Raw genomic sequence first — 112,674 nt, 5'->3', positions numbered from 1 at the left:
GCAGGAGGTGGGGCGCACCGGCGAGTTCGGCTGCCGCCATTGCAAGCAGCGCGATAGGGACGGTCTCGGTGAAGTTGCCATGTGCCCGCATGCGTTGAAGCAAGACACCGTCCCCGCCGTCAAGAAACTGGATGTTGATTTGAGCTCGGCGCAGACCGACAGCGACAGTCATCGGAATTTGGATGAGCGCAAAAAGGGCAACGAACAGGATCGTTACCGGCAGCGCGGAAACAAGTTCCATGGAGGTCTCCTCATGAAATGGAAATTGGATATTCCGGCCGGCAAAGGCCCGGCGTTGCGCGGGACTGGCCGGCCGAAATCATTTCAGGTGCGCGATTGGCGCAGCTTTCCGGGGTTCAGGCTTCGGCCGGCGCTTCATACGTAATCAGTGCAATCACGCCGCCCACCGGATCGACAAGGGTTGCCATACGGCCAACCCCTGGGATGCTCATCGGTTCGCTGGAGATGGTCGCGCCAAGTGACTTGGCCTTTTCGATACGCGCATCGACATCGTCGACGGTCACATACGGCAGCCAGCGCGGCGGTTCCGACTGCATTGGAGGAAAGCCACCGATCTTGTCTTCGCCATTGGCAATAACCGTGTAGGTCATGCCCGGCATTTCCATGTCTTCCAGACCCCAGCCCAGAAGACTTGAATAGAACTCCTTGGCTTTTGCACCATCGCCACTCATCAGTTCCATCCAGCTGAAAGCGCCGTGTGTTTGCATCGGATTGCTCATGTCATTTGTCCTCATCTCGAAATCAATGACCTGGTAGACCCAGGTGATCAGAGGACGGACAGCAATCCGCAAATCCGACAGGGCAGGTCGATTTTTTTGAAAATGAACGAACGATCCCGAAAATCTCAGGGTGACGCGGCATTTGTTAACGGCATTCACCGGAGATCCAGGCAACCAGCGCGGAACGCGCGTTCAGATTTGCGGACCGTTTCACCGGGTGAACAAGCCAGAAGCCGAGATCCGTCAGGGCTTCATCGCACCAGACTTCGCAAAGTCGGTCGTTGCGCACATCGGCCTCGGCAATCAGGCGCGGCGCGATGGCAATGCCCTGCCGGTTGGCCGCAGCATCAAGGGCAAGCGAGGTCTGGTTGAATTGCAACGACGGTCCTGTCGGCGACAGGCCATGCTCGTGGATATAGAGGTCCCAGTGCCTGTGCCCGTCCTGAATGAGCGGCATTCGGATCAGATCGGCCAGACTGAGCGGGTTTTGCGGGCAAAAATCGGCACTTGGACTGCAATATGCCTTCAAGTCCAGTGACGCGAGTTTTTGCACTTCAAGTCTCTGACTGGTCGGGCGTTTTCCCTGACGAACCGCAATGTCGACATCCTGGCCCTTGAAATCCGTGATTTGCTCGCTGGCGAAGATGCGCACGTCAATGTCCGGATGTGTTTCCATAAAGGCCGGTAGCCTCGGAACGAGCCATTTCGACGCAAAGGAAGGCGGAACACTGATGGTGACTTTGTTGACTGATGGATATAATTTTTTTGTAGCCTCTTCAATGACGGAAAGGCCTTTTGCGACTTCCGAGTGGAAAAGCCGGCCCGCCTCGGTAAAGGCGAGGCCGCGCGCTTTCCTTTCAAACAATATGACGTCCAGATCTGCTTCGAGGGTCCTGACTGCCTGAGCAACTGCGCCTTGAGTGAGGTTCAGATCCTCGGCGGCAAGACGGAAGTTCAGATGCCGGGCGGCGGCATCGAACATCTTGATATGTTGAAGTCTCGGCGTACGCATATTTTTTCAAGACAGTAGCTTTTCAACAGTCTAATCCTTTCAAAAATGATTGGTCAAGACCTGCCGAGGCTCATACATTTTGGTGAGTGAACAATTGAGGATACCGAGATGGCAGACAAAAAGGTGGCGGTCGTAACCGCAGGCGGCAGCGGCATGGGCGCGGATGCGGCGCGCAGACTGGTGCAGGAAGGTCATGAAATCGCAATTCTCTCGTCTTCGGGAAAGGGTGAGGCACTGGCTATGGAGTTCGGTGGTGTCGGCGTTTCCGGATCCAATCAGTCGAATGACGACCTGAAACGTCTCGTTGACCTCACAATGGAAAAGTGGGGCAGGATCGATGTTCTGGTGAACAGCGCCGGTCACGGCCCGCGTGCGCCCATCCTGGAGCTGACGGACGAAGACTGGCACAAGGGCCTAGATGTCTATTTCATGAATGTCGTCAGACCGACGCGGCTTGTGACACCCATCATGCAGGCGCAAAAATCCGGGTCGATCGTCAACATTTCGACATTCGCAGCTTTCGAGCCGGACCCTGTCTTTCCGACTTCCGGTGTGTTTCGCGCTGGTCTTGCAGCTTACACAAAGCTCTTTTCAGACAAGTATGCGGCTGAGAACATTCGCATGAACAACGTTCTGCCGGGCTTCATCGACAGTCTTCCGGAAAAGGAAGAGTTCCGCGCACGCATCCCGATGGCGCGGTATGGCAAGTCATACGATGAAATTGCCGCGGTCGTTGCTTTTCTGGCGTCGGAGGGAGCGGGTTACATCACCGGCCAGAATATACGCGTCGACGGCGGCATCACGCGATCCGTTTGATGTAATGACCTCAATGGGCAAGCGCATCCAGTTTCGACTGGATGTGCTGCCGCTCCACATCGGTTCCGGCGTGCCGGATCGCGGCCTCATAGGCCGCTCGCGCCTTCGGATACTGTTCCAGGTCTGCCAGGAGAGCTGCCGTCGCAGCATGATAGCTCGCATAGCGTTCAAGCGGTACCGCCAGTTTCTCCAGAAGCTGAAGTGCCTCTTCGGGCCCCTTCAGCTTGGCAATGACGACCGCCCGGTTCAACGAGACCACTGGGGATGGCCGAATGATCTCAAGCGCCCGATAGAGCCGGTCCAGTTCCGTCCAGTCTGTGTCGTCATATATGGCAGCGCGTGTATGGGTTGCTGCAATGGCGGCCTCGATCTGGAATGGCCCGGGCGCGGCGCTTCTAAGAGCAGCCTCCAGGAGCACATTCCCTTCTGCAATCAGTCTGCGTTCCCATTTTGACCGGTCCTGAAATTCCAGCGTAACGGCTTCGCCGCTGGTGTTGACCCTTGCCCTGTGCCGCGAATGCTGGATCAGGCAAAGCGCCAGCAGGCCACGCAACTCGGGTTCCTCGGGGAACAGCCGGACCATGATCCGCGCAAGACGGATGGCCTCCAGGCAGAGCGGCGTGCGGATGAGTTGGGAGCCGTGCGAGGCAGAATAGCCTTCATTGAAGACAAGATATATGGCATTGGCAACGGCGGAAAACCGCTCTGCGCGCGCCTTGGCATCCGGTTCCTCGTAGCGAAGCTTGGCCGCGCTAAGGCGCTTCTTGGCGCGGGTGATCCGTTGCTCCATGGCTTTCGGCTGAACCAAAAACGCACGTGCGATTTCGTCCACGGAGAGGCCGGCGACAATCTTTAGCGACAGTGCGATCTGTTGGTCGCGGCGCAACACAGGATGACAGCATGTGAAGAGTAGTCGCAGGATATCGTCTCGGTAGACGGACCTGTCGAGGGCTTCCGTCAATGCCTCCTCCGTATCGGCCTCATCGACAATCGGATCGAGGTCTTCCGGTGCGGACAGTGTTTCCCGCCTTTTCTTCCGGAAAAGATCAATGCCTGCATTACGCCCGGCGACAATCAGCCAGGCAGCGGGATCTCTGGGCAGGTCATCCGGATTCCAGCTTTTCAGTGCCTTGAGCGAAGCCTCCTGAAACGCGTCTTCAGCAAGGTCCAGATCGGCGAAGGCTCGGTGCAATGCTGCCAGCACACGCGGGCGCGCAGCCCTAAGATGCGTCGATAACCAGGCGCTCGGCATTTTTGAAATCGGCCCCCTCGAAATATTCCACCGGACGGATTTCGACGCGGCCATGCTCCAGCGGAAGCAATTTCACCGTGTCGATGGCCTCCTCCAGCGACGGACAGTCGATCATGTAAAATCCCATGAACTGTTCCTTGGTTTCTGCGAAGGGACCGTCGGTGACGAGATAGTCGTCGCTCTCCTTGTTGATTGTCACCGCTGTTCCCGTCGACATCAGTTTGGTCGCAGCGGCAAAGGTCTTGGCGCCTTTGGTATGTTCGTGGAACGCGCGGTGGTGTTTCATGATGTCCGCATGTTCCTCGGGTGTGATGGCATCCATAAAGTCTTCGTTGGCATAGATCAGGACCGAAAACAGCATCGTCTTTTCCTCCGGTTTCAAAGCGGTGTCACCTAGGAACGTGCGACAACGAGCTTAGCCGACAAGCAGAGGTGACAAAAACACCAAAATCCCCTCGGCGGGTGGAAATTCGAACGCCTATCCCGTCTTCGGCACGGCAATCCCGCCACAGAATATGTGCGTGCCAGCGCAGCCGATAGGGCTGATGCACCCGAGCGCGGGAAGGTGCTCCGCAAGCTCAGGATAGAGAAAGTTCAATCGGGCAGAAACCTCAACCCAGCCAGCCGTCCTTCTTCAGGCTCTGGTAGGTGTCATCGAGTGTCTTTTCCGCTGTATTGACCAGGAAATCGGCTTCTTCATGCGTGAGAACAAGCGGCGGCGAAATGATCATGCTGTCGCGCACGGCGCGCATGACCATGCCGTTGTGGAAGGATATGTCGCGGCAGATGGTGCCGACCGTGCCGACATCCCGGAAGGCCTTTTTAAGATCCTTCTTGTCCGGCACGAGCTCAAGAGCCCCCATCAGGCCCGTCATGCGTGCCTCGCCGACGAGGGGATGTTCGCCAAGCCGTTTCCAGCGCTCCTGCAGATAAGGGCCGATGTCGGTTTTGACCCGTCCCACCAGACCTTCGCGCTCGATAATGTCCAGGTTTGCGAGTGCGGCGGCGGCACAAACCGGATGGCCGGAATAGGTGTAGCCGTGATTGAAATCTTCACCGGAATTCATCAGCCCCTCGGCGACTCGGTCGGACACAAGAACACCGCCCATCGGCAGGTATCCGGACGTCAGACCCTTGGCGATGGGCATCAGGTCGGGTTTGATTTCAAAATGGGTCGAGCCGAACCACTCGCCGAGGCGGCCAAAACCGCAAATGACTTCGTCTGCAACGAGAAGAATGTCGCGCTCGCTCAGGATACGGCGGACTTCCGGCCAGTAGCTGTCGGGTGGAATGATGACACCGCCGGCGCCCTGGATTGGTTCGGCGATGAAGGCAGCGACCTTGTCTTCGCCAAGTTCGTCAATTGCCTGCTCAAGCTTCCGCGCCGCGTAAACACCGAATTCATCGAGGCTCATGTCCTGGCCTTCACCGAACCAGTACGGCTGATCGATATGGTGGACACCTTCGACGGGAAGATCGCCTTGCGCATGCATGGCTTTCATGCCGCCCAGGCTCGTCCCGGCAAGTGTCGATCCGTGGTAGCCGTTCCAGCGGCCGATGATCACTTTCTTGTCCGGTTTGCCCATCTTGTCCCAGTAGGTCCGCACCATGCGGAACACAGTGTCATTGGCTTCGGACCCGGAGGAGCAATAAAAGACCGTGTTGATGTGATCCGGGGCCAGTTTGGCCAGCCTCTCGGAAAGCGCGATCGCGGGCGGGTGGGTCGTCTTGAAGAAGGTGTTGTAATAGGCGAGCTCGTTCATCTGCCGTTGAACTGCTTCGGTGATTTCCGTTCGCCCGTGACCGACCTGGACGCACCAGAGCCCGGCCATTCCGTCAAGGATCCTGCGGCCCTCGGAATCCGTCAGCCAGACACCATCCGCCCTGGTGATGATGCGGCTGCCTTCCGCATTCAGCGATTTCATGTCCGAAAAGGGATGCCAGTGATGCGCTGCGTCGATCTCCTGAAGCGCCTTTGTCGGATAGATGTTGGAATGAGCCGTCATGGCATGAACTCCGAAGGGGAAAGGGGCAATACTTAGACGTTGAGCAGGAGATATTCCCGCTCCCACGCGCTGATCACGGACATGAAGGTTTCAAATTCCTCGTATTTGATCGCGCGGTAGGTCGCGACGAATTTTTCGCCGAACACCTCGATCATCTCATCCGAGTTTTCGAACTTCGCGACCGCCTCCGGAAGTCCGCGCGGCAGTGACTTGGCAAGTTCGGTACAGTCGTCACTTTTGGGAGCGTCGGGTTTCAGTTCTTTTTCAATACCGAGATAGCCGCAAGCAAGACTTGCCGCGATAGAGAGGTACGGATTGGCGTCGGAGCCGGGGATGCGGTTTTCAAGCCGGCGTGCTTCTGGACTGGAATAGGGGACCCGCAACCCGACCGTCCTGTTGTCGTAGCCCCAGTAGACATTCACGGGCGAAGTCGATGTCTTCGAAAAACGCCGGTAGGAATTCACGAAAGGCGCCATGATGCAGGTGACGGTGGGCAGAAAGGTCTGGTGTCCGGCAATGAACGAGAGAAACGCCGGGGTCTCTTCTCCGTTCTCACCTGAAAAGATATTGTTGCCCGTCTCCCTGTCGAGCACCGACTGGTGGATATGCATGGCGGAACCGGGCTGGTGCGACATCGGTTTTGACATGAATGTGGCATACATCTCGTGCCGCAGGGCCGCTTCGCGAATGGTCCGCTTGAACAGGAACACCTGGTCCGCAAGCGCCAGTGGATCGCCGTGACGCAGATTGATTTCCATCTGCGCCGCACCTTCCTCATGGATCAGCGTATCAATCTCAAGTCCTTGTTTTTCGGAGAGATCGTATATGTCGTCGATAAGGTCGTCGAATTCGTTGAGTGCCGAAATCGAATAGGACTGGCGTCCGACTTCGGGGCGTCCCGAGCGGCCCGTGGGCGGTTCCAGCGGATAGTCTGGATCGGTATTGGGCCGGACCAGATAAAACTCGATTTCCGGGGCAATGACCGGTTGCCAGCCCTTGTCTTCATAAAGTTTCAGGACGCGTTTCAGGACGTTGCGCGGTGCGGTCTCCACCGGGGCGCCCTGGCGTGTGTAGGCGTCGTGGATGAGCTGCGCGGTCGGATCGCTCTCCCAGGGAACCGAGGTGAGCGTGCTGTAGTCGGCGCGAAAATAAAGGTCGCCATCGGTCGGGTTGTGCTGAAACCGCTCATCATCATCCGGATAATCGCCGGAAATGGTTTGAGCGAAAATCGAGGCCGGCATGGTCATGACCGGACCGGAGAAAAACTTCTCGACCGGCATCATCTTGCCACGGGCGACACCGGCTAGATCGGGAACGATGCACTCGATGTCTTCTATATTGCGAGCATGCAGCCAGTCGCGCGCGGCATCGCCGTCGGGGACGCCGCGCAAACTGTCCGCGTGTTTCAGACGGTCAATGGCAGGCGTTTCATCACTCACGACGGGCTCCAACAGTTCGGCTGGGTTACGATGCACAACGCTCGGTCAAAATCTGTGCACCGGCTACCCGTCATCGCCGTGGGGGCGGCAGACGGGTAAGTTCAGGTTTTGTGATCACAAAATGACACGGAGTTTGTTCCGGATCAACCGGCTGTTGCGCTCTCAAGGATTTCTTTGCCCAGGAGCCCCATCCCGTCGGCGATGTCTCCTGAGATCGCCGCCCGCAGCGCGGCACTGTCCTTAAGTTCGATCGCCCGGATCGCCTCTTTGTGCTGGTCGACAAGACTTGCCGTGCCCACGCGGCCATACACTGTGCGCATAAAGGGCGCAAACTGCAGCCACAGGCTGTCGATCAGCGGCAGCAGAACCTTCGAAGCGGAGGCGCGGTAGATATGAAAATGAAATGCATGATTGAGCCGCATATAGGCCTCTGCATCACCGCCGACGATACGCTGGTCGATATCGTCGTCGAGGGCTGTGAGGGTCTTCACATCTTGCAACGTCAAGTGAGGAAGCGCGCGTTCTGCGAGTTCAGGCTCAAGCAAAAGCCGGGCTGTCAGGACCTCTTCAAACCGGTCCCTTGTCATGTCGGGAACCTGAACCCGGCCGTTGCGTTTGACCTCAAGTGCGTTTTCGGCCGAGAGCCGCTGGAGCACTTCGCGCACGGGCATGGGACTGACACCGAGTTCGCCGGCAAGCCCGCGGATCGTCACTGCCTTGCCCGGAATGAAACGGCCGGTCAGCAAGCCTGAGCGGATTGCGGCATCAACCTGGCTGCGCGTTGCACCGCGCGACGACGGAGCAGCCTCGGCAAGATGCCCTGCCGACTCGTTTGTCAGACCAGGTTGTCGGCCAGGCAATGCGGTCTCCCCACCATTACAAATCTTCAATAAACGCGATCTGCCTTGACAGATTTATCCGAAAGTGATCACATTTTTGGAAATGAAGCAAACGAAAGCTGACAGACCGGCGTTGTTGTTCATCAGAGCAACTCGGTGCAACAGCGCGGGCGAGAAGCACTCTATATGAATGAACTACCCCACCAGATCCTGGAACATCCGGCGGAGCCCGGATGGAAGGTGGATTTTGAAGCCTTTTTGGCAACCCATCCCGACCTCGACACCCTGGAAGTGGTATTGCCCGACACCAATGGCGTGCTCAGGGGCAAATGGCTGCCTGGAAAGGCGCTGAGGAAGGTTTTTGAACAGGGGGTCGCATTTCCCTATTCCTTGTTTGGTCTCGATGTGTGGGGCCGGGAGGTGGAAGCGACAGGTATGCACCTTGAAACGGGCGACAAGGACGGGGTCTGCTGGCCAATTCCGGAATCGCTCAAACTCGTGCCCTGGACGGATCGCAAGACCGCACAGGTTCTGCTGTCGATGTATGATCGGGATGGACAACCGTTTCCGGCCGATCCGCGACATGTGCTGGAAAACATGGTCGAGCGGCTCAAATCTGAGTTCGGTGTATCCGCGACCTGTGCCTTCGAGCTGGAATTCTATCTGTTTGAAGAAAGCGAGGGAGATTGGACGGAACAGCCGAAGCCTCTTTTCTCGACGCATCTCGGGCCGGCCCGGCAGAACATGTATGCGCTGTCGGATCTTGAAGCGCTTTTACCCGTCGTGGATGACTTGCGCAAAGCGTGTGAAGCACAGGGCATTCCGGCAGATGCGGCTGTCTCGGAAGCAGCTCCCGGTCAATTTGAACTGAACCTCCATCATCGTCGCAATCCCTTGCTGGCCGCGGACGATGTTGTCCTTTTGCGGCGCTTGGTGGCCGGCGTTGCCCGCAAGCATGAACTCAAGGCCTCGTTCATGGCCAAACCATTCGTGGAATGGCCCGGCAACGGCATGCACGTGCATGTGTCCATGGAAGATGACAACGGCAATCTCTTCGCCGATCCGGACAAGGGACCCGAACGTCTCGGTCACGCCATCAACGGGCTGATGAAGACGATGCCGGAGGCCCTGCTTCTCTTCATTTCGACCTTCAACGGGTTCCGCCGCATGCAGCCCGGGTCGTACGCTCCGGCGTCGATTTGCTGGGGCTATGACAACCGCTCGGTCGCCTTGCGCGTTCCGGCATCCAGTCCGGAGGCGGCGCGGGTTGAACATCGTATCGCAGGAGCGGATGCGAACCCGTATCTGGTGCTGACCGGCATTCTCGCCGGAATGCTGGAAGGCCTGGTTCAGAAAAAGGATCCGCCGGCACCTGTTACCGGAAATGCTTATGAAAAACGAAAGAAGCGCCTGACGCCGTGGATGGACGAAGCCATCGATGCCTTTGAAGCTTCCAAGCTCATGAAACAGGCGGTCGGAGCGGAAATGCACAAGGTGCTGACAGAGATAAAACGGGAGGAACTGAACGAATTCGGGCGGGAGATTTCTTCGCTTGAGCGTCAGACCTATCTTTGATGCACGAGTTGCCCAAAATCGGCGCTGGACAAACAATCTGCGCCTCGCCAAAGTTCAGAACACAAGGGAAGTAACGAACGGAAATGTCCGTTTACAAACAGGAACAAGGCCGAAAACGGCCGCCGTCAAACCTCTGAAGGGGAGTTCAGAATGACTGTGAAGACTTTGTTGACTGGGGTTGCAGCTCTCGGCCTGCTGAGCGGTGTCGCACACGCTCAGGATCGGACCGTTAATGTCTATAACTGGTCCGACTATATCGACGAATCCATCCTGGAAGATTTTACCAAGGAAACCGGCATCAAGGTCGTCTATGACGTCTTTGACAGCAACGAGGTTCTGGAAACCAAATTGCTCGCCGGCGGCACGGGTTACGATGTTGTCGTGCCGACGGGAACCTTCCTCGCGCGCCAGATCCAGGCTGGAGCCTTTACCGAGCTGGACAAGTCCAAGCTCTCAAATCTTTCCAACATGTGGAAGGACATTGAGGAACGCGTCGAGAAATATGATCCGGGCAACGCCTATTCGATCAACTACATGTGGGGAACCACGGGCATTGGCTACAATGTCGAAAAGGTCAAGGAAGCGCTTGGCGAGGACGCACCGGTCGATAGCTGGGATCTGCTTTTCAAGCCTGAAAACATCGAGAAACTGAAAGACTGCGGCGTCTTCATGCTCGACGCACCGACGGAGATGATCCCGGCGGCCCTGAATTATCTGGGTCTTGATCCCGACAGCAAGGACCGGGGCGAAATTGAGCAAGCCGGTGAGCTGCTCAAGTCGATCCGCCCGAGCATCCAGAAATATCACTCTTCCGAGTACATCAACGCGCTCGCAAACGGCGACATCTGCGTGGCGGTGGGCTGGTCCGGTGACGTTCTTCAGGCACGCGACCGAGCTGCGGAGGCTGACAACGGTGTGACTGTTGAATACGTCATCCCGAAAGAAGGTGCGCAAATGTGGTTCGACCAGATGGCAATTCCGGCCGACGCGCCGAACATGGAAGAAGCGCATGAATTCCTGAACTATATCATGCGGCCGGACGTCATGGCGAAGGCCTCCAACTTTGTCTACTACGCCAATGGCAACGAGGCGTCGAAGGAGCTTCTCAACGAGGATGTGATTGGCGACAAGGCGATCTATCCGGACGAGGCAACGGTCGGCAACCTCTTCACCACCACGCCCTATCCACCGAAGGTTCAACGGGTCGTGACCCGGACCTGGACCGCAGTGAAGAGCGGTCAGTAAGGATGACGCAAGAGCCAGGCCCCGGCAAAAGGGCCTGGCTTTTTGGTTTGTAAGTATCTCTTTAGGGGTGGGGAACTGTTGTGGCCAAGAAATCGATTGGACCGGTCCGTCGGGAGTTCAGCCCATGGGAAAATCCGGAGCACCCGCCTTTTATCGAATTTCGAAACGTCACGAAGAAATTCGGAGACTTCACCGCGGTGAAGAACCTGTCCCTGAAGATCTATGAGAAAGAGTTTTTCGCGCTTCTCGGCGGGTCAGGATGCGGCAAGACAACCCTGATGCGCATGCTTGCCGGGTTCGAGACACCCACATCCGGACAGATCTTCCTGGACGGTCAGGACCTTGCAGGCATACCGCCCTACCGGCGACCGTCCAACATGATGTTCCAGTCCTATGCGCTGTTCCCGCACATGAATGTAGCGAAGAACATTGCCTTCGGGCTGAAGCAGGACAATATGCCGGCTGCCGACATCGAGGCACGTGTCCAGGAAATGCTGCAGCTTACCAAGCTTGAGCAATTCGCAAAGCGCAAACCGCACCAGCTTTCCGGCGGGCAGCGTCAGCGGGTCGCGCTCGCGCGTTCGCTTGCAAAGCGTCCGAAGGTCCTGCTGCTGGACGAGCCGCTCGGTGCGCTTGACCGGAAGCTTCGGGAGGAAACGCAGTTCGAACTGATGAACCTGCAGGAAGAGCTCAAGATGACCTTCCTGATCGTCACACATGACCAGGAAGAGGCGATGACGGTCGCAGATCGCATTGCAGTCATGGACAAGGGCGAATTGGTGCAAGTCGCAACGCCGGCAGAGATCTACGAAGCGCCAAACTCGAAGTTTGTCGCCGATTTCATCGGTGACGTGAACCTGATCGAGGCCAAGGTTGCCGGGAAAAGCGAAGCAGGCACCAAGATGGTTTCCGTCACCGACGGCTTTGCCATCGAATGCGATCAGGTGACGGAAGCGACAGTCGGTGAGACGGTCTGGTATGCAATTCGCCCCGAAAAAGTCCGCATAGCTCAAGGTGACACCGAGCACGGCAAGGTCAACGAGATTGGCGGCGTTGTGTGGGATATCGCCTATCTCGGAGATGTTTCGATCATCCATTCCAAGGTGGGAGAAGATGACAACGATACGATCCGCGCGACCTTTGCCAACATCTCGCGCATGGTCGAAAATCCGATCAACTGGGACGATAAGGTCGTTCTCACATTCGACCGGGACGCCGGTGTCATTCTGACGCGATAGGAGGGCATGATGGACACAGAACATGTTGCCGCTCCGGCCAGGAGAAGCCCGGGAGCATGGCTGCTGATTGCCGTGCCGTACTTCTGGCTCTTCCTCTTTTTCCTGGCTCCCTTCCTGATTGTCGTCAAGATCTCGCTATCGCAGACCGCGATTGCAATTCCGCCATATGTTCCGACGTTTGATCTTTCTGAAGGATGGCAGGCCTTTCAGGAGGCTCTGTCCGCGTTTTCCTTCGAAAACTACGTGTGGCTGACGGAAGATGCCCTTTACTGGAGATCTTATCTTTCATCGGTCTCCATCGCGGCCGTTTCCACGCTGATAACACTCCTGATCGGCTATCCGATCGCCTACGGCATGGCACGCAGTCCGCAATCCTGGCGGCCGACGCTTCTGATGCTTGTTATTCTGCCATTCTGGACGAGCTTCCTGATCCGGGTTTACGCCTGGATCGGAATTTTGAAGAACGAGGGTTTGCTCAACCAGCTGCTGCTTACCTTTGGTTTGATCAACGAACCGCTGGTGATCTTGAACACCAACATCGCCGTCTACATCGGCATTGTCTATTCGTACCTGCCTTTCCTGGTCCTGCCGCTTTATGCAAGCCTGGAGCGGCTCGACGGCACCTTGCTGGAAGCGGCCGAGGATCTTGGCTGTCCGTCCTGGAAAGCATTCTGGAAAATCACTGTCCCGCTGTCTCTTCCCGGCATTATTGCGGGCTGCTTCCTTGTTTTCATTCCGGCGGTTGGCGAGTTCGTTATCCCGGATCTCCTGGGAGGGTCCGACACTTTGATGATCGGCAAGACCCTTTGGGTCGAGTTCTTCAATAACAGGGACTGGCCGGTCTCTTCGGCGGTCGCGGTGATCCTGCTTCTGATCCTGGTGATCCCGATCGTGCTCTTCCAGAACCAGCAGCAGAAAATGTCGGAGAAAGAAGGATGACGCGCGGTCCGACCTGGTTCAACATCACCTCGCTGGTACTCGGTTTTTCCTTCCTCTACCTGCCGATCGTGCTCCTGGTGATCTATTCCTTCAACGATAGCCGTCTGGTGACGGTCTGGGGTGGATTTTCAACCAAATGGTATGCGTCCCTTCTCCAGAACGACCAGTTGCTTGATGCCGCCTGGGTGACGTTGCGCGTGGCTTTTACGTCCGCGACCATTGCGACTGTCCTCGGGACGTTGGCTGCCCTTGTACTGGTGAGGTCGGGGCGTTTCATAGGACGGTCTCTGTTCTCCGGAATGATCTTTGCACCATTGGTGATGCCCGAAGTCATCCTCGGTCTGTCGCTTCTTTTGCTCTTCGTGGCAATGGATACCGCGCGCGGGTTCTGGACGGTGATGCTGGCGCATACGACATTTGCCATGTGCTATGTCGCTGTTGTGGTCCAGTCCCGGCTGGTCGGGTTCGACAAGTCCGTCGAGGAAGCTGCCGAGGATCTCGGGTGTCCGCCGGTCAAAACCTTCTTTCTAATCACGCTGCCGATCATATTGCCCGGGGTCATCGCGGGGTGGATGCTGGCCTTCACACTGTCTCTCGATGATCTGGTGATCGCAAGCTTTACCACGGGGCCGGGCGCGACGACCCTGCCAATGAAGATCTATTCTCAGGTGCGCCTTGGCGTCACGCCGGAAATCAACGCGGTTTGCACGATCCTGGTGGGTCTGGTCACGATTGGCGTTATCGCGGCTTCTCTGGTCACCAAACGCCAGCACGCGCAACGCGAGCGTGACGAGCGGGCGGCGTTCGGTGCTGATGGCTGACGTTCGGGTCTAGCCGGCTCTGGGTGGGCGGATCAGGTAGAACAACAGCCAGATCGGTACCACGATGAATGCGCCGAGGATCATGTTTGGGATGGCCCAGTCGCGAAACTCAATCAGGTAAATCCAGAGTTCCAGCGGGCTGAGGCCGACTGACCCCAAAATGTCTTCAGCTGTGATGTTGACAAACGAAAGACCCGCGCCGACCAGCAGGGAAAAGGCTGCAATCCTGAAAAGTGTTGACCAGAACGGGTACACGGCGCGCGGTTTCTCTCAAGCAAATGTCTGAACACAGCCGATTGGATTTGCTTTGATCCCTTGGCTGACGCGCCTCAATTCTTCGCTTTAAGACTTTACAAACCATAAACAACTTCGAAAAACGCGCCGAAACGCACGTTTCACCCGTTATTCCGGCTTGATCCGGAGGTGTGTCAGTCCGTTCGCTTTAGTCGCACCGCAAAGCGGAAAATTTCTCTCACCGGTTCCTACGACCGTTCGCGATCCATTGCCGGAATTGAAAAAATACCGATCGGTACAATCCTTGTGACGCCCGGCACTTCGAAGCCCCGGTCTTCCTTCCGAAATACAGCACAGCCGCCGCAGAAGAAGGCACGAAAAGATGCCTCGCGGTCGAGACTGATTACAATCCAGAGGAAGACCCGAAATGAACTTCGAGACATTCAAGCAGAGAATTACGCCTCTCACAGCCATCTATCGCAGAGACAACGCCTGGGTCGGCAAATGGACCCATTCCTGGAATTATTACCACGAAATGGAGAAATACATCGACGCCGCATTTCGCCTGTACCGGGCCACTTCGACCAACGCACTGAAACTGGTCCTCCTCGGAGGTACAGGTATTCGAAAGAACAAAGACCTCATTGTCAATTTCGGGATCACTGGCGCAAACGGCATCCAGGACAGGGAAACGGAACAACACGTCAACGCGGAACAAGGGGAGCGAGGTGCAAATTCGAATACAAGACCGGTGCCATCCGTGCCGGTTGTCGGTGTTGGAAGTATCTTGAGCGAGAAACACTGGACGCCGCTATTGAATGACGCGCTGATCATCGGATCTGCAGCAGCCGGACAGGAATTCCACCTGGCGCTTGAAAACGGCTATCACCACTCCTGGAGAGACTGCGAACAGTTCATCCAATGGAAGGCTGATCCTGAAATTCGCGAAAAACTGGAACAACTGCAGCGTATGAATAGTACGCTGGACATAATGGATCGGCGCATTCGTCAGAATCCCGGATTCACCCAGAGCCCGGGAACGAAAAGCGCACACGAAAAACTGAAAAAAGACTACGCGCGTCAATCGACAATCTTCTTCCATACGAACGGTCCCGCCCACTACAAAAAGGTTTGGCAACAGTTTCTGTATGAAAATCTCGACATGCTTTGGGACAACAAAAACGGTGTGCCGAGAGTTCTTGCCCGTGAATTGATCGGTTTGCAATTGTTCGATTATGTCCCTGAGATGAATTACATGAAACTGGGTTTCTCAAGACCCAAAGGACGTCCTCAACCGTCTTTTGAAAGATACGTCAAAGAACTCAACAAACTGGGTATGCATAAAGGCAACAAAGCACGTGCGGATGTCATGAAGTTCCTGTCGACGTTTCTTTTCGGTGACGAGCTGGCGCTGCGTTTTCCGGAGGATGCTGTGGTCATTCCAACTGTTGCGTCGCGAATGGATTTGCTGAGGCGCAACGGGCTTAATATCTGACCCACTGGTTAAGACGCGAAGACAAGATAGAATGGCTGGCATTCGTTGCCGGCCATCTGTTTTCATCGAACTTTTGTGCACGCTTAAACGCTTCAAACGCTGACGCCCCGCCGTCTCCCCGCGGGATCGCTCTGATTTTCGCTGCAATGCGGCAAAGATCTCTTGACCGGGAAGAACCGAGCGGCGAATGTGCGCCTCACGCACCTTGCGGTCAAAACTGGGAGTGAAACATGAACAAAATTTATCCGGACGCAAAGGCCGCCCTGGACGGGCTGACCTTTGACGGCATGACGGTGATGGCTGGTGGGTTCGGCCTTTGCGGCATTCCGGAAAATCTGATCGTTGCGCTCCGGGACTCCGGAGCCAATGACATAACCGCAATCTCCAACAATGCAGGCGTCGACGACTTCGGCCTCGGTCTTTTGCTGCAGACACGCCAGATCAAAAAAATGGTCTCATCCTATGTCGGCGAGAACGCCACGTTCGAAAAGCAGTATCTGAACGGCGAGCTGGAGCTGGAATTCAATCCGCAGGGAACGCTGGCGGAGCGCATTCGCGCCGGCGGCGCTGGTATCCCGGGTTTCTACACCAAGACCGGCGTTGGGACGCTGATCGCCGAAGGCAAGGAACACAAGGATTTTGACGGCGAAACCTACATCATGGAAACGGGACTGGTGGCGGACATCTCCCTCGTCAAGGCCTGGAAAGCCGACAAGGAAGGCAACCTGATTTACCGGAAAACGGCCCGCAATTTCAATCCGATGATGGCAACGGCCGGCAAGGTCTGCGTTGTGGAAGTCGAGGAGGTGGTCGAGATCGGCGAACTGGATGCCGACAACATCCACACCGCCGGTATTTTCGTTGACCGCATTATCGTCGGCGATCATGAAAAACGTATTGAAAAGCGCACGACGCGCGCAGCCTGAGGAGGATACATCATGGCCTGGACACGTGATGACATGGCGAAGCGCGCCGCGCAGGAACTGGAAGACGGTTTCTATGTGAACCTTGGGATCGGTATCCCGACCCTTGTCTCCAACTACATTCCGGAGGGCGTTCATGTAACGCTCCAGTCGGAAAACGGCATGCTCGGCATGGGCCCGTTCCCGACCGATGACGAAGTCGATGCAGACCTGATCAATGCCGGGAAGCAAACCATCACCGAATTGCCGCAGACGAGCTACTTCTCCTCTGCCGACAGTTTCGGCATGATCCGCGGCGGTCACATCGATCTGTCGATCCTGGGTGCCATGGAAGTGGCGGAATCCGGCGACCTTGCCAACTGGATGATCCCGGGAAAGATGGTCAAGGGCATGGGCGGTGCCATGGATCTGGTGGCAGGTGTGAAACGCGTTGTCGTGATCATGGATCACACTTCCAAGGCGGGCGATCCGAAACTCCTGAAGGACTGCACGTTGCCGCTCACCGGCGTCAAATGCGTTGACCGCATCATAACAAACTTTGGTGTCTTCGACGTTGCAGAAGGCGGCCTCAAGGTCGTTGAACTGGCACCCGACGTGACGCTTGATGAAGTCAAGGACAAGACGCAGGCAACGATCGTCTGAACAAAGACGCATGATCCTCTGATCTGAAAACCTTTGAAAGGCGCCGTCACAGCCGTGACGGCGCCTTTGTCATTCAGACAAAGCGGGAAGAGGGCGGGCTTTGCAAAAAATCACGCGCCATGCCCTTTAAAAGGTTATTCGGCAGCCTGGTTTTCACGCCGTTCGGCAATCGGGCGGATTGCCGGAAAATCCGTGTCTGTGAGCGTTTCTTTGGACAGCAGCAGACCGGCACCTTCGTCAAGTTCGGAACGATGTTCGTTCAAGAGCTCCTTGGCCTGCATGAAAGCAGCTTCCACCCGTGTCTTGATCGCAAGATCGATTTCCCTCTGGGTGTCAGGAGAGACTTCGGCGACATCGCCGGCAGGTTGGCCCAGGAAGTTCTGGCGCTGTGTTGCGTAGGCGCGGTTTCCGAGCGCGTTCTCCATGCCGTAGCGCATGACCATGTCGCGAGCGACCTCCGTCACCTTCTGCAAATCGTCTGACGCGCCGGTCGAAATCTCACTGAAGACAATCTCCTCCGCCGCGCGTCCGCCCATCAAGACGGCCATGCGGTTCTCCAGGTCCTGCGTGGACAAGAGAAAACGGTCTTCCGTTGGCCGCTGCATCGTGTAACCGAGAGCGCCGATGCCGCGCGGGATGATGGAGATCTTGTGAACGGGATCGCAGCCTTCAAGGTTTGCCGCGACCAGCGCATGACCCATCTCGTGAAAAGCCACGGTCTTGCGCTCCTTTTCAGACAGGATGCGGCTGCGTTTTTCCAGCCCGGCAACCACGCGCTCAACGGCTTCGTTGAAGTCCTGCAAGGTCACGGCCTCCGCCTTGCGCCGCGTCGCCAGGAGGGCGGCTTCGTTCACGAGCGTTGCGAGGTCAGCGCCTGAAAACCCGGCCGTGAGCTGTGCGATCTGATCAAGGTCTGTGTTCGGGTCCAGAACGATCTTCTTGATGTGAACGTCCAGGATTGCCCTGCGCCCGGACTTGTCCGGCCGGTCGACAAGCACCTGCCGGTCGAAGCGCCCGGCACGCAACAGGGCCGGGTCGAGGATTTCGGGCCGGTTTGTTGCTGCAAGAAGAATGATGCCGCTCGACGGATCGAACCCGTCAAGTTCGGTCAGGAGCTGATTGAGCGTCTGTTCCTTTTCGTCATTCGTGCCCATTGCGCCACTGGAGCGCGCGCGCCCCAGTGCATCGAGTTCGTCGATGAAGATGATGGCGGGGGCTGCCTTGCGCGCCTGTTCGAACAGGTCGCGGACACGGGCAGCGCCAACCCCGACGAACATTTCGACGAATTCAGATCCTGAAATGGAAAAGAACGGCACCGCCGCTTCGCCGGCCACGGCACGGGCGAGAAGAGTTTTCCCTGTTCCGGGAGGCCCCACAAGAAGAATGCCTTTGGGAACATGCGCGCCGAGGCGGCCATAGGATGTGGGATCTTTCAGAAAGTCGACGACTTCCTTGAGCTCACGCTTGGCCTCGTCGACACCCGCGACATTGTCGAAGCGGACGTCGACATCGGTCTCGACATAGACCTTGGCCTTGGACTTGCCGACCGTCATCATGCCGCCAATGCCCTGTTTTTCCGCGATCCGGCGAATGAAGAACATCCACAATCCGAAGAACAACAGGACAGGAAGCACCCAGGACATGATGTCCCGGATAAAGGTGCTCTGGACGATACCGGTGAACTTGACGTCGTATTTGGTAAGCTCTTCGGCGAGCGGAATGTCGACACGCGTCGTGACAAAATACTGCTTGCCATCCTTCAAGGGTTCCTTGAACTTGCCCTCGATGGTGTTTTCCTTGATCGAGATTTCCTCGATCTTCTTGTCTTTCAGGTACTGTTCAAACTGACTGTAGGGGATCGGCTCGACGGTCTTGTAAGTCGTCCACCAGCTTTGGAACATCAGTACCAGCATCATCGCGATAAAGGCATACCAGAGATTGATCTGATGTTTTTTGTCCATGGAAAACACGTCCCGGTAGTGGTCTGAGCAGTGCCGCCATTGGGACGACTTGGACCCACCCTGTCAAGATGAAGGTGAGCGGTAAAAGCCTACCCGGCAGCTTCCGCCTGTCGCGCGGAGAGCTTCGTGCGGAAGGTGCTTGCACTTGAATTTGCAAGATAGATGACCGGGATCAGACCCACGAGAACAATTGCCAGAGACGGCAAGGCGGCTTCTTCAAAGGCCTCTCTGGAGGCGGCTTCGAAAACCGTCGTTGCGAGGGTTTCGAAATTGAACGGACGCAACAGGATCGTTGCCGGCAGTTCTTTCATGCAATCGACGAAACTGAGCAGAGCAGCGGAAAGCAGGACCGGTTTCAGGATCGGCAGATGCACTTGCGCCAGGGTTTGACCGCTATTTCGGCCGAGCGTTCTTGCCGCCATGTCCAGATGTGGCGTGATCCGGCCGAAACCGCCTTCCACCTGTCCATAGGAAACAGCCAGAAACCGGACGACATATGCATAGACCAGCCCGGTTCCGCTTCCGAGCAGGAGAAGACCGGTGTTGATGCCGAACCAGGCTTCCATGCGGGCATCGAGAAAGTTGTCGAAGCCGGCCAGCGGTATCAAAATACCGATTGCCAGAACGGTCCCGGGAATGGCGTATCCGATGGAAGCGAGACGAACCGCGAGTTTCAGTGGACCTTTGCCGTTAAGACGCAGCGCATAGGCCAGCGAGACCGAAATGAGGACCGTCAAAAAGGCCGCGAGGGACGCGAGACTGAAACTGTTCCAGACAATCTGAATGAAGTTTGAGGAAAGGACACCGTCCAGGCGTCTGCTCGCGCGGTCGGCCAGCAGCAGTCCTGGAACGACGAACCCGGCAATAATGGGCAACAGGCAAAGGCTGAGTGCCAGCGCAGACTTCCCGCCTCGCAGGTCGAAGCGGGTCGGAGGCCGGTGTTTCGATCCGCCGCCGCTGTCAAAGCGTTGCTTGCGCCGCCCGAAACGCTCCAGCCAGAGCAAAAGAAAAACCATCGCAAGCATCGCAAGCGCGAGCTGAGCAGCCCCGCCAAGGCTCGAGCGGTTCAGCCAGGTGTCATAGACGGAAAAGGTCAGCGTTTTCACGCCGAAAAAGGTGACCGCTCCAATATCGTTGAGGCATTCCATCAGTGCAAGCGACACCCCGATCGCGATTGCCGGCCTTGCGAGTGGAAGGGCAATGCGAAAGAACAGGCCGTATGGCGAAGCACCGAGCGTGCGCGAAACGTCCAGCGTCGATGACGATTGAATGAGGAAGCTGGCCCGGGCAGTCAGATAGACATAGGGATAAAGGACAGCGCCCATGACAAAGATCGCACCGCCAAGCGACCTTATTTCGGGGAACCAGTAGTCCCGCGAGGTCTGGAAGCCGAAGATATCCCTGATCAGGCTTTGGACAGGCCCGGTATAATCCAGCACTTCCACATAGGCGAACGCGACGATGTAGGTTGGAACCGCTAGAGGAACCAGAAGCGCCCAGTCGACAATCTTGCGCCCTGGGAAATTGCACATTGTCACCAGCCACGCCGTCAAAACACCGGTGACGCCGGTCGTCAGGCCGACACCGAGCATCAGCAACACCGTTGTCTGCACCGCGCCCGGAAGGACAGTTCTCAGGAGATGACCCCAGACCTCACCGGTTGGCGTGAAGGCAATCCAAATAATGGCGCCGAGCGGGAGTAAAACCATCGCGGCGATAAAGATAGCCGCGACCTGCCAGAAACGGTCTGCAATGGAGTGTGTCGGCGTGCGCAGCAAGGCGGGTCTTTTTGTTCGTAACGGTTCGCAGGAAGCTCTAGCGGCAATCGCGCAAAAAAGCAAAAAGCGCCGCATCGAACGGCGCTTTCCGCAAGTTTTTGTCAGCGCAGATTACGACGCAGGCCCATTGTCGAAGCCAACCTTGTCGACCAGTTCACTGGCGGTCTTGCGGTTCTTGGCAATGTCGGCGAGAGACAGGTCATCCGGGGTCAATTCACCCCAGCTCTGCACCCGTTCCGACACTTCGACGCCCGGTGTCACGGGGTATTCGAAGTTGGTTTCGGCATAGATCTTCTGTGCGTTTTCCGAAGACAGGAACTCGATCAGCTTGACCGCGTTGTCCTTGTTCGGAGCATTCTTGGCCAGAACGATACCAGCGAGATTGACGTGGGTTCCGCGTTCATCGGCGTTTGGAAACAGGATCCGTACAGAGTTTGCCCATTCTTTCTGCTCAGGCTCTTTGTCGTTCGTTTCCATCTTGCCCATGTAGTAGGTGTTGCCGATGGAAATGTCGCACTCGCCAGCAAAGATGGCCTTTACCTGTGCGCGGTCGTTTCCGGCCGGCTTGCGTGCAAGGTTGTCGCGAACCCCGGCCAACCACTCTTCGGTTTTTTCAGCACCGTGATGGGCGACCATCGAGGCGATCAGACCAATCGTATAGACATGCTGGCCCGAGCGGGTACACAAACGGCCCTTCCACTTCGGGTCTGCGAGTTCTTCGTAAGAAATGGAATCCTGATCGACACGGTCCTTGGACGCATAAATGATGCGCGCGCGATTGGTGAGGCCGATCCAGTGACCTTCCGGATCGCGGAACTGGGCAGGGATGTTCTCGTTCACGACGTCAGAGGCGACCGGCTGCGTGATACCCAGCTGCTTGGCTCCATCCAATCGGCCGATATCAACTGTCAAAAGAACATCTGCCGGCGAGTTGTCGCCTTCGGCGGCAATGCGCTCGCCAAGACCCTTCGAGGCAAACACAACGTTCGGCTTGATACCGGTTTCAGCCGTGAAGGCATCCAGCAGCGGCTGGATCAGAAATGGCTGACGATAGGAGTAGATATTGACTTCGCCGTCGGCAGTTGCCGGGGCAGCGGCAAAGGCGGCTGAGGTCAGAACGAACGCGCCTGTCAGGGCACGGAGGGTGGAACGCATAGAACTCTCCCGGAGATCGAATGTTTCTTATCGCTTCAGGCTTCAGGGCCGTTGCGATTGAGCGGGACTATGTCGCGAAGGCTGGGGCAAGTCAATAAATATAATGAAATCAATAGTTTAGAATGATTCAAAACTAACTGGAGGTTTTCACTCCACTATTATGATCAAAAATCAAAGAGAAAACAGGAGTTTAAACCTCTACTTTTTGCTTGTCCGACGGGGTCTTGCGTTCGAAATCGAGTGATCACGAAAACGTGATCGGTGCATTTTGGGGGGACAAGCACCGGTTCGACCGGCGCAGGCGTCGGTCCGGTTCGGCCTTTGCAAGGAATGCTGGCGTGCAAGGGTAGCGCTATTCAGACAGGACCCTTTGCGTCGGGAAGACAATTTCCACCAGCGTACCCTGGTCCGGTGTGGAATCGATGTGAAAGCTCGCCCGATTGGCCTCCACCAGAGCCTTGGTCAACGGCAGGCCAAGTCCTGTTCCGCCCCCGCGGCTGGCCGTATGCAGTTGGCGGAAAGGTTCCAGTGCAGCCGTCAGCTGCTTTGCCGTCATTCCTGTTCCCGTGTCCCGCACCCTGAGAGCAACCTCTCCGTTGCTTTCAAGCGCTGTCGAGAGGATCACCTGCCCGCCGGATTTGTTGTACTTGATGCCGTTGGAAAGAAGGTTGAGGACGATCTGGCGCAATGAGCGCGGATCGGCGACGACATCCGGCACTGATTCCGGAAGACTTGCCCGGATAATCACCCGTTCCCGGTTGGCTTGCGGCTGCATCAGGGCAACGCACTCGTTGATCACCTCGTTCGTCGATACCGCGCTGAATTGCAAATCGAGCTTTCCCGCCTCGATCTTCGACAGATCAAGAAGGTCGTTGATCAGGCTCATGATGTGGGAGCCCGATGTTCTGATGTCTTTAAGGTAATCCTTGTACCGGTCGTTCCCGATCGCACCGAAGCGCTCTTCCATCATCACTTCGGAAAAGCCGATGATCGCGTTCAGGGGCGTGCGGATTTCGTGGCTGATCTTGGCCAGGAAATCAGACTTCTGCGAACTGGCGTTTTCCGCTTGCCGCTTGGCCTGGGTCAGCTCTTCTTCGGCGGTTTTCCATTGGGTGATGTCGCGCAGGACTGCGCAGTATTTCGCATCGTCGTTGCGGCTGGTGATCCGGCCCATGGTCATGAAGAGCGGGATGAGGCCGCCGGTAGGGACCTGACCGAGAACTTCGCGGCCGTCATTCAAGATGCTGGCAACGCCGTTCTTTGAAAGGCCGTCGAGATAGTCCGTTGCGGCGCGGTGGCTTTCCGGCGCCAGGAATTCGGTAAAGGGCGCGCCGATCATGTCGGCCCGGTTCGCGCTGAAAAGGGCCTCTGCGGATCCGTTGACCTTAACGATCGTCCCGTGCTGATCGAGCACGAGCACGCCGTCAGTCGCAGTCTCCAGGATCGTATCCATTTCCGCGATCTGGTCGCGCGCATTGTCCAGTTCGGAGCGGACTTCCGCAAAAAAGTTCGGAGAAGCGGGAACAGAATCTGCTGGTGTTCGCGCGGAGGGACGTTCGCTTATGGAAATCATCAGGCCGCGGCTGCCGTTCCACGGAACCGAATGCATGTGCGCATCCACGTTCATGACGCCACCGTCGGCGAGCCGGACTTTCATGGCCTCATCGACCTCACCGTCGACACCGACGGCATCGGTGAGTTCATCCGTGTCGTCGATGAAGAGTGCTTCAAGGCCACCAGCCTCCGACAGTGCGGTGACGGATGTGTAGCCGAGTAGCTTCAACAGCGCCTTGTTGGCGTAGAGCACTTCGCGGTCATGCACGATTGAAATCCCGATCGGCAGCCGGTCAAGCAGCGTGGGATCGATCGGCCCGGCTTCGGGGACTTCGGGCGGAAGATCGTCAAGCGGCTCTTCTTCTTCCGGGTCCGGTGCGTCGAAGTCTTCCAGGTCACCTTCCAGCCGCGCACCGAGCGCTTCGGCGATCTTGCGGAAAGCCTGGCGTTCGGGACGGGAAAGTCCTGACGTGTCTACGGGCACCACACGTGGGCGTGCCGTGGCAAGCGGGATAACCTCGCCGGTTCGTTGCTCCGGTTCGGATGTGCTTTCCGCCGACTTTCCGGCCTCTGCAGCCCGTTCTTCCTGTTCGAACGCAGCGGTTTCTTCAAAGAACTCGCGTTCCTCGTCGAGAGCGGGGTCTTCGTCGATCTCGGGTAGCAAATCCGCGCTTGGCTGGTCGGCGTCGTCGCTTTCGTCGTCGTCATGCGTTTCGTCAGCCACTTCTTGGGAACCGTCGTCTGACGCCTCATCGGCGTCCAAATCCGCTGCAGGCACATCGTCAGGAAGAAGATCACTATCAAGGGTTTCCTCAACCTTGTTTTCTTCCACACTCTCTTCGTGCGTATCCTGATCTGCAGAACTTTCTTCCGGTGTCTCGTCGAAGAGATCCCGCGGCTTGGCGTCCGACTGCTTGTAGGATTTCGCCAGGCTTTTTACGGCACTTTCGATCTCAGCAGGTTTCAGCGCCGCCGGACCGGCAATCCCAACCGGGACTTCCGCCTCGTCATCGGCACTATCGTTCTCGGGCTCTCCGACCGCCTCGCTTTCAATGCCTTCTTCGGCCTGATGTTCAGCGATGGCACTCTCGATGTCACCTTCGGACGCTTCGTCTTCCGGGTCCCTGTCGTCTGCCGTCACGTCTTCCAATGTGCCGGCTATGTCTCCACCGGCATAGGAATTCTCTTCGGAAGGGGCGTCATCCGATAGTTCCGGCGCTTCGTCGCTCTCTCCGATTTCATTTTCATCAACTTCGGACGCGATGTCGGCTTCGTCGGAGGTAACCGGATTGTCGATTTCCTCCGAGTGTTCCGGAGCGCTATCGAGGTTCTCGGATTCAGCTTCGGTTTCTGAATCGTCATCTTCGAGCACCGCGTCCAGCGCAGCGGCAGCATTTTTAAGGTCTTCAGAAAGGTCGTCAGTGCCTGCGGTTGCCTCGCTGTCCGAATGTTCAGCGGTCTCCGGAACAGGCTCCCGGTCGTTGACAGGTTCTGCCGGTTTTGCGTCCTTTTTGCCTTTGAACATGGAAAGGGATCCGACGAGAGCGGCGGCACTCGCACCGAGAAAGGTTCTTCCGCCAAGCGAGTTCGGGGGAGTGGGTTTCAGGTCCGACAGATCCTGCTCAGCCGAACCGTTTTCTGGGGAAACCTCTTTTGATGGTTCTTCTGACGTTTCAGCATCATTCGCCTCGGACTGCTCGTGATCGGGCACTTCATCAGAACTGTCTCCAGCTGCATCGCTGGTGACGGTGTCACTCAAATCAGCATTTTCCTCAAGGTCTTCGTCGACACTGTCCGCGTCGTTTTCGCTCAAACGATCATCGCCATCGATCTCGGCATGCTCTTCGCTTTCTTCAGGCGATGCTTCCAGTTGATCTTCCGGCTCTGTCTCGATGTGCAGTGCAGATGCGTCTTCATCTGCCGGGGCGTCGTTTGGATCTGCGGTCAGAGGGGCATGTTCATCGCTGTCTGCCGCGTCCTCTTGCAGGTCCGCGATGTCCTCGGCTCCATCTGCCTCGTCCGGTTCTGTCGATGGCATCTCGTCGCTTGCAACAGCTGCCGGTGCGATGATGGACACTGGTATGAAACCGTCCGGATCCTGAACCGCGTCCGACGTCCTGCAAACGCCGAAGCCGCGATAGCCCTCAAACTTGCGGTTCCGGTCAAAAGCGGGAAGCGCGGCCATATCGACAGGAACACGAAGCGCGGCACCCGTGACAGGCCAGGCGACGGTTTTTCCGCTCCAGGTGTCACGCCGGTCAAGCGCGCGGGCGATATTGCCACGCGGGTCCAGCCCGAATTTTTCAGAAACGTCTGCCCAGGTCGCACCGACGATATTCGTGGCATCGGGGCCAAGAACCTCGGCAAACTCGTCGGACAGGAAAGTGAAGCGCTGTTCGATATCCATTTTCCAGGCAAAACGGACCGGGCGCCGGCGTGGCTGAAAAACGAAACCATCCACCACATCCGCATCATCAGGAACGTTGTCAGAATGGAGAGGTTCGTCTTCTGATGATTCAGTCTCCGCTGCAATTTCGTCGGTGTCACTGTCAGGCTCGCCAGTGTCTTCGGCATCCGGAGCCTCATCCGGCTCTGATGGATCGGCAGCCGCGGACGAAGTCTCCGCGTCCACGCCTGAAGCATCCTCCGGCGTATCGGTTTCGCTTTCCGGTGCACTTGTCATGTCCGCGTCCGGAGCGTTCTCCTGCAGATCGTTGTCCGCATCAGTATCAACCGGTTCGGGCGTTTCGTCGATATTCGCACCGTCGCTCGTGTTGATCTCGGGCTCGTATTCCTGACTTGCCTCGTCCGCTGCGGCGTCGGTGGCGAGTGTTTCGGCGTCCTCCGGCTGCGCGTCCTCCCTGGCGGTTTCGTCAACCGTGTCCACGTCGGCAACATCCTCCGATGTGGCAACGACCGGGCTTATGATCGGGGCCGGGGCCTCATCCGTTTCAATGTCGGATTTTTCCGGAGCCGTCTCATCGCTCAAGGGCGCGTCCTGAAGAACAATGATCCGCGGACCCGCCGGAATTTGCAGGATTCCGCTATCATGGTAGCTGCCGTTGAGATCCAGCGGCCCGAAGAGCACTCTCTGGCCCTGCGGTAACTCGAGCGCCTCGGGTGTTCCGGTAAGGGCTCCGAAAGTCTCGTCGACCGTTTCATCCGACATCAGGAAGACGGTCTTACCGTCTGAGCGCAAGAGTTGGGCGAATGCGGGTATCGGCTCTTTCGTAAGTGCCAGCCCCTTGTCGCTGCATACGATCAGCGCAGCGGTGCCACCATCGGGCAGCTCGACGCGCTTGCACTGACAGGTGAGCAGCATCACCCTCAGACCACGGTAAAACCGCAGCCTGTCAATGCTGAAGCGATCAGTCAGACCGGACTGTGCGATGCGGGCAATGTGCGGCCGGGCAGGCGAACGCTCAAGTGCGGTCAGGGCCGAGAGTTCCGTAACCGACTGCGCGGAGAAAAAGGCTGCTCCGGCAGCATTCGACCACAGAATTTTCGCGCCGTCGGCAGACCAGAGCCAGGCGGCTCTTTTGTCGGCGGCGATTTGGACCAGATCCTTCATGGCACTCAGTTCCAGGAACGATTGGGTCTGGTTGTCCATGGTGTTGCTCCAATGGTCGGCGGTACCGAATTGCGGCGACGCTCCTGCCGGATTGAGTGATTTTGTAAACACTCTGTTAATACAAGCAAAGCTTAGCATCGTCCACGTAAAGCAAGTTTGCTAAAGGACTTACGTGAAGGCGTGGTTAATCTGTCCCCAATTGTTTGCCGGATTGCCGTCTGCGTGTTACGAATTTTTAGCAAGGTCAGAATTTGTGAGACGCGGGCAGCCCTGTCCGTGACCCGAGGAGCGCAGACATGAGCACTGACAAAACCGGTTACGAAGTCCCCGAGCAGATGCGCGAATTTGCCGAAAAAAGCGTCGACCAGGCGCGCAAGGCGTTCGACGATTTCATGGGTGCTACACAAAAGGCGGTCACCAACGTGGAAGACAGCGCCAGCGCCGTCCAGGCAGGTGCGGCCGACGTCAACAAGAAGGCGCTTACCTACGCTGAAGAGCACGTCAATGCAGCCTTCAAGTTCGCGCAGGACCTCGTCAAGGCGGATAACGTCGAAGACATGATGAAGCTGCAGCAGGACTATCTGCGCGGACAAATGGAATCGTTTGGCGAGCAGGCGCGCGAGTTCTCCAACACCGCGACCAAAACCGTTCAGGACGCGGCCAAGGCAGCCCAAAAGAAATAAGTTCGATTCAGCGCGGCACGCAGGGTGATGCATGCTCCGCGTGCCCCGTTTCCATTGCTTTGCAAGCGGTTGGAAACAGCCGCCGGTTTTCGAAATTATCTCTGACGCTACATCGGCGAGTGCCGAACTTCAACGCGCCCCGACGGAAGTTTCATTGTGCAGTGCAAAAAAATATTGCAATGCAACAAAAGATGCACTATGTAGGGGCTGCGGATGACGACAGGGTTCGCCGGTTGAAGACACGGCGGAGACAATTTGCACCGATGATCGCATCCGAACTCTAGGAGATGAGATCATGACCGATTCAACCACGACTACCGCTAAAGCGGCACCGAAGGCACGCGCCACCAAAGCCAAAGCTGCTCCGGCCGCTGCCACTTTCCCGGATTTTGAAGCTTTCGCCATTCCTCAAATGGAAGTTCCGGCTGTATTCCGTGAAGCCACGGAAAAAGGCATCGAGAGCGCTCGCGAAGCTTACGCCAAAGTGAAAACCGCTGCTGAAGATGCAACGGACCTGATCGAAGACACGTTCGAAACTTCCCGTCAGGGCGTTGTCGAGTTCAACCACAAGGCCGTCGACGCAGCGAAAACCAATGCCGATGCAACGTTCAACTTCATCAAGGACATCATGTCTGCGAAGACTGTTGCCGAAGCAATCGAACTGCAGTCCACATTCGCACGTCAGCAGTTCGATGCGCTGAGCGCTCAGAGCAAGGAAATGCATGAGATGGCTACCAAGCTCGGCACCGACGTTTCCGCGCCGGTCAAAGAAGCAATGGAAAAGTCCTTCAAGGATCTGAAGGTCAACTGATCCGCTTCGGCTGCATTCACGACGCGGCACTTAAGGAATTGCCCGGGGTATCGCCCCGGGCTTTTGCTTTTCAACAGCTCTGAATTTTCCGAATTTCAAGCTTGCCGCTTATGTTAAAGGGAGTTAAAAGACGCCCTTGAAAGCGATGGCCCGGACAATTATTGTTCATGCCACCGTAAGACCTTAGCAGACGTAGCTCAGTTGGTTAGAGCGTCGGATTGTGGCTCCGAAGGTCGGTGGTTCGAATCCACTCGTCTGTACCATTCCAAATTCAGCCCGATATTATAAGTGACGAATGCCGCTGCGCGTCGTAAGACGTGTCTCCGTGGTCTGCCGGTCTCGTCCTGTACATTCCATTGAAAAAACCGCGAACATCAGATTTGGCGGGGACGTTTCCAAGCGCACTCACGCTTTTCGGAATGCACGGAAGAACATCACGATGCCGAGGATGATCAGGAAGAAGCCGGTTGCGATGATGAACAGCGGACCGAGCGGGCCGTAGTCAGCTGCTATGAGTTCGAACTTTTCATTGGCCATTTGCATGAGGTTCGAAGCGGCGAATACACAGACAAGCGAAATGGTAATATGGGACAGTTTCATCTCTGGTGTACCCATTGAATGAATGATGTTCCCTCATACCGCACAAGTGTTCGCGGCTGCTTAGTTCTCTCGTTAAAATTGCATATATTGACAGTTGTCCCACCGGTTTGTCCTCTGGACCGTGAGGCGCAGCGTTAAAGCAACCCGCTCTGCGCGAACGCCTTTGCCGTCAATCGAGGATACGCTGAATGACACGCTCACCTGACCTTTCCGATCGCCTGAAACGCCTGCCCGGTCAATTGCTGCTGGCTTTGGTCAATGCGTCGGCACTCCTTGTCATAGTCGCGTGTGTTTTGGTCATTGTGATGCTGAACCGCGTTGATCATGCAAGCGGGCGCATTGCCGGTACGGTAACGGAGGCAACTCTTGCGAATCTCGAGATTACGCCGGCAACGCTCAAGGAGCGCCTGCAATCGGTGGATGCCAAGCTTGAAGCGTTGCGGGTCCGACTGGAGACGGCGGATATCAGGGAAGACGCGGCGCTCACCATGCAGATCGCGGAATTGAACAGCAATCTCAAAATCCTGAATGCGAGCGCGGCAATGATTGGCTCAGCAGGACCTGACATAGCAGAGGCGGCCTTGAGGCAGGCCGGGCAGACGCTCACCGAAGCGGTCCTGTCGCTCAGAGGGTGTAGCGCAGGCAAGGCGGCCCAGGCCTCAGAAAGTTGACGCGCGGGCCACTATGAACGGGAAAGACGCAGACCGAACCGCGGTACCAAAACACTCCCGGTGATTGAACTATCCCTGAAACACATCCGCCCATTCGGGATGCTTCTGCCGTTGTGCGTTCACATAGGGACACAAGGGGACAATCTTGACCTGTTTTTCCCGCGCGTCGGCAACGAGCCGTTCCAAAAGCGCTTTACTGACGCCAAGACCGCGCATGGAATCGGGAACGCCGGTGTGGTCGGCAATGATCAGATGATCGTTGACGATTGAAAACGTGAGTTCCGCCGGGTCCTCGATACCATCGACAACCGCGACGTAGCGTCCCTTGGCACCAAGGCGTTCCAGAGTAATCGATGGGGATACCGCTTCCGACATAACTGCCTCCTGGACCTGCGCCCCCGCGCATTCGTCTTACGCTGGAAATCACTCATTTGGATCAACCGCCCTGTCCCCTGAAGACCGGTAGCTTCTGGAAACGGGAAGGGCGCTTGTGTAGCGGAAGCAGCCCGTCCCTTGAAGCGGTGATCGCGCACAATCTGAGAATTGGAACGGAGAGGTTGGGGAGGGCCAATAGCGCCTCCCCATAGTTTAGGCAGCCAGGTCGAACAACAGGAACTCCGCGTTCTCCCGGGCGTTCAGGTCAATCCTGCCTTGGTCCAGCAAACCAAGCCCGTCACCGGCTTCAAGAACCTGACCATCGACACTGATGGCGCCCTTGACGATCTGCAGCCAGACCTTCCGATCGGGTCTTATCTCGAAGGAGACGTTTTTGTCCGCGCTCAACAAGGACGCATAGAGATCGACGTCCTGATGAATGGTGACAGAGCCTTCTCGCCCGTCCCGCGATCCGATCAGACGAAGGGCATCGCGGCGCTCTCCTTCCGGAAAGGCCTTTTGCTCGTAGCTGGGCGCGAGGCCATCGGCTTCCGGCACGATCCAGATCTGCAGAAAGTGAACCGGATCGGTGTTGGAGTGGTTGTACTCGCTGTGCCGGACGCCGGTGCCTGCGCTCATGCGCTGCAGCTCGCCGGGTCTGATCACCGAACCCGTTCCAATGGAATCCTTGTGCTCCAGGCCACCGGAAACGACATAGGAGATGATTTCCATATTCTGGTGCGGGTGTGTCGGAAACCCGCCCGAAGGCGCGACGCGGTCTTCATTGATCACTCGCAGCGCGCCGAAGCCGATGTGGTTCGGGTCGAAATAGGACCCGAAAGAGAAGGTATGCTTGCTTTTCAGCCAACCGAAATCGGCATCGCCGCGAGCGTCTGAAGGACGTAAGATCTGGTTCATGTGTCAATCCTTTCCCAACTGGGGCACGGGATAGCCGTGCGCTGTTGGGTCTAAGATTGTTATGAAAGCCAATTCAGACAATCACGTAGAAATTTGACGATTAGTCATTGAATTTTGAACAATCACGAATGCCTGACTTAGAGCGCTGCGTCGATCTCGCGGGACACAGCAACGGCTTCGTCAAAACTCAGGAACCGGACGTCTTGCCCTGCCGGCAGCCAACTGGACCCTGTCCATCTCTGCATGATGTCAAGACCCCGGAAGGTGATGGACATCATCTTGAGATCTCTCCGAACTTCGGCCATTCCCTCTAGTTTGAGACTGGCCAGAACAGCTTGTGCTTGTGCGGAGACTTTGGAGCGGTCGACTGAAGACCAGTCGACATCCGTGTCGTCCCAGATATAGTTTCTGACCATGATCGGGATCATCCGGTCCGCCCAGATGAACTGATCGCCTGTCTTGTGCGCAAAGCCGTTGCGCGCCAAGGCGTCCATCGGTGCAATCTGGTGGGGATGTGTGGGCAAAAACGGTTTTCCCCTCGGGAATGGCAGATCCGTGCTTTTGTCTTTGCCGTAGTCGACGGCAATTCTGAGGTAAGCGTCGACGATCTCCTCGTTCGATGGCCATGATGTTCCTGGCTGGCCCTCTAGCAGTTGTTCGACGACTTCCTTGGTGTAGATGAAGAAGCCAGCAGGAAAACCTCTGTGCCCGGCGCGTTCAAAGTCTTCCTGAGACAGATATTTGTCTTCCTGTTGTCGAAAGACTGCGGCCGCACAGACCCCGAGCGACCACAGCGCATCGCATGCAATTTCGAAGTCAGACGTATGCAGATGATAAATGCACCAATCATCGTCGGTGCCCATTCCCTCTTCGCGGGAAGAGATTTGGCGAAGTCTCTGGCTGATGGCGACGGCAAGAGCCCTGACCAGTTCCATTTCTGCAGGGCTACGTTGCCTTTGCGACGCGTCGGGCATCAAACTGTCACTTATTCTCAGGGGAGCAGCTACTGCACGGCCTTGGGCAGGTCGGCGCGAAGCCTGTTGTGCTCGGCGATTGCGCGCGACCGGTCGATATCCACGGTCACCGGTTTTCCCTCTGGCGAAAACGCCACCTTGAAGGTAAAGGCCTCTGCCGTCGGTCCGTCATCGCCGAGCAGCTCATGTCTTTCGACCGCCTCTTCCCAGTCGGGTTGATGATCCTTCGGAACCCACCAAAGGACGTAGGGGGGATAGTCAACCGCTTCCTTGACGAAGAGGTGGCCCAGTTTCAGGATCTCAGCATGTGCGCCACGATAGACTGCGGCGAGCGCTGATTCCAGATCCTGCCAGAGTGAAATGGTGGAGGGTGCCCAACCGTCGCCATTGTCGATCCAGTACTTCGGAAAGACCTGCTCACCCCAGATATCGGTGCCAGGTTCATCCTCATAGCCGGCACGCGCGATGAACCCGTCCGCTCTTTCCATGGCAGCCCAAATAGCGGGTTCATTGCTGAAAAAATCGTCATTTGCCGGATCGTCTGCGCGTTTCCGGAATTGCGCGAAAGTATAGAGCGCGAGCCAGTGTTCGGACATTTCCCCTCCCGATCCTTGCCCGCCGAACACTGTCTGCAATCCGGGCCGACTTCAAGCGCTTAATGCACTGGTGAAACAGATTGTTGCGTGCGATGGGTGGAAAAACGATTCCTCTTCGTTTTAAAAGCAGGAGGATTTGCCGGAAAAAGATCAAAAACCGGCCTGAAAGGATATCAGCTTGGACGATCTCAGCCTGTTTTCCCTCAGCCTTCTTGCGCTGTCTCTTCTTGCAACGGGCGTTGTCGCCGGAATCATCGCGGGGTTGCTTGGTGTTGGCGGCGGGATCGTGATCGTGCCCGTGCTCTATTACATGTTCACCGCCCTGAAGATCGATCCCGCGGTCCTGATGCATGTGGCTGTCGGCACGTCCTTGGCAACGATCCTGGCGACCGGGGCTTCCTCAGCACGCGCGCACTACAAGCGCGGCAGCGTCGACGTGGATCTCCTGAAGCGCTGGTGGTGGGCCATTGCGCTTGGCGTACTTGCCGGTGCAACGCTGGCAGGAAACATTTCCGGTGGAGCGCTCACTCTGGTTTTTGGCGTTGTCGCGCTCGCCGTTTCCGCCAACATGATGTTCCGGAAGGACGGATCTCATATTGCCGACAAATTGCCCGGATCGCCAATCAAGGAAGTCCTTGGTTTTCTGATCGGCGGTGTCTCGGTGATGATGGGGATCGGAGGCGGAACGCTCGGCGTACCGACGCTGACGCTCTTCAACTACCCGATCCGCAAGGCGGTCGGCACAGCTGCCGCAATCGGCCTCATTATCGCGGTTCCCGGCACGCTTTTGTCGATCTATTTCGGCTTTGACCTGGATGGCAAGCCGCCGCTTTCTCTGGGCTACGTCAACCTGATCGGCTTTCTGCTGATCATCCCGGCGTCGACGCTGACCGCGCCTCTTGGCGCGAAAATCGCACATGCGATTGACCCGTCCAGGCTCAAGCTCGTCTTCGCGCTCTTTCTCGGATTCACCGGACTGCGCATGATCTACGACGCCTTCTTTTGAGCGGAAAGCAAAGGTCTTTGATGGGTGGATCAAAAGGTTTCATTGGTTCTGAATCGAAATTGCCATGATAGTGAGGTCTTCCAACCGGGTCCTGGACCCAAGCCTCTTGGTCACACATGCTTGAAAAAAACGTCACTCTCAGCTTCAAGGGCTGCGTGCAAGGCGCGCTGATGTGCGTTCCTGTCTTTCCCGGGGTCATCGCGTTGGGTGCGGTCTTCGGAACGGTCGCCGCGCAAAAGGGGCTGACCTTTGTCGAAACAATCCTCATGAACTCCATCGTCTTCGCCGGAGCGAGCCAGTTCGTCGCGATGGAAGTTTACGCGGATCCCCTGAACTGGGCGACCCTGATTGCAATGGTCGGGGTAACGGCTGCGGTCAACATGCGCATGCTGCTTATAGGCGCGAGCCTGAGACCGTGGTTGGGCCAGGTCCCGGGCTATCAGACCTATCCCGCCCTTTTCCTGCTGACCGATCTGAACTGGCTTTTGACGGTCGCCCGCTATGACAAGGGAGACCGGGACTGGGGGATCTATCTCGGCAGCGGTCTGATCGTTTGGGCCGTCTGGTCGTTGTCCGTGATCCCCGGCTACTTTGCAGGTAGCCTGATAACCGATTCAAAGGCGTTCGGGCTCGATGTGGTGTTGCCTGCCTTTTTCGTCGCGCTCCTGGTCCCGCTCTGGAAGGGAAAGCGGCAGACCGTCAGTTGGCTCGTTGCAGGTCTTGTTGCCTGGGCAACCTGGGCACTCGTCGGTGGCTATTGGAGCATTTTCACCGGCGCGATCGCGGGCGCGCTTGCGGGAGCCTATCTCGATGAGTGAAGGGGCCCTGAGCGCGGACACGATGTTCCTGATTGCCGTACTTGGAATGGCTTCCGTCACCTATGCGCTTAGGGCTGGAGGTTACTGGGTGATGGGGCGTTTGACCATCACGCCGAAAATGCGCCGCGGGCTGGAAGCACTGCCCGGCGCGATTATTGTCTCGACCGTGTTGCCGATCATTTTACAGGGGGGGCTGGCTGTCGGACTATGCCTGATCGTCGCCGCCATTGTGCAGCTCAAGGTCAAAAAGGAATACATTGCCGTCTTCTGTGCAGCTGTCGCCGCCGCCGGCTTGCGAGCCGCCGGGCTTTGAACGCGGGTCGGTTCAAAGCAGCTCTTCACGTGCACGTTCAGCCGTTTTCTCGCGGCTGTCACCAGCGTCTATCTCGGGCCATTTCAAATCACCGATCTGGTAGGTGAGCTGCTTTTCGACAATTTCCGGCGTCGCGTCCGAGGCATCTCCGGCACGGGCAGCAACACGCTCCTTAAGAATGCTGGAAGAAGCGCTAAGCCAAAGACCTGAAAATCTGGCCTCAACGTTTAGCGCGATTTTCTCAATCTTTTCACGTTCGCTTTCAGCAGCAAAAACCGCATCGAAAATGGCCGAATGTCCGGCAGCCAGAACGCACTGGATCATGTCGTCGATCGCGCTGTAGACACGATTTGAGGCTTCGAGTGTGTATGCTTCCAGCGGCGCTTTCTCGCCCTCGGGTATGCCGAGCAATCGTTTGCGCGCTACGTCGGTTCTAAGCACGCGCGCGCCGGGCGCACGGCCGATATCCGGCGCAAGCTCATAGGCAAGCGTTGTCTTGCCCGTGCCTGAAAAACCGCCGATGGCGACCAGTTCAGGCTGGGCGGGTTCCAGGAAAGCCAGAGCAAAGTCGAAATAGGTTCTGGCCTGTTCCTGCTGCAGTTGCCTTTGCGCTGGATCGGTCTGCGCAAGTGCGGAACTTGCAGCAATCTTTGACCGGATGGCTGCGCGCATCATGAGAAAAAACGGAAGCGCCGCAAGGCCCTCCGGGTGGTTGTCGAGCCGGTTCAGATCGAGATAGCGGTTGAACACCCTGTTGGCCGCGCCTGGTTGTCCGCGCTCCCAAAGGTCCATCAGCAGAAAGGCGAGGTCATACAGAACATCACCCGTCGCGATTGCGTCGGAGAATTCGACGGCGTCGAAAAGAACGGGTTGGTCGTCAATCAGCACGATATTGCGCAAATGTGCATCGCCGTGACAGCGGCGGATCAGCCCAAGTTCTCCCCGCTTCAGAATGAGTTCCCGAAGCGATGCCAAAACGGTGCGCGACTGCTCGGTGAGGTGGCGTACATCCTCGGCCGCAAAGAGATCGGGATGTTCGTGAAACGCTGCATCATTCTGTTCAACATAGGAGCTAAGCTCTTCATAAAAACCGATACCATCGCGCTCGGGTGCTACCGTGTGCGCGGCTGCCATCATGCTGGCGAGCTTGTCTGAAAGCTCATCGGGAAGCGGGGCGAGGTTTGCCATGACATCCAGTTCGTCGCGATGCTCGAACCGGTTCATCACAACGGCCCATTCCACCGGTTCGCCGGCGCCATTCAGCGCAAGGGTTCCGTCCGTCTCGCGCGTAACCGGAAGCGCTTCGCGATAGATCTGGGGCGCATTCGGCTGGTTGAACGTGATTTCCGCCTTGCACGCCTGTTCCCGCAGCGCGAGGCTTGAATAGTCCAGGAATGGATATTTGACATCGCGCTTGATCTTGAAGGCGAGACTGCCCACGAGAAAGATCACGTTGGCATGGGTGCTGATCTGATGAACGTCTGGCCGGCTCGGGTCGTCCGATGTCATCGCCCGAAAGAATTCAATAACGCTCGCCTGTGATTGGTCCATGATCAGTCCCGTGATGACGCTCAATGATTTTGCACTAAGTGTGAAGCGACCTGTTTGATTCTTCTCAATGTGGCCGGATGACGGTGTGGCACAAATAACGGGCTCTGTCTTTACAGGAGGATCTCATGAGCGACTATCCGGCATTGAAAAAGATCAGGTTGAACCTGGCTCGGACGAAGGACTTTCCCCAAGGGTCCGCCCGTCATGGATACGAATTCACCGCACCGCTCGACGAGACGGGTCACATAGACGCTGCGCTTTGGAAGAAGGAGCGCGATCATTGCCGCGTGCGCAGGTTCTGGGGCAGCGAGATGGAAGAGGTTGGCCACCTCATCCATCGTCCAGGCGGATCCTGGGCGTTCCACTACGATATTGATGGCGACGATGACGACGAGGCGGGTTACCGGTTCGGCGACCATGCCTTCAACCCTGGCGAATATGTGTCGATTAAGGATGAAGACGGGGACATGCACACATTCCAGGTGGTGACTGTCTTGTCGGTTTGAACGGTCTGGCGCCCACGCGTCGGGCAGATTTTCAAAGGCGCCCCGCCTCGCTTGAGGCACGATGAGGGACAGCGTCCTGAAAAATGTCCAGAGTGAACAAAGCTTGCCGTCCGCTCTCTGTTCCGAAACCCGGGATCCGCCTCTGTAGGAGACGCGGAATGGGGAAGTAACAGGTAGCGGGCGTTGCGATATTGGATTTGGCGCGCGCCAAGGAGAGATATGCTCCAGATGGAAACTTCAGTCCATTTGGGAATGATCTCATTGCGAATAAATCTGATTTCAGGTTCTGACAGCGCAGTCTTTCTTACGCTATAGAATGAATGACTGAAATCTTGAAGGGCGGGACGCAGAATATGGACCAGAAAACCGGCGGTGAATTGTTGGTTGAGGCCTTGGAGCGGCACGGCACCGAACGTGTTTATTGTGTTCCCGGTGAAAGCTATCTTGCAGTTCTCGATGCCCTTCACGATGCGTCCATTCCCGTAACGGTGTGCCGCCAGGAAGGCGGCGCGGCAATGATGGCCGACGCGCACGGCAAGCTTACCGGCAAACCCGGTATTTGCATGGTGACGCGCGGACCGGGTGCAACCAACGCGTCCGCCGGCGTCCATGTGGCCGCCCAGGATTCCACGCCGATGATCCTCTTCATCGGACAGATCGAACGCGGCATGCGCGAACGCGAGGCGTTTCAGGAGGTCGACTACCGGCAGATGTTCGGCGGGATCGCCAAATGGGTGGCCGAAGTCGACCAGGCCGACCGCATGCCGGAATTCATTTCCCGTGCCTTTCACGTGGCAACATCGGGGCGTCCAGGACCGGTCGTACTCGCACTGCCGGAAGACATGCTGGTCGAACGCGCGGCAGCGCCGCAGCCGCCTGCCTGGCAACAGGTCGAGACACATCCGGGCCTGACGCAGATGGCTGACCTGCAGAAGCGGCTTTGGGCTGCGGAACGGCCAATTGCCATTCTTGGTGGCAGCCGCTGGTCGGAAGATGCCGTCGCTGCCTTCACGCGGTTTTCCGAACGGTTCAACTTGCCGGTCGCCTGCTCTTTCCGCCGTCAGATGCTGTTCGACAACCTGCATCCGAATTATGCAGGCGATGTTGGAATTGGCATCAATCCGAAACTGCTTGCGCGCGTAAAATCCTCCGACTTGATCCTTCTTGTGGGAGGACGGCTTTCCGAGATGCCGAGCCAGTCATATTCCCTGCTGGACATTCCGGCATCTGGACAGCAACTGGTTCATGTCCATCCTGACCCGGAAGAGCTTGGGCGGGTCTATCGCCCCGCTCTTTCGATCAACGCAAGCCCGACCGCCTTTTGCAAGGCTGCTGAAGGATTGCAGCCGCCGAACGAGATCAAGGGAGCAGGTGAAGCCGAACAGGCACATCAGGATTATCTCGACTGGTCGGGTGCAAGACCGGAAATACCCGGTAAGCTGCAGATGTCCATGGTGATGGACTGGCTGGAACAGAACTGGCCTCAGGACGTGATCTGCACGAACGGGGCGGGCAATTATGCGACCTGGCTGCACCGGTTTCACCGTTTTCGCCGCTTTGGCACACAGGCCGCGCCAACCTCGGGATCGATGGGCTACGGCCTGCCTGCAGCGGTTGCCGCCAAGCTCGTTCGTCCGCAGCAGGAGGTGGTGTGCTTTGCCGGAGATGGCTGTTTACAGATGTCCATGCAGGAGTTCGGCACCGCCTGTCAGGAAGGCGCCAACATTATCGTATTGGTCATCGACAACGGCATGTACGGCACAATTCGCATGCATCAGGAACGCACCTATCCCGGCAGACCGTCTGCGACAAAACTGGTGAACCCGGATTTCGCTGCCCTTGCGCAATCCTACGGTGCGTTCGGGGCAACGGTCGAAACGACGGAAGACTTCGGCCCGGCCTATAAGGCCGCGCGTGCATCCGGCAAACCTGCGATCCTGCACCTGAAGCTGGACCCTGAAGCCATCACGCCTGCGGCATCCTTGAGCCAGATCCGCCGCGCGGCAGAAGCGAAGTGACGGGACCTGCGATCAGTCGGTTGCAGCGTCCTCTTCCGGTGTCCCGGTCCGCAATTTGCTTTCGTTGAGACTGAGCGAAATGATCAGCCCGACCACGGCAACGGCCAGTCCGAACCAGAAGGCCGCGTGAAGGCCTGTGGCAAATGAATCGCGCACCGCACTCGTAATAGCTTCTGCTTCCTGGCCCGAATACCGATCAGTGATTGACATGACGGCCGGATCCTTGAGCGTTCCGGCCGCGAGCACGCGTAGGTCTCCGGTTAGCAAGGTAACATTCGCTGCCGCCGTGACCGCCTCGACTTTCCCGATCGCTGCCCCGAACATCATGGCCGTCGCGCAGGCGATGCCGATTGCCCCGAGGCCGAGATGGAACATGAATGAGAGGCCGCCTGCGAGCCCTGCGCCCTTGGCACCGACTGCATTGACGGCTGCTGTTCCCGCGGGTCCGAATACCAAGCCGCCACCCAGACCGACGACCAGCATCACAGGGACAAGCGCCGCATAGCCCCAGGACGTTTGCAAAAAGAGCATCAGGACGCAGCCCAGAACGAGAGACGCATGTCCTGCGGCCATCAGTTTTCTCGGTCCGATAGCGTTGTAGTAGTTTCCGACGGCGAGATTCATCACCGCCAGTACCACGGCCAGCGGCAACATTCCCATTGCACTCCAGAATATCGACCAGCCGAGGACTTTCTGCATGTATTGAGGCAGGTAGAGAAGGCACAGAAACAGGACCACCGCAGGCAGTCCGTTGAGTGCAAGAGTTCGGACAAACTGGTGATTTCGCATCATTGTGAGCGGGATCATTGGATCCTTGACGCGGCTTTCTACGAAGGGAAAGAGCGCAAAGAACACCAACGCACCCGCAAACAGAGCAAGAGTGCTCGCATGGAACCAGCCATTGTCAGCGCCGGTATCGAGCCCGAACAGAAGGCAAAACACGCCGACGGCGAGAACGGCCATCCCGGATATGTCGACGGCTTCGTTGGTCGAATGCTCCTTTTCCCGTTCGATGAAACGAAAGATCAGGACGGCGGAGAGCACGGCAAAAACCGCATTGAAGACAAAGAAACCGCGCCAGTCACCGAGAGCGGATAAAGATCCCGCGATGAAGGGTGCAAGAACATTTCCGGCCGCGACCGACCCCATCAGGATGCCCATCGCCGGGCCGCGTTCGTCTTCTTCGACGGATGTTGCGGCGAGCGCCAGGATACAGGGCCAGACCAGCGCCGACCCGACACCCTGTGCTGCTCTGGCAAAAATGAGGGTGGAAACAGTCGGCGCAAGAATACAGCCGATGGAGGCGACGAAAAAAATGCCGAGACCGATCAACACATAACGCCGGTGTCCAAGCAGGTCGCCGAGCCGTCCGCCTGCGACGAGACCCATCGACAGCGTGAGAGCGTAGGCATTCAGAACCCACTGAGTGGTTGTGATATCGACAGAATATTCCTGCTCAATGGGCGTTACCAGGAGCATTGCGCCGGTGAAGTCGGTACCGATCATGAAGGACGGAATCGATACGGCTCCCAGTATCCGTTTGGCATTCGCGTCCACGAGCCCCTCCCGCTAAGCGTTACGACCATAGCCTACGCCGGAAGAACGCAGAAAAGCGAGCGGCAGTATTAATATTCGTCCGGAACATTCGAAACACTCAAAGTAACGAGCGCGATGCCGGGATCGTCCGGCGATGTCCCGACCGTAAATCCGAGGGCCTGGCACATGGAAATCATCGACGTGTTTTCCTTCAGGACTTCGCCCTTGATCGTCTGGATGCCGTCAGCCCTTGCATATCGGATGATGAGTTTCATTAAAGCCCAGCCAAGTCCGATCCCCTTGAGGTCCGATCGCACCATGACTGCATATTCACCGCTCTGGTGATCGGGATCGGCATGAAGACGGACAACTCCAAGAAGAGCGCCGTCCTGCGGATCTATCGCCGCAAACGCGATAGCCCTGGCGTAGTCAAGCTGCGTGAGCCTCGACAAGAACCGGTGACTGAAATCGCGCACAGGCGCAAAGAAGCGCAGACGCAAGTCCTCCGGCGTGATGGCTTCGAAAAAGGTTCTGAAAAGCTCTTCGTCTTCCGGCCGCACCGGGCGCACGAAAACTTGCCGGTCGCCCTTCAACGAAAGGGTCTGCTCCCACTCCTGGGGATAGGGTGTTATGACAAGGCGCAAGCGGCCGGTGCGTCCAGGCCGGTTTTCAGGATGGCAAAGGGTCATTCGCGCATCCAGTCCGATGAGACCAGAGGGCAGGGCAACCAGCGGATTGATATCGAGTTCCAGGATTTGCGGAAGATCGATCGTGATTTGCGACAACTTGACCAGCGCTTCGGCCAGGGCCGGGGTGTCGAGTGCCGGGCGGGACGGGCCGCCATCCAGAAGGCGCGAAATGCGTGTCCGGCCGATCTGGGCCTTGGCAAGATTGAGATCGAGTGGCGGCAGCTCCAGGGCGATGTCCTCGCTTTCCTCAATCGAGGTGCCGCCATGACCGAAGACAAGGACCGGACCGAACTCGCGCGTTTCTGCAAGTCCCAAGTAAAGTTCCATGCCGTGCCGGTCTTCCAGCATCGGGTGGAGCGAAATGCCGGCAATGGTCGCATCCGGATAGTCCCGGCGCGTATTGGCGATCAGTTCCTCGGCCGCCGCATGAACGGCGTCCGGGCTTTCAAGGCCCAGCCGGACCCCGTCAATCCGCGACTTGAACGGCAAATCCGGTGAAATCAGCTTCGCAACGCAGTGCCGTGACGACTGAAACAATGTGCCGGAAAGCTCCCTCGCTTCGCGCGGGGTTTTCGCCATCAGTGTCTGCATGACAGGAAGATCGTAAGCTTCGAGGACGTCGCAGACCTCTCGCGGGTCCAGCCAGGTACGGCCTTCCGACAAAGCTGCATCGACGATGGTCCGGGCGCGCGCGGCATCGGGCGAGAAACTTGTCGCCATGCTCGGTGGAACCGCCATGAGAAACTCGCGCGCCTGTGCGTCACGGGCAAGGTGCATCAGACTTCGCGCTGCCTCTGCCGGGCTAGCATAATTGGGAACCTTGGCAGAGGAAAGTTCCGCCCGAATTGTGCCGTCGCTCCCGATCAGTCCGGCCACAAGTGCTTTTTTCCGGCCGGTCCGGCGCCGGTCAGCCCCAGCGGCATCGATAACCGATTTGGTGATGGTCCTGAGTGGCTGAAAGGCGCTTGCGGCCTGCAGGACGACGGCCCCATCGACCCCCGGGTCTTTCAGAACGGTGGTGATCGCCGCGGTAATGTCCTCCGGCGTAACGTTTTCGCGCAGTATGACGGAGCCACCTGCGGCAGCCGTCGTTTCGAAGTCGGAAGTTTCGCGGCTGACGTTCTCCAGCTCCTGCCTTGTTGCCGCACTCAGGGTCGCAAAGCGTCCACCCAGATCCTGCAGCCTGTCGACGGCGAGACTGGCCAGGCTGCGGCCATTGGCGACAACAGCGACTTCGTTGAGGCGCGGGACCCGGATGTGAGAAAGGGTTTCCAGAGCTTCGAACATCTCATCGAGGTCAAAGACGCGCAACAGCCCGGTTCGCCGGAAAACCGTTTCATAAACGAGATCGGTTTTTGCAAGGCGCCCGGCATGGGTGCGTCCTGTCCCTCCGGTGTCACGGCTCTTGCCGGAACGGATCACGATGACGGGTTTGGTGCGCGCGGCTGCTCGTGCTGCGGAAATGAACTTTCGCGGTACCGCTATTCCTTCCAGATGCAAGACAATCGATCGTGTCCGGTAGTCCTGCGCGAAATAGTCGATCAGGTCGCCAAGGTCGACATCTATGCGCGCGCCGAGCGATACCACGGCGGAGAAACCTGTATTGTGGGTTTTGGCCCAGGACAGTGTTGCGTTCAAGACGGCGCCGGATCTTGAGAAGAACGCGATATCGCCGCGTGCAGGCGCTTCGGCGCTTAAGAGCGCATTCAGTTTGCTGGCCGGTACGGCAACCCCGAGACTGCCGGGCCCGATGAGCCTGAGGTTGGTCTGGCGTGCGGCTTCGCGGCAGTCTTGCATAAGCTCTTCCGGCCAGCTTTCGTAACCGGATGAAGGGATCAGCACAGCACGGGTGCCGCCACGGCCGAGCGTTTCGATTGTCTGCGGAAGGGCTTCCGCCTTCGCAAGATAGATGACGAGATCCGGCATCGTTTCCAGATCATCCAGCGAGGCGTATTTTGTCCCGCCGAACGGGATGTTTTCCGCAATCCCGATCAGCGAAACCCGATGCTCGGCCTCAATGTCGTGAAGGCATTCGATCAACTTGGCGGTCAGCACACCGGGATGCCGGCATGGCCCCATGACGGCCACGGAATTCGGGGCAAAAAAACCTTCAAGGTTTCGGATGGTCACGCAGGTCTATCCCTTCCACACGTCCGATGAAGATCACCAGCCTAGCGGATATTTGAGACAAAAAAATTCCCGCGGACCGTTTTCCAACATGGCCGCGGGAATTGGCATTCCAATCGACCCTAGTGCGCCATCAGAACAGGAACGGTCATGGCTTCCAGAATTTCGCGTGTCGCGCCGCCAAAGAGAAATTCGCGCATGCGGCTGTGGCCATATCCACCCATGACAACCAGATCGTTGCCCTTGTCGGACACCTGGTTGAGGACTGTATCGGCGACACTCGCCTGCGGATTGACGACGACTTCCACCGTCACGTTCATGTTGTGGCGGGCAAGGTAGTTGGCAACGTCAGCTCCCGGTTGACCCTCATCTTTTGAGGCGCGTTTTTCGATAACGAGTACCGTGATCTTTTCGGCTTTTTCCAGGACGGGCAGCGCGGCGTGGATCGCACGGGTTGCCGTCGAACTGCCGTCCCAGCCAACCAGAATGTTCTTGGGTTGGAAAGCCATGCTGCCAATATAGGGAACCAGCATGACGGGAACGCCGCTTTCAAACAGGACGGTTTCGATCAGGAGTTCACGCATCGGTTCAGGCCTGTCCGGATTGGACTGTCCGATCACGACAAGATCGGTCGGCCGGCAATGAACAAGCACGTTTTCCAGCGGTCCCCCGGTCAGGATCTCGGCGATCCGGCTCTCGCTTTTGGTCGCGGCAAGGCGCGCAAGTTCGTCAAAATCCTTTTTGGCTTCGTTTGCTGCGGCAATGGCCTGTTCGTGTGCTGCCTGCATGTAGTCGACAGGCATGGGAGCGGCGGCAAAAGCAGGAACAACCGGTTCGAAGGCAACCGCCAGTCCGGTCACATGCGCATCATGAATGCGCCCGAACTCCAAAGCATATTTTGCCGCAAGCTGGTCGCCTGCGAGATCGAGAATGGTCAAAACATCTTTGATGGGCATTTATCCCTCCTAGGGCTGGAGACGGTGTGCTGAGCCAGCGACATGGAATCTACAGAACAGGTATGACGCGGGTCCTTGACGCGTATCAATTGATTTAGTCATTTAAATTCAGATTTCTGGTACAGGTCAAAAAAATGCGCGATAACAAGGCATGACCAATCGTTGGCTCTATCTGGCAATACCGCCTTTGCTTCTTGTGGTGGCTGCCTTCGTCCTCGTTCAGCTTGTCCTGGACCTGGACGAGGACAGTGTCGACCGCAAGGCTGCCGAACGGCTGACGCTCTACCGGCAGACGATATTGGGTGAATACCAGAAGTACCGCTATCTGCCCTACATGATCGCTCGCGATCCGCGCGCCACATCCGCGCTAACCTTCGGACGGCCGGTCGAAAGCGCCAACCGGTTTCTGGAGGAAATGGCCGAGAACTCCGGTGCCGACCTGCTCTACGTCATGAACGACGATGGCACGACACTGGCCGCCAGCAATTGGCGCGACGACCTTTCCCTTGTCGGCCGCAACTACGGTTTTCGCCCCTATTTCAAATCAGCGATCGAAGGCGACGAAGGCCAGTTCTTCGCGATAGGCGCGACGTTGGGTGAGCCCGGCCTGTTTCTGGCAAGACCATCGCCCGTTTCGGGAAAACCGATCGGTGTCGCCGTCGTCAAGGTCGATATGCGACCACTTGAGGCCGCGTGGGCCGAAGGCGGTGAAACCGTGTTCGCCTCCGACGAAAACGGCGTGATCTTTCTGTCGAGCCGGCCTGAATGGCGTTACCGCACGCTTGCCGAGTTGCCGCCGGGTGTGCGCCGCACGATCCAGTCGACACGCCAATACGCTTCCCAGGGTTTGCAACCTGTCAGCGGGCAATCGGTCAAATCCGGCGACCTGCTGACGATTGACGGCAGCGCCTTCCGGCACAACACCTCCCAGGTGGGTCTGCTCGGCTGGACACTGCATTTCCTTGTACCGGTCGAGGAAACGCGAAAAAGCGTGTTGCCGATCTGGGCAGCTACGGTGGCGCTTTGTCTTGTATACGCAATCATCTTGCTGGTGCTGCGCGGACGACGTCTGCGCAAGGCGTCTGTCCTGCTGCGCCAGGAATCTGCGGACCTGAAGGAACTCAACACGCGTCTGGTTGGCGAGATCCAGGAACGGCGGCGGGTCGAGCGCGAATTGCTGGAAGCGCAACGGGGCCTCGCACGCTCGAACAGGCTGGCCGCTGTTGGCGAAATGTCGGCTGCCGTGGTGCATGAGTTGAGCCAGCCTCTCTCGGCGCTGAGGATGTTTGTTGCCGGAACGCGGAAGTTTCTCGACAAGGGCGACACCCGTACCGCCGTGGAGAACCTTGAGGAAATCGACTCGCTACAGCTTCGGATGGCAAGCCTGACGCAGGAACTCAAGCGGTTCGCACGTCCGGGAGAAAACCGGATCGAGAAAATCGATCTGACGGAAAGCATTCGGGCCGCGGAAAAGATAGTGCGTCCCCGATTTGAGGAAACGGGCGTCCGCCTGGAGCTTGATCTGCCGGAAAACGAACTCGAAGTCGAAACGGCTCCTTTGAGGGTCGAACAGATCCTGGTGAACCTGCTGCGCAATGGTGCTGACGCCGCTGCTGCGGAGGGCAATGGACACGTTTTGCTCAGGGCGTCCGGCGCGGGCCGCGAGGTCAGGTTGCAAATATCCGACAACGGGCCGGGCATTCCCGAGGATCTCCGGGATCGTATTTTTGATCCCTTTTTCTCAACGAAAACCAGTTCGGGCGGCATGGGCCTAGGACTTGCCATTTCCATGCGACTTGCCGAGGACCTTGGCGGGAACCTGTCAGTCCGCGCGAATACGCCCAAAGGCGCACTGTTCGAGCTGACGCTTCCCGCAGTTGATGGCGAGGTGGTCCGGGCCGGAGCGCGTCCGGTTATGGAAAATGAAGCCGCAGAATGACAGGAAACTCCAACGACCGCACTGTTCTCATTGTCGATGACGATCCGTCGATGCGGGCAGCGTTGCGCCAGTGGATCCGTCTGGCAGGGTTTGCGACAGTCGAAGTTGCAGGAGCCAACGAGGCCATGTCCCGGCTGTCGGCCGATTTCGACGGTTGTGTGGTTTCCGACGTCAAGCTGGAAGGTGAGGACGGGCTCGCGCTACTCCGCCGGATCGCAAGCCTCGATACCGACTTGCCTGTCGTCCTCATTACCGGACACGGTGATGTCCCCATGGCCGTTGAAGCAATGCGGGCCGGCGCTTATGACTTTATCGAAAAGCCGTTCGATCCGGATCACATCGCCGAAGTGGTCCGGCGTGCGGCAGACAGGCGTGCTCTGGTCATGGAAAACCGGGCGCTGAAGAAACAGCTTGAGGACGGCGCCGGTCTGGAAAGCCGGTTGATCGGGAACAGCCCGGCAATGGAAAGCCTCCGCCAGCAGATCCTTCATTTTGCCAAGACCGATGCCGCGGTGCTGATAACCGGAGAAACCGGCACGGGCAAGGAAGTCATCGCGCAGGCGCTTCACGATTTCAGCCTGCGTTCCAAAGGGCCCTTTGTCGCCATCAATGCCGCAGCCTTGCCGGAGGCCATGGTGGAAGCGGAATTGTTCGGACACGAGGCCGGGGCGTTTACCGGCGCCGACCGGCGGCATATCGGCCGGATTGAAGCGGCGCACGATGGTGTGCTCTTCCTTGATGAAATCGTATCGATGCCGCTCGTTCTCCAACCGAAACTTCTTCGGGTGCTGCAGGAAAGCAAGGTCGACCGGATTGGCGGCACAAAGGCCATAGATGTGAATATTCGCCTTGTCAGCGCCTCCAACCTGCATCCTGGGGAAGCGGTTCGCTCCGGCCGCTTGCGCGAGGATCTGCTTTTCCGTTTGAACACGATCGAACTGCACGTACCCCCGCTGCGCGAACGCGGCCGTGATTGTCTGCTGTTGTTCGACACGTTCTCAAACAGGCTGGCAGCCCAATACGGGATCGGCGCCCCGGGCTTGTCCGTTCGCGACGAGGCCTTCTTGCAGACATATCCCTGGCCGGGCAACGTTCGGGAATTGCGCAATGCTGCCGAACGGTTTGTCCTCAACGCGGAAGTCAACCCGCAACCGCTGGAGGCCCTGGTGTCGGGCCAGCGGGAATCCTCCGATCCGGCAAGATCCGCAGGGTTGAAGGACCTCATGGATGAATATGAACGCTCACTGATTGAAAATGCCTTGCGACGCCACAAGGGACGGGTGGCGGACGTGCTGCGGGAACTCAATCTCCCGCGCCGGACGCTGAATGAAAAAATGACACGGCACGGACTGACGCGTGAGCAGGCCGGGTTAGCGGAAACATCCGAGGTTTAGGCGGAATTCTGCCGATCCCTGGAGCCCATAGGCAAGATCTTGCCGAAACTGTTCAGTCCGGCAAAGCATCTTCATCAAAATGATGAGCAAAACCTTACGATTTTGTCTTTACCGCGCGACTGGCACGCCGCATGCTTAAGGTCCAGTGACTTGGGCCGGTTCGCATGGTGAAAAGCCTGTTGAGCGAGTGTCCAAGAAAATGAGCACTTTGTCTGGGAGGATTTCATGCTCTTTTCTCTGAAGTCCGCGACTGCCGTCTCTGCAGTCGCACTTACTGCGATCTTTGCTACCGAGACGTTCGCTGCCGATTTGGAGTGGAACGTATCGCTTTGGGGCAAGCGCCGCGCATTTACTGAACATGTCGAGAAACTTGCTGAGGAAGTCTCTGCAAAGACGGACGGCAAGTTTCAGATCAAGCTGCACTACGGTGGTGCCCTGTCCAAGTCTCGCGAAAACCTGGATGGTATCTCGTTCGGTGCCTTTGAGATGGCGCAGTTCTGCGCGTCTTATCACGCCGACAAAAATCCGACATTGACCGTTCTTGAACTGCCGTTCCTGGGTGTCAACGATCTGGAAACGGAAGTGAAGGTCTCCAAGGCGCTCTATGACCATCCCGCGGTCCAGCAGGATCTCGGTCGCTGGAACGCCAAGCTGCTGATGCCTTCGCCGATGCCGCAGTATAACTTTGCCGGCAAGGGCGATGTACCTGCCTCTGTTTCCGATTTCGACGGCATGCGCGTGCGCGCGCTTGGCGGGCTGGGCAAGCTGATGGAAGCCGCCGGTGCCGTACCGACATCGGTAACCGCATCCGAAACCTATCAGGCAATCGATTCCGGAACGGTTCAGGCAGCTGGCTTCGCACCGCATGCGCACCTGTCGTTCAAGGTTGTTGAAGTAGCTGACTGGTGGACCAAGAACCTCAATCCCGGCACCGTTCATTGCCCGGTCGTCGTCAATGTCGAGGCCTACGAGGCATTGCCGGATGAATTCAAGGCAGCACTTGATGCTTCCGTCGATCCGGCTCTCGATCACTACCTGGCGACCTACGCCAAGGTCTACGACAAATGGTGGCCTGAGCTGAAAGAACGCGGCATCGTCGAAGTCGAGTTCAGCGACGAAGAACTGACCGCCTTTGCCGAAAAGGCTGGCCCGATCCACGATGCCTGGATTGAAGAGCAGACGGCTGCCGGCCTTCCGGCTCAGGAACTTCTCGACATGGTCAAGAAGACCATCGCCGAATAAGCCCGCACAGCTGGCTTGACCTACTTGCTTCCCGGCGCTCCGCTTAGAGCGCCGGGAAGCCCTGCCCGGGGCTGACACTTATGATGACAATCGATCCTTCTGGACGTTCCGACGAGGAGCGACCGACGACCTACATCCGCTTCAGCGGGCTGCTTGCCCATGTGGAAAACGGATTCAACCTGTTCGCTGCTTTCTCGATAATTGCACTGATCTTTCTCGCTGTGGCGCAGGTCTTTGGACGTCTCTTGTTCAATGCGCCGATACCCGGCTTCATCGACATAACCGAACAGGCGATGGCGATTTTCGCCTTCGCCGGTGTTGCTTACTGCCAGCGCGTCGGTGGTCATATCCGGATGGAGATCTTGCTCGGTCAGCTACGCGGGCGCACGCTCTATATCTGCGAAATGATCGGCGTGATCCTGATCGCATTCACTGTTGCGCTCCTCATCTGGGGGGCCTGGTTCCACTTCGACAGATCGTGGAACATCGGTGACAGCACAATGGATATCCGCCTGCCGACCTGGCCGTCGAAACTGGTTGTCCCGGTCGCACTCAGTGTTCTGCTCTTGCGGCTACTCCTGCAGATCTACGGATATGCGCGACTTGTCGCCGATCCCTCGCGCCAGCCCATCAACGTTCCGGTCATCGAGAAGGTGGAGGAAGTCGCCCAGCATGAAATCGAAGAAGCCTTCGGTGAGGAAACCCCCGAGGAGGGCTCCAAATGACCCCGTTTGAAGTTGGCCTTCTCATGACGGGCGTCTTGCTGGTCATGGTCATTTTCGGCGTCCGCGTCGCGTTTGCCGCCGCCTTTACCGGCCTGGTCGGCCTGATCATCCACTTCTCCATGAAAATGGGGTTCGAACGCGGCTTTTTCGTTGCGCTCAAGATGGCGGGAACGATCCCGCACTCGAAGTCGGTTACCTATGCGCTGTCGGTTCTGCCGACCTTCATCCTCATCGGTTTCCTGGCGTTTTATGCCGGCTTCACCAAACAGCTCTTTGAAGCGGCGAAGCGGTGGCTTGGTTGGCTGCCGGGCGGCATGGCGGTCGGAACCGTGTTTTCAACGGCGGGTTTTGCCGCGGTTTCCGGCGCATCTGTTGCAACAGCTGCCGTGTTTGCACGTGTTGCCATCCCCGAAATGCTCGCCGCCGGATATTCCAAGCGCCTGTCGGCGGCGGTTGTTGCGGCGGGCGGAACACTCGCCTCGCTGATCCCACCCTCTGCTATCCTGGTGATCTACGCGATCCTGGTGGAACAATCGGTTGGCAAGCTGCTGATCGCCGGCTTCCTGCCCGGTGTCTTCTCCGCCCTGATCTATGTTGCGATCATCGTGGCGGTCTCCGCCTGGCGGGGCGATGCGCCTGCGGTCAAGGGCTTCACATGGGCCGAACGCTTCGAAAGCGTTCCCGGAACGCTGCCGATCATTGCCGTGATCGCCATTATTTTCTGCTCGTTCTTCTTTGGACTGGCGACGCCCACGGAAGCCGGATCGCTGGGCGCGTTCGTGGTTCTCGTTGTTGCCTTCGCCAAGGGCATGAAGGCAAAGCAGCTCGGGCAGGCGCTCCACGAGACCGCGAAACTCACCGTGATGATCTTCACGCTCATCTGGGGCGTGCTGGTCTATGTACGCTTCCTGGGTTTCGCGGGACTTCCCGATGCCTTCCGGGACTTCATCGTCGCGCTGGAATATTCGCCCTGGATCGTGATGATCTGCATTCTCCTGGCCTATGCAGTCCTTGGCATGTTCATGGACGCAATCGGCATGCTGATCCTGACATTACCGGTGGTTTATCCCGCGGTCATTGCACTGAATGGCGGTGAAAACGTTTCTGCGGCGGACAGTGCGTTCGGCATGTCGGGTGAGGCCTGTGCGATCTGGTTCGGGATCCTGGTGGTCAAGATGGCGGAGCTCTGTCTGATCACACCGCCCATAGGACTGAACTGTTTCGTCGTCTCAGGCGTGCGGCCCGATATCCCGGTCCAGGAAGTTTTCCGCGGCTGCGTACCGTTCTTTGTGGCGGACGTTCTGACCATTGCGGGGCTTTTGGCCTTTCCCTCGATCATCACGATCCTGCCGTCTTTGATGGGATAGCAGAACGCCGCGATCTTTGGCCGCCGGGAGAAGCGGAAACCGTCAAGCAAAGCAAAACGCCGCTGGAGATTGATCTCCGGCGGCGTCTTTTCATTTCAGCATTGTTCGATTGCTAACCGGTGGTCTCAGTCAAAGACCTGCGCCTGGCTTCGGACGGTATCGAACCGGTTCGGACCATCTGTCCCGGGAAAGAAGCCGTTCGCGATAAAGATCCAGATGGCATAGAAACTGCCTATGATCGGAACGAACATGATGAGCAGAAAAAGGGCGGACGCGTCCCGGTCGTGGCAGCGCCTGGCCTCCAGAGACCACTGGCACAAACACAAAGCCAGAAACAGAAACGTCATAAACCCGCCCTGCAGCGTACCGAAAGCAAATTGAACGAGTGCGACATTCGCTTGTTCTTCGGAAAGGCCTTGCATTTGTGGCCCGGCTGCGAAGACAAACGCGATCACGACAGTGATCAGCAGAACGAAACGGATCGATCCGATCATCCAGTACTCCATTCGGCCCAGGCGGCCTTGGAAACTGAAGAGCATCCCGAACACATGTCCCAGCATTTTGCCGATCGAAAAGCTATCGTCGTTATCGAAGCTTGGCGCTCCGGCCCCCGCGTAGGCCGGCATGCCGGCTGCCGCATAATTTGCGTTCCTGTCGCCGTACTGCGGTACAGATTGCTGAAGACCGCGTTTTCCGAATTGTTTGCGTTGCATATCTGACTGCCCCGTCTACAAGCTTTTAACAAATTCCAGTCTGACGTTAGGGGAGACAACTTAAAATAGGTGTAAGGGAACTGGTTAAATCTGTCCTAATTCCAATGTAGAAATTAAGGGCTATTATTTGTTTGTATATGAATTTTCTTGCGTATCAGCGAATTTCAGAAGTACTCGCACTAAAAAAGATTACCCTGATCTTTGGTAGTTGGCTTTGATGAGCTGGATTTTTTGGGTTTGCTTTTGCGTTGGGGGGGCGCCGCCGCCGAAGTGCTTGTGGCAACAGCATCAAGCGTGCCGTCGGCCAGTTCGATGGCAAGCGCCGTCCCGGAGGCAACAGCTGCGGCCGACTTGACCGGTTTGCCGGTTTCATCGCGCACAAGCGCATAGCCGCGCGCAAGCACATCCTTGTAGGAGAGCGACTTGAGCAGCTTCTGCAGACCATCCAGCCTGCTCTTTTCCTGAGCGACGCGTGCTAGAAAAGCACGATCGAGCCGCTCGGAGAGACCGCTCATGCGTTCATTTCCAAGTGTGGTCTGCTGAATCAGGCGCGCAGGCGCAAGCCGGACGGAAATGGCTTCATGAGCCTGGCGCTTTTGCGAAACAGCGACGCTGAGCGCGCGTTGCTGCCGCTCGCCAAGTTGAACGAGATCCTGTTTGGCCTTTGAACTCAGACGCGTCAGCAGGAGCGGCGAGAGCCGTCCCGACAGGCTTTGGAAATCGCTGCGATGTCCTTTGGTACTGACAATCAGCGCGCGTTCCAGCCCATTGGCAAGCGTGTCGAATTTCTGCCGCGGCAGAGCCAGAAGATCTTGTGGCGCGGGCAGTGCGGCGCTGGCCGCTCTCAGTTCTGTCCGCCTTCCGGTCACGAACCGGACAAGACCGGAATTGAGCCGCCGCGAGCGATCATCGACGAACGCCATCATTTCGGCCTTTACGGGCACGGCGATTTCCGCTGCCCCCGTTGGTGTCGGGGCGCGCACATCGGCGGCGAGATCGATCAGCGTCCAGTCGGTTTCATGGCCGACGGCGGAGATCAGCGGTATCCGGCTGTCGGCCGCCGCCCGCACAACGGCTTCGTCATTGAAGCCCCAAAGATCCTCAATGCTGCCGCCGCCCCGCGCGACGATCACGAGATCGGGCCGGGGTATTTGCCCGCCGGCTTCAAGCGCATTGAAACCGCGAATGCCATTGGCGACTTCGGCGCCGGACGTCTCTCCTTGCACGCGTACCGGCCACACCAGGACATGCAGCGGGAACCTGTCGGCAATGCGGTGCAGAATATCGCGGATGACGGCGCCTGTCGGTGAGGTAACGACGCCGATCACGGACGGCATGGGCGGAAGTGGTTTCTTGCGGTCTTCGGCAAACAGCCCTTCCGCCGCAAGCTTCTTCTTGCGTTCTTCGAGCAGCGCCATCAACGCGCCGGCCCCTGCCGGTTCGAGAGCGTCGATCACCATCTGGTATTTCGACTGACCGGGGAAAGTCGTGATCTTGCCCGTCGCGATCACCTCCAGACCCTGTTCCGGCTGGATCTTGAGCTTCGAGGCAACGCCGCGCCAGATCACACCGGAAAGAACAGCCCTGTCGTCTTTCAGGTCCAGGTAGATATGACCGGAGCCGGGTCTGGAAATACGACCGAGTTCACCCCGCACCCTCACATAACCGAACGTGTCTTCCATCGTGCGCTTGATGGAAAACGAGATCTCGGAGACGGAGAATTCGGCGACGTTGGACTGTGTCTCGCTCACGCAGGTGATTCCTCTTCTTTATCCGAAGGTGGCCGCTTGCCGGAGTTGGGTCAAGACGTTGGTGAACCCGACGACGCAGTGCCTGGGGATCGCGGTTGCCGTTCGGATCGGCCTCTCGGAAACCTTGGCGGGAACGCTTGGTTTGTCCAGCGGTAATGTCCCACCAATGCCCGGATCGCTCAGGTCCAAGCCGCCGTTCAAAAACAATCGTGCGTTCAGCAAGATGGAAGGTTAGCCAGCTCTGCGCATGCGCCGGAAGAAGAATGCTTGCGGACGAGACACGGTTCCGGCGGGAGAGAAAAGAATATGCGTTCACCGCGACTCGGATTATCGATTTATGTGAAGTTTCCAAAGGCCCGGCTGGTCCGCCTTGAAACACACACAATCGAGCGCCTACGTTCCGCAGATGGGAAAATACGAGTTCAAGATGCAGCGACTGTTCTTGCGGCACATTCTCGCCGAAGGCGCCCGGATCGAAGCCGATCGGGGCCAGGCGAACTATCTTTTGAACGTGTTGCGGATGAAGGACGGGGACTACATTCTGGTCTTCAACGGAAATGACGGGGAGTGGCTTGCAAAGATTGCCAGCACCGGACGCCGCGATTGTGCGTTTCAGGTCATGGAATGCACGCGCGAACAGACCGAGCACAACGATCTGATCTATCTTTTTGCACCACTCAAGCACGCCCGCCTCGACTATATGGTCCAGAAGGCGGTTGAAATGGGGGTCGGCAGTCTTCAGCCGGTGATGACCCAGCACACGCAGTCCACCCGCATCAATCTTGAACGAATGGAAGCGAACGTAATCGAAGCGGCGGAACAATGCGGTGTTCTCTCCATACCCGAAGTGATTGGTCCGCAGTCCTTGAAAGAGGTGCTCGCGGAATGGCCGCAAATGCACCCGGACCGGCGGCTGCTTTTTTGCGACGAAGCCGAAGGGACGCATAATCCCCTTCTGACACTTGCGCAGATGAAGGAGGCGGGACCCCAACCCCTGGCGGTTATCGTCGGTCCTGAAGGCGGTTTTTCCTCCGAGGAGAGAGAGCAGCTCCGGGAATCGGAGTTCGTCACCGCAATTCCGCTTGGCCCGCGCATCTTGAGAGCGGATACTGCCGCGGTGGCTGCCTTAACGGTCATTCAGGCAACGGTCGGCGATTGGAGATAGATGGATGGCGCAGGATATCCTCCCGCAAGGGAGCGAACCGGAGAGAAGCGCCAGCAACCCATCGAACCCGCAAGTCCTGCTGCATGAAGCGGATTCAAAGCAGCAGGGTAGACCCAGACAAATCCGCCTGCCGGTCGGGGTTGCGCTCGGTCTCGTATTTTCGCTGCTTCTTGTCATCATCTGCGGCAGCATCATTGCCTATGTTGCGTCATCCGATCGCCGCATCTCCTTGCGATTGCTCAACGAGCAGTCGCGTGCAGTTCTGAAGAGCAATGAAACGGTACTCCACGGTTTCTTCAAGCGGCAGGAGCAGCTCTTTCAGTCCTTTGCCGGTCACGCATCGCTGACGGGCAGAGACCTGAGCGACAAAGATCTTGCGTCCTACAGCCGGGTTCTGCCTCAAGACGTGAAACTCGAGCTTCGCCGCGCCGCACCTGGGCGTGAAACGGAGGACGTGCTGCCTTTGCCGACATGGTCTCAGTTTAGGTTTAAGGAAGGATATTCGACCGCAGTAACGGGGCTTGAGATCAATCTTGGAAACGGTCAGCTGTTGATTGGCTATTTCCCCCAAACCGTATTCGCCAGGCTTGTTCGGGATATGGCCTGGGACGATGACCAGCAGAACTTTCTGCTGAAAGACCGGAACACGGCGATTGCCATCATTGGTGTAGCTGAAGGCCGTTTCGCGGCGAGCCGTAGCAAGCCATTACCGGACCTGGCCGGGCTTACCGGGTCGCCGCTTCATCTGCTCTGGCAAGACCCGGAGGGCGGGCACACCATGGGTGGGGACGTTCAGGGGCGTCTGTTTCCGGCCGGCGGGCGCATGTATACGGCAATCTATACCGAGTTCAGTGACGGACCCGCGCAGGGCTGGATTGTGGGGACCCTCTATAGGGCTGCGGATTTCGGAGCCGTTCTGGATCAGACCTGGGCGGTGTTGTACGCGGCACTTGCCGCCCTTGTTGTCGGCGCAATCCTGTCTTTTCTGGTGGGCCGGACGCTGGGCAGGCCACTGTCGCGGCTGGCGACGTCGGCTGCGGAGCTGCGCAAACTGAACTTTGAAGCCGCCGAACGCCTGCCTCGCTCGCGCCTGGCGGAACTGGACGACGTCAATCAGGCCTTTAACGGCTCCGTCGGGGCGCTGAATGCGTTTGCCAAATACGTGCCCCGTCAACTGGTGTCGCGCCTGATTGAAGAAGGCATGACAAGTTCGCGGAACATTGAGCTGCGCGAGATGACGATTGTCTTTACCGACCTGGCTGGTTTCACGGGAAAGGCATCTCACCTGACGGCAGAGCAAACAGCGAGCTATCTCAACACCTACTTTGAGACGGTTTCAGAAGCGATTGCAGAGAATGAAGGCACGATCGACAAGTTTCTGGGAGACGGTGTCATGGCCTTTTGGGGCGCCCCGTCCGACCAGCCCGACCACGCAGCCTTGGCGGTTGCGGCGGTGAAGTCCTTGGCAGAGCGCCTCGAACAGTCCGGCAAACGCGACATGCGTGTCAGGATCGGCGTCCACACGGGCAAGGTTGTTGTTGGAGACATCGGCACGCCGTCGCGCATGAACTACACTGTGATCGGGGACGCCGTGAATGTCGCCGCCAGATTGCAGGAATACGGCAAGCACATTGATCCCGATGCGACAGTCATTGCGCTTGCCAGCGCGCACACCATCGGCCAGATGCCGGATGGTTTCGGTGGCACGAGCCTTGGGCAGGTGCAGTTACGCGGCCGGGACGAACCGCTGGGCGTGTTCAGAATTGCGTGAGCGTACAGCTCAGCGGTTTCCTTGCTTGCATTCTTCTTTGAACGCTCCTAAATCACGCAGGCTCATGAGCGTTTTACTTCAAGCGCGTCGGATCAATGCGGTTTTCAGACAGGTCAATACGTCCCGCCTGAAGGCTCGCACAGACATTTAGGACAGTTTCATGGCCCGCGATACGGTCGATTCCACACCGATTGAAACTGTTGCGGATCTGGCCGCAACACTCGAAGCCGGATGCAAACCGGACGATCGGTTTCGGATCGGAACCGAGCACGAAAAGTTCGGTTTCTGCCTGAAACAGCTTTCACCGATTCCTTATGAGGGCTCAAACGGCGTCGAAGCCGTGCTGGAAGGAATGGAAAAGCTTCTGGGCTGGGAGCGCATCGAAGATGCGGGCAAGATCATCGGTCTTGCCGATAATGATGGCGGTGGAGCAATTTCGATTGAACCGGGGGGGCAGTTCGAGCTCTCCGGCGCACCGCTGGAGAATTTGCACCAGACCTGCCGCGAAGCAAATCAGCACTTGGCCCATGTGCGGCAGATCGCGGAACCGATGGGCGTCGGCTTTCTCGGGATTGGCATGACCCCGACCTGGTCGCGCACCGACGTTCCGCGCATGCCGAAGTCCCGCTATGACATCATGACCAATTACATGCCGAAAGTCGGATCTCTCGGGCTGGACATGATGTACCGGACGTCGACAATCCAGGTGAACCTGGATTTTTCGTCCGAGGCCGACATGATCCGGAAGATGCGGATCGGCCTGGCGCTGCAGCCGATTGCGACCGCGATGTTTGCAAACTCTCCATTCACCGAAGGCAAGCCGAACGGGTTCAAGTCGTTTCGTGCACAAATCTGGACCGACACTGATCGGGACAGGACGGGTGACATGCCGTTCGCCTTTGAAGAGGGCTTCGGCTTCGAGCGTTATGTCGATTGGGCGCTGGACGTGCCGATGTATTTCGTTAAACGCGGCGCGACTTACTATGACGTGACGGACACCACGTTCCGACAGTTCATGCAAGGTGGTCTCGACGGCAGGATCCCCGACGCGACGCCGAGCCTCGGTGACTGGAACAACCATCTCTCGACCCTGTTCCCGGATGTCCGGCTCAAGAAATACATCGAGATGCGTGGTGCGGACGGGGGCCCCTGGCGCCGCATCTGTGCGCTTCCCGCGCTGTGGGTCGGACTGCTTTACGACACCGGTGTCCTGGATCAGGCCTGGGAACTGGTCCGCGACTGGACGAGGGAAGAACGCGCTGCACTGCGTGCCGGCGTGCCAAAGACCGCGCTGCAGACCCCTTTCCGCAGCGGGACAGTGCTCGACGTTGCAAAGGAAGTGCTCACGCTGGCGCAAGAAGGTCTGAAAAGGCGAAACCGCCTCAGCGACGGCGATCTCGATGAGCGTGTTCATCTTGCACCGCTCGAGGAAGGGCTTGCTGCCGGCATGTGTCCCGCCGATATTCTGCTCCAGCGGTACAACGGATCCTGGGAGGGCGACATTACGCAGGTATTCCGGGAATACGCATATTAAGGCGCGGTATCGCCCCAAGAGAACTGTGGGTGGTGCCCTGCCTTAATCGATGGCACGAATTGACCTGAGCCTCCCAAACAGTCACTCTGGTACTGGTTGGCCTTGTTTCTCAAGGCCTTGCTGGATCTCGACCGGAGCAGTGCTATGACGGGCAGCGAAACGGGTATGCCTCCATTCGACGTTTTTTCCCTGGCGGAAGACGTTCGCGAACGATTTGGCTGGTCGAATGAAGACCTGAGCAGCGTGATGGAGCAGCTGCTGCCTGCCGCGCTCAACGGGTTCCGATACTTCGGTAGCGCGGTTCCCGGTTTCTCCGACTTTCCAGGTGTCCCGTTGGCACAGGACCTCGCTGCCACGACTCCCTTTGCGGGGCTGTTTCAAAACCCGTCACAGGCTGCATTGACCCCGTTTTTCGGGCCCGAAGCCGTGCAGCAGGCGCTTGCAGCGCAGGTCTCGGGCCTCACCGGTCTGCAGAGCGATGCGATTCAGGAAATGATGCCGGTCGCCGCCACGCTGGCGATGGGGCAGGTGGCACGGCCATTTGTGCATGGGGAGGCGCGCAACCTGCTGGATGCCTATCTGCGCGGGTTTGCGCGCGGACGGCCCAAGCCGCAGCCAACCCCGGTTGATTACATGCAAGGATATGCCGACGCGATGACGGCGTTCTGGGGAGCATTTCTGCAACCCGCGAGCGTAGTGACCGGCGCGCCGGAAATCGTCGAGGAGCCGGAACCGGAAGTAGAAGAGCCCGCCGAAGAGGAAGCACCTGAAGGTGATAATTCCGAGTTCGACGAGATGGTGTCGAACTGGATGTCGGCGGGACGTGACTTTCAGTCGAATCAATTCAGGGCCTTTGACAGTTTCTTCGAAAAGGCTTCCAAGGATTTCGGCAAGGACTAGGGTACGGACCCTAGACCCGCACGGCCAAAAAAAGACCCGCCAGAAGGCGGGTCAGTAGACGTCAGCAAGGTCTGCCGACAGGGGCTGCTAAAGGGGGCTGGAAAAGCTTAGGCTGCGATCTGGCCGGATTTGGTGCCTTGACCATCGACCAGAACCAGGGTCGGCTTTTCCTGAACTGAATTCGCTGCGCGCCAGGTAGTCTTCCGGCTGGAATACGGCGCGTCGCTTAGAAGAGATGTCGGATCTCGGTAGAAGGGGACGGCCAACGCACGTCGAACGTCGCTCCGCGTCAGACCAATGTCCTTCAATTGCTCATCGGTCCAAAATTTGAGTTCGGTGACATGGCGGCGGTTTTTGAACACACGCCATGCACGGGCAGTCATCTGCCCGAAAAGAGCGACGAACGGGATGCTTGTGATGTGTGTCATGGCAATAATCTCCTGTGAGCGGCCGAAGGGAGTTTCGGCAGCCTGTTCCGCGCCGGACTGGCGATCTGTGTTTGAGGAACATTCTCTATATGCATGATCCAGATATATAATTCCAACGAATGTTTGTGATGGAATTGATCAGAGTGTGTGATGTTAAGCGGCGGTGGTGTTCGTTTCCCGTCAGAAATCGCTGTGTCATTTAATATTTCCCGCGCGAATGAGTGTCGTGCTAAACATGACCAACTCTTATAATTGGGGCGCCAATGCTCGACCTTGATCAGCTCCGGACCTTCGTTGCAATTGCCGAAAGTGGCAGTTTCACGAAGGCAGCGGAAAATGTTCACAAGACACAGTCAGCGGTGTCGATGCAGATGCGTCGGCTTGAAGAACGTATCGGCAAGCCGCTCTTTGTCCGTGTCGGCCGGCAGTCGCGTCTGACCGAACACGGCGAACGCCTGCTTCACTATGCGCGGCGGCTGGTTCAGCTGAACGACGAGACACTTGCCGCATTTGACGATACCGAACTCGCGGGGCTCGTGCGTCTTGGAACGCCGGACGATTATGCGGACCGCTTTCTCCCGGAAATCCTCGCAAGATTTTCAAGATCGAACCCCAAGGCCGAAGTGAGCGTGGTTTGCGCTCCGACGCCGAATCTTGCCGATATGATTTCGGAAGGGGAACTGGACGTCGCCATTATCACGCATGTCCAGAAAAAAGGCCGGAAGCATGTCGATCTTGTCCGGCGCGAACCGCTGCTCTGGGTCGTTTCGGCGCGGCATGCCGTCGAAAATGAATCGCCCCTTCCCCTGGCACTGGGAAGAGCGACCTGCGACTGGCGAAAGGCGGCGATCAATGCTCTGGGAGACCAGATGCGCGAACATCGCCTTCTTTATTCAAGCTGGAATTCAACGGCCGTGGGTGCGGCGGTCCTCGCTGGTTTGGCGATTTCGGTTCTGCCGGAATCCGCGCTGCGCTCCGGCATGCGCGTGCTGACGGAAGCCGACGGATTTCCGAGGCTGCCGGACTGCGAAATCGGCATCATGCGATCCTGGCACAACAGTTCACGCGTGACAGACGCTCTCGTTGAACACATAGTCTCGTCGCTGGACAACCTGTCGGTTCCTCAGGCGGCTCAATAAGTATGCGTCTAAAAAATGGCTTTGATTACAAACGCTTGCACCCAATGAAAGTAGCCGGAATAGTTGAAATTGTGTTTGTAATGTAAGAGATTGTGATGTATCTTCGCCTAATTAATTCGAATCTCAAATCTTCCGCCTGATATGTGGTTGAGCCGCGGGGTATTCAGATGAATCACGCGTTGGACATTGATCAGCTTCGCACGTTTTTAGCTATTGCTGAGCTGGGTAGCTTTACGAAAGCGGGCGAAGCCGTTCACAAGACACAGTCTGCGGTTTCCATGCAGATGCGTCGGCTTGAAGAGCGTGTCGGCCAGCCGATATTCATCAAGGATGGGCGGCAATCACGTTTGACTGAAAACGGACAGCGTCTGGTCGAATATGCACGCCGGATGATCCTCTTGAACGACGAAACGCTTACAGCTTTCAACGGGCAAAAGGAAGTCGGCCATGTCAAGCTTGGCGTACCGGACGACTATGCGGATCGTCTGCTTCCGCAGGTTCTTGCAGCTTTCAACCGTCTGAACCCTTCCATTGAAGTGGAAGTCGAATGTTCCGGAAGCAGCAAGTTGACCGAAGCGATCCGTGAGGGAACTCTTGATGTCGCGATCACCACATCCAGCGACACAATGGATGTGCGCGGAGAGATCATTCGCCGTGAACCCTTGTACTGGGTAACCGCGATGCAGCATTCCGCCCACACACAAGACGTTATCCGGCTGGCGCTGGGACCCTCGTCCTGTGGATGGCGGCGCTTGTCGATGGACGCGCTCGACCGGGCGGGCCGGCGCTACCGGGTGTCCTATACGAGTTCAAGTGCGACGGCGCTCGTTGGCGCTGTTCAGGCAGGCCTGGCGATCACGGTATTTCCTGAAAGTGCAATCCGAGACGGGATGCGCATTCTGGACGAAAGGGACGGATTTCCCGTGCTTCCGTCCTGCGACATAGCGCTATTGCGCTCTGACAGTGCGCGCGAGGCAATGCACGACACGCTTTGCAACCACCTCATTGCCGCGATTGGAAATGTTGGCAGCGTCAGCGGGCAGGTAGCTGCTGAGTAGCGATTGAGCGGTTCAGCGGGCGCGCAGCATCAAAAGGTTTCCGCCAAGCACGCAGACAAGACCGATCGCAGCAAGGGATGTCCACTGGTAGCCCTCGAAGATGGTCGAAAGCGTCAACGCGACCACCGGAAACATCACGGTGGCGTAGCCGGCGCGGGCAGAACCGATCCTTCCCAGCAATGTCAGGTATGACGCAAACGCGAAAACAGAAGCGACGACGGCCAGATAGACGAGGCCGCCGAAATAGGAGAACGACCACTCCACAGCGAAGCTTTGCCCGCGAAGCGCAGAGAACACTCCCAGCAGGATCGCGCCGTAGACCATCCCCCAGGCGGCTGCGGGCACGACCGCGATGCCGCGCCGCTGCGTGTCTGCTGAAAGCATGTTGCCGCAGCAGAAAGAAAGGGTACCCGCAATGCAAAGGCCCAGGCCGAATGCGGCCTCGGTGTTGAAGTCAGCGCCCGCGAGCTTCGGCCAGAACATCAACGCAATTCCCGCAAAGCCAAGCATGCCGGCGACAAGTGCAAGCAGGTTCGGACGTTGCCCGAACAAGAGAAGCGCCAGGAACAGATTGAATATCGATGCGGTGGAGAAAATCACCGCAAGCAGACCTGACGGTATCTGGATCGCGCCATAATAAAAGAGTGTGAAGTTGGTTGAGAAAAGAAATGCGCCGAGGCCGGCAAAGCGCATGTGTTCCCTTATTCCGAACGACAGGTTGTATCCGCGGAGTCTTGCCCAGATCATCATGATCGTTGCTGCCAGAACGAACCGCCAGAACACGGAAACTTCGGGCGAAACGCTCGCCACCTGGCTCTTCATGGCAATCCAGCTGAATCCCCATGCAAGCACCGTAGTGGCATAGAGACCGTAATCCACTGCGGAAAAGCCGCTGGATCCATTGCGGATGGCGGGGGTCGCGACGCTCATGAAATCACCTTTGACGGAAAATATTCTTTAAATCTGGTCTGCGGTTCGCTTCAACGCAAATGATTGTTTTTGATGTTTCCATCACGCGATTCGATGAATAGCTTCTTGCTTCTGAACAAGATGAAGGCGGCGTATCGGCTCCGGAGGCAAAATGACTTTGCTCGTGATTGAGAACTATCCGAAAGCCGGATTGGCGGCACTTGGCAGATATGCTTCGGCGAGGGGACTGACCTGGCACGTGATCAAAGCCTATGACGGCGAGCCGATCCCGGAGGCATTAAACGGCTATTGCGGCCTGGTGGTCTTGGGAGGCGCGCAGAGCGCACTGGACGACGCGGCCTATCCGCATCTTGCGTCTGTCTGTGCGCTGATCCGCCGGTTCCATGAAGCCGACCTGCCGGTGCTTGGGATCTGCCTGGGGTGTCAATTGATCGCCCGGGCTTTTGGCGGGCGCAATGTTCTGGACCGGCCAATTGAATTCGGCTGGCATGAGGTCATACCGACGCCTTCGGGAATTTCGGACCCAGTCCTTGGCGCGTTGGGCGAGGGCGGACCGCTGTTTCACTGGCATACCGACACGGTTTCGTTGCCAGATGGTGCCTTGCATCTCGCCAAAAGCAAGATGACGCCGATACAGGCTTTTCGTGTCGGGCGTGCGACTTACGCCATTCAATTCCATTTCGAAGCCGCGCTCCAGGACGTGCGGGACTGGTCTAGCGATCTGTCTGACGAGATCCTGCCCCACACGCCGAATTAGCCTGAGCGGCTCGATGTAGAAGCTGCCCGCCATGCCGCCAGGGCAGACGAGCTTGGAGCCGCGCTCGCCTCAGCCTGGCTGGATCTGCTCAGATAGAATTACTCACATAGAACTGGTCAGAGAACCAGATTGTGACGGCCTACGTTCTTGATGTCGGTCTCTCCGCACAATCCCATCGTCACATCGAGCTCCTTGCGGATCATTTCCAGGACCTTGGTGACACCCGGTTTGCCCATGGCGCCGAGACCGTAGACAAATGCGCGGCCGATATAGGTGCTGTGCGCTCCCATGGCGACGGCTCGGAAAACGTCTTGACCTGAACGGATACCACCGTCGAAATGGACTTCGACCTTGTCACCGACCGCGTCGACAATGTCGCCAAGAACGTCGTAGGAAGCCAGAGCACCGTCCAGCTGCCGGCCTCCGTGGTTGGAAACGACAATCGCGTCTGCACCAAGGTCGGCGGCGACCTTTGCGTCCTCGACATCGTTGATGCCCTTCAGGATCAGCTTTCTGTCCCAGTGCTTTTTGACCCAGTCGACGGAAGCCCAGTCCAGGGTCGGGTCGAATTGGCTGGCTGTCCACTCTGCCAGCGAAGTCATGTCCTCAACGCCCGAGACATGACCGTGGATGTTGCCGAACTCGCGGCGTTTTGTCTGCAGCATGTTCCAGCACCAGCGTGGCTTGAAGGCAAGATCGATCAGAACCCCAGGCTTCGGTTTGGGCGGTGTGCTGAGGCCGTTCTTGATGTCCTGGTGGCGTTGCCCCAGAACCTGAAGATCCAGAGTGAGAACAAGCGCAGAGCACCCTGCCGCCTTGGCCCGTTCCATCAGGCTTTCCGAAAATCCCCGGTCCCGCATCACATAGAGCTGGAACCAGAACGGGTTTTTCGTGTGCTCAGCCACGTCCTCAATGGAACAGACGCTCATTGTGGACAGCGTGAACGGAACACCGAACTCTTCCGCGGCCTGTGCCGCAAGTATTTCACCGTCGGCATGCTGCATACCGGTCAGCCCGACCGGCGCCAGACCGACCGGCATTGAAACGTCCTGACCGATCATGGTTGTTTTGACCGATCGGTTGTCGATGTTTCGGGCAACCCTTTGGCGCAGTTTCTGACGCTGGAGCGCGGCTTCGTTTTCACGATAGGTGCTCTGTGTCCACGAGCCGGTATCCGCGTAGTCGTAGAACATTTTCGGCACACGGCGTTTGGCAAGGGCCTTCATGTCGGCAACATCGGTCACGGTCGTCATGGTGTATCCTCCCTGAGAGTCAGGATCTGGCAGCTTGTTTTAGGGGTTTGGTGCGCCGCAGACCTGCAAGTTGTTCCCGCAAGTCGAGATTTTCGGCGTCGGCAAGGGTTCCGCGGACATAGTCAATGTGAGCCTCGGATGCGCGTCTGGCACCGGCCGGATCGTGGTCCTTGATGGCGGTTGCAATGGCAAGATGCTGTTGCAGCAATTCGTTACGCGCGGTCGGGTGGTGATAAAGACGCCCGCGATTGTAAAAGACACCGTTCTCGAGCAGCCGGTAGCAGGAACGCAATGTGTGAAGCATCACCACATTGTGTGCCGCTTCACCAACCGCATGGTGAAACTCCACATCGAGCAGAGCCTCCTCGGTAAGGTCGTGGGCCTCATGCGCCGTGTGCATTTGAGTGACGATTTCCTGCAGCCGCTTCAGGTCGGAGGGTGCGGCGCGCATTGCAGCCTGAGCCGCGGCCTGCCCCTCAATTCCCCGCCGGAACTCGAAGTAGTCGTCTATGGCGGACGGGTGACGGGCGATCAGCTCAACGACAGCGTCTGAGAAAATGGAACCGATAAGGTCGCAGACGAATGTGCCGCCACCGCGCCGTGCTTCGATCAGCTTCCGCTCCTCAAGGATCTTGAGAGCGTCCCGAAGCACCGGTCTCGACACTTTCATTTTCTCGGCAAGGTCTCTTTCAGCGGGAAGTCTGTCGCCTGAATGCAAGACGCCTTTCAGGATCAGGTTTTCTATCTGTTCGACAGCGGCGTTGGCCGTTTTCTGATGATCGACGGGTTGAAACATGATGGGCGCGCTCTCTCGTTGCCGCGCACTTTAGGTGGAAATGATAAATTGGTCAAATTTTTTATCCAATTTTGAGAGTGCCTGGGTTTGGGCGGATTGGCGCTCCCTGTGACAATATTAGACCTTGGTCTAAGGTTGGCCTTGTGGGCAAAGTAAAACGCTGTGGCGGTAGAAGATGGGGGCGGAATATTGGGTCAGGGGTCAGAAAACGGATCTTCGCTGCCGTCGTTTCGGACATCCCCCTTGCGCGAACGCGTTTTGGGAGAGGTGCATGCCCGTCCGTTCCGTCCGCTCACAAGCCCGCGAACTGTTCTGCACTACGCATTCCTGACAAGCGCTGAGGAAGCCGCGCAGGACCAGGCATGGCTGTCGGAATTCTGTATTTCGCGCGGAACCCATGGACCGGCGCCCGGCAATCGCCACCACACCGTCTCCTTCGGTGGTGGCACCTTGAGTTGGGAACAGCACGCGGAATTCACGACCTACACATGGGATGGTGCTGCAAACCCCGAGCGGATCTTCGGACCGCTCCCTGCGGCGCATCCATTTGGCGCGGCCTTTCGAGCGCCGGGGGATCTTCTGGTCGCGGTCCGCCTTGAGTTGCGTGAGCCGATGAACGACGAGATCTGGCGTTCTCAGTTTGATGAAAGCAGCCTGACCGTGTCCAATCTTGAGGACGAGGCGGCCGGCGTTGCCACGGATTTCCGCCAGGATGGGGATGGCCTGACCCGCATTCTCGTATTCAACCGCTCGCTGAGCGATGTCCAGTCAGGCGCGGTGATCCAGCGCCTCCTGGAGGTGGAAACCTACCGGACCCTGGCGATGCTCGGACTGTTCGAAGCAGGCAATCTGCAGCCGGAAATCAGGCGCTATGAAATAGAACTCGCGGAATTGACCGGTCAAATGAAGGATGCCTCGGCATTGGGCGCCAATCAGGACCTTTTGGACAAGCTGACGGCCCTGGCAGCCGCGCTCGAGGCCGGGGCGACAGCAAGCACGTTCCGCTTTGGTGCCAGCCGCGCTTATGACCAGATCGTAAAGGCCAGGTTCGCCACGTTGAAGGAAGAAGCCGCGCCTGGAGAGCTATCGATGGCCTCGTTCCTGTCCAGGCGGCTGGCGCCGGCAATGCGGACTTGCCAGGCGATTGAGGACCGGCAGGCAATGCTCTCGCGCAAGCTTGCGCGCGCAACGACATTGTTACGCACGCGCGTGGATGTTGAACTTGAGCAGCAGAACCGCAGCCTTCTGCAATCGATGAACCGCAGGGCCCGCCTGCAGTTGCGTCTGCAACAGACTGTTGAGGGTCTGTCTGTCGCTGCGGTCAGCTACTATGTTGTCGGGCTGATCTCTTATCTGGCAAAAGCGGCGAAGGACGCGGGGCTGCCTGTTCCGAGCGCAAACATCGCGACCGGTGTCTCTGTGCCTGTGATTGTTCTGCTGATCTGGTGGACGGTAAGGCGGATCCGAAAACACCACGGCGAACATTGAAACTGGACAAAAAAAGAAAGGCCGGATTGACCGGCCTTTGTTGTGATGCGACGTCGGCCAACCTTATTCTGTGGTGCCGTCATCTTTGAACTGCGCCAAGTAGGCAATCACATCGGCGCGCTCCTGTTCTTTCCTAAGCCCCGCAAAGGCCATCTTGCCCTTCGGGATAAGGTCCTTCGGTTTGGTCAGGTAGACGACAAGCGTGTCTTCGTCCCAGACCTTGCCGTCGCTCAGCTCAACAAGATTCTTGGAATATTTGTATCCTTCGATCCGGCCCCACGGAGCACCAACGATGCCGTTCAGTTGCGGACCGACCTTGTTCTTGGCGGATTCGCCGACTGCATGGCACGCGGCGCATTTCTTGAATACTCTTTCACCCTTGGTCGGATCGCCTTCGGCACCAGCCTGAACGGTCAGGGCCAGAAGCGCGCTTCCGGCGATCATCAGCAGACGCTGCATATATCTCTCCCTCAATTTGGGTGCTGTCATTACCCCGCACCAAAAGACATCATGCCGGTGTCTGAAGCAAGTGACGCACAGTCGCATCAGGAGTGATACTAATGCCGAACTTCTCCTCGCAATTGTCAAAAGGGAGTGATCATCCCGCCTGAGCGTTGCTCGGTAGCCTGAGCCAGTCGTCCAGGCCTGCATCCCAATAGGGGGACGACCCGTAAAGCGCCGCCAGGAAGTCGATGAAGACACGAACCTTCGCGGGCAGGAACTGACGGCTGGGATAGACGGCATAGAGGCCGACATCTTTCGATGCCCTGTATTGAGGTAGCAGGATCTGCAATTTGCCCTCATGCAGCTCGGGTCCGATATCCCACGTCGAACGCAGGGCGATGCCAACTCCGGAAAGCAGGCATTCACGGACAACTTCATTGGAATTCGTTTTGAGAGGCGCCTGGGTGCGCACGGTTTCGATACCGTTCGGGCCCGCAAGCCGCCAGGGGTCCTGATTGGTTGCGGCGATTGTGACGTGGTTGGCGGCGAGATCTTCGATGCTCTCGGGCACACCATGCCGCGCCACATAGTCCGGGCTTGCACAAAGAATACGATGGACGGGGGCAAGGCGTCGCGCGACGAGGCTGGAATCGGAAAGCTCCGCGATCCTCACTGCCAGATCGTATCCGTCCCCAACAATGTCGACAAAGTCGTCGGAGAGATCGAGATTGACCGAAAGATCCGGGTTCTCGGACAAGAACCGTCCGAGATGAGGCGCGATATGCAGACGTCCGAATGAAGTCGGTACCGCGACCCTGAGGTGTCCGCGTGCCTTGGCGGACCCCCGGGATACGAATGACTCGGCTTCCTCCACCGACGCCAATATGGCCACAACGCGTTCGTAAAAACCCTGGCCGGCTTCCGTCATGGCGATCTGACGTGTGGTTCGCTGCAGCAGCCGGGTGCCCAGCTTTTCTTCCAGCCTGCGGATACGTTTCGACACGACGGCAGGTGAAAGGCTCATTTCGCGTCCGGCGGCCGACATACTGCCCGAGCTGACCACCCGGGCGAAAATTTCCATGTCCGTCAGATTGCTCATTTTCAATCTCTCAGAAAGACAATTATTGTCCTAAGGGGACTTCTCAACGCGACAAGACTTGTCACAATTCAGAAAAGCCGTTGAACTACCAGCTTGTGTTACGACAGGACAAGCCAACTAGATCATACTGAGGAAACCGGAAGGAGTTCCCCGTGACAGCGATCGCGATGCCTGCACCGGATGAAGATGTTCTGTCTCGCCGTCAGGACATACTCAAAGCTCTGAAGTCCATTGTTCCGGGCGAGGGGGTAATCCACGAAGAGCGCGAGATGCGCGCATACGAAACGGATGCGCTGACCGCGTATCGCCAGCTGCCGTTGATTGTTGTCCTTCCGGAAACGGTTGAACAGGTCTCCAAGGTCCTGAAGTACTGCTATGAGAACAACGTCAAGGTGGTTCCCAGAGGGGCAGGCACATCTCTTTCCGGTGGCGCGCTGCCGCTCGCGGACGGTGTTCTTCTCTCGATGATGAAATTCAACCAGGTGCTCGACATCGATTTCGACAACCGGGCTGTGGTTGTCCAGCCAGGCGTCACAAATCTCGGCATCACCCGGGCCGTCGAGGACGAGGGGTTTTACTACGCGCCCGATCCGTCTTCCCAGATCGCCTGCTCGATCGGCGGAAATATTGCGGAAAATTCAGGCGGTGTGCATTGCCTGAAATACGGTTTGACAACCAACAACGTACTGGGCCTGGAAATGGTGCTGATCACGGGAGAGGTAATCCGGCTCGGTGGCAAGCACCTCGACAGTGAAGGCTACGATCTTCTTGCTCTGATGACGGGATCGGAGGGCCTTCTCGGCGTGGTCACGGAGGTAACGGTTCGCATTCTTCAAAAACCGGAGACGGCGCGCGCGCTCCTTATCGGCTTTCCGACAAGCGAGGATGGCGGTCGCTGCGTCGCCGAAATCATTGCCGCGGGCATCATTCCCGGCGGGATGGAGATGATGGACAAGCCCGCCATTCATGCGGCCGAGGATTTCGTCAATGCCGGTTATCCAAGGGATGTCGAAGCGCTTCTGATCGTTGAACTGGACGGCCCCGAAAAAGAGGTTGATTTTCTGATCGGGCGTGTCGAAGAGATCGCGCGCGCAAATCAGGCAAGTCACGTGCGCATCTCGCAGACAGAGGAAGAGCGCATGACTTTCTGGGCGGGCCGGAAAGCTGCTTTTCCCGCGGTGGGCCGGATTTCTCCGGACTATCTTTGCATGGATGGCACGATACCCCGCCGCGAACTGCCGAAGGTCCTGGCGCGAATGCGCGAACTCTCCGAAAAACACGGCCTCGGAGTGGCGAACGTGTTTCATGCAGGCGACGGCAATCTTCATCCGCTCATACTCTATGACGCCAACAAACCGGGTGAACTGGATGCCGCCGAGGCTTTCGGGGCCGATATCCTGCGCCTGTGCGTCGAGGTCGGGGGTGTCCTGACGGGTGAGCACGGTGTCGGCATCGAGAAACGTGACCTGATGACCGACATGTTCACCGAGGCGGATCTGAAGCAGCAGCAGCGGGTCAAATGTGCCTTCGATGAAAAGCAGCTTCTCAATCCCGGGAAGGTGTTTCCCGTGCTCCATCGGTGCGCCGAATTGGGCAAGATGCACGTTCACAAGGGGCAGCTTCCGTTCCCCGACATTCCCCGGTTCTGAGGGCCCTAGCCAATGGATGCGACACTGAAACCGCGCGATGCGCGCGAGATAGAGGATGCCGTCAGGTGGGCAGCCGCAGAAGAACAGCCGCTTGAAGTAATCGGTCAGGGTTCAAAACGTGGTCTGGGCCGCCCTGTTCAGGCAGCACATGTCCTCGATCTCTCGGGTGTGAACGGGATCGAAGCCTACGAACCGGCGGAACTTGTACTGACGGTGAAAGCGGGAACCCCGATCGCCGAGATTGAGCAGCTCGTTGACGAAAACGGTCAGGAACTGTCCTTCGAACCCATGGATTATGGGCCGCTGCAGGGCAATGGTGCCGGCAAAGGCACCATTGGCGGCGTTCTTGCAGCCAACCTGTCCGGTCCACGCCGGCTCAAGGCAGGTGCTGCAAGGGATCATATTCTGGGCATGGAAGCCGTGTCGGGCCGTGGCGAAATCTTCAATTCCGGTGGCAAGGTCGTAAAGAACGTCACCGGCTACGATCTGCCAAGAGCCCTCTGCGGGTCGTATGGAACATTGGCGGTCGCGGCAACGGTAACGCTCAAGGTGAACCCGAAACCCGAGACATCGGCGAGCTTCGTCCTGACAGGCCTTCAGGACGAAACAGCCGTTGCAGCACTTTGCAAGGCGATGGGATCGTCGGCCGAAGTGTCGGGGGCGGCGCACCTTCCCGCCGGTGTCAACGGCGACAAAAGCCAGACAGTGCTTCGCCTCGAAGGGTTTCAGACGTCGGTCGACTACCGTTTCAGCACGCTTCAGGATCTGCTGCGCGAATACGGCCAGCCGGGCCGGCTTGACGAAACACTTTCCAGATCCCAATGGCAGTCCATTCGCGACGTGATGCCGTTTGCCGACACGGCAGCGCCCGTGTGGCGGGTGTCGGTTGCGCCGACCAACGGACCGAAATTCGTCGAGATGCTGCGCGAAGATCTTGACGTTCAGGCGTTTTACGATTGGAGCGGTGGTCTCGTATGGGTCTTGGTTGAAGATGGCCTGGTCCATGAAACGGACATTCGCCAGACACTGGAACGTGCTGGTGGGGGGCATGCGACGCTGGTTCGGGCCGGATTGTCAGTGCGCACCGATGTTGCAGTGTTCCAGCCGCAATCAGCGCCCTTGGCAAACCTATCGAAACGCCTGAAGGCTCAATTCGACCCGAGCGGCATTTTGAACCCGGGGCGAATGGTTTCGGGCGTATAGCCGACCCGGCCCGTCAGGTATCGGTTATCGCGGGTCAGCCGAAGCATGCATTGGCGGATCTTGCGGCGCTGGTGCTCGCTTGTTTATTTGGGGCGCGATTTGCGGCTTCCGGCACCAACCCTGTTGCAATTGCGGGTCCTTTGCCTAGGGTGGTTGGATCAGCGTCTGCGCTCTTCGGCAGATGCATTCATTTGTTGTCGGGGCTAATCATTGAGCGGAGTGCGGTGATGAACGATCAGACTGATGTTGCGGGTTACATGGAACCAGGTGGCAAGAACGTCACTCTCATATACATACTTTATCTTGTCAGTATCATTGTGGGCATCACATCAATCATTGGTGTCATCTTTGCTTACCTGAACAAGGGCAAGGCGGCTGAGTGGGTCGATACGCACTACATCTATCAAATCCGGACGTTCTGGATCGGTATCCTCTTCAGCATTATCGGCGCGGTGCTGGTGTTTATTTTCATCGGCATATTCGTTCTGATCGCAACGCTGGTTTGGGCGATTATCCGTTGCATCAAGGGCCTGCAGCTGGCATCGCGTGGTGAAGAAATCTCCAATCCGCGCACTTGGATGTTCTAAGGCGAGGCACGTGTCACTGACTGACTGAGACGTGCGCCATCTTCGCGACCTGTCGGCGAGACTGTCTGTTTTGGCAAAACCCTTATGCCGTAAACGCGTCTTGTGCCGCCTGTGACCAACCCCTACGATCTCCGCAAGCTTGGGAGAGAAAAAAGGGACGCCGTGGGCGATGCAGACGAATTTCACCGCCGAACAGCTGAAAGACAGTCACGTTGCTGAGTCGGAGAAAATCCTGCGTAAATGCGTGCATTGCGGTTTCTGCACGGCGACATGTCCGACATTCACCCTGCTCGGCGATGAGCTCGACAGTCCGCGCGGGCGCATCTACCTGATCAAGGACATGCTGGAGAACGACCGGCCGGCGGACGACAAGATTGTCAAACACATCGACCGGTGCCTGTCCTGCCTGGCGTGCATGACCACCTGTCCTTCGGGTGTTCACTACATGCACCTTGTCGACCACGCGCGTGCACATATCGAAAAGACCTACAAGAGGCCGCTGTCGGATCGGATCATGCGATCCGTTCTGGCATTTGTGCTTCCCTATCCCGGCCGGTTTCGCCTCGCCCTGATAGGAGCGTTTTTCGGACGTCCATTCGCGCGCGCCTTGAAGGCATTGGGCGGTCCGATGGCGCAGGTCGGCGCCATGCTGGAACTTGCTCCGGTCAGGGCACCAGGCCGTGGCCAGCTGGAGGGCCCGGGACAGTACTCGCCGGACAAACAGGAGAAGAAAGGCCGGGTTGCCCTTTTGGGCGGATGCGCGCAGCCGGTTTTGAATCCCGCCATAAATGACGCCACGATCCGGCTTCTCCGCCGTGCCGGCTATGAAGTCGTGCTGCCGAAAGGGGAAGTTTGCTGCGGCGCGTTGGTGCACCACATGGGCAAAGAGGAAGCGTCGCTTGAAAATGCGCGGCGCAATGTCGATGTCTGGCTGCGTGAAGCAGATGGCGAAGGACTGGATGCGGTTCTGATCACCGCCTCGGGCTGCGGCACGACGATCAAGGATTATGGCTTCATGCTGCGGGACGATCCTGCCTACGCTGAAAAAGCCGCCAAGGTCTCCGCACTTGCCAAGGACATTACCGAGTTTCTTTCAGACATCGATCTGGGGACACCGGTGCTCAAGCCGGGACTGACCGTTGCCTACCACTCCGCATGCTCTATGCAGCATGGGCAAAAGATAACAAGACAGCCCAAAGAGCTGCTGAAGGCTGCCGGATTTGACGTCAGGGATGTCCCGGAAGGGCATCTGTGCTGCGGATCGGCAGGCACCTACAATATTCTGCAGCCCGAAATTGCCCGCAAGCTGCGGGATCGCAAAATCGCCAATATCAACAAAACCACGCCGGATCTCATAGCGACCGGCAACATCGGTTGCATGACGCAGATCGGCCTCGGAACGGACATCCCTATTCTTCACACTGCTGAGCTTCTCGATTGGGTGTATGGCGGCCCACAGCCGGATGGTCTGTCGGCGCGGCACCAATCTGACGCAGCCGAATAACGGTCCTGAATGCCTGCCCGCGCACTGCTTCAGCTGTTTCGCGTGCCGAGTTGCACCGGTGTCTTGTCGGGCTCGTTGTCCGGAGACTGTCCTGAAAGCCGGAGTGTCCGGTCGAGAAGTTGCTCGTAGATCGGACGGCCGCCAAGGTGGTGGGCCGTAAGTGAGGCCGTCGTGCAAGTCACAAGGACTGGCATGATCAGGGCATAAGCGCCGGTAAGTTCCATCACCAGCACGACACCGACAAGTGGCGCCCGCACGGACGCGGCAAAAAAACCGCCCATCGCCGCAACCGCACAAGCAGCCCGGAAATTGTCCTCCACCGGGAGCGTTTGCACGGCGAGTACGCCGAACGCCAAACCCGCGCATGTCGCGATGGAGAGCATTGGGGCAAATATGCCTCCCGGGACACCGGACGCGTAGGAAAACAGTACGCCACCGAAACGCAGAAAAGTCAGCAGCAACAGAACCAGCACACCATAGTTGCTGGAAATAAGGTCATGCACCAGGTCTTCGCCGCCTCCGGTCGCATCGGGGAAGGCATTGAGCAAGATCCCGGTGACCGCGCCGATCGCGAGTGCCGGCAGCCAGCGCAGCGCTTTGGGAATGCGGATGAAGAGATCCATGACCGCAAGCAGGGCCCAGTTGAAGAAGACGCCGAGGCCTCCGAGAAGAACGCCAAGCACCGCCAGGAGTACATAGCTCCAAACCGGAAGATAGTGGACGTCGACCACGAGGAGCGGACCGGTTTGCGTCAGCTGCTCGGTGACCGCAGCGCTCAGGATTGAAGCGATAATGACAGCCATGTAGGTGCGGTAGCCGAAGGGAAATTGACGACGCGTCTCTTCGACAATGAAAAGAATCGCGGCCAGAGGCGCATTGAAGGCCGCTGCCAGTCCGGCTGCGGCGCCTGCCGCCAGAAGTCCCTTGTGATCGGCGGCGGAAATGTCGTGAGATCGCGCCAGCGCTTCTGCGGTCATTGCACCCATGTGGATCGTTGGGCCTTCCCGCCCGAGAACCAGGCCGGAGCCGAGCGCAAGCAGACCTCCGAAAAACTTGGCGATCAGGACCTGCGGCCAGTGCACCGGCCGCTTGTCTTCCATCGCCCCTTCGATTTCCTGAATACCGCTGCCCGCCGCTTCGGGTGCGACACGTTGAACGAGCAGATACGCGCCGGCGACGCACAGGGAAGAAATCACCACGGATACGGCATAAGGCAATACGCCCCCGCCAAGGGCGCTTCGCAGGGCGGCATACTGCGCAAAAAGGACTTCCAGGCCGGCGTGGAAACCCGTTGCCAGTCCGCCGACAAGCAAACCGACAATCGCAGCTTTCACAAAATAGGCCGTGTCAGAACCGGCGGAGAAAAGATCAGTGCCTCGGGCCATACCCAGCGTTGGTTTGAAGCGGATTTGAGAACGGGGATTCGCTCTTCCTGAAATACAAACTGCAAAGAAACCGTTTGGTGTGCAAGCGATGCTTTCCTTGCAAACAAAAACGCACGGCAAAGCCGCGCGTTTCGTCACTGCTCATTGCATTGCAATGTGTCTAGATCACATGGACCTTGGTGCCGACGCCGACCCGCTCGTAAAGATCCATGACGTCTTCGTTGCGCATGCGGATGCATCCTGAGGAAACCGCATGACCAATGGTCCAGGGTTCGTTGGAACCGTGAATGCGGTAAAGGGTCGATCCGAGATAAAGCGCCCGTGCACCCATCGGGTTCTGAGGTCCGCCCGCCATGAAGACCGGAAGGTCAGGGCGCCGCTTGCGCATTGCGGCGGGTGGGCGCCAGTCCGGCCATTCCGCCTTGCGTGTCACCTTGTGGGTTCCAGCCCACTCGAAACCCGGCTTTCCGACGCCGACGCCATAGCGGCGCGCCGTGCCATCGCTCTGCACCAGGTAAAGAAAGCGGGTATTGGTGTCGATGACGATCGTGCCCGGCGAGTAGGGGCCGTGATAGTCAACGATTGTCGGCAGAAACTGCGGCGCGATCTGGCGCGTTTGCCGTTTTGGCTGCTGCCGCGCCGGCTCCATGCGGCGGGACCACCAATTGGCACGCCGTACCTGGGGCTGTTGAACCTGGCGCCGCTGGGCAGGGGCAACCGCACGGCGGGCCGCACCAGGCTGCAGCTGCAGCATCCACGGTTCGGTCAGATTGGGGCTAAGGACAAGTGGTGGCGGCGCAACCTGACCTGCCGTTGCCGGCTCCGACCATAGGGCGCCGGCAACAAAGGCTGCTCCCGTGAAAATCAGCGCAGTCCAGAAACGTTTCTTTGGAAAGAACATGGCAGTACTCTTTACTCAACATCGACCATATTCACCGGCAATTTTAGGCCGCCGGTTAACGAACTGGCAATGATAATAGTCGCGCAAGTTCAGCCAATAATGAATCGGGTACTGAGATTTTCAGTAAATGTTTCTTATGGTTATCCGAGTGTTGAAGAACAGGATTAACAAATTCCTTCGGACGGAATGTGCCCGGCAAAGCATCGAATTGTGTGATTGAATTCTCTGCGCTTTCCGCCGATCGTTGGTTAACGTACACGCCTCCGGGCGTCGCGTGCCACAAGAGGCAAGAGTGGTTTTGTCTGTTTCTTGGACATGCCCGGTCGGATCCTGGGATCGTAAAGCATGTTCAAAATGATCTGGTCGAAGACCGTGAACCGGCTGTGGCGGGACGCATCGTTAAAGACGGAGTGAGTCAGGTCCTGATGATCGTTCATGGGGCCAAGGCCCTGCAGTATTTCCTCCACAAGGCATCGTTTGAACAGAAACTCGCCTTCATCTGAAACGATCACTGCAGAAGATCGCTTGATACCTTCGCGCCCGGAGACCACACGCACGAGGCATCGACCGGGAACCTTGGCACGGTCGTTCTTGTAAATGTCTCTTTGAACCACCGAAACATATTGTGCGCGGTCGACCACATAAACTTCGAAATTCGCCGCCGAAGGATCGTTCGTGATGCCTGTCTTGAGGCCACCGATGCGCCGATCGATCTCGCGCACGAAACGGTGAACGACGCGGGTACGGTCGCGGCGCGACAGGTTGTGAACGTAGAATGTCACCGGCTGCGTGAATTTCTTGACCAGATAAGGCCGCCAGCTCCAGCTACGGTACTCAAGACCGAATACTGTTTTTTCGAAACCCCGCAGCAGTTCTTCTGTTGAAAACGAATCATTTGCAGCGCGAACAGGTGTCACGCTCAAAAGCGTCATCAGAAAAACACTGAAAAGAAAATCGGGCGAACGAAGAAAACGCATGCTTTCCATATATGTCAGAACGCCTCTTGCGGCCACATTGTTGTTCTGTGTCCCGGTTCCTTGGCACTCCTGCGGAGGCCAAACGACCGGTTGCTTAAAATTTCCTCCAAAAAGATAACCAAACCGTTTGAGAGAAAAAACAATGTTTGTCGCACTAAATTGCCGGCGATCTTTGTCGATTGCGGCAAATCAAGCAAAAACAATTCCTTAAACTTCCCCTGCTACGTATTGAGCAATCGCTATTCAAATGCGCCTGCAGGGGCAAGGGACGGGAGATGGCATGGCCGCGCTGAAGAGATCCTTTCGAGCGGAAAGCTTGATACATATGAATTCCGGGGCCGATACGGATCCCGCCTTTGCCGACGAGCGGCGGCATCAGGAAGTGCTTTCTGAAATTTCCAGCCTGAAATCATTGGTGACGCAGGGTGTAAAAGGTCAGGAAAAATCGCTCGATCCGGAGGAAATGAGCCAAAAGTTCATGACCGAATTCCGGAAGGAAATGTCTGAAGCCGCCAAGCTGAAGGTCGAGCTTGATGCGATTTACGAGGCGATCGCACAGACCAAGAAGGAAATCGCCACTCTGCACAACACCACGGGTTCCAAGGGCGAGGAGATGACCCGGGTAACCAACGAGCTTGATGCAGTGGTTGACGGAACTGAAGGAGCGACGGAAACCATTCTGGCATCTGCGGAGTTCATTGACGAAACAGCGAATACGCTTTCAGCCCGCGTTGGCAGGGAAGAGGCGGAGCTTGCCAATGATATTCAGGAGCGGGTCGTCCATATCTTTGAAGCCTGTAACTTCCAGGATCTTACAGGCCAGCGAATCACGAAAGTGGTCTCAACGCTGCGCTTTGTCGAAGACAGGATCATGCAGATGATGGATATCTGGGGCGGTATCGAGACCTTCAAGGATATCGAACTCGACGAACGCGAAGCAAAGGAAGGCGACGCCGCTCTGCTGAACGGGCCGGCGCTCGAGAGCGATACGGATGTCGCCACTCAGGACGATATCGACGCGCTTTTTGCCTGATAGATTCCGTTATACGTTGTTCCAGCCCGGCGATTTCGCCGGGCTTTTCGTTTGGGAAGTGGCATTGCGCGTTTGCATATTGTGGCTTGAAACTTCCAGCGGTCGGAGGTACCAATGAGAACAAAGAGTGAATATTGGGGTCGTCATGAGTGAGCAAGAAACCGGAAGCCAGAAGAAACACGAGCGCGATCCGATTACCGGTCTCATACATGGTGACGACGGCAAACAGCGATGCTGGTGGTACGGCGGGCTGGAGGACTACCAACGCTACCACGACACGGAGTGGGGATGGCCCGTGGATGACGACCGCCGTCTCTTTGAAAAGATCTGTCTCGAAGGCTTTCAGTCGGGTCTGTCCTGGCTGACGATCCTGCGCAAGCGGGAAGGGTTCCGTGCAGCGTTCGCCAATTTCGAGTTTGAGAAAGTCGCGAAGTTTACCGAGCAAGACGTCAACAGGTGTTTGGAAGACACCGGTATCGTACGTCATCGCAAGAAAATCGAATCGACAATCAACAATGCCAACCGGGCCCTTGAACTCAGGGAGGAATTTGGCTCGCTCGCCGCATATTTCTGGTCCTTTGAACCGAAGCCGGAAAACCGGCCTCCCAGGATCGACTTCGAAACAGCAAGGACGCTCGGCAAGACGGAGGAGAGCACGGCGCTTTCCAAAGATCTGAAAAAGCGCGGCTGGAGCTTCGTCGGACCGACCACCGTTTACGCCTTCATGCAATCGATGGGCATGGTCAACGACCACCTTGAAGGTTGTTTTTGCAGGGAGTTGGTCGAAGAGGCACGCGACACGTTCGTCAGGCCGAAAAGGAAATAGCTCGGCGGTTGGGCGGGCGCGCAACGGGGACGGGTGTTGCAATCCGTCATTGTGCCTTGACACAATAGCGACGCCATCCGCAAAGCGATTTGTGCATTGTCGTGATGAAAGTGCCCCGGTTCCTAAACAGGGAGGTGTTCAAATGTCTGAAACGGTAAAATGTACAGCGGTTTATCCGACCCTTGCCGCACCGGATATCGAAGAAACCTGCAACTGGTACGTGGACAAGCTCGGCTTCAAGATAAGATTTTTGTGGGGCGACCCGCCCACACATGGAGCCATCCTGCTGGGAGACGCGTGTGTCCATTTCTGGAAAGGCGCATCGCAATTGAATGAAAACTGGCTCTACTTCGACATCGACAATCTGGAAGCGATGTATCAACGTGCCCGGGAAAATTCGGTCGCGATTGCCCGTGAGCCGGAAACCTATCCCTGGGGTATGCGCGAATTCAACGCGACCGACCTGAATGGCTACAACATCCGCTTTGGACAGCACATGGGCGTTTAGACGAGGCAGCGGCGAAGTTTTAGGCCAGCTGGCGGCAGGATCTGGGTCAATAAGTGGTACAACGCTTATGCAAGCGCGGCCCGTTTGCTTCTCACTCTCTCCAACGCAAGACTTTCTTCTGCAAGGTCCGCTTCGGCTTCCGCATCGTTGAAGGAATTGATCGCCAGCTCCAGGAATTGCTCGGCTTTTTTGAGTTCTGCCAACGGCTCCGGGCAGTCTTCCATGTCGGCCATGTTTTCCAGCACGGCTGCGATCGTGACGAGCGTTTGTGACGCCTGGTAGACGGATCCGGTCTTCTGCTGGATTTCAAGGACTTGTTGCAGGTCAGCGGTCGCCGACCGCATCGCAATCAATCCTTCCTCACCGCCCGCATTTCCCATTAAGGAAAGGCAGAGCGCGCGGCCAAAAAGGGTTGATGACCAGTCGATGGGATTGTCCTCGGGGGAGAGCAGTTCGAGTGCTTCCGTGTAATATCGGAATGCTGTCTGAAGAACTGCCGATCGCTCGGTGTCCTCGAGATGGACGGCAATGCGCGCCAGAATGTTCGCCTGGTTGTAGCGATTGATCCGCCATTCATCAGGCGTATCATGTCGCGAGAGATAACTGTCGATTTCCGCCAACACATCCGCAGCCCGGCCCAGATAAGCGTGTCCCGTTTGAGGGTCGGTCCCGGCGAGGTGCCTAAGGGTCGCTGCAAGTCCGGATTTTGCGGCGATCCAGTTTCCGCGATCCACTTCCACGTCGAGTATCGCAATTGCCTCTTCGTGATAGCGTTCTGCGTCTTTGAGGAGGGCTTCAGCGGGCGGACCGGGATCACGCCGCGCCTTTTCTGTCAGAACGCCGGCAAGGCTTGTCAAAACGGCCGCACGTGTCGGCTCGTTTCCACCGTCGATTTCCAGGGTCTTGAGGAGAAAGCCATAAATCTCTGCGGCCCGGTCAAAACAGGCTGTTGCAGCTATCCCGGCCAGCATACGCCCCTGCGCTTCGAGCATGGTTGCATAGTCATGGTTCATCGCAAACAGTTCACCAACAGGAACCGCTCCCATAGCGTCAGGGATCGCACTTTCGGCCAGCTCGATTGCTTCTGCAATGGCCGTGCCGCCATAGGTAGATCCATAAGCTTGTACCTGCCTGGCCGCGTCGAATTTCCGGCGATGACTTTCAGCCACGTCCACAACTGCGAGGCTGTTTGCGGCATCGACCAGCAATTGCCTTGCTTGTTGCGGATTGCCGCGCAGAAATGCAACATGCGCCTGCGTTTCCATAACCCTCGCGTTGTCTTCAAGGGGCTTCCGCAAAGTGTCATTCGTCGTCTCGCGGATTGACCGCAGGAGGCGGTCGGCTTCTTCCAGATCCAGCTTCGCGATCGCCGCATCGACCGCTGACAGAACGTTGTCAATGCGCTGGCTGGTTCCGCGAAGGGCTTTGACTTCCTTTTTGAGGGCGCGATAGTCGCGTGCCTTGCCGTTCAGAAAAGCGCGAAGATCCGGAAGTGACATTGTTTCCGGTTCAGGTTCGCCGAACCTCAAGGCCAGTGCTTCGAGCGTATCGCGCGTTTGAGTTTCCAGGTTGTCGAGCCGCTCCGAGACACTGTCGATCTTGTGCTCCATGCGGTGCGCTGTCTGAAGCAAGTCCGCCATACATGCTGGCGTCAGGTCGGCCGCGTATTCTTTCGTGCGCAGGAGCGGAGCCAGCGTCGGCACTACAATCGCAAGAAACAGGTCCTTCATGTTGGTCTGGCGCAGTTCTCCCGTCGGATCGTTTCCGTCGGTGATTTTTGCAAGCATTGCATCGGCGCAGGCGGCCGGATCCATATCCGCTGCCGTGATCTCACCCGGATCCAGCAGACCGATCTCGACTATTTGCATGAAACGCGCGTCCGCATCTTGCGGCGCGTCGCGAAAGTCGCTGAACAGGGCGTCGGCTGCCACAATCAGATCGGTTGCCATGGCGGCGACTGACTTCGGTGGGCGTGATGCGAGTTTGCGAATGGCGTCATAGACGCCGAGACCGGCCTTCGGGCCGGGAGCTGAAGCCATTCCGCTCATGGCCACCAGCAGCCGGATGGCATTCGCAATGTTGTTCGACTGACTCATGAGTTTCGGAGCCTCCGCTCAATCGCTGGAGCAAGTCTGCCATCACTTCAAAGGGCGTGGCAAACTGAAGACGCAACTCAGGCGGCTTTCGTCATCTTCTGGAAGGTGAAGAGGTGAGATTGAGCGTTTGCCGAGAACCAATGCCGTACTCGATTAATGTGAGATCGCCCCTCGTTCCAACCGCTCGGGAAACTTGATCCTGGCGTTGAGAACTCTCACGTTCATGAGGCAAATGTTTTCGGCGTTGTTCGGCGTTGGTTGGACAATTTGCCGCGATTTGGACGGTGAAAACACGTGATGATACGGATCATCGGCGGCCACGCCTTGCGCTAGCGTAGATATGTTGAATGCAAGTGGACAGGTGCTGACTTGAATATTCTGATTGCCTACGCATCCACCGAGGGACACACCGAAAAGGTCGCGAAACATATTGGGACACGTCTGTCGGCCGGCGATCACATCGTCCGGTATCACAACGTGCGGAACGTTTCAGGCGGTCTCGCCGTTTCGGATTTTGACAAAACCATTATCGCTGGCTCCGTTCATTCAGCACAGCACCAGAGTGATCTCGAGTTGTTCACCTTTGCAAATAGGGAGCAGCTCAACAAGATGCCCACGCTGTTTGTGAGCGTGAGCCTGGCGGCAGCTTTCCCGGACACCAGGGAAGAAGCCAGGGGATACATCAACGCCTTCCAAAAAGCGTCAAGCTGGCAACCGTCTGAAACGGTATTGGTGGCCGGTGCAGTCAAGCCCGGAAACTACGACTGGTTCGAAAAATCGGCTTTGCTGGAAGGCGATCTCGCCGGCCACGTCAATGAGGAGCTCGCTCAAACACGCGAGTTCACCGATTGGGATGCGCTTGATGCAACCGTGTCGGATTTTGTGAAAAAGTGAGCCGGTGCCTGAAGCGATAGCTTCGGCACAAGCTGGTGCTTACCTGTCCACCTTGTCTTTTAGCGGTGCGAAAAGCGGGTTCTCACGCGAAAAAACGTAATCAAGCGACTCGACCGTTACCGTGTCGGCGCCTTCCTCGATCAGAAGCTGGGCGCAATCGGCGACCGCATCCTTGGGACACAGCACGTTGACGCGGCGTGGATCGTCGCTTTCCGAAAACCGCTGGATTGCGCCGACATTGCTGACGGAGCGAAGCGCCTGGGTGCGATCGTCGACGACGGCTTTGACCAGTTTGACGTTTCTGGCAGCCTCTTCCGCGGCAATGCGGTCAAGGATGGCGCGGGCTCCTGAAAGGGCCGCAGCACTCCAGTCGGCGTTGAGAGACGCCACCAGGTTGGCCTGGCTCTTGAGGATCACACCGTCGCTCAGGATCTTCAGGTTGTTTGCATGAAGAGTGGAGCCGGTTGTCGTGATGTCGACAATGAGTTCAGCTGCACCGGCCGCGGGCGTTCCCTCTGTCGCACCGGCGCTTTCCACGATGCGGTAGTCGGCGATCCCGTTCCTGGCGAAAAAGGAACGTGTAAGATTGACGTATTTGGTGGCAACACGCAGGCGCCGTCCGTGCCGGCTTCGGAAATCGGAGGCGACATCGCTGAGGTCGGCCATTGTCTCTACATCGATCCACGCCTTGGGCACTGCAACGACCACATCAGCCGGTCCGAAACCGAGAGGCGTGACGATGTGAACCGTCGCAGACGGGTCGGAAATGTTTTCTTCGACAAGATCGAGCCCGGTGACGCCGAAATGAACCGAGCCGTCAGAAAGCGCCCGCGCAATCTCGGAGGCGGAGAGAAAGGCTATCTCGACCGTGTCGAGACCCTTGATCGCGCCGCTGTAGTTACGCGCGCCGCCTGGCTGAAGAACCTTCAGACCGGCGCGCCCGAAAAACGCGTGCGTGTTTTCCTGCAGGCGGCCCTTGGAAGGAATGGCGATGATCAGCTTGCTCATGGTTCAGCTCTTGCCCTCGATACTCGCGGCAATCCGGTCCAGCCACATGGAAAAGCCGATGGCCGGAACATTTTCACCCGCGCCGAGCAACGTCAGCAACTTGTCGTAACGGCCCCCGCCAACCAGCGGTCCTCCAATCTCAGCGGAAGCTGCATGGATTTCAAAGACGAAGCCGGAATAGTAGTCAAGCCGGCGGCCGAACTCTGCGGCGAAGGTCACACGCGATGGCGCAATCCCTTTTGCCGCCAAGGCTGACAATCGGCGCTCGAACGCTGCAATAGGCGCGTCCAGGTCCAGTTTGTTGGAGGTGCTGAAGTCCCTGAGCGCCTTCACGGCTGCATCGCCATCGGCTTTGAGGGCGAGATAAGCACGCAGCGTCTTTGCCGCCTGATCGTGCCCGCGCGCACCGCTTGCAAGCGCGGCTTGTTCCAGGAAGCGGTCGGCGATTTCACTTGGTGTCCGGCCGCCGACCGCAGAGATGCCTGCGATTGACAGAAGGTCTTCCACGACGGCGTGCGCCGCTGCCGGGTCAGCGCCTTCCAACGCTGACAGAAATCCGAGACGGACATCCCGGTTGTCTTCGTCGGTGGAACTGTTGCCGGCCATACGATCAATCGCCGATGTCAGCTTGTCCGTTTCGCCGAAGAGGTCGCGAAGCCGCCGGCGCCAGACCTTTGGCAGATCCAATCCTGTGAGGACGGCGGCAAAGAGCGCCTCGTCTCCAATGCGAATGGACATGCCCGAAGCACCAAAGGCGTCCAGTGCACGATCTGAAAGTGCAAGCAGATCTGCATCGGCCTCTGCAGTATCCGTTCTGCCGAGGCTCTCCGCGCCAAGTTGCGGAATCTCGCCAAGCCCGTCCGGCCTCTGACGGAACACAGGCCCGTTGTAACAATAGGCGGCGGGAAGCTTCGCTTTGCCGGAGGCGACATGCTGGCGGCCAACGGGAATAGTGAAGTCCGGACGCAGACAAAGGTCCGTGCCGCCGGATCCCTGGGTCAGATACAGTCTGCGGCGGATGTCCTCGCCTGTCAGATCGAGAAAAACGTCGGCCGGCTGCAGGATCGGCGGGTTCACGAGATCATGTCCGGCATCCTTTAACAGAGCCAGCACAGTTTCGATCTTCTTTGGGTCCAAACCGCTTGTTTGAGCCGCCGCCATTGTTCAACCCTCGCTCTGACGCCGGCGGTCTTCCGCCTGATCGTCCAGTAGACCGCGCACGGTTTCAACGAGGTCTGCCTCTTTGACCGTGATCTGCGCCGGACGGCTTTCGCGCCACGTGATGTTGTCGGTGATTTCTTCCGAAAGACGTTTGCCCTCGATCAGGTCCTTGATCTGGAGTTCACCGACACTCCGTTCGTCCGAACCCTGAATGATCGCGACCGGACAGTTGCGCCGGTCGGCATATTTCAGCTGGTTGCCGAACTTCTTCCAGTTGCCCTGGTACATTTCTGCGCGGATACCGGCGCTTCTGAGATCCTGAACCATTTTCTGGTAACGGCCGAGCGCATCGACATCGCCATCCATCACCGTGACCAGAACCGGCGCGACAACATCCGAAGAATTCAGCTTGCCGAGGTTCTTCAAGGCAGTCATCAGCCGCGTGACACCCATGGAAAAACCGGTTGCCGGAACGTCGCGTCCGGTGAAGCGCTTGACGAGACCGTCGTAGCGTCCGCCGCCGCCAACCGAACCGAATTGGACGACCTCGCCCTTCTCATTGGTGACATCGAACAGCAATTCGGCTTCGTAGACAGGGCCGGTGTAATACTCAAGGCCGCGAACGACGGTCGGATCGATCTTTATTTGAGCTTCACTGTAGCCCGAAGACTCAATCAGTGCAGCGATCTGGGCAAGCTCGTTCAAGCCTTCGATGATCTTTTCGTTGGGATCAAACAGTAACGCGAAGATGCTCAGATTCTCGATGTTCCAACAGTCACTGACGGAGCTTGGCAGTTCGACAAGGGCTGATAGAGAATCAATCTTGTCCTGCCAGGCAGCCTGCGTATGAGAATCAACACTTTCGGGGTCGCTCCATGTAGTCGGATGCTCTTGGAACGGCAAAGGATAGGGGCCAAGGAGATCGTCTAAAGCGTTGCTGTAGCGCGCTCCTTTTAAGATGGATTCGAAATCAGCAAACTTGATTAGAGGATCGATCTGCTCTTCAGTTAACTTGGCGCCAGAGGTGAAGTCACCACTTTCATCTCTTCTGCCTTCACCCAAAAGAAGTCGAACGCCATCGGCGCCGAACTTGTCGAATTTATCGAGAGCTCTTAGAACCGTCAGTCGGCGCTCGTCGTTTTCTTCCCCGCCGAGACCGATGGAGTCCAGAACGCCGTCGAGGACCTTCCGGTTGTTGACGCGGATGACATACTGGCCGCGCGGAATGCCGAGCGCTTCCATCGTGTCGGCGAACATCATGCACATTTCCGCATCCGCCTGGACACCCGGGGCACCGACTGTATCGGCATCGAACTGCATGAACTGGCGGAAACGGCCCGGTCCCGGTTTTTCGTTCCGGAACACCCAGCCGGCACGGTAGGTGCGATAGGGCAGCTGGATCTCGTTGATGTTTTCCGAAACGTGGCGCGCAAGCGGAGCCGTCAGGTCGTAACGCAAGCTCATCCACTGGTCGTCTTCGTCCTGGACCGAAAAGACCCCCGCATTCGGACGGTCGGTGTCCGGCAGGAATTTGCCGAGGCAATCGGTGAATTCGAACGCCGGTGTTTCGACCGGGTCAAACCCGTATTTTTCATAGACCGCGCGGATCCTGCCGATCATCTCGTCAGTTGCGCGAATGTCGTCGGCAGAGCGGTCGAGAAAGCCCCGCGGCAGGCGGGCCTTCAGTTTATTCGGTTTTTTGGCCATGAAGTCGTCAGATCCCGGCGAGTTCCTGGCCGATTGCACCAGCAATTTTGCGGCAACCGGCACTCAGACAGTTGCGGTTGTCCTAGACGAAAGCGGGGTTGAGAGCAAGGTTGGAGAAAAGCTCGTGACAGGGCAGGGCTGGCGACCGAGAACGCCGGAGCGCGAAAAGGGTCCGCCACTGCCTTGATTGCATCACACTTGCAGGCAATAGGGGCAGGCCTGAAATGAGGATCAGGCCAAAACAGGCGTGGAAAGATACGGGACGGCAGCCGGGCAGAGCGTCTTTGCTTGTATTTAACCCATGGCAGGCTATGGTCCGCGCAATTCTGCAGGTGTATGTCGCTTGCTGCCCGGCAAGGGCGAAATTGGCGAACAAGGTTGGAATATGGAAAGCGCAGCCAGCATTGCACAAGGCACTGAAGACGAGAGCTGGGATGGGTCCCGGCAGCCTCGCGATGCGCGCGTTGCCGAACTCTCCATCATCTTACCCAGTTTCAACGAAGCCAAGAATATCCCGATCCTGGTCGGCCTTCTCGACAAGGCGCTTGCCAGTATCGCCTGGGAGGCGATCGTTGTCGACGACAATTCCCCGGATGGAACCACCGAAGTGGCCCGCTCTATTGCAGAGACTGATCCCCGCATCCGGGTGATCCGAAGGATCGGCAGGCGTGGACTTTCTGGAGCCTGCATCGAAGGAATTCTGTCGTCTTCCGCGCCCTATGTCGCCGTAATGGATGCCGACCTGCAGCATGACGAAAGCCTGCTACCGAAGATGTTTGAGGCCATCAAGTCGGATGAAACCGACCTGGTAGTCGCCAGCCGCAAAGTCGCGGGCGGAACTGTCGGCGAAGGGTTATCGGCGATCCGGGCCTGGGGCTCGAATATTGCAAACGGTCTGGCCCAGAAGCTCCTCAACGTGACCTTGAGCGATCCGATGAGCGGTTTTTTCATGGTGCGCCGGGACAAAGCCGAGGCGCTTGCGTCAAGACTGTCGCCGCAGGGGTTCAAGATCCTGCTCGATCTCGTGTCCAGCGCAAACGGAACTCTCAACATCAAGGAACTTCCCTTCACGTTCCGCGAACGCCAGCACGGTGAAAGCAAGCTGGATACGCTGGTGACGCTGGACTATTTCGGTCTGCTGCTCTCCAAGTATTTCGGTGACATCGTTTCCACGCGGTTTCTGATGTTCGGCCTTGTCGGGGCAAGCGGGTTGTTCGTTCATCTTCTTGCCTTGCGTTTCTTCCTCCTCGGGGGACTGGAATTCAACATCGCTCAGACTGCGGCGTCTTTCGTCGCCATGACGTCGAACTTCTTCCTGAACAACCAGTTGACGTATCGCGACAGGCGCTTGAGCGGTTTCAGAGCCCTGATCGGCCTGTTGACCTTCTATGCCGTCTGTTCGGTGGGCGTATTGGCCAATGTCGGCGTTGCCAACCTGATCTATGCAGACCCGGCCTATTGGTGGCTGGCCGGCACGGCGGGTGCGGTCATGGGAGCGGTTTGGAACTATGCCGCGAGCTCGGCGCTCACATGGCGGAAGTCCTGACGATCGGGCAGTAGACAGCGTGGAAAAGACAGAAGATCTGCCGTTTTTTATCCGGCCGGTAGGACTGGTCCTGATCGTCGGTCTGCTGACGGCGACCAAGCTGTTTGCGGCGACCAACGCTTATATTGTCGAGGACGAGGCGTATTACCGGCTGTGGGGTCTTCATCCGGCGCTGAGCTATTATGACCACCCGCCGATGATCGGCTGGTGGATCGCCGCGGGACAGGCGCTCTTCGGCGACACCGTCTTCGCCCTGCGGGGGCTGGTGGTCGTGTCCGGTCTTGCCGGCTCCCTGGCGCTCTGGCGAACCGCCACGATCCTGTTCGATCGACGCACAGCCGGTTGGGCGGTTCTTTTCCTCAACACCAGCCTCCTAATCGGGATCGGCGGCATCCTCGCAACGCCGGACGCGCCTTCGGTCGTGTTCTGGGGCCTGACCTTCTGGGCGCTCGCCGAACTCTCCGTCTCGAAAAATCCGAACTGGTGGCTGCTGGTCGGCCTGATGGCTGGCCTTGGCCTCCTGTCCAAATACTCGCTCCTGTTCCTGGGAGCAGGCATTGTCTTGTGGCTCGTTTGGGTGCCCGATGCCCGCCGGTGGTGGAGCGCCTGGCAATTATGGGTGGGCGGCATGATCGCTCTCGCATGTTTCTCACCGGTTCTCTACTGGAACCAACTGCATGAGTGGGCGAGCTTCTACAAGCAATTCGGCCGGGCTGGCAGCGGCGGTTTCACGACCAAATACGTCTTTGAATTTCTGGGGGCGTTCGTTGGATTGTTGAACCCTTTGATCGCGATACTGGCCGCCGCTGGAGGCGCAACGCTCTTCAAGGCAGTGCGCGCAAGAGACAACGCGGCGTCCTTGATATTGCTGACGACGCTGCCGTTTCTACTCTATCTGACCTATCACTCGCTTCATTCCCGGGTTCAGGCGAACTGGCCAGCACCACTTTTTCCAGCCTTTGCCATGATGGCGGCGGTCTTTGTAGGATCTTTGCGGGCCGACCAGCAGCTCTGGCGGAAAGTCGCCGTTGCCGGTGCCGGCCTTGGAATTCTGGTCGCGGTACTGGTTCAGTCTCATGCGGTCTGGACCTTTACCGGCCAACTTGCGCGCAAGGACCCGACATTCCAGTTGCGCGGCTGGCAAGAAATCGGGGCGTCTGTGAAGCAATTGGCTGAACAGGAAGATGCGGCATACATTCTGACCATGAGCTATGGCCTCAATGGGCAGGTCGATTTTCTGATGAAGGACACTTTGCCCGTCGTTCAGGCGACCGAACGCATCCGCTACAGCATGATGCCGGATCCGGATGAGACCCTCTTTCAGCAACCGGGCCTCTACATCACCGAGAAGCGCCGCAACAAGTCGGGGGATCTGGAAAAGTCTTTCGAAACGGTTGAGGAACTCGCCGTGCTGGAGCGCAAGGTGAAAGGCGTGCCGCTGGAACAGCTGGTGGTCTACAAGGTTGACGGTCTGAAGGGACCGGTTTTTGAGCCTTTGATGCACCGCTAACGGTCAGTTTACCTATAGAACAGCCCTATTTGAGACTTGCAAAGCCACTTCGAATGCCGCAGGGAAAAGGCGGAAGACTGATTCACCTGCCTGCCTGTCGGATTAAATGAAGCGAATTACACTCGGTGCACTGGATTACGGTCTCGCCTTTGGCGTTGACCGCGCTCTGCGCGATCTGGCCGAACATGGCCGTTTGAGTGCCGTGGGAGCCCTGGTGACGACCGAGCTTTGGCCGCGCGAATTCAGACCGCTGCAGGAAATCGCCGAAAAGGTCGGCAAGCAGGTACTCTTTGGAATCACGCTGGCCTTCAGCGGCGACAGGGTCACGCCCGTCAGCACGCGTATGCAGGACATTTACGGCGAGCGCATGCTCACACGGGAGCAAATCAACAGGAGAGCCTTCTTCAGGCTTTTGCCCGACGAGCTCCTGTTCGAAGAATCGCTTGCGCAGCTCGCGCGCTACAGCGTGCTGATGCAACGTCCGCCGGATTTCGTCGCCGTCCGTGACGGTCTCTTGGCAAGAACCTCACTTGCCCGGATCGTGTTCAAGGCAATCGATCGTGCAGACTTCGAGACCCCGCCTCTGGTGATTTCGCCGGTGCGGTCCGGGTTCAAGACCTTGCGGCTGGCGCGCGTTGCAAAGTCGTACAATCTGCAAGTTCTGCCCAAGGGCAACCCGCTGCCGCAAACCAGCGATGTTGAGGAACTTCAGGATCTTTTGCTCAACCATTTCGACGGAATGAGCGACCGAAGCTTTGTCGCGGCGATTCCCGGAAAATCGGATGACAGGCTGATGCGGAACGAGCCGCGAAAAAAAATTGCCATACGTGAATGTCAGTATGAGGTGCTCAGGAGCACGCGTTTTTTTCAGACGCTCGATCGGAAAGATGTATTTTTGAACTGAAAATCGGCTGACTTCGCGCGATTTTGATCGGCGGAACGAAAAAACGGCTCTGCGGGGAACAGAGCCGTTTTTCGTGGAGGTCAGGAAGTGGGGAGGGGCGGCCCCGCTTCCATGACTCATGATATAGGTATTTTTTTCTTGAACGCACGTGATGGAAATCACAGGATTGCGTGTGGGATCAATTTTATGTCGTGAACGTCCTTGGCAGGGGGTAGGTGTGGCAGAAATAAAAGACTTCTTGAAGAATAGCTTTTCCTTGGAAGGGCTTGAACCCGATTTGGCGGTTGGGCTGTCGCGTCTCGCTCGTCCCATGAAGATTGCAGCCGGGACGATCCTGTTCGAAAATGGTGATCCCGGAAACGGTTGCTATGCGGTGCTGGAAGGGTCGCTGAAAGTGTCTTTGCTTTCTGTAGAAGGTGATGAGCAGCTTCTGGCGGTTTTGGGGCCGGGTGACCTGGTTGGTGAACTTGCGCTGCTGGATGGCCGTCCGCGCTCGGCCACGGTCAGTGCCTTGAAGGAAGCGCAGCTTGCTTTCATCGACAAGGCGGCATTTCAGAGGTTTTCCGATGAACATCCCGCCGTTTACCGGCACATGCTGTCTATTGTCGGCAAACGTTTGCGGCATGCCAATGATGTTCTTGCGGCCAGATCGTTTCTGCCTCTGCCCGGACGCGTGGCGCAGACCCTGTTGCAGTTGTCCGAGACATTCGGAAAACCGCTGGACGACGGCCGGACCCTCATTCACTACAAGCTCAGCCAGGCGGATATCGCCAACATGGCCGGCGCAGCCCGCGAAAACGTCAGCCGTGTCCTGAACGACTGGAAACGATCCGGCACAATCAGCCGGATTTCGGGTTACTATTGCCTTGAGGATCTTGCGTTCCTGGAGCAGGCGGCGACGCTCTGATCTGCTGTTTTCGAAAGTACGTGCTGTTATGACCGGCAATGACAAATGCCGGTTGCGAACGTGTCATCTCCACAGGGGGGTGACATGCCCGAAGGGCGAAAGTGCCGGATATCGCTTTCTTCCGTCCAGACGCAGGAACGCCTGAAAACTATCCGGGCAAAGCCGTGCGCTGCGTTCCCGCCAGGATCGTTGCCAGTGTTTCCGTGTTCAGATTGTCCAGAAAGGCCTCGGAGGCGCGTGCCATGGCCCCTTTGAGTGCGCAGCGCGGCAGAAAGGCACAAACGGTCGCTTCCGGCTTCAAACAGGCGACCACGCCCAGGTCCGGTTCGATCAGCCGGACGACGTCGCCGAGACGGATAGCATCTGGAGCCCGGCCCAGCCGGATGCCGCCCCCGCGTCCGCGCGTTGTTGCAAGGTAGCCGCTGCGCGCCAGCTGAGCGACGATTTTCATGACATGTGACTTGGCCAGACCAAGTTCCTTGCTGAGCCTGTCGACGGTCTGGGGGCTGTCCGACTGGCCGGTGGCCATCAGAATTCTCAAGGCAAAATCGCTGGCCTGACTGAGGCGCATGGCAGGGTCCCATAAAACATTCATCTGAGATGTTGATTTTAGAGTAAGGGTGTGGCATTTAAAAGATGCATTTTAGATGAATGTTATGGAGAAAGCGATGGAAAGCCACAGACCCGGTCCCGGCAGATACAAGCTCAGGCCCCGCCCGGCACCCCGGTCGGGCGATCGGCTGTGCCGGTTCGAAACGGTGGATGCACAAGCGATCCAGGTCATGGTTCACACGTTTTACGGATGCATCCGCGAGCATCCTCGCCTCGGCGGCATCTTCAACAAGCGGCTGGACGGCAAATGGGAAGATCATTTGCCGAAGATGGAAGCCTTCTGGCAATCGGTTCTGCTGAAGAACGGCGCCTACAAAGGCAAACCGGTGCCGGCACATTTGAAACTGAAAGAGGTCGTCAGTTCGGACTATGCGGACTGGTTGTTGGTATTCCGTCCGGTCGTGCGCGAACTTTTCGTGCCGGAAATCGCGGACGAAATCATTGCCGTTGCGGAACGAATTGCGCAGAGCCTCTGGCTTGCGACGTTCGGGCATGCGGGTTCCATGCCTCCCGCTGAACTGACTTCGCAACACTCTGAATGGAGCGGATCATGCTGGTAACAATCGTTCTGGTGGCTGAAGCCCTCGTGATTGTCTGGTTCACTGTGTTCACGCTGATGCTGACATCGATGTATTTGGATTCCAAAGACCTCCCCCTGCCGAAACTCGACATTGCCGGACGGACGCTGATCGGCAGCGCAAAGCTCGCCTTTTTCGCCGGTATGGCAGCGCTCGTCGTCCTGACCGTGTTTGAAATGCCGGTCTTCAGCTAGAAAGGAAACAGTATGTCGATCTCGAAAATACTTCCGCGCGGCTTGCCGATCCTCCTGATCTGGATTGCGGCTCCACTTCCTCTGTGGATCATGGCGATCCTGATGCTGGTGATCTGACAAGAAGCGCTTGTGATCTGCCTGTCTCCCGCTAGTCTTTCCTGAAAGGAAACGGAGGGGTGAGCGTGAGCAACGAAGAGGACAGACCGTCGGGCGAATTGACGCTGCGCACAATGGCGATGCCGGCAGATACCAACGCGGCCGGAGACATCTTCGGAGGTTGGGTGTTGTCGCAGATGGATCTTGCCGGAGGGATCGCCGCCGGTCAGCGCGCTGAAGGTCGAGTGGTGACCATCGCCGTCGATCGGATGAAATTCATCCGCCCGGTTCATGTCGGCGACGTTCTGTGTGTCTATACGGATGTCGTCAAAGTCGGAAACACGTCAATGGAAATCAAGCTTGAGGCCTGGGCGCTTCGGCACCGCTATGGCCACCGTGAAAAGGTAACGGAAGCTCATTTCACCTTCGTTTCCGTAGACGATGGCGGGCGTCCGCGCCCTGTTCCCAATTGACCGTCGGCTCCGCTCAAGGTTCGTGTCTTTTGACAATGTCTGCGAAAAGATCTTCATCGACGACACTGGTGCAGCCGCAGGCCCAAAGGCGCAGCAGGTTCTGAAGGCGGTCAATCCGCTGATCCCGCGTCAAAGGGGCCTTGTGCCTCGGAAGGCCGCCGATGATCCGGCGGCTCCTGATACGCATCATCACGCAGTCTTCGGCAGCCTTCAGCCAGACACTCGTGTCGGCGAAAGTCGCTTTCACCGCCTGATGGTGTTCGACAAGGAACGCCGCTCGCCCGGATATAGGCTCACTCAACAAAAAATCCTCCATCGGTTTCCCGAGGAGGACTGGCGCATACAATCAAACCGCTTTGTTGCCGGAAAGCCTCTTTGAGGTTCCATCCGGCCGCATCCCTTTTGCGGAAACCACCTTGCCCGGTTCGGCAGGTTGGCGAGGGCGCCAGCCCTTCTCTTGATGATGAGGGGCTTATGACATGACTTTTTCCGCTTTGCAAGCTGCTCGAAAAAAGTTGATTTTGTGCTTACGGCTGAACGCGATCATAGTCCACGCGACCATCCACGAGGTGGATTCTTCGCTTCATCCGCGACGCCAGCTCCATATCGTGTGTGACGGCAACAACCGTTGTGTTTTGCCTTTTGACGATCGATTGCAGGCTGTCAAAAACCTGTTCGGTGGCCTTGGAATCCAGACTTCCGGTCGGTTCATCGGCCAGGATAAGATCCGGCGAATTGGCAAGCGCGCGGGCGACGGCGACACGTTGGCGCTGGCCGCCTGATAACTGTGCCGGGCGGCGGTCGAGATAGTCTTCCAGGCCGAGATCGGCCAGCAGACCCTCAGCATGTTCAAGCTGACTTTTGGCGGGAAGGGCTCCGAGCTTCTGCATCGGGATCAGAATGTTCTCAAGCGCCGTGAACTCCGGAAGCAGAAAATGAAACTGAAAAACAAAGCCGATTTTTTCAAGACGCAACCTGGCCAGGTCTGCGGACGAAAGATCACCGGTTCGAGTGTCTTCGATCAGCATGTCACCTGCCGTTGGTCGATCGAGCAATCCAAGCAGATAGAGCAACGACGATTTTCCGGAGCCGGACGGTCCCGTGATCGCGACGAACTCCGCTCGCTCTATCTTGATGTTGACGTCCTCAACGAGCGTGACCGGAACCACGGCCGGTAGAATTCTGGTCAAGCTCCTGGCTTCCAGAAGGCTGCCGGCGGTCTCGCTTCGCGTCGCCGCAGCGGGGATCATGTCGCGCCTCGAATGATGTCCACCGGGTTGAGTTTCGCCGCCTTTCTGGCGGGGATGAAACCCGCAACCCCTGAGGAAAACAAGGCAAGGGAACAGGCCAGCACATAGTGAAGGTACGAAAAATGGATCGGCAGCCTGGTCATCTCGATGTCCGTTGTGACTTCGAATTTCACAGTGGCCAGATAACTCGACAGGCCAAAACCGAGCAGGCAGCCGACAATCGCTCCAAGAATTCCAATAACGAGCCCTTCCAGGACGAAGATCTGCTGGATATCCGTTTCGGGAAATCCGAGCGACTTCAGGATCGCGATATCGCGGGCCTTTTCGTGCACGATCGTGGACACAATGTTGAAGATCCCGAACCCGGCAACAACAAGGATCGCGCCGACGACCGTGTACATGATGGCATTGCGAACGACGAAAGCTTCCATAAGCCCTTCATTCGCTTCCTCCCATGAAATTGCCTTGTAGCCAAGCTGGCGTTCCGCGCGCGTTGCGACAGCGTTGGCCAGTTTGATATCGGCAAGCCGAATGGAAATACCGTTGATGATGTTGGGTTTTTCAAGCAGGATCTGAACGGCCTTGAGGGGCGCATAGGCAAGCCCTTCGTCGCTTGTGGTCACCCCAGTGTGAAACAGACCGACAATCTTGAAACGTTTTGCAATGCCGCCCGCCGACGTCAGTATGACGGTATCGCCCAGGTCCGCACCGAGGCGATTGGCGGCTTTTCGACCGATCACCAGACCATTCGCGGTCGTGTCCAGCGCTTCATAGCTTCCTTGCCGCATGTCTTCGCTGATTTTGGAGACAGCAAGTTCACGGCGGGGAACGACCCCGACAAGCGTCATGCCGATATCCTGCCCACTGTAGCGCAAAACCGCCTGACCGCTCAGCCGTTGCGCGAATTCTCCCTGAACCCATTCTCTTAAGGAAGCTATCGCCTCTGTGGGATTTCGAATGCCGCGCAGATCCTCCAGTGGTCGCAATCCGTGAAACGCAACGGCATCGTAAAGCACCGTTGCCGGCTGCTGGGCGGGCTCGCGCTGCTCATCCCGAATTTCCACATGAGGGATCGCCTCGATCAGCGTTGTCATGAAATCCCGCTGGGAACCCTCCATGAGGCTCGCCATCGCAACCGAGAAACCGACCCCAAGCGCGACACCCAGCGTCGATACAACGGTTTGCCTCATCCGGTTACGAACATGCGTCGCGGCGATTTTCAGGAGCAGCATCAGCCCGGGCCTCCGCTTACCGGTGCGACCTTGTCGCCCTCGGCGAGGTCCTCCCGGAAGGGGAACAGGACGCGGCTGTCTTCGTTCAGCCCATCGAGGATTTCGACGGATCTTGTCCCACGGATACCGGTTTTGACCGTGACAAAGGTGATGCGGTCCCGCTCGTCCAGTGTCTGAACGGTCGAACCGTCAAAGGCTGCCAGTGGCAGAAGCAGCACATCGTCTTTTTCCCGCGTGACGATGTTGATCTCCGTTGTCATCCCGATGCGCAGGAGCGTGTCGTCGGGGAGATCGAGATAGACCCGGTAGTTTTTCAGGACCGGGTCACCCTTGGGCGTGATACGCGAAACCGTCGCCACAAGATTTTCGTCTGGAAATGCATCCGAGCGAATGAGTGCCACCTGACCTTTCGCCACCTTCGGGATGTCTTCTTCATTGACTTCCGCAACAAGCTGGAGCGGTGTGGGCTGTCCGATCCAGAACAGGATTTCACCCGGCTCGGGAACCTCTCCGACAGAGCCGTCCTGGCGCAGAACGATGCCGTCCATCGGAGCGGTGATCACATAGTCCCGAAGTCTTTCCTTTTGGGCGGCGATCATCGCATTCATGCGGATCACCTCATTTTGCGCCTTGTCGAACACCTGCTGGCTGACAACCCGCCGTTCCAGAAGCTGCAGCGCGCGCTCCTGGTCCGATTGTGCCAATTCAAGCCGCGCCTCAAGTTCAGCAAGCGTTGCACGCGCATCACCGCTGTCCAGTTCCGCGATCTGGTCGCCCTGCGTGACTTCCATGCCTTCACAGCCGCAAAGCGAGATGACGCGTTCACGGATGATGCTCGTCACTTTCGCCCATCTGACCGGCTCCACGACCGCTGTTGCATACACAATCTCCGCGGCGCGTCCCTTGAAAGGCTGCGCGTATATCGCTTCAGGTGGACGGGTTGCCCAAAAAACGAGTACCGCAACGCATGCAGCAAGAAAAAGAAAGAGAGCGGGATATCGAACAAAACGCATAGTGCACCTGAGTGTGATGACCCAAGTTTAGGCACTGGCGGTGCGGCAGCCATGTCATGGATCAAATCACGCCGGGGATGCCGGTGTGTTTCGCTGGCTCAGTAGTGCGGCGGCTTTTCCACATGATGCGCAGGAAGAACATGTTCGGCCAATTCCTCCACCTGGTCGGTCATCTTGGAAACCAGTCTCGTCAAACGATCGATCCGGGTGCCTTGTTCAACCACCACGCCATTCAGATCATCGATCGTGCGGTTTGCATGAGCCAGATCGATTTCAAGCTGTTCGATCCGTGCCTCGTGATCCTGCGTCATGAGCGTGTTCCTTTGCGTTCTCGGCCGCGGCAGGTATAGGCGCATTGCGTTTGAAGAACAATTCTATTCATCGCAACTCTGCGATGGGTTTAAACTGCCACCGTGAGTGTTATATGAGCTTCGGGATCCTGGCAGGCGTTGCCGGGGCAAAACCAGAGAGATCACGATGAGCGTCCTGTCCGATTTCCCGATCACCAAGAAATGGCCTGCAGAGCACCCCGACCGGCTCCAATTGTACTCGTTGCCGACACCAAACGGTATCAAGGTCTCGGCCATGCTGGAGGAGACCGGACTGCCGTATGAGGCGCACAAGGTTGATTTTGGCACAAACGACCAGATGACACCGGAGTTCCTCTCACTCAATCCGAACAACAAGATCCCCGCCATTATCGATCCGGATGGACCCGGCGGCAAACCGCTGGCACTTTGGGAATCGGGCGCAATCCTTATCTACCTTGCCGAGAAAACCGGACAATTCTTGCCCAAGGATCCGGCCGTAAAATATCAGGCGATCCAATGGGTCATGTGGCAGATGGGTGGTTTTGGACCCATGACCGGCCAGTTGGGTTTCTTTCACAAGTTTGCCGGCAAGGCGTATGAGGACCGCCGTCCGTTCGAACGCTACCGGGATGAGGTCAAACGGCTCCTGAAAGTCCTCGACGGACAGCTCGAAGGCCGCACGTTCATCATGGGGGACGACTACACGATCGCCGATATCACTTCCTGGACCTGGGCCCGGAACATCAACGGCTTCTATGAAGCTGCGGATGTGGTCGGCTATCACGATTTCAAAAATGTTGTGCGTTGGGTCGACACGTGTCTGGCGCGGCCTGCAAGCCAGAAGGCGATCAATATTCCTGCACGGGACTAACTCGACAGAAAAAGTCGAACCGGTTGCGCGCCTATGCGCGCAACTTTTTCGGCCGGGAATAAGCGGCCACTCATTTACAAAAACACAAGCCCGGTTTGGTTCCCGTCAATCACAATGCCGCCGTTTTTCCCGAGCACCGATGTGGCCATGGCTTTTAAATACAGACGACTGGACGCAGAACACGCTGCGCAATGGCAAGCACTCCGGCTCGAAGGCGCGCGCGACTTTCCGCTTGGGTTTCTGGTAACGCTGGAAGAAACGGAGGCGACAAGCCTGGAGCGTGCCGGACAGATTCTTGGCGCCGGCGCTCAACGCGGTATTTTTGAACAAGACGAGCTGGTCGGGTTTTGCGGGTTTCGCCGCACGTTGCTGCAGCGAATGCGCCACCGCGCGGAAGTGGGCCCCTTTTTCGTTACGTCGGGATATCAGGGAACGGATGCAGCCAGTCAAATGATGTCCGGCGTTATTGAGGAGGCGCGGTCAAAAGGCGTTGAGCAACTGGAACTCTTTGTCGACACGCAAAACGCCCGGGCAATCCGTTTTTATGAGCGCCTTGGCTTCGAGCGCGCAGCAACCTACCGCGACAGCGTCCGGATCGATGGGGTCTCGCATGACGACTACTTCATGACGCTGCGGCTTGCCGGTCAGGATGTGACATAGGCAGCTCTAGGCGTGGCAGTCATGAGTCCACACTTGCCGCGTCTCGACATCTTTTGTGTCACCGGGCGGAGGCGTTCGCTCGATCTGAAAAAAGATGACGAAGTTTGACAAGCCGGCTTGCTCCGGGGCATCCGCTGTCCAGCTGCGGCACAGAAAACGAGCGTAGCTCAGAGCGAGCACCTGCGGCCTGTCCTCGTAAGTCTGGTCTTCCAGATTGGTGAGAAACTTACGCCATCGGTAGTTCGCGTAGGTAAGTGAAACGACATCCGGCTTGTTGAAATCCGCAAGTCCGATGTTGCCATTGTAGACATCCACCATCGTCCCGTCCGCGAGTTCGCCTTCAATGACAGGCCACGGACTGGTCATCTCCGGATAGGGCGCAAACATCGTCCAATTCTGATAGAGGCCAAACGCCTGACGCACCGCAACGAACTGACTTGGAAGCGACACGCCGAGTGCCGGCAGCGTCGACACATTCTGAAGTGTCACGAAGAGAAGAGACAGTGCGGCAAGGATCTGCGTCAGCGCGCCATAGCGGGGTGGAGTTTTTTGCCAGGCAAGGCAAAAAGCCGTAACGCGCGAGAAAAGCGAGCGGTTCCGCCCGACCCAATCGTAGAATATGTCTCCGCCCTTTTGCAGAAATGAGCGTCTCATCAACCAGCCCAACGGAAAGAACAAAGGCGCCGCCGACACGAGCCTGCCGAGTGCTTCAAACTTGAAAAAGCGTTCATCGCCGATTGTCAGGACCCAGGAGTTCCTTGCCTCGAGCTCTTTGCCGATTTCTGGCTCGTCCTGCGCCGGACGGACAGGCGTTTTGGGAAGAAACAGAAAGACTGTCAGCAAGTTGCATGTCTTTTCACAAAAATCGCAGCCACGGTCGAACCATATGGAAACCGGCGCGCGCGCACGGCTTGGCAAAAATGCCGCGATCCTGTCCCACATCCAGCCAGGCATGAATGCCAGGTTCATGATGATCGAGATGAACGGGAAGAATCCGATCTCCAGAAAGACCGCGAAGGCAAGATGCATGCTGATAAAGGCCAGCATGAAGATCGTGCGGCATGTCCGGTGAAACAGGGGCGAAAAGATAAGGATCGGCCCGATCAGTTCCAGAAGGTAGACGTAGTAGGTCAGCCCCGTCATGAGGTCTTGGAATTGGCGGAACCAGAGCGCAAACGGCGTGACCAGATAGTCGAGCTGGAGCGCGTAATAGACCGCTGTGCCTTCGCTCACCCAGATGGGGTGGGTCTTCAGGAGGGCGCTGAAAAAATACATCGACATGCCCTGTATCAACAGAGCTGCCGTCGCGATGGAAAAATACGCGTTTTCAGGAAACGGGCTCGAGCGTGTCAAGGCTGCGTCGACTGAATAGCGCGCGCCGAGCGGAAGGAATATTGCCCAGAACAACAACAGGAGCGCCAGATTGTCTTCGCCGGACAGGATGAATGTGTTTCGGTTTTGAAGCGACAGCAGCAACGCCCAGGAGAGTACGGTCATCAAACGCGTGTGCCAGCCAAACATGAGCGCAACGGCAACAAGCCCGGCCAGGATGAACAACGCGGCCTGGAACCATGCGGATCCGTTCGCCAGATGAAACGACCACGTGGTGACGTAAAGATGCTCGATTTGAACGGCTCGCGGCAGGACTCCAAAGTCGGTGTAGTGAGCCAAGAGATCGCGCGCGCGCATGCCGAGATCGATGAGAATCCAGGCACTGAGCAGGACGCGGAACAATGCCAGCGTACGAAGATCTATCCCAAAAACCGTCCGATAGGACGCCAGTCTAACCGCCAAGTGACCCACCGCTGCTGGCAACAATCGTCATGCCTGGATCTTGAATTCCTCACGAGCATAGCGACCTATCGTAAAGATTTGGATTAAGCCGGCAGGTGCTCACAGGGATGTGCCGCTGCGACGGCCGGAGGGCAGAATGAAATCGGGTCGACATCGCACAGCACGGATATTGGCAGCCACCATGCTAGTGATGTGCACGGTTTTATTTGCAGCGTCTTCGGCCACCAACAGCAGCTTGTCGCTTCCGTCAGTTTCCTATGGACAAGTCTACGTCGAGAACATTCCGCAGCGTGTTGTGCCGCTGGTTGTCCAGAGTATTCGCGTTGAAGCTCCGGCCGACAAAACGATCAGCAATGGACTTCAAAAAGATGATTGGCTGCTGGAGCCGTCTTCCGAATTTTCAAAACTCCACACGGGTCGGACCTTGGGTCGCCTTGATCCACCGCACAGCGAATGGATTGATGCTGCGTCGGCGGGTTTTGTTGCCACTGTTGTCAGCCTGTCCATTATGTTCAGCGCAGGTGTCCGGATAAACTGGGCCTGACCTTCGCCTGACAATGTGGCTCTAAAGCAAGGCGATCAGGTGTTTAAGCTCTGGTTGATGAATGAGGTTTGCAGCTTCCGCCGCATCGGTCCACTGGCGCTCCCTGTGGCTCTCCTCCCATTCATTGTGGGCTAGGACACGGCTCACTTCCATGGCATAGACCTCAACATTGCAGGTCGCGCCCCACTTCTCATAAGCGTATGAACCAAGGGGCTTCTCGAGGACCAAACCCTCTACGCCGGCTTCTTCACGTGCTTCGATCAATGCCGACCTGGCCGGGCCGAGACCGGGTTCGACGATCCCTTTCGGCACGACCCAGTGGCGCCCGCTGCTGGATCTGACGATCAGTATTTCAGTGTCCCTTGCGGTCCGGCGGAACGGAATGACGGCTGACTGCGTATAGTAGTAGGCGGGGCGCGGCCGCAGTTCGTGTCCGTTCGGCGAAGGAAAGGGAAAGAGGTCGGGTAGTTCCCGCGGATCGATACGGTGCTTTAGGCTTGCCTTTCCGTTTTCAAAGGAAAGGACAAACAAGGCTCCCGATCGGGTCTCAATCTGTACTCCGAGTTGACTGGCGAGCGACTGGACGGTCTTGGACGGGGCAACAAGCAACACTCTCTTTGCTTTGGGTAAGATCGGTAAGGTCCCATCCGTCAGCGGATCGGATGTGTCAATGTCCTGAGCGGTCCACCCGCCAGCCTTAAGAGCTTTTTCGGCGGTTACCAGTGATCTTTTGCCGGAAGCTGACAGCACTCTTTCCGGTTCGAGACTGTGCCGGCCCATCCAGGCACCGACTTTCTGTGCACGGCGCTTGCCTTTGGAGCGAAGAGGCCGCTCTAGCACCGGTCCCGTCCACGACCGGTCGGCTGCACCCGCACACAAAATCAAGAGTTCCATGAGGCCTCCCAAAAGGCTCGTTTTCATATCGAGCCCTAAAAGGGTTCGAATAAACCATATGTCCTCGGCAGGCGCGTGTCATGGCTGCCAGCCGGCAGCCACTTAAAAAAAATGACGCTTCATGTCCACCGCGTCTCGTCCCGTTCGTCATGTCAATGAAGGCGCCGTTGCCTTTCAGTCATTTGAAGGAGAAAGACATGACGATTTGGACGATAGTTGCCGGTAGCGTCGGCGTGGTTGCACTCTTGGGGGCGGGGACGTTCCTGTTGCCGAAGACAGTGCATGTGCAACGGCAAGCGACGCTCTCGGCGGCGCCTGAAACAATCCTTGCGCTCGCCGCATCCAGCGAAGGCTACCAGGCATTCAATCCTTACCGGACCTCGGATCCGGATCTGAAAATTACACCCTTCGGTCCGGTTTCAGGCGTCGGCGCCGGATTTCGCTTTGACGGCAAGGAAGGCAAAGGAAGTCAGACTGTCGCGTCGGTGACAGCAGATAGTGTCCGCTACGATATCGATCTTGGTGCCATGGGCCGTCCGGTTCAGACAATTTCAACGGCATCGACGCCGGAAGGCACACAGGTGGTTTGGTCAATGGACATGGATCTTGGCTTCAACCCCGTCGCCCGCGTCTTTGGTCTTTTCATGGACGGCATGGTGGGTAAGACTTTCGAGCAAGGTCTCGATAATCTTGCCGCTGCCACCTGAACAGCTTTTTGAAAACGAAGGACTATTCCAAATGCGTTACACATTCCTGCTTTATACGGATCCGGCCGATCTGGCCGATATGACCGCCGAAGACTGGGCGGCTGAAAAAGAAGTTTATGGCGCCTATATCGGCGCGCTGCAAAAGGCCGGCGTTTTTGTCGATACCGATTGGCTGCAACCCGTGGAGACTGCGACCACCCTGTCACTGAAGGGGGGCACGAAGCAGGTTCAGGATGGCCCGTTCGCCGACACCAAGGAAACCCTGGGTGGGTATTTCGTCATTGATGTGCCGGATCTCGATGCCGCCATGGCATGGGCCGAAAAGTGCCCGGCAGCCAAAACCGGAAAAGTCGAGATTCGCACCTCGGCAATGGGGGCTGAATGATCGACCCTGCTCGCGCGGCCGAAATGGCTGCGCGAGACTCCTATGGACGGCTTCTGGCTTTCTTGTCTTCTAGAACACACGATATTGCTTTGGCCGAGGACATGCTCGTGGATGCCTTCGTGAAGGCGCTGACACACTGGCAGGAACATGGCATCCCGGACAATCCGGATGCCTGGTTGCTGACTACGGCGCGAAACAGGCTCACCGACCGGCAACGCCATCAGGCCCGGTTTCCTACTGACAGCGAGATACCTGACATGACCACAGGTGAAGCTTTTGAAGAGCGCGTTCCGGATAAACGTCTGTCGCTCATGATGGTGTGCGCTCACCCGGCGATCGCGGCGGACCTGCATGTCCCGCTGATGCTGCAAACCGTTCTTGGTCTGGAGGCAAAAACCATTGCCGGGCTGTTTCTGGTTTCACCCGCGGCCCTTGCAAAGCGTCTTGTGCGCGCGAAAGCCAAAATCCGCGATGCGGGGATACCGTTTGAGCTGCCCGACGCGGACAGACTGCCGGAAAGGAGTGCAAAGCTGCTGGAAGCGCTTTACGCGCTGCATGCGCATGACTGGTTGGAGCCGGAAGACACTCTGGGAGATGAAGCCTTTTACCTTGCCGAACTGCTCAGCCGGCTGATGACGGATAATGCCGAGGTGCTTGGTCTTGCAGCCTTGATTGCCTTCAGTCATGCCAGGACGCGTGCGCGGATAAAGGAAGGTGTCCTGGTGCCGACCGACGAACAGGACACGCGGCTTTGGGACGATTATCTGATCAGATACGGCAAACGGCAACTTAGTCGTGCCTATTCGAAATCGACTATCGGCCGGTACCAGATCGAGGCGGCAATTGAGTCGATCCATATCTTGCGCAAGGAGACCGGCCGGACTGACTGGGAAGCGTTGAACAAACTCTATTTTGCGCTTTTGAATCTCGCACCATCTGCCGGCGCGCTGGTTGCGCAGGCGGTTGTCACCGCACGGCTCCATGGACCGCAAGAGGGTCTGGCATCGCTTGCAGCCGCGGAAGAACAGATTGGCTCCGGGTTCCAGCCGCTTTGGGCAGCAAGGGCGGATATGCACGCTCGAACGGGAAACGCCGCTGACGCAAAAAAAAGCTACGAAAAAGCGATCTCGCTTGCGACAAATACGCCGACAATCAAACTGCTGACGAAAAAACTGGCACTTGTACAGCCACACTAACGGCCTTTATTGCGCGCGCAGTCCCTTGGTTGGTCCCGAGGTGTCTGGGGTTCTGAGCCTTTAGGGTCATGGGCAGGCTAGTGGCGTTCAGACAGCCTTTGTGATGGCCGCCGACATGGCCGCTGCAAGGTTTGCCGGGGCATCGGGATGGATGACGATGGATCGTCTGGAGGCCGGGAGGGTAGGGAGGCCATCTGCCTCGTCAAGCACCTTCATGCCTTTTTCCAGATTGCTTTCAAACAGTACCCCCACCACCAGTCCTGCGCGGATTCCGGCCTTCAGACTCATTGTGCCGGTGCATTTGTAGGCGACATAAAAGGAGCGTCCCGCTTCCTGAAGCATCAATTGAGGCATCCGGCCCATCCAGCAGCCGTGGTCGATCACCCCCAGGGGGATTGGCTGATTGTCATCCGGTACGAACGCATCGCTCGCAGCCCAAACCGTTTTCTGTTCCAGAAACACCTGCCCCTCGTTGTTGTTCGGTCCGGAAAGGACGGCGACGTCGAGAGAATGGGCTTCAAGCGCTTCGGGAAACTTCGCCGTGCAGCCTGATTGCGCCAGGACTTCTACGCCGGGATGGGTTCTGGCGAACTCCGCGAGGGCTTGCTCGAGCAGGCCTTCATCGAAATCGTCCGGAATGCCGACCCTGATTTTCCCTCTCAAAGGCTCATTGAAGAGGGATTTGACCGTTGCCAGTTCCGCAATTGCCTTCCTGGCGACCGGCAGGAGCTTTTCACCGTGAGGTGTCAGTGTCATTCCCCGGCCTTCGCGAATGAACAGGGTGTGTCCGAGCTCCGCCTCCAGGCGGCGCAACTGGACACTGATGGCCGATTGGCTTCGGTTGAGGCGCTTGGAGGCAAGTGTCAGGTTCTGGTGCGCGGCGATTTCCACAAAGGTGCGCAACAGGTTGCCGTCAGAGAGTATGCGTTCGGTTTTGTGCATGGCTCCGTTTAAATCATTTCATTTTAATAATTGCAAATCAGGCCCTAACTCCGGCAAGGCATCAGTTAAACGCCAAGCGAAGCAGCAAATACGAGAGGAATTCCGATGGCAACTTCGGACAGGGACCAGATCATCGCAACCGTTGGCAACTACACGGACGGGCTCCGCGAGGGAGACAGCGCAAAAGTAGCCAGTGCGTTTTATTCAAGCGTCAATCTGTCGTCGGTGGATGCTGAAGGAAATCTCGTCTTGACGCCGCGAAGCGCATTGGAGGCACTTGTTGCAAGCGGTTCATTGCCACCCAACAGCTGCGAAATAGAGCATATTGAGATCAACAACGATATGGCGCTGGTGAAGGTGAAAATTGACCTGCCCAGCCTGAACTACTTTGACCTTCTGACATTGCTGCGTCTCAATGTCGGCTGGAAAATCGTGAGTAAAACATACACGACCGTGATGAAGTGATTGGTTCGCTGCGTGCATCACACCCCATTTCGTCGCGGTTCCGGAGATATTGTTGATGTCGGAAAGTCGGCCGTCCTGGCTTCTGTTCGCGCCAGTCACGTTTCTGGTCCTGTGGTCGTCTGGCTATGTCGCCGCAAAATTCGGGCTCGGCTATATCGAGCCCATGACGTTTCTGACGTTGCGTTTCGGATGTGTCGTGCTTGCAATGGCGTTTTTTGCGCTCATTCTGAAGCCGCCATTACCGGCCAACGCAACGGAATGGGCGCATCTGGCAATTGTCGGTTTCTTCCTGCAGGCCATGTATTTCGGGATGTGCTACATGTCGTTCAATGCAGGGCTCAAGGTCGGTTCGCTCGCCCTTGTTCTGGCTCTGCAGCCGATCGTCGTCGGCCTGATTGCGCCCCGCTGGACTGGCGAAACTGTTGGCGTCCGGCAATGGATCGGGCTGGTCCTCGGATTGGCAGGTGCCGTCATCGTCATTTGGGCAGGTGCAGCCGTTGCACCGCCTACCTGGGAAGGCCTGGCTTTTGCTTGCCTGGCGCTTTGCGGGATAACCTGCGGTTCGCTGTGGGAAAAGAGGTTCGGCGTCAGCCATCATCCGGTAACGGCAAACCTTGTCGGCTTTGCAGCGGGTTTAATGGGCGTTGCGCCATTCATGTTTCTTTTCGAGCAGATGCACGTCGTCTGGTCTTGGCAGCTCCTCGCCTCTCTTGCCTATCTGGTGGTTGGAAGTTCACTGATCGCGATAAGTCTGCTGCTTGCCATGATCCGTGCGGGAGAAGTGGCAAAGGTGTCGGCTCTCTTTTTTCTTGTGCCACCACTTGCCGCGATATTGGCCTGGCTTGTTTTAGGCGAGACGGTGCCGTTCATTGCCTGGCCCGGAATGATTGTTGCCGGTGTTGGTGTATGGATGGCAAGACAATCGACACCCGGTCGCAAGCCCGCACGAACGGTTTGAACCGCAGGTGACAACTTTCATTTTGGTATCCGACCGGAGGAAGCGATGACGGGAACGCAACAGGATGGTCAACCGGGCCGAAGCCGGTCTGCCTTGATATCTGCAGAGGAATTGAAGTCGATGTTGAACGTCGACAAGGTGAAGATTTTCGATGTTCGCGGAACCTGGGCAACCCCGGCTCGTGGTCTCAGGGAAGACTACGAAGCTGCCCACATCCCGGGTGCGTTGTATCTGGATTGGACCAGGCACTTTCTGGAACCCGGTGTCGATCTGGGCCTGGCATCGATATGCAGCGAAGACCAGGCATGGGCGCACTTCAGTCAACTTGGGATCGACGAAGGCGACCAGATAGTTCTTTATGACGACTATTCGCACATGCTGGCCGGCCGCATCTGGCTTGCCATGCGATACTTCGGTTTCAAGGACGTGCGCATTCTGAACGGCGGCTGGCACCACTGGAGCAAGTCTGGCCTTCCGGTGTCGAGTGAAGTTTCGACTGCCGGAAAGGGATCCTACACGCCGAAGATACAAAAGGGACTGAAGGTCGATATCGAAGACTTTCTGGAAAGACAATCAGAGGCCTGCGTCATCGATGCGCGCAGTTTCGTCAATTTCGCCGGCCGGCCTGAGGATCCTCGTACCGGACACATCCCCGGATCGCTCAATATTCCTTACCGTGCGCTGCTTGATGGCGACACAGGGCTGTTTTTGAGCGCCGATGAGGTTTCAAGTGTGCTGGACGAAAGGGCACCTTCCTGGCGCACGAAACCGGTTATCGCAACCTGCGGGTCAGGCTATGCGGCGACCGTTCTCTTTGTCGCCTTGCACGATCTGGGACGTGAGGCAGTTGTCTTCGACGGTTCTTTCGCCATCTGGAAACAGGACGAAAAGCGGCCGGTTTCCCAGGTTCTCCAAAGCGGATCGTAACGAGGTTTCTTCATGCAGGCCTTCAGCCGTTTTCACTATTCCACGGCCGGGTTTGACCATCCACCCGGTTTGAAGGGCGTTTGAAGCGCGTGCTCAACCAGGGGAAGGTGGTCTTGCCCGTAGAACGGATCACCATCGACAATGTAGGTCGGTGAGCCGAAGATACCGTTGGTGAGTGCCCAATCCGTGTTCTTTCGGAAAATGTTCTGTATCGACTCGGAAGAGGCCTCTTCAAGAAGCCTGTCGGCATCAAGGCCGATGGCAGTTGCGATACCATGCAATGTGGACGAGTTGGACAGATCGGCATCGTCACGCCAATGCGCTTCCAGCAATGCATGCGCCATCTTGTCGGTCTCGGGACCGCTCTCGCCGCACGCGATGATCATGCCGGAAGCAATGCTGTAGTCCGCATCGTGTGTGCTGGGCCGCCTGCTGATGATCGGGACAGAGCGGTATTCCGCCCAACGCTCGATTTCCCGGCCGAAAAAATAGTCGACATGCTGCTGTGTCCGCTTGCGAAATGGCTTGCCGCGTTGCGCTTCGACGACGGGCGACAGCAGGATTGGCCGGTGGACAAGCCTGGCACCATGGTCCTTGCAAATTCGCATGAGTTCCGCAGAGCCGAGATAGGCGTAGGCGGAATGCGCGGAATAGACATATTCGATAACGGGCATGCGGTTCCTTCAGTTTCGTCTGGCTGGGGCAGATTTTGTCGTCGGTCGGTTTTCGCGGATCAAGGGTTCAACGCTCGACCCTGGCAAGGGCCAGACCGACGCCGGCACCGACAAAAAAGACGCCGGTCAGCTTGTGCCGTAGCCGTCCGAGCTTCATGACTGCCGGCCTGGATACGTTGGCCAGTGCGACCCACAACATGTCGCCGACAAAGACGATCGACAGATAGATTGCAGCCGCAAGCGCCACACCTGCCACCGTTGGACTGCTGCCTGTGAACTGGGGAATGAAGGCCGCGATGAAAATCAGCGTCTTCGGATTGGCAATGGCAAGCAGCAGACCTTGCAGAAACAGGCGTTTCATCGATCCACCTGTGGCACGGGGCTGATCAAGTTCGTCCAGGCCCTGCCGCCACGCATTGATGCCCAGGTAGATCAGATACAAAACGCCGGCCCATTTCAGCCAGACGAGTGCGCTTGCCGCGACCTGGAGAAGCGTCGAAAGCCCGAGCACCACGATGACCAACTGGATGCCGACACCGATCGTGGTGCCAACCACGGTGGCGCAGCCGTAACGGGCGCCGTGGGCCAGCGTATTTGCGATAAACAGGGCCACATTCGGTCCGGGGATGGCAACGAGCGCCGCAGTCGCGGTTGCCAGAAGAAATGCTGACGTGAGATCCATGACGTATCTCTAACAGAAGCGGACGGCCACGCAAATGACGCTCCTGCCGGGTGCCGCGGTTCAAAGCGGGTTCGAAGGTTTCGGTTCCCGGCCGTGTGAGTAAAAGCCGATGTGATGATTGCGTGCGCCGATGCCTCGAACGGACAATCAGAACGCTTGCGGCTAAGCGCCAATGGCTTGCGTCGGCGCGCTCAGGTCGCGAGGCACCTCTCCTTTGAACGGGTTGTCGACCCGAGGCCAGAAGGGGACCTGCCTCTTTGACAACCTCAACGTCTTGAAGTCCGGCGAAGTCCCGCCAGGCGTTGCCACCTGGATGATCCGTGAGGCAATTTTTTCGAACGGCGCATAGAAGTGAAACAGGGACTTCACCACGATTGTCGATTTCGTCGCCAGCTCAATCCCGAGCTGTTCGAACGCTTCGGGGTGATAGACCTGGGTCCTGAGGTCATTGATCAGAATGTCGACTTCATCTCCTGTCCGGAGCCAGACCAGAGTGCCAAGCGGTTCAAGCCCTTTGCCCAGGTGCTGTCCAATGCCGGTCCGAATGTTCATCACCCGAACATCCAGGTCGACCGGTGTGCCGGACTCCAGACTGGTTTTTCCGCCCAACCTCAAGCGAATTGAAGCGCCACACCCTGCATCTTCACAGATGCGGGCCGCGCCCGGATCCCAGTATATGCCCGTCGCAACATTAGTAAGGGGCCGCCGAAGCAACGCGTGGAGCATGAAGGTTGAATCGCCCGGTGCGCCGCCACCCGAATTGTCACCCATATCGGCTAGAACGACCGGGCCGTCACCGGAGTTAGCAGCTTCTTCCACCGCGTCATACAGGGTCGAATACGTGCTTGTGACTTCGTGTCGGAGGTCGAAGAAACGGCGTCCGAGTGTTTCTGCCGTATGAAGGGCAAGCGCGGGATTGTTGTCTGTGACCACAAGCGTTTTTGCGCCGACATCTGCAACATCGGCCCAGGGAAAACCGTGGGCGAGAGAGACCGACAGGATATCAGGGCGCGTCTCAAGTTCGCGCATGTAACCGACAAAGTCCCGCATCTTTCCGGTCTTTGTCAGATAGAGATTGACCATGCGGCAATCGAATGCGCGCATGAAGGGGCGGATGTCCCCCCGAACCGTCCTATGCGCCAGTTCGAAAAGCTCCTCTGCGCGGTCAGACGCATCGTCATGCGGGTATTCCTTGAAGCAGACGATCAGGTCGCAATTCTGCATCATCTCCTGAGTCAGGTGGCAGTGCTGGTCCAACGCCGTTCCAACAACGGCGTCGGGGCAGATGGCTCTGATCCGTTTCAGAAGGTCACCTTCACAATCGTCGATACCCTCTGCCACCATGGCGCCATGGAGCTGTAGAAGCACGATGTCGACACCGCCTGTCTTGCGCAGATCGGACAGAATATCCTCACGAAAGGCCTCGTAGCATGCGCTCGTTGTCGGCCCGGCAGGTTCGGATATTGCTGCAAGGCTTTCGATCACGTCCCACCCGAGATGCTCCGCACGGGCGCGCCACACATGCAGCGCCTCCGTCATCAGGTTGGGCGGCTCCTGCGTCGCGGTTCCGTGACGCAGAAAATACTCTTTGAAGCCCGACATGCCCGTGGGCATTGTTGAAAATGTATTTGTCTCGGTGGACAGCGTCGCGATGAACAGTCGCATGGTCGTCAGGGTCGCTTTTGTCATTTGCGTCGGGGTGCCGGAAACGCTCACAAAACGGCGTCACCGCATCGGCAGAAGTGGCCCGACGCGGTGTGTGATCGCCCTCGCTTGCTTTGCGCGCGCCAACGGCAAATCTAGCTCTCTTTCCACCAGCGTTGCATGAAGCTGCTGCCATCGAGATCAAGATTGGACCCCATGACCTCAGGCGTTCCGACCGAAGGTCTCGTTGCGAAAACGTAGGATGCGAACATTGGAATGGCGACGCCGCCCTCGTTGGACACGATGTCCTGCATTTCGCCGTACATTCCGCGGCGCTTTTCCCGATCCAGTTCCGCGCGCGCCTCGACCAGCAGGCCGTCGAATTTCTCGTGCGACCAGAGGGATTCGTTCCACGACACGCCCGACTTGAAGGCAAGCGAGAACATCAGGTCTTCCACCGGGCGTCCGGCCCAGTAACTCGCGCACCAGGGTTTCTTGAGCCAGACGTCTGACCAATAGCCGTCATTGGGTTCGCGCACGACCTTGACATTGATACCGCACTTGGCCGCCGAGTTCTGGATCAGAAGCGCTGCATCGATAGCCCCGGGGAAGGCGGCGTCGGATGCCGAAAGTTCCACATCTAGGCTGTCAAGCCCGGCTTGCTTGAGGAAGAATTTCGCCTTGTCTGGGTCCAGTGTCTTTTGTTCCAGATCCGCGTTGAAATACGTCTGGCCGGAGCCGATCGGGTGATCGTTTCCGACCGAGCCGTAGCCGAAGAGGATCTTCTCGACCAGCTCCTCGCGGTCGATGGCCCATTTGATCGCCTGGCGGATGTTGTTGTCGTTGAACGGCGCGCGGTCAGTAAGCATTGGGAAGCTGTAGTGCTGCGTTCCGGCGACCGAGTGAACGTTCAGATTTGGGTTCCCGGCAAGGCGTCCGGCCGTTTTGACGTCGATCTTGTCGGCGACGTCCACATCCCCGGTAAGGGCGGCGGTCATGCGGGCATTGGTGTCGAGAAGCACCAGCAGACGCCATTCGTCGACATGGCCTGCCGCGTCGGTCCAATAGTTAGCGTGCCGCGAAAGCTTCGCCGCAACACCGGGGTCGAACTCATCAAGACGATAGGCACCCGCGCCGACGCCCGATTGCCAATCCATCTTTCCATCGGCCGCCGGCATGATCGCGATGTGATAGTCGCTCAGCGCGGCCGGAAAATCCGCGTTGCCTGCCTCCAGCTCGAACACCACTGCATCGCTGCCGTCGACGCGAATGTCCTTGATGCCGGCCATGAGCGGTGCGGCGGCAGACGTTGTCTTGTCGCCGCGATGGTGGTTCACGGAGGCAACAACGTCGTCCGCTGTGATCGTTTTCCCGTTGTGGAATTCGGCCCCCTGCCGAAGCTTGAACCGCCAAACCGCAGCATCGCCGGAGACTTCCCAGCTTTCTGCAAGGGATGGCTGAACAGTGTTGTTCGCATCGATTTCCGTCAGATACCCGTTCATTGCAAGCCCGAGCGGAATAAGGAAGCCGGCTGCCAGCAATCCGGGATCCAGCGTGTCGCTGGTCGCGCCATGTCCGAGACCCGCCGTCAGAGCACCGCCCTTCTTTGGTGTTGCCGCCTCGACCCGGTCAGCCCAGGTGCTTGCCGCAGCAACAGTCAGCCCGGTGGCGAGAACACCCCGCATGAATTGACGCCGGTCTATGCTGCGTGACATGAGCCGGTGTTCCATCACGCGCAAATAGGTCTGCTTGTCCATTGCGATCCTCCGATTGATGATCAGCCTTCTAGCTGGCCCGACAATCGGCATCTTGCTTACGGCCTACAATTGCGCATTTGTATGCATTCATAAGCGAGTATAAGCTTTCTTAGGGATGCATGTGCCGAACTGGGTGACAATGATGACCGACGACTTGAGGGCGAACCTGCGGTTCCTATGTGCGGAAAGACAATCCACGGCGCAGGTATGCCGCGACATTGGCATCAATCAGCAGCAGTTCAGCAAATACCTCTCGGGGCGCTCGAACCCGTCAGCGAACAATCTGCGCCGGATAGCCAGATATTTTGGTGTCGAGGACACGGAATTGCTCGGGGCGCATGCGCAACTGGTGCGGTCCTATCGTGCAAAGACCGCCACCTTGCGCGAGCACCGCCAGGACCCTTTGGCCAACGTCTTTCCAGGAGACCTGGCGCAGCTGCGGCCTTTTCTCGGCGCGTATCAGGTCTATTTCCAGGCGCCGGTCGATCCGAACGGTTTTGTGGTGAACTCCGTGTTTCTCGACGAGCGCAACGGTGTTGTCTACAGCCGGTTGATCGAAGCACTGACCGACACCACGCTCAAGCGACGGCGATGGACCAGGTGTGATGGCAAGGTGTCTTACCAGAATGGCAGGCTGTTCGTTGTCGACAGCGAGCGCAAGAATGAAAACGCACTCAGCATGCACATCCTGACCCCGCCTCCAAGACAGAAGCGGCATTATCTCTTTGGCACGATGTGTTTCATGGCGTCGATGCCGAGACGAATGCCTTACGCATCCAAAGTGGTCTGGCGAAAGTTCGAGGCCTACCGGTCTGTGAAGGATCTGTTCAAAAGCTGCGGTGTCTACAGCGCCGAAAACCTGCGGCTCGATCCGGTGATCCGAAGATATCTGGCTGGAGACTTCAGCGAGGAAAGCGTCCGCTTGTAACTGTCTGAGCTTGTTTCCACAGAGGATCAGCGTCCGTGCCGCTTGGACGCTCAAGCCATCCGCTCTGCCGTGGGGGGCTAACATAGGCGTGCTGGGTGTAGGGTGAGATGCAAAAAGGGCGGCCTGAGGGCCGCCCTTTCCATAAAGCAGTTGAGCTTTGGACTTCTTAGAAGCCCATGCCACCCCCAGTGCCGCACAGCGGCATGAAGCCAAGATGGTGGGTGGCGCGAGATGCAAAAAGGGCGGCCTGAGGGCCGCCCTTTCCATAAAGCAGTTGAGCTTTGGACTTCTTAGAAGCCCATGCC

105 protein-coding genes, 1 tRNA gene, 1 pseudogene and 1 riboswitch (1 of these 108 only partly in view) are annotated in these 112,674 nt (G+C 57.5%); of the genes and pseudogenes, 57 read left to right on the top strand and 50 right to left on the bottom strand.

The features are described from left to right. The 3 genes from Q0915_RS31925 to Q0915_RS31915 all read right to left on the bottom strand — a co-directional run. Positions 1-241: the 5' portion of an MAPEG family protein gene (locus Q0915_RS31925; protein ID WP_299484392.1), read on the bottom strand. The gene continues 167 nt to the left of window position 1, outside the view; only the first 241 of its 408 coding nucleotides appear in the window; its start codon is at positions 239-241; its stop codon lies off the left edge, out of view. A 115-nt stretch (positions 242-356) separates the two neighbouring features. Continuing rightward, entirely contained in the window at positions 357-740 is a 384-nt protein-coding gene (locus Q0915_RS31920; RefSeq protein ID WP_299484391.1) for a VOC family protein, read from the bottom strand. Between the two features lie 145 nt (positions 741-885). After that, entirely contained in the window at positions 886-1,752 is an 867-nt protein-coding gene (locus tag Q0915_RS31915) for a LysR substrate-binding domain-containing protein (RefSeq protein ID WP_299484390.1), read from the bottom strand. A 108-nt stretch (positions 1,753-1,860) separates the two neighbouring features. Between Q0915_RS31915 and Q0915_RS31910 the strand changes: the two genes are divergently transcribed. Further along, the gene (locus Q0915_RS31910) at positions 1,861-2,568 is read left to right on the top strand and encodes an SDR family oxidoreductase (RefSeq protein ID WP_299484389.1); all 708 of its coding nucleotides are present in this window, start codon (positions 1,861-1,863) and stop codon (positions 2,566-2,568) included. A 10-nt stretch (positions 2,569-2,578) separates the two neighbouring features. Here the strand turns inward: Q0915_RS31910 and Q0915_RS31905 are convergent, their stop codons facing one another. The 5 genes from Q0915_RS31905 to Q0915_RS31885 form a co-directional block, all read right to left on the bottom strand. Continuing rightward, complete coding sequence (locus Q0915_RS31905) at positions 2,579-3,820, bottom strand: RNA polymerase sigma factor (protein ID WP_299484388.1); 1,242 nt, start codon at positions 3,818-3,820, stop codon at positions 2,579-2,581. Beyond that, positions 3,789-4,181 (bottom strand): YciI family protein, encoded by a 393-nt coding sequence (locus Q0915_RS31900; protein ID WP_299484387.1) that lies wholly within the window; start codon positions 4,179-4,181, stop codon positions 3,789-3,791. The genes Q0915_RS31905 and Q0915_RS31900 overlap by 32 nt, the downstream gene beginning before the upstream one ends. A 250-nt stretch (positions 4,182-4,431) precedes the next feature. Then, positions 4,432-5,826, bottom strand: a complete 1,395-nt coding sequence (locus Q0915_RS31895) for an aspartate aminotransferase family protein (RefSeq protein WP_299484386.1) — start codon at positions 5,824-5,826, stop codon at positions 4,432-4,434. Between the two features lie 32 nt (positions 5,827-5,858). Continuing rightward, positions 5,859-7,235 carry a glutamine synthetase family protein gene (locus Q0915_RS31890; RefSeq protein WP_299484407.1) on the bottom strand — a complete coding sequence of 459 codons (1,377 nt, stop codon included), beginning with the start codon at positions 7,233-7,235 and terminating at the stop codon, positions 5,859-5,861. Positions 7,236-7,408: 173 nt separating this feature from the next. Continuing rightward, on the bottom strand, positions 7,409-8,125 hold the full coding sequence (locus tag Q0915_RS31885) for a GntR family transcriptional regulator (RefSeq protein WP_299484385.1): 717 nt from the start codon (positions 8,123-8,125) through the stop codon (positions 7,409-7,411). Between the two features lie 165 nt (positions 8,126-8,290). Here Q0915_RS31885 and Q0915_RS31880 point away from each other — a divergent pair, with 165 nt between their 5' ends. From Q0915_RS31880 to Q0915_RS31860, 5 genes are all read left to right on the top strand, one after another. After that, positions 8,291-9,679, top strand: a complete 1,389-nt coding sequence (locus Q0915_RS31880) for a glutamine synthetase family protein (protein WP_299484384.1) — start codon at positions 8,291-8,293, stop codon at positions 9,677-9,679. A gap of 150 nt (positions 9,680-9,829) precedes the next feature. Next, positions 9,830-10,924 carry a polyamine ABC transporter substrate-binding protein gene (locus Q0915_RS31875; protein ID WP_299484383.1) on the top strand — a complete coding sequence of 365 codons (1,095 nt, stop codon included), beginning with the start codon at positions 9,830-9,832 and terminating at the stop codon, positions 10,922-10,924. An 80-nt stretch (positions 10,925-11,004) separates the two neighbouring features. Beyond that, complete coding sequence (locus Q0915_RS31870; protein ID WP_299484382.1) at positions 11,005-12,162, top strand: ABC transporter ATP-binding protein; 1,158 nt, start codon at positions 11,005-11,007, stop codon at positions 12,160-12,162. 9 nt (positions 12,163-12,171) lie between these two features. Beyond that, complete coding sequence (locus Q0915_RS31865) at positions 12,172-13,101, top strand: ABC transporter permease subunit (protein ID WP_299484381.1); 930 nt, start codon at positions 12,172-12,174, stop codon at positions 13,099-13,101. Beyond that, positions 13,098-13,922, top strand: coding sequence for an ABC transporter permease (locus Q0915_RS31860; protein ID WP_299484380.1), 825 nt, complete (start codon positions 13,098-13,100; stop codon positions 13,920-13,922). Before Q0915_RS31865 ends, Q0915_RS31860 begins: the two co-directional genes overlap by 4 nt. Positions 13,923-13,931: 9 nt before the next feature. Here the strand turns inward: Q0915_RS31860 and Q0915_RS31855 are convergent, their stop codons facing one another. Further along, entirely contained in the window at positions 13,932-14,177 is a 246-nt protein-coding gene (locus tag Q0915_RS31855; protein WP_299484379.1) for a DUF6460 domain-containing protein, read from the bottom strand. Positions 14,178-14,970: 793 nt separating this feature from the next. Here Q0915_RS31855 and Q0915_RS31850 point away from each other — a divergent pair. From Q0915_RS31850 to Q0915_RS31840, 3 genes are all read left to right on the top strand, one after another. Then, positions 14,971-15,651 carry a hypothetical protein gene (locus Q0915_RS31850; RefSeq protein WP_299484378.1) on the top strand — a complete coding sequence of 227 codons (681 nt, stop codon included), beginning with the start codon at positions 14,971-14,973 and terminating at the stop codon, positions 15,649-15,651. A 230-nt stretch (positions 15,652-15,881) separates the two neighbouring features. After that, positions 15,882-16,577, top strand: a complete 696-nt coding sequence (locus Q0915_RS31845; protein ID WP_299484377.1) for a CoA transferase subunit A — start codon at positions 15,882-15,884, stop codon at positions 16,575-16,577. A 12-nt stretch (positions 16,578-16,589) separates the two neighbouring features. Then, positions 16,590-17,216: a CoA transferase subunit B gene (locus tag Q0915_RS31840; RefSeq protein ID WP_299484376.1), complete on the top strand. Its 627-nt coding sequence runs from the start codon at positions 16,590-16,592 to the stop codon at positions 17,214-17,216. Positions 17,217-17,350: 134 nt separating this feature from the next. Here Q0915_RS31840 and ftsH read toward each other — a convergent pair whose 3' ends face one another. From ftsH to Q0915_RS31820, 4 genes are all read right to left on the bottom strand, one after another. Beyond that, on the bottom strand, positions 17,351-19,177 hold the full coding sequence (gene ftsH / locus Q0915_RS31835; protein WP_299484375.1) for an ATP-dependent zinc metalloprotease FtsH: 1,827 nt from the start codon (positions 19,175-19,177) through the stop codon (positions 17,351-17,353). An 89-nt stretch (positions 19,178-19,266) separates the two neighbouring features. Continuing rightward, complete coding sequence (locus tag Q0915_RS31830) at positions 19,267-20,955, bottom strand: iron ABC transporter permease (RefSeq protein WP_299484374.1); 1,689 nt, start codon at positions 20,953-20,955, stop codon at positions 19,267-19,269. Positions 20,956-21,066: 111 nt separating this feature from the next. After that, complete coding sequence (locus Q0915_RS31825; protein WP_299484373.1) at positions 21,067-22,110, bottom strand: Fe(3+) ABC transporter substrate-binding protein; 1,044 nt, start codon at positions 22,108-22,110, stop codon at positions 21,067-21,069. Positions 22,111-22,462: 352 nt separating this feature from the next. Then, positions 22,463-27,274: an ATP-binding protein gene (locus Q0915_RS31820; protein ID WP_299484372.1), complete on the bottom strand. Its 4,812-nt coding sequence runs from the start codon at positions 27,272-27,274 to the stop codon at positions 22,463-22,465. Positions 27,275-27,531: 257 nt separating this feature from the next. Here Q0915_RS31820 and Q0915_RS31815 point away from each other — a divergent pair, with 257 nt between their 5' ends. The 3 genes from Q0915_RS31815 (at position 27,532) to Q0915_RS31805 (ending at position 28,992) form a co-directional block, all read left to right on the top strand. Beyond that, the gene (locus Q0915_RS31815; RefSeq protein ID WP_299484371.1) at positions 27,532-27,918 is read left to right on the top strand and encodes a phasin; all 387 of its coding nucleotides are present in this window, start codon (positions 27,532-27,534) and stop codon (positions 27,916-27,918) included. A gap of 295 nt (positions 27,919-28,213) precedes the next feature. Continuing rightward, on the top strand, positions 28,214-28,729 hold the full coding sequence (locus tag Q0915_RS31810) for a phasin (RefSeq protein ID WP_299484370.1): 516 nt from the start codon (positions 28,214-28,216) through the stop codon (positions 28,727-28,729). Positions 28,730-28,915: 186 nt separating this feature from the next. Next, positions 28,916-28,992: transfer RNA gene (locus Q0915_RS31805), tRNA-His, on the top strand. Positions 28,993-29,134: 142 nt separating this feature from the next. On the opposite strand, the gene Q0915_RS31800 is transcribed toward Q0915_RS31805, so the two are convergent. After that, positions 29,135-29,329, bottom strand: coding sequence for a hypothetical protein (locus tag Q0915_RS31800; RefSeq protein ID WP_299484369.1), 195 nt, complete (start codon positions 29,327-29,329; stop codon positions 29,135-29,137). Positions 29,330-29,517: 188 nt separating this feature from the next. On the opposite strand from Q0915_RS31800, the gene Q0915_RS31795 reads away from it, so the two are divergent. Beyond that, the gene (locus Q0915_RS31795; RefSeq protein WP_299484368.1) at positions 29,518-30,000 is read left to right on the top strand and encodes a hypothetical protein; all 483 of its coding nucleotides are present in this window, start codon (positions 29,518-29,520) and stop codon (positions 29,998-30,000) included. Positions 30,001-30,069: 69 nt separating this feature from the next. Here the strand turns inward: Q0915_RS31795 and Q0915_RS31790 are convergent, their stop codons facing one another. From Q0915_RS31790 to Q0915_RS31775, 4 genes are all read right to left on the bottom strand, one after another. Then, entirely contained in the window at positions 30,070-30,375 is a 306-nt protein-coding gene (locus Q0915_RS31790) for a GNAT family N-acetyltransferase (RefSeq protein ID WP_299484367.1), read from the bottom strand. A gap of 213 nt (positions 30,376-30,588) precedes the next feature. After that, positions 30,589-31,293 (bottom strand): pirin family protein, encoded by a 705-nt coding sequence (locus Q0915_RS31785; RefSeq protein ID WP_299484366.1) that lies wholly within the window; start codon positions 31,291-31,293, stop codon positions 30,589-30,591. Positions 31,294-31,430: 137 nt separating this feature from the next. Further along, complete coding sequence (locus Q0915_RS31780; protein ID WP_299484365.1) at positions 31,431-32,267, bottom strand: hypothetical protein; 837 nt, start codon at positions 32,265-32,267, stop codon at positions 31,431-31,433. A gap of 29 nt (positions 32,268-32,296) precedes the next feature. After that, entirely contained in the window at positions 32,297-32,863 is a 567-nt protein-coding gene (locus Q0915_RS31775) for a DUF3291 domain-containing protein (protein ID WP_299484364.1), read from the bottom strand. A 178-nt stretch (positions 32,864-33,041) separates the two neighbouring features. On the opposite strand from Q0915_RS31775, the gene Q0915_RS31770 reads away from it, so the two are divergent. From Q0915_RS31770 to Q0915_RS31760, 3 genes are all read left to right on the top strand, one after another. Beyond that, positions 33,042-33,869, top strand: a complete 828-nt coding sequence (locus tag Q0915_RS31770) for a sulfite exporter TauE/SafE family protein (RefSeq protein WP_299484363.1) — start codon at positions 33,042-33,044, stop codon at positions 33,867-33,869. Between the two features lie 116 nt (positions 33,870-33,985). Then, a complete protein-coding gene (locus tag Q0915_RS31765; protein WP_299484362.1) occupies positions 33,986-34,687 on the top strand; it encodes an AzlC family ABC transporter permease in 702 nt (233 codons plus the stop codon). Next, a complete protein-coding gene (locus Q0915_RS31760) occupies positions 34,680-35,000 on the top strand; it encodes an AzlD domain-containing protein (protein ID WP_299484361.1) in 321 nt (106 codons plus the stop codon). Before Q0915_RS31765 ends, Q0915_RS31760 begins: the two co-directional genes overlap by 8 nt. Before the next feature lie 12 nt (positions 35,001-35,012). On the opposite strand, the gene Q0915_RS31755 is transcribed toward Q0915_RS31760, so the two are convergent. After that, positions 35,013-36,551 (bottom strand): bifunctional aminoglycoside phosphotransferase/ATP-binding protein, encoded by a 1,539-nt coding sequence (locus Q0915_RS31755; RefSeq protein WP_299484360.1) that lies wholly within the window; start codon positions 36,549-36,551, stop codon positions 35,013-35,015. Between the two features lie 125 nt (positions 36,552-36,676). On the opposite strand from Q0915_RS31755, the gene Q0915_RS31750 reads away from it, so the two are divergent. Further along, a complete protein-coding gene (locus tag Q0915_RS31750; RefSeq protein ID WP_299484359.1) occupies positions 36,677-37,057 on the top strand; it encodes a hypothetical protein in 381 nt (126 codons plus the stop codon). Between the two features lie 353 nt (positions 37,058-37,410). Then, on the top strand, positions 37,411-39,075 hold the full coding sequence (locus Q0915_RS31745; protein ID WP_299484358.1) for a thiamine pyrophosphate-binding protein: 1,665 nt from the start codon (positions 37,411-37,413) through the stop codon (positions 39,073-39,075). Between the two features lie 12 nt (positions 39,076-39,087). Here the strand turns inward: Q0915_RS31745 and Q0915_RS31740 are convergent, their stop codons facing one another. The 3 genes from Q0915_RS31740 to Q0915_RS31730 all read right to left on the bottom strand — a co-directional run bounded on the left by Q0915_RS31740 (position 39,088) and on the right by Q0915_RS31730 (position 44,383). Continuing rightward, positions 39,088-40,632: an MFS transporter gene (locus tag Q0915_RS31740; RefSeq protein WP_299484357.1), complete on the bottom strand. Its 1,545-nt coding sequence runs from the start codon at positions 40,630-40,632 to the stop codon at positions 39,088-39,090. 68 nt (positions 40,633-40,700) lie between these two features. After that, positions 40,701-43,430 (bottom strand): GNAT family N-acetyltransferase, encoded by a 2,730-nt coding sequence (locus tag Q0915_RS31735; RefSeq protein WP_299484356.1) that lies wholly within the window; start codon positions 43,428-43,430, stop codon positions 40,701-40,703. 119 nt (positions 43,431-43,549) lie between these two features. After that, the gene (locus Q0915_RS31730; RefSeq protein ID WP_299484355.1) at positions 43,550-44,383 is read right to left on the bottom strand and encodes a universal stress protein; all 834 of its coding nucleotides are present in this window, start codon (positions 44,381-44,383) and stop codon (positions 43,550-43,552) included. A 151-nt stretch (positions 44,384-44,534) separates the two neighbouring features. Between Q0915_RS31730 and Q0915_RS31725 the strand changes: the two genes are divergently transcribed. The 5 genes from Q0915_RS31725 (at position 44,535) to Q0915_RS31705 (ending at position 51,050) form a co-directional block, all read left to right on the top strand. Next, positions 44,535-46,322, top strand: coding sequence for an ATP-binding protein (locus Q0915_RS31725; RefSeq protein WP_299484354.1), 1,788 nt, complete (start codon positions 44,535-44,537; stop codon positions 46,320-46,322). Then, positions 46,319-47,716: a sigma-54 dependent transcriptional regulator gene (locus Q0915_RS31720; protein WP_299484353.1), complete on the top strand. Its 1,398-nt coding sequence runs from the start codon at positions 46,319-46,321 to the stop codon at positions 47,714-47,716. Before Q0915_RS31725 ends, Q0915_RS31720 begins: the two co-directional genes overlap by 4 nt. A gap of 225 nt (positions 47,717-47,941) precedes the next feature. Next, on the top strand, positions 47,942-48,958 hold the full coding sequence (locus Q0915_RS31715; RefSeq protein WP_299484352.1) for a C4-dicarboxylate TRAP transporter substrate-binding protein: 1,017 nt from the start codon (positions 47,942-47,944) through the stop codon (positions 48,956-48,958). 80 nt (positions 48,959-49,038) lie between these two features. Further along, the gene (locus tag Q0915_RS31710; protein ID WP_299484351.1) at positions 49,039-49,683 is read left to right on the top strand and encodes a TRAP transporter small permease; all 645 of its coding nucleotides are present in this window, start codon (positions 49,039-49,041) and stop codon (positions 49,681-49,683) included. Then, entirely contained in the window at positions 49,680-51,050 is a 1,371-nt protein-coding gene (locus Q0915_RS31705; protein ID WP_299484350.1) for a TRAP transporter large permease, read from the top strand. The genes Q0915_RS31710 and Q0915_RS31705 overlap by 4 nt, the downstream gene beginning before the upstream one ends. A 125-nt stretch (positions 51,051-51,175) precedes the next feature. On the opposite strand, the gene Q0915_RS31700 is transcribed toward Q0915_RS31705, so the two are convergent. Both Q0915_RS31700 and xseA read right to left on the bottom strand, forming a co-directional pair. Then, on the bottom strand, positions 51,176-51,763 hold the full coding sequence (locus Q0915_RS31700; RefSeq protein ID WP_299484349.1) for a DUF805 domain-containing protein: 588 nt from the start codon (positions 51,761-51,763) through the stop codon (positions 51,176-51,178). Positions 51,764-51,942: 179 nt separating this feature from the next. Beyond that, the gene (xseA, locus tag Q0915_RS31695) at positions 51,943-53,514 is read right to left on the bottom strand and encodes an exodeoxyribonuclease VII large subunit (protein ID WP_299484348.1); all 1,572 of its coding nucleotides are present in this window, start codon (positions 53,512-53,514) and stop codon (positions 51,943-51,945) included. A gap of 406 nt (positions 53,515-53,920) precedes the next feature. On the opposite strand from xseA, the gene Q0915_RS31690 reads away from it, so the two are divergent. The 4 genes from Q0915_RS31690 (at position 53,921) to Q0915_RS31675 (ending at position 58,884) form a co-directional block, all read left to right on the top strand. Further along, positions 53,921-54,679, top strand: a complete 759-nt coding sequence (locus tag Q0915_RS31690; RefSeq protein WP_299484406.1) for a 16S rRNA (uracil(1498)-N(3))-methyltransferase — start codon at positions 53,921-53,923, stop codon at positions 54,677-54,679. 4 nt (positions 54,680-54,683) lie between these two features. Beyond that, entirely contained in the window at positions 54,684-56,450 is a 1,767-nt protein-coding gene (locus Q0915_RS31685) for an adenylate/guanylate cyclase domain-containing protein (RefSeq protein WP_299484347.1), read from the top strand. Between the two features lie 160 nt (positions 56,451-56,610). Continuing rightward, on the top strand, positions 56,611-57,984 hold the full coding sequence (locus Q0915_RS31680; protein ID WP_299484346.1) for a glutamate--cysteine ligase: 1,374 nt from the start codon (positions 56,611-56,613) through the stop codon (positions 57,982-57,984). A gap of 144 nt (positions 57,985-58,128) precedes the next feature. Further along, entirely contained in the window at positions 58,129-58,884 is a 756-nt protein-coding gene (locus tag Q0915_RS31675; protein WP_299484345.1) for a hypothetical protein, read from the top strand. A gap of 107 nt (positions 58,885-58,991) precedes the next feature. Here the strand turns inward: Q0915_RS31675 and Q0915_RS31670 are convergent, their stop codons facing one another. Further along, entirely contained in the window at positions 58,992-59,312 is a 321-nt protein-coding gene (locus tag Q0915_RS31670) for a DUF1127 domain-containing protein (protein WP_299484344.1), read from the bottom strand. Between the two features lie 263 nt (positions 59,313-59,575). Here Q0915_RS31670 and Q0915_RS31665 point away from each other — a divergent pair, with 263 nt between their 5' ends. Further along, positions 59,576-60,451: a LysR substrate-binding domain-containing protein gene (locus Q0915_RS31665; protein ID WP_299484343.1), complete on the top strand. Its 876-nt coding sequence runs from the start codon at positions 59,576-59,578 to the stop codon at positions 60,449-60,451. Positions 60,452-60,618: 167 nt separating this feature from the next. Further along, a complete protein-coding gene (locus tag Q0915_RS31660) occupies positions 60,619-61,509 on the top strand; it encodes a LysR substrate-binding domain-containing protein (protein WP_299484342.1) in 891 nt (296 codons plus the stop codon). A 12-nt stretch (positions 61,510-61,521) separates the two neighbouring features. Here Q0915_RS31660 and Q0915_RS31655 read toward each other — a convergent pair whose 3' ends face one another. Beyond that, a complete protein-coding gene (locus tag Q0915_RS31655) occupies positions 61,522-62,439 on the bottom strand; it encodes a DMT family transporter (RefSeq protein WP_299484341.1) in 918 nt (305 codons plus the stop codon). 151 nt (positions 62,440-62,590) lie between these two features. Between Q0915_RS31655 and Q0915_RS31650 the strand changes: the two genes are divergently transcribed. Further along, positions 62,591-63,196, top strand: a complete 606-nt coding sequence (locus tag Q0915_RS31650) for a type 1 glutamine amidotransferase (protein ID WP_299484340.1) — start codon at positions 62,591-62,593, stop codon at positions 63,194-63,196. Positions 63,197-63,312: 116 nt separating this feature from the next. Here Q0915_RS31650 and Q0915_RS31645 read toward each other — a convergent pair whose 3' ends face one another. Further along, positions 63,313-64,449, bottom strand: a complete 1,137-nt coding sequence (locus tag Q0915_RS31645; protein ID WP_299484339.1) for an alpha-hydroxy acid oxidase — start codon at positions 64,447-64,449, stop codon at positions 63,313-63,315. A gap of 19 nt (positions 64,450-64,468) precedes the next feature. After that, the gene (locus Q0915_RS31640; protein WP_299484338.1) at positions 64,469-65,245 is read right to left on the bottom strand and encodes a FadR/GntR family transcriptional regulator; all 777 of its coding nucleotides are present in this window, start codon (positions 65,243-65,245) and stop codon (positions 64,469-64,471) included. Positions 65,246-65,488: 243 nt separating this feature from the next. Here Q0915_RS31640 and Q0915_RS31635 point away from each other — a divergent pair, with 243 nt between their 5' ends. Beyond that, complete coding sequence (locus tag Q0915_RS31635) at positions 65,489-66,733, top strand: DUF3422 domain-containing protein (protein ID WP_299484337.1); 1,245 nt, start codon at positions 65,489-65,491, stop codon at positions 66,731-66,733. Positions 66,734-66,796: 63 nt separating this feature from the next. Here Q0915_RS31635 and Q0915_RS31630 read toward each other — a convergent pair whose 3' ends face one another. Next, positions 66,797-67,192 carry a cytochrome c family protein gene (locus tag Q0915_RS31630; RefSeq protein ID WP_299484336.1) on the bottom strand — a complete coding sequence of 132 codons (396 nt, stop codon included), beginning with the start codon at positions 67,190-67,192 and terminating at the stop codon, positions 66,797-66,799. Positions 67,193-67,331: 139 nt separating this feature from the next. After that, complete coding sequence (locus Q0915_RS31625; RefSeq protein ID WP_299484335.1) at positions 67,332-68,276, bottom strand: LysR family transcriptional regulator; 945 nt, start codon at positions 68,274-68,276, stop codon at positions 67,332-67,334. A gap of 152 nt (positions 68,277-68,428) precedes the next feature. Here Q0915_RS31625 and Q0915_RS31620 point away from each other — a divergent pair, with 152 nt between their 5' ends. From Q0915_RS31620 to glcF, 4 genes are all read left to right on the top strand, one after another. Beyond that, positions 68,429-69,925: an FAD-linked oxidase C-terminal domain-containing protein gene (locus Q0915_RS31620; RefSeq protein WP_299484334.1), complete on the top strand. Its 1,497-nt coding sequence runs from the start codon at positions 68,429-68,431 to the stop codon at positions 69,923-69,925. A gap of 12 nt (positions 69,926-69,937) precedes the next feature. Further along, the gene (glcE, locus tag Q0915_RS31615) at positions 69,938-71,128 is read left to right on the top strand and encodes a glycolate oxidase subunit GlcE (RefSeq protein ID WP_299484333.1); all 1,191 of its coding nucleotides are present in this window, start codon (positions 69,938-69,940) and stop codon (positions 71,126-71,128) included. Between the two features lie 227 nt (positions 71,129-71,355). Beyond that, positions 71,356-71,715, top strand: coding sequence for a DUF4870 domain-containing protein (locus Q0915_RS31610; RefSeq protein ID WP_299484332.1), 360 nt, complete (start codon positions 71,356-71,358; stop codon positions 71,713-71,715). 169 nt (positions 71,716-71,884) lie between these two features. Next, positions 71,885-73,219 (top strand): glycolate oxidase subunit GlcF, encoded by a 1,335-nt coding sequence (glcF, locus tag Q0915_RS31605; protein ID WP_299484331.1) that lies wholly within the window; start codon positions 71,885-71,887, stop codon positions 73,217-73,219. Between the two features lie 29 nt (positions 73,220-73,248). On the opposite strand, the gene clcA is transcribed toward glcF, so the two are convergent. From clcA to Q0915_RS31590, 3 genes are all read right to left on the bottom strand, one after another. Continuing rightward, on the bottom strand, positions 73,249-74,604 hold the full coding sequence (gene clcA / locus Q0915_RS31600; RefSeq protein WP_299484330.1) for a H(+)/Cl(-) exchange transporter ClcA: 1,356 nt from the start codon (positions 74,602-74,604) through the stop codon (positions 73,249-73,251). 160 nt (positions 74,605-74,764) lie between these two features. Then, positions 74,765-75,505: a L,D-transpeptidase gene (locus tag Q0915_RS31595; protein WP_299484329.1), complete on the bottom strand. Its 741-nt coding sequence runs from the start codon at positions 75,503-75,505 to the stop codon at positions 74,765-74,767. Between the two features lie 248 nt (positions 75,506-75,753). After that, entirely contained in the window at positions 75,754-76,482 is a 729-nt protein-coding gene (locus Q0915_RS31590) for a DUF2927 domain-containing protein (protein WP_299484328.1), read from the bottom strand. A gap of 280 nt (positions 76,483-76,762) precedes the next feature. Between Q0915_RS31590 and Q0915_RS31585 the strand changes: the two genes are divergently transcribed. The 3 genes from Q0915_RS31585 (at position 76,763) to Q0915_RS31575 (ending at position 78,849) form a co-directional block, all read left to right on the top strand. Next, entirely contained in the window at positions 76,763-77,515 is a 753-nt protein-coding gene (locus Q0915_RS31585) for a protein phosphatase CheZ (RefSeq protein WP_299484327.1), read from the top strand. 145 nt (positions 77,516-77,660) lie between these two features. After that, a complete protein-coding gene (locus tag Q0915_RS31580) occupies positions 77,661-78,341 on the top strand; it encodes a DNA-3-methyladenine glycosylase I (RefSeq protein ID WP_299484326.1) in 681 nt (226 codons plus the stop codon). Positions 78,342-78,483: 142 nt separating this feature from the next. Continuing rightward, positions 78,484-78,849, top strand: a complete 366-nt coding sequence (locus Q0915_RS31575; protein ID WP_299484325.1) for a VOC family protein — start codon at positions 78,484-78,486, stop codon at positions 78,847-78,849. A gap of 65 nt (positions 78,850-78,914) precedes the next feature. Here the strand turns inward: Q0915_RS31575 and Q0915_RS31570 are convergent, their stop codons facing one another. Beyond that, on the bottom strand, positions 78,915-80,945 hold the full coding sequence (locus tag Q0915_RS31570) for a hypothetical protein (RefSeq protein ID WP_299484324.1): 2,031 nt from the start codon (positions 80,943-80,945) through the stop codon (positions 78,915-78,917). A gap of 369 nt (positions 80,946-81,314) precedes the next feature. Here Q0915_RS31570 and Q0915_RS31565 point away from each other — a divergent pair, with 369 nt between their 5' ends. Continuing rightward, entirely contained in the window at positions 81,315-81,839 is a 525-nt protein-coding gene (locus tag Q0915_RS31565; protein ID WP_299484323.1) for a flavodoxin domain-containing protein, read from the top strand. Between the two features lie 39 nt (positions 81,840-81,878). Here Q0915_RS31565 and hisG read toward each other — a convergent pair whose 3' ends face one another. The 3 genes and pseudogenes from hisG to Q0915_RS31550 all read right to left on the bottom strand — a co-directional run. Next, a complete protein-coding gene (gene hisG / locus Q0915_RS31560) occupies positions 81,879-82,847 on the bottom strand; it encodes an ATP phosphoribosyltransferase (RefSeq protein WP_299484322.1) in 969 nt (322 codons plus the stop codon). 3 nt (positions 82,848-82,850) lie between these two features. After that, a complete protein-coding gene (locus Q0915_RS31555; protein WP_299484321.1) occupies positions 82,851-84,008 on the bottom strand; it encodes an ATP phosphoribosyltransferase regulatory subunit in 1,158 nt (385 codons plus the stop codon). A 3-nt stretch (positions 84,009-84,011) separates the two neighbouring features. Next, positions 84,012-85,709 (bottom strand): annotated as a pseudogene (locus Q0915_RS31550) (HisS family protein); the annotation flags it as partial. Positions 85,710-85,713: 4 nt separating this feature from the next. On the opposite strand from Q0915_RS31550, the gene Q0915_RS31545 reads away from it, so the two are divergent. The 5 genes from Q0915_RS31545 to Q0915_RS31525 all read left to right on the top strand — a co-directional run bounded on the left by Q0915_RS31545 (position 85,714) and on the right by Q0915_RS31525 (position 90,582). Next, positions 85,714-85,902 carry a hypothetical protein gene (locus Q0915_RS31545; protein ID WP_299484319.1) on the top strand — a complete coding sequence of 63 codons (189 nt, stop codon included), beginning with the start codon at positions 85,714-85,716 and terminating at the stop codon, positions 85,900-85,902. 198 nt (positions 85,903-86,100) lie between these two features. After that, entirely contained in the window at positions 86,101-87,261 is a 1,161-nt protein-coding gene (locus tag Q0915_RS31540; protein ID WP_299484318.1) for a glycosyltransferase family 2 protein, read from the top strand. A gap of 19 nt (positions 87,262-87,280) precedes the next feature. Further along, a complete protein-coding gene (locus tag Q0915_RS31535) occupies positions 87,281-88,771 on the top strand; it encodes a glycosyltransferase family 39 protein (protein ID WP_299484317.1) in 1,491 nt (496 codons plus the stop codon). Between the two features lie 106 nt (positions 88,772-88,877). Further along, positions 88,878-89,675, top strand: a complete 798-nt coding sequence (locus Q0915_RS31530; protein WP_299484316.1) for a ChbG/HpnK family deacetylase — start codon at positions 88,878-88,880, stop codon at positions 89,673-89,675. A gap of 217 nt (positions 89,676-89,892) precedes the next feature. Then, entirely contained in the window at positions 89,893-90,582 is a 690-nt protein-coding gene (locus Q0915_RS31525; RefSeq protein ID WP_299484315.1) for a Crp/Fnr family transcriptional regulator, read from the top strand. 148 nt (positions 90,583-90,730) lie between these two features. Here Q0915_RS31525 and Q0915_RS31520 read toward each other — a convergent pair whose 3' ends face one another. Next, positions 90,731-91,153 carry an Rrf2 family transcriptional regulator gene (locus Q0915_RS31520; protein ID WP_299484314.1) on the bottom strand — a complete coding sequence of 141 codons (423 nt, stop codon included), beginning with the start codon at positions 91,151-91,153 and terminating at the stop codon, positions 90,731-90,733. Between the two features lie 97 nt (positions 91,154-91,250). Between Q0915_RS31520 and Q0915_RS31515 the strand changes: the two genes are divergently transcribed. From Q0915_RS31515 to Q0915_RS31505, 3 genes are all read left to right on the top strand, one after another. Further along, positions 91,251-91,754 carry a group III truncated hemoglobin gene (locus Q0915_RS31515; protein WP_299484313.1) on the top strand — a complete coding sequence of 168 codons (504 nt, stop codon included), beginning with the start codon at positions 91,251-91,253 and terminating at the stop codon, positions 91,752-91,754. Continuing rightward, positions 91,745-91,966 carry a hypothetical protein gene (locus Q0915_RS31510; protein ID WP_299484312.1) on the top strand — a complete coding sequence of 74 codons (222 nt, stop codon included), beginning with the start codon at positions 91,745-91,747 and terminating at the stop codon, positions 91,964-91,966. The genes Q0915_RS31515 and Q0915_RS31510 overlap by 10 nt, the downstream gene beginning before the upstream one ends. A 230-nt stretch (positions 91,967-92,196) precedes the next feature. Continuing rightward, positions 92,197-92,535, top strand: a complete 339-nt coding sequence (locus tag Q0915_RS31505) for an acyl-CoA thioesterase (RefSeq protein WP_299484405.1) — start codon at positions 92,197-92,199, stop codon at positions 92,533-92,535. A 13-nt stretch (positions 92,536-92,548) separates the two neighbouring features. Here Q0915_RS31505 and Q0915_RS31500 read toward each other — a convergent pair whose 3' ends face one another. From Q0915_RS31500 to Q0915_RS31480, 5 genes are all read right to left on the bottom strand, one after another. Next, entirely contained in the window at positions 92,549-92,836 is a 288-nt protein-coding gene (locus tag Q0915_RS31500) for a hypothetical protein (protein ID WP_299484311.1), read from the bottom strand. Between the two features lie 44 nt (positions 92,837-92,880). Beyond that, positions 92,881-93,004, bottom strand: a riboswitch (SAM-I-IV-variant riboswitch). 58 nt (positions 93,005-93,062) lie between these two features. Beyond that, positions 93,063-93,785, bottom strand: coding sequence for an ABC transporter ATP-binding protein (locus Q0915_RS31495; protein WP_299484310.1), 723 nt, complete (start codon positions 93,783-93,785; stop codon positions 93,063-93,065). Further along, positions 93,782-95,020 (bottom strand): ABC transporter permease, encoded by a 1,239-nt coding sequence (locus Q0915_RS31490; protein ID WP_299484404.1) that lies wholly within the window; start codon positions 95,018-95,020, stop codon positions 93,782-93,784. Before Q0915_RS31490 ends, Q0915_RS31495 begins: the two co-directional genes overlap by 4 nt. After that, positions 95,017-95,901 carry an efflux RND transporter periplasmic adaptor subunit gene (locus Q0915_RS31485; RefSeq protein WP_299484309.1) on the bottom strand — a complete coding sequence of 295 codons (885 nt, stop codon included), beginning with the start codon at positions 95,899-95,901 and terminating at the stop codon, positions 95,017-95,019. The genes Q0915_RS31490 and Q0915_RS31485 overlap by 4 nt, the downstream gene beginning before the upstream one ends. Before the next feature lie 227 nt (positions 95,902-96,128). Continuing rightward, a complete protein-coding gene (locus tag Q0915_RS31480; RefSeq protein ID WP_299484307.1) occupies positions 96,129-96,341 on the bottom strand; it encodes a SlyX family protein in 213 nt (70 codons plus the stop codon). A 166-nt stretch (positions 96,342-96,507) separates the two neighbouring features. On the opposite strand from Q0915_RS31480, the gene Q0915_RS31475 reads away from it, so the two are divergent. Both Q0915_RS31475 and Q0915_RS31470 read left to right on the top strand, forming a co-directional pair. Then, entirely contained in the window at positions 96,508-97,212 is a 705-nt protein-coding gene (locus Q0915_RS31475; protein WP_299484306.1) for a glutathione binding-like protein, read from the top strand. A gap of 147 nt (positions 97,213-97,359) precedes the next feature. Further along, positions 97,360-97,872, top strand: a complete 513-nt coding sequence (locus tag Q0915_RS31470) for a GNAT family N-acetyltransferase (protein ID WP_299484305.1) — start codon at positions 97,360-97,362, stop codon at positions 97,870-97,872. Between the two features lie 6 nt (positions 97,873-97,878). Here Q0915_RS31470 and Q0915_RS31465 read toward each other — a convergent pair whose 3' ends face one another. Then, complete coding sequence (locus tag Q0915_RS31465; RefSeq protein WP_299484304.1) at positions 97,879-99,666, bottom strand: HTTM domain-containing protein; 1,788 nt, start codon at positions 99,664-99,666, stop codon at positions 97,879-97,881. A 136-nt stretch (positions 99,667-99,802) separates the two neighbouring features. Here Q0915_RS31465 and Q0915_RS31460 point away from each other — a divergent pair, with 136 nt between their 5' ends. After that, entirely contained in the window at positions 99,803-100,210 is a 408-nt protein-coding gene (locus tag Q0915_RS31460; RefSeq protein ID WP_299484303.1) for a hypothetical protein, read from the top strand. Between the two features lie 21 nt (positions 100,211-100,231). Here the strand turns inward: Q0915_RS31460 and Q0915_RS31455 are convergent, their stop codons facing one another. Continuing rightward, on the bottom strand, positions 100,232-101,104 hold the full coding sequence (locus Q0915_RS31455) for an NUDIX domain-containing protein (RefSeq protein WP_299484302.1): 873 nt from the start codon (positions 101,102-101,104) through the stop codon (positions 100,232-100,234). A gap of 197 nt (positions 101,105-101,301) precedes the next feature. Here Q0915_RS31455 and Q0915_RS31450 point away from each other — a divergent pair, with 197 nt between their 5' ends. The 3 genes from Q0915_RS31450 to Q0915_RS31440 are packed head-to-tail and all read left to right on the top strand — an operon-like array spanning position 101,302 to position 103,392. Continuing rightward, positions 101,302-101,811 carry an SRPBCC family protein gene (locus tag Q0915_RS31450; RefSeq protein WP_299484301.1) on the top strand — a complete coding sequence of 170 codons (510 nt, stop codon included), beginning with the start codon at positions 101,302-101,304 and terminating at the stop codon, positions 101,809-101,811. Positions 101,812-101,842: 31 nt separating this feature from the next. Next, a complete protein-coding gene (locus tag Q0915_RS31445) occupies positions 101,843-102,196 on the top strand; it encodes a YciI family protein (RefSeq protein WP_299484300.1) in 354 nt (117 codons plus the stop codon). Next, complete coding sequence (locus Q0915_RS31440) at positions 102,193-103,392, top strand: DUF6596 domain-containing protein (RefSeq protein WP_299484299.1); 1,200 nt, start codon at positions 102,193-102,195, stop codon at positions 103,390-103,392. Before Q0915_RS31445 ends, Q0915_RS31440 begins: the two co-directional genes overlap by 4 nt. Before the next feature lie 87 nt (positions 103,393-103,479). Here Q0915_RS31440 and Q0915_RS31435 read toward each other — a convergent pair whose 3' ends face one another. Next, positions 103,480-104,334 carry a LysR family transcriptional regulator gene (locus Q0915_RS31435; RefSeq protein ID WP_299484298.1) on the bottom strand — a complete coding sequence of 285 codons (855 nt, stop codon included), beginning with the start codon at positions 104,332-104,334 and terminating at the stop codon, positions 103,480-103,482. Between the two features lie 105 nt (positions 104,335-104,439). On the opposite strand from Q0915_RS31435, the gene Q0915_RS31430 reads away from it, so the two are divergent. Genes Q0915_RS31430 through Q0915_RS31420 form a run of 3 tightly spaced genes read left to right on the top strand, consistent with a single transcriptional unit; the run spans position 104,440 to position 106,684 of the window. Continuing rightward, positions 104,440-104,799: a nuclear transport factor 2 family protein gene (locus tag Q0915_RS31430; RefSeq protein ID WP_299484297.1), complete on the top strand. Its 360-nt coding sequence runs from the start codon at positions 104,440-104,442 to the stop codon at positions 104,797-104,799. 55 nt (positions 104,800-104,854) lie between these two features. After that, positions 104,855-105,757 (top strand): DMT family transporter, encoded by a 903-nt coding sequence (locus Q0915_RS31425; RefSeq protein WP_299484296.1) that lies wholly within the window; start codon positions 104,855-104,857, stop codon positions 105,755-105,757. A gap of 45 nt (positions 105,758-105,802) precedes the next feature. Further along, a complete protein-coding gene (locus tag Q0915_RS31420; RefSeq protein ID WP_299484295.1) occupies positions 105,803-106,684 on the top strand; it encodes a rhodanese-like domain-containing protein in 882 nt (293 codons plus the stop codon). 35 nt (positions 106,685-106,719) lie between these two features. On the opposite strand, the gene Q0915_RS31415 is transcribed toward Q0915_RS31420, so the two are convergent. The 4 genes from Q0915_RS31415 to Q0915_RS31400 form a co-directional block, all read right to left on the bottom strand. Next, positions 106,720-107,358 (bottom strand): 2-hydroxychromene-2-carboxylate isomerase, encoded by a 639-nt coding sequence (locus tag Q0915_RS31415; RefSeq protein WP_299484294.1) that lies wholly within the window; start codon positions 107,356-107,358, stop codon positions 106,720-106,722. Positions 107,359-107,425: 67 nt separating this feature from the next. Next, positions 107,426-108,040 carry a LysE family translocator gene (locus Q0915_RS31410; RefSeq protein ID WP_299484293.1) on the bottom strand — a complete coding sequence of 205 codons (615 nt, stop codon included), beginning with the start codon at positions 108,038-108,040 and terminating at the stop codon, positions 107,426-107,428. Positions 108,041-108,202: 162 nt separating this feature from the next. Then, entirely contained in the window at positions 108,203-109,729 is a 1,527-nt protein-coding gene (locus Q0915_RS31405; RefSeq protein ID WP_299484292.1) for a M81 family metallopeptidase, read from the bottom strand. A gap of 110 nt (positions 109,730-109,839) precedes the next feature. Beyond that, on the bottom strand, positions 109,840-111,441 hold the full coding sequence (locus Q0915_RS31400) for an ABC transporter substrate-binding protein (protein WP_299484291.1): 1,602 nt from the start codon (positions 111,439-111,441) through the stop codon (positions 109,840-109,842). A gap of 142 nt (positions 111,442-111,583) precedes the next feature. On the opposite strand from Q0915_RS31400, the gene Q0915_RS31395 reads away from it, so the two are divergent. Further along, positions 111,584-112,369 carry a helix-turn-helix transcriptional regulator gene (locus Q0915_RS31395; protein ID WP_299484290.1) on the top strand — a complete coding sequence of 262 codons (786 nt, stop codon included), beginning with the start codon at positions 111,584-111,586 and terminating at the stop codon, positions 112,367-112,369. The last annotated feature ends 305 nt before the right edge of the window (positions 112,370-112,674 follow it).

This window comes from uncultured Roseibium sp., assembly GCF_947494555.1.
Lineage (GTDB): Bacteria > Pseudomonadota > Alphaproteobacteria > Rhizobiales > Stappiaceae > Roseibium.
This window is presented reverse-complemented; position numbering and strand designations above follow the sequence as displayed.

What these genes read in the sequence shown, in the direction of transcription:
- Q0915_RS31920 (WP_299484391.1), bottom strand. Translation starts at nt 740, where the DNA reads ATGAGCAATCCGATGCAAACACACGGCGCTTTCAGCTGGATGGAACTG.
- Q0915_RS31915 (WP_299484390.1), bottom strand. Translation starts at nt 1,752, where the DNA reads ATGCGTACGCCGAGACTTCAACATATCAAGATGTTCGATGCCGCCGCC.
- Q0915_RS31910 (WP_299484389.1), top strand. Translation starts at nt 1,861, where the DNA reads ATGGCAGACAAAAAGGTGGCGGTCGTAACCGCAGGCGGCAGCGGCATG.
- Q0915_RS31905 (WP_299484388.1), bottom strand. Translation starts at nt 3,820, where the DNA reads ATGCCGAGCGCCTGGTTATCGACGCATCTTAGGGCTGCGCGCCCGCGT.
- Q0915_RS31900 (WP_299484387.1), bottom strand. Translation starts at nt 4,181, where the DNA reads ATGCTGTTTTCGGTCCTGATCTATGCCAACGAAGACTTTATGGATGCC.
- Q0915_RS31895 (WP_299484386.1), bottom strand. Translation starts at nt 5,826, where the DNA reads ATGACGGCTCATTCCAACATCTATCCGACAAAGGCGCTTCAGGAGATC.
- Q0915_RS31880 (WP_299484384.1), top strand. Translation starts at nt 8,291, where the DNA reads ATGAATGAACTACCCCACCAGATCCTGGAACATCCGGCGGAGCCCGGA.
- Q0915_RS31875 (WP_299484383.1), top strand. Translation starts at nt 9,830, where the DNA reads ATGACTGTGAAGACTTTGTTGACTGGGGTTGCAGCTCTCGGCCTGCTG.
- Q0915_RS31865 (WP_299484381.1), top strand. Translation starts at nt 12,172, where the DNA reads ATGGACACAGAACATGTTGCCGCTCCGGCCAGGAGAAGCCCGGGAGCA.
- Q0915_RS31860 (WP_299484380.1), top strand. Translation starts at nt 13,098, where the DNA reads ATGACGCGCGGTCCGACCTGGTTCAACATCACCTCGCTGGTACTCGGT.
- Q0915_RS31845 (WP_299484377.1), top strand. Translation starts at nt 15,882, where the DNA reads ATGAACAAAATTTATCCGGACGCAAAGGCCGCCCTGGACGGGCTGACC.
- Q0915_RS31840 (WP_299484376.1), top strand. Translation starts at nt 16,590, where the DNA reads ATGGCCTGGACACGTGATGACATGGCGAAGCGCGCCGCGCAGGAACTG.
- ftsH (WP_299484375.1), bottom strand. Translation starts at nt 19,177, where the DNA reads ATGGACAAAAAACATCAGATCAATCTCTGGTATGCCTTTATCGCGATG.
- Q0915_RS31825 (WP_299484373.1), bottom strand. Translation starts at nt 22,110, where the DNA reads ATGCGTTCCACCCTCCGTGCCCTGACAGGCGCGTTCGTTCTGACCTCA.
- Q0915_RS31820 (WP_299484372.1), bottom strand. Translation starts at nt 27,274, where the DNA reads ATGGACAACCAGACCCAATCGTTCCTGGAACTGAGTGCCATGAAGGAT.
- Q0915_RS31815 (WP_299484371.1), top strand. Translation starts at nt 27,532, where the DNA reads ATGAGCACTGACAAAACCGGTTACGAAGTCCCCGAGCAGATGCGCGAA.
- Q0915_RS31810 (WP_299484370.1), top strand. Translation starts at nt 28,214, where the DNA reads ATGACCGATTCAACCACGACTACCGCTAAAGCGGCACCGAAGGCACGC.
- Q0915_RS31800 (WP_299484369.1), bottom strand. Translation starts at nt 29,329, where the DNA reads ATGAAACTGTCCCATATTACCATTTCGCTTGTCTGTGTATTCGCCGCT.
- Q0915_RS31795 (WP_299484368.1), top strand. Translation starts at nt 29,518, where the DNA reads ATGACACGCTCACCTGACCTTTCCGATCGCCTGAAACGCCTGCCCGGT.
- Q0915_RS31790 (WP_299484367.1), bottom strand. Translation starts at nt 30,375, where the DNA reads ATGTCGGAAGCGGTATCCCCATCGATTACTCTGGAACGCCTTGGTGCC.
- Q0915_RS31785 (WP_299484366.1), bottom strand. Translation starts at nt 31,293, where the DNA reads ATGAACCAGATCTTACGTCCTTCAGACGCTCGCGGCGATGCCGATTTC.
- Q0915_RS31780 (WP_299484365.1), bottom strand. Translation starts at nt 32,267, where the DNA reads ATGCCCGACGCGTCGCAAAGGCAACGTAGCCCTGCAGAAATGGAACTG.
- Q0915_RS31775 (WP_299484364.1), bottom strand. Translation starts at nt 32,863, where the DNA reads ATGTCCGAACACTGGCTCGCGCTCTATACTTTCGCGCAATTCCGGAAA.
- Q0915_RS31765 (WP_299484362.1), top strand. Translation starts at nt 33,986, where the DNA reads ATGCTTGAAAAAAACGTCACTCTCAGCTTCAAGGGCTGCGTGCAAGGC.
- Q0915_RS31760 (WP_299484361.1), top strand. Translation starts at nt 34,680, where the DNA reads ATGAGTGAAGGGGCCCTGAGCGCGGACACGATGTTCCTGATTGCCGTA.
- Q0915_RS31755 (WP_299484360.1), bottom strand. Translation starts at nt 36,551, where the DNA reads ATGGACCAATCACAGGCGAGCGTTATTGAATTCTTTCGGGCGATGACA.
- Q0915_RS31750 (WP_299484359.1), top strand. Translation starts at nt 36,677, where the DNA reads ATGAGCGACTATCCGGCATTGAAAAAGATCAGGTTGAACCTGGCTCGG.
- Q0915_RS31745 (WP_299484358.1), top strand. Translation starts at nt 37,411, where the DNA reads ATGGACCAGAAAACCGGCGGTGAATTGTTGGTTGAGGCCTTGGAGCGG.
- Q0915_RS31730 (WP_299484355.1), bottom strand. Translation starts at nt 44,383, where the DNA reads ATGCCCATCAAAGATGTTTTGACCATTCTCGATCTCGCAGGCGACCAG.
- Q0915_RS31725 (WP_299484354.1), top strand. Translation starts at nt 44,535, where the DNA reads ATGACCAATCGTTGGCTCTATCTGGCAATACCGCCTTTGCTTCTTGTG.
- Q0915_RS31720 (WP_299484353.1), top strand. Translation starts at nt 46,319, where the DNA reads ATGACAGGAAACTCCAACGACCGCACTGTTCTCATTGTCGATGACGAT.
- Q0915_RS31715 (WP_299484352.1), top strand. Translation starts at nt 47,942, where the DNA reads ATGCTCTTTTCTCTGAAGTCCGCGACTGCCGTCTCTGCAGTCGCACTT.
- Q0915_RS31710 (WP_299484351.1), top strand. Translation starts at nt 49,039, where the DNA reads ATGATGACAATCGATCCTTCTGGACGTTCCGACGAGGAGCGACCGACG.
- Q0915_RS31705 (WP_299484350.1), top strand. Translation starts at nt 49,680, where the DNA reads ATGACCCCGTTTGAAGTTGGCCTTCTCATGACGGGCGTCTTGCTGGTC.
- Q0915_RS31700 (WP_299484349.1), bottom strand. Translation starts at nt 51,763, where the DNA reads ATGCAACGCAAACAATTCGGAAAACGCGGTCTTCAGCAATCTGTACCG.
- Q0915_RS31690 (WP_299484406.1), top strand. Translation starts at nt 53,921, where the DNA reads ATGGGAAAATACGAGTTCAAGATGCAGCGACTGTTCTTGCGGCACATT.
- Q0915_RS31685 (WP_299484347.1), top strand. Translation starts at nt 54,684, where the DNA reads ATGGCGCAGGATATCCTCCCGCAAGGGAGCGAACCGGAGAGAAGCGCC.
- Q0915_RS31680 (WP_299484346.1), top strand. Translation starts at nt 56,611, where the DNA reads ATGGCCCGCGATACGGTCGATTCCACACCGATTGAAACTGTTGCGGAT.
- Q0915_RS31675 (WP_299484345.1), top strand. Translation starts at nt 58,129, where the DNA reads ATGACGGGCAGCGAAACGGGTATGCCTCCATTCGACGTTTTTTCCCTG.
- Q0915_RS31670 (WP_299484344.1), bottom strand. Translation starts at nt 59,312, where the DNA reads ATGACACACATCACAAGCATCCCGTTCGTCGCTCTTTTCGGGCAGATG.
- Q0915_RS31665 (WP_299484343.1), top strand. Translation starts at nt 59,576, where the DNA reads ATGCTCGACCTTGATCAGCTCCGGACCTTCGTTGCAATTGCCGAAAGT.
- Q0915_RS31660 (WP_299484342.1), top strand. Translation starts at nt 60,619, where the DNA reads ATGAATCACGCGTTGGACATTGATCAGCTTCGCACGTTTTTAGCTATT.
- Q0915_RS31655 (WP_299484341.1), bottom strand. Translation starts at nt 62,439, where the DNA reads ATGAGCGTCGCGACCCCCGCCATCCGCAATGGATCCAGCGGCTTTTCC.
- Q0915_RS31650 (WP_299484340.1), top strand. Translation starts at nt 62,591, where the DNA reads ATGACTTTGCTCGTGATTGAGAACTATCCGAAAGCCGGATTGGCGGCA.
- Q0915_RS31645 (WP_299484339.1), bottom strand. Translation starts at nt 64,449, where the DNA reads ATGACGACCGTGACCGATGTTGCCGACATGAAGGCCCTTGCCAAACGC.
- Q0915_RS31640 (WP_299484338.1), bottom strand. Translation starts at nt 65,245, where the DNA reads ATGTTTCAACCCGTCGATCATCAGAAAACGGCCAACGCCGCTGTCGAA.
- Q0915_RS31630 (WP_299484336.1), bottom strand. Translation starts at nt 67,192, where the DNA reads ATGCAGCGTCTGCTGATGATCGCCGGAAGCGCGCTTCTGGCCCTGACC.
- Q0915_RS31625 (WP_299484335.1), bottom strand. Translation starts at nt 68,276, where the DNA reads ATGAGCAATCTGACGGACATGGAAATTTTCGCCCGGGTGGTCAGCTCG.
- glcE (WP_299484333.1), top strand. Translation starts at nt 69,938, where the DNA reads ATGGATGCGACACTGAAACCGCGCGATGCGCGCGAGATAGAGGATGCC.
- Q0915_RS31610 (WP_299484332.1), top strand. Translation starts at nt 71,356, where the DNA reads ATGAACGATCAGACTGATGTTGCGGGTTACATGGAACCAGGTGGCAAG.
- glcF (WP_299484331.1), top strand. Translation starts at nt 71,885, where the DNA reads ATGCAGACGAATTTCACCGCCGAACAGCTGAAAGACAGTCACGTTGCT.
- clcA (WP_299484330.1), bottom strand. Translation starts at nt 74,604, where the DNA reads ATGGCCCGAGGCACTGATCTTTTCTCCGCCGGTTCTGACACGGCCTAT.
- Q0915_RS31595 (WP_299484329.1), bottom strand. Translation starts at nt 75,505, where the DNA reads ATGTTCTTTCCAAAGAAACGTTTCTGGACTGCGCTGATTTTCACGGGA.
- Q0915_RS31590 (WP_299484328.1), bottom strand. Translation starts at nt 76,482, where the DNA reads ATGCGTTTTCTTCGTTCGCCCGATTTTCTTTTCAGTGTTTTTCTGATG.
- Q0915_RS31585 (WP_299484327.1), top strand. Translation starts at nt 76,763, where the DNA reads ATGGCCGCGCTGAAGAGATCCTTTCGAGCGGAAAGCTTGATACATATG.
- Q0915_RS31580 (WP_299484326.1), top strand. Translation starts at nt 77,661, where the DNA reads ATGAGTGAGCAAGAAACCGGAAGCCAGAAGAAACACGAGCGCGATCCG.
- Q0915_RS31575 (WP_299484325.1), top strand. Translation starts at nt 78,484, where the DNA reads ATGTCTGAAACGGTAAAATGTACAGCGGTTTATCCGACCCTTGCCGCA.
- Q0915_RS31570 (WP_299484324.1), bottom strand. Translation starts at nt 80,945, where the DNA reads ATGAGTCAGTCGAACAACATTGCGAATGCCATCCGGCTGCTGGTGGCC.
- hisG (WP_299484322.1), bottom strand. Translation starts at nt 82,847, where the DNA reads ATGAGCAAGCTGATCATCGCCATTCCTTCCAAGGGCCGCCTGCAGGAA.
- Q0915_RS31555 (WP_299484321.1), bottom strand. Translation starts at nt 84,008, where the DNA reads ATGGCGGCGGCTCAAACAAGCGGTTTGGACCCAAAGAAGATCGAAACT.
- Q0915_RS31545 (WP_299484319.1), top strand. Translation starts at nt 85,714, where the DNA reads ATGAAGTCGTCAGATCCCGGCGAGTTCCTGGCCGATTGCACCAGCAAT.
- Q0915_RS31540 (WP_299484318.1), top strand. Translation starts at nt 86,101, where the DNA reads ATGGAAAGCGCAGCCAGCATTGCACAAGGCACTGAAGACGAGAGCTGG.
- Q0915_RS31530 (WP_299484316.1), top strand. Translation starts at nt 88,878, where the DNA reads ATGAAGCGAATTACACTCGGTGCACTGGATTACGGTCTCGCCTTTGGC.
- Q0915_RS31520 (WP_299484314.1), bottom strand. Translation starts at nt 91,153, where the DNA reads ATGCGCCTCAGTCAGGCCAGCGATTTTGCCTTGAGAATTCTGATGGCC.
- Q0915_RS31515 (WP_299484313.1), top strand. Translation starts at nt 91,251, where the DNA reads ATGGAAAGCCACAGACCCGGTCCCGGCAGATACAAGCTCAGGCCCCGC.
- Q0915_RS31510 (WP_299484312.1), top strand. Translation starts at nt 91,745, where the DNA reads ATGCTGGTAACAATCGTTCTGGTGGCTGAAGCCCTCGTGATTGTCTGG.
- Q0915_RS31505 (WP_299484405.1), top strand. Translation starts at nt 92,197, where the DNA reads ATGGCGATGCCGGCAGATACCAACGCGGCCGGAGACATCTTCGGAGGT.
- Q0915_RS31495 (WP_299484310.1), bottom strand. Translation starts at nt 93,785, where the DNA reads ATGATCCCCGCTGCGGCGACGCGAAGCGAGACCGCCGGCAGCCTTCTG.
- Q0915_RS31480 (WP_299484307.1), bottom strand. Translation starts at nt 96,341, where the DNA reads ATGACGCAGGATCACGAGGCACGGATCGAACAGCTTGAAATCGATCTG.
- Q0915_RS31475 (WP_299484306.1), top strand. Translation starts at nt 96,508, where the DNA reads ATGAGCGTCCTGTCCGATTTCCCGATCACCAAGAAATGGCCTGCAGAG.
- Q0915_RS31470 (WP_299484305.1), top strand. Translation starts at nt 97,360, where the DNA reads ATGGCTTTTAAATACAGACGACTGGACGCAGAACACGCTGCGCAATGG.
- Q0915_RS31460 (WP_299484303.1), top strand. Translation starts at nt 99,803, where the DNA reads ATGAAATCGGGTCGACATCGCACAGCACGGATATTGGCAGCCACCATG.
- Q0915_RS31455 (WP_299484302.1), bottom strand. Translation starts at nt 101,104, where the DNA reads ATGGAACTCTTGATTTTGTGTGCGGGTGCAGCCGACCGGTCGTGGACG.
- Q0915_RS31450 (WP_299484301.1), top strand. Translation starts at nt 101,302, where the DNA reads ATGACGATTTGGACGATAGTTGCCGGTAGCGTCGGCGTGGTTGCACTC.
- Q0915_RS31445 (WP_299484300.1), top strand. Translation starts at nt 101,843, where the DNA reads ATGCGTTACACATTCCTGCTTTATACGGATCCGGCCGATCTGGCCGAT.
- Q0915_RS31440 (WP_299484299.1), top strand. Translation starts at nt 102,193, where the DNA reads ATGATCGACCCTGCTCGCGCGGCCGAAATGGCTGCGCGAGACTCCTAT.
- Q0915_RS31435 (WP_299484298.1), bottom strand. Translation starts at nt 104,334, where the DNA reads ATGCACAAAACCGAACGCATACTCTCTGACGGCAACCTGTTGCGCACC.
- Q0915_RS31430 (WP_299484297.1), top strand. Translation starts at nt 104,440, where the DNA reads ATGGCAACTTCGGACAGGGACCAGATCATCGCAACCGTTGGCAACTAC.
- Q0915_RS31425 (WP_299484296.1), top strand. Translation starts at nt 104,855, where the DNA reads ATGTCGGAAAGTCGGCCGTCCTGGCTTCTGTTCGCGCCAGTCACGTTT.
- Q0915_RS31420 (WP_299484295.1), top strand. Translation starts at nt 105,803, where the DNA reads ATGACGGGAACGCAACAGGATGGTCAACCGGGCCGAAGCCGGTCTGCC.
- Q0915_RS31415 (WP_299484294.1), bottom strand. Translation starts at nt 107,358, where the DNA reads ATGCCCGTTATCGAATATGTCTATTCCGCGCATTCCGCCTACGCCTAT.
- Q0915_RS31410 (WP_299484293.1), bottom strand. Translation starts at nt 108,040, where the DNA reads ATGGATCTCACGTCAGCATTTCTTCTGGCAACCGCGACTGCGGCGCTC.
- Q0915_RS31405 (WP_299484292.1), bottom strand. Translation starts at nt 109,729, where the DNA reads ATGACAAAAGCGACCCTGACGACCATGCGACTGTTCATCGCGACGCTG.
- Q0915_RS31400 (WP_299484291.1), bottom strand. Translation starts at nt 111,441, where the DNA reads ATGGACAAGCAGACCTATTTGCGCGTGATGGAACACCGGCTCATGTCA.
- Q0915_RS31395 (WP_299484290.1), top strand. Translation starts at nt 111,584, where the DNA reads ATGACCGACGACTTGAGGGCGAACCTGCGGTTCCTATGTGCGGAAAGA.